The sequence below is a fragment of the Rubripirellula amarantea genome (assembly GCF_007859865.1).
GTDB lineage: Bacteria > Planctomycetota > Planctomycetia > Pirellulales > Pirellulaceae > Rubripirellula > Rubripirellula amarantea.
The window spans coordinates 2,537,543-2,652,885 of the sequence record NZ_SJPI01000001.1; the positions used below are offsets into that span (position 1 = coordinate 2,537,543).

Genomic DNA, 115,343 nt, shown 5'->3' on the forward strand with positions numbered 1-115,343 from the left:
GGCGAACGCCAGAGCGTTTACACTACCGACGACGAGGCCAAGATCCAGGCTTGGGATGAGCACCTAAAGGCCTCCCATGAATCGTTCCGTAGGATGTTGGTGGGCGGTTCAATTTGGACCTTGATTGTGTTCTTACTTGGCAGCGTTTGGACCTGGGCTCGGCATCGACGTCGCTGGCCCCGGTCTGTTGCCCTTCTGATGGTCGTAGTGGCGCTAGCGGTGCCCGGGTGCGGGCAATCACAAAGCACGGTGATCACACCTTCGGCTGACTATGACACGCCCTCGGCGGTATTACCCAACACGGACCTCCAAGATTCGCCAAGCACACCATCGATCATGCCAGACGAAAATGAACAGGCAACGATTGAGATCTTGCAATCGTTGCTGTTGAACGGCAATTCAGAAGCGTGGTTTGCATCGCAACCCATCACACGTGAAAAATTACAAGAGATGATGGTGCGGCGTGGACTGACACCCGACACGATGGCTGATGATTTACTCGCAGAGTTGCGATTTCCGATTCGACAGTACGCCTACACCGCGATTGAAGAGTCGGTCAATGAAGGCTCTGTACCCGCCACGTTGTTTTGGAATCCGATGTTGATCACCGCCGATGACGGGACTGCCATTATCGAGTTCGATGTACCCGACACCGTCGAGCGACTTCGATGGCACATTGACGTTCATGCCAGCGACGGTGCGCTGGGATCATGGAACTCGGTGCGAGCTGTCGACCCGCAGATGAGGCCGAATCGAGATCTCGCGGACTAATAAATCTCCTGTTTAGTGCGAGTGAACTAGGCTTTGGCAGCGACAGCGGATGGCTTCATCGCGAATTCGTAACCGGCAAACATCAGAGCCGAAAACGCTAAGTCACCAGCGATCGTGTAGCCGTAGAACGGAATCGCGGCAACGAAGCAACTGACCAATCCGCCCGCGGTCATTGAATACCAACCTGCGGCCCAAACGCCGAGGTTGCTGACAATGAAGAACAAGGTCGATGCGGCAAGTGATCCGCCAAATACGCCTAAGCCAAACTTGGTAGCGGTCGTTGAGGCGCGAACCTTGGCGAGTTGACGCCCGATCAGCACGGCAAGCGTTGCACCACCATAAACAGCCAGCATCGTCACAGGAGCGTAGAAGCCCATGCCGGGAATTCCCAGGGCGTAGCCAATGATGTCGCTAAGCAACAGCACAGCCGCAGGCACCAAGTAGGCGCGTTTGCCCGCTGCGTAGCAGCCTACAAACAAGCCAATTGCTCCAATGCAGGCCACATTGGGTGGATGCGGAAGGAAGCGGCTGGCGACGGCGACGAGGATCAGGGCGACGTAAAACATGGCGAATCGATTGAAAGGTTCGTTGGGTGAATCATTCCGAAGCCCTGTTCTAACTCAGCCTGCCCAAAGGCGGAAGAGATGACGGCTGATCTTATGGGAAAATCAGCATTCCGGACGCCACAGCGGCTGATTCAGCAAGAATTGCCTTTCGATCCCATGGCGGACGCTGGTAGACCATCGGTGCGCACGATCCCGAGCGAAAGTACCCCATGGTGTATTCGCACTCGCAGGGGTTCTGAATCGCCATTTTGTACGGCAACATAGGAATTGTGCTGAAAAAACGCACACCTGAGGCGAGCGGCTGCAGGTGCCCCCAACGCTCGTGGCCGTGACGTTCCAGCATTCGGTCTTCGAAATAGCGAGGGTTGGAAAACGTGTTTGCGGCTTCCCACTCAATCACCGACCAATTCCAGGTTTGGTCCAATTCGCGGTCACTGCCCTGCTCGGGAAGCATCATCAATGGTCGCGGTGCCTCGCTGCGAAACCCGTCGGGTGTGCTGCCGTTACCGATCTCTTTGGTTGAAGTGGAAACAGCGGCCAGTTCTGGCAACACGAATCGTCCCCCCACAACCTGCGTGGAAGGGCGTTCGTTGTTCGGTTCCAAATCGACATCGAGGTCAAGGTTGCCGAGGTCCGCATTCGCTCGAGCATCGTCATCATCATCTGCAACCCGTTCCGGACCACTCATGTCCCGGTCGCCGTCGGTGTCTTCGATTTCGAGTTCTTTCAAACGCTTGCGCAGTTGTTCGCTAAGCGTGTCAGATTTCTCGGCTCCTGCGTCAGCGTCTTGTGCGTTTACCAAGGAACACGCATTGAAGCTTATCCACAGGCAGGCGATTAGAAAGGCTGCGCCTAGGTGGCCAGTGCGGTTCAATTGGTTCATCAGCGTGTCTTTCATGACCGTTCCTTCCCTGGGTAATTCCGTGACCCGTCAAGCCACGATTCCGTTTCCTAACATCAAGATCGACTGTCACGACCGGTGTCTCAATCAGAAGCGGGGCTCACGTAAAAAGCGAAACTGTCGGAACAATCCGCATAAACCGAACACGAACTGCAGCTCGGCCGAAACAAGTTCGGCGATGCATCCGTGAAACACGGTGGGCACGACGTAGGGTTTTTCAACTTGGCAACCGGTCCGCTCTGACAGCGGGCCAATGCTTTCGATGCTTTTCAACTTATCGAACTTCAATACGCCCCGCTTGACGATCACCATGAAACAGAAATTCCCCTTCGAGCCCGAAGTCTCATCAACGATGTCCCCAGTGATGCGATTGTTTTGGTGCATCGCATTTTTTGGTCCCGCAGGATACTTCGGATACCAGGGGGAACCCTTGCTGGCCGCGGTCTTGGTAGCTGCCGGCGTGGGATCGCTAAGTGGTTATCGAATGGGGGCGTTGTCCATGATCACCTCGGTTGCTGCGTTCGCCGCTGCGGTCTGGTACGGTCCAAGTTTAGGCATCGAACAGGAAGCTCGCTTCACCCAGTGGTTTGGGACAACGGGCCTGCTCAATCGAGGTGTCAGTATCGGAGTCGTTGCGATTGCTATCTCGATGGTGGTTTGGTTTATCAGCTATCTCACGATCGGACGCGTGATCGCTCGGCGACCATCGCTTGATCGTCTGAACCGTCGTTCCGGATTTTTGCTCGGATGTGTTCAAAGTAGCTTTGCAGTCGTGCTGTTGATCGGCGGAATCTTGATGATTGAACCGGTTCAGCGTGAGCGTGTTGCCAACCAAAACATCCCAGAAGCCGACTTGCCCCGAGTCACCAAAGCCGTGTTCTGGATCAGCGAGGAAGTGGACCAAAGTGCTGCGGGCAAGTACATGCGCGAGTACAACCCATTCACGCGAATCCCTCAGCTCAATCAGATCGAACGAGTTCAACAGACTGCCGCTGTGTTAGCCGATCCGTCGAAGATGAACGAGGTCATTGAACATCCCTCGATCCGCCAACTGCAAAACCGCCCGGACGTTCGCGAGGCCGTGGCTGAGTTGCGTGGCGATGAAAACTTGCGAGAGATATTAACCTCGGGCAAGCCAATGGACCGAGCCGCGGCCATGACGTTGCTGAGCCACCCTGCGGTCTTGAACTTGGTTGATCAGCCCGGGTTTCTAGATGAGGCCAAGAAGGCAATCGCGGATGCCGGGCTGTAGCAGTCCGTGGGGCCGTCGTCTTGGCGGCGATGAATCTATCGAAGCGATAGGGCTAACGAAGCTGCCTGCTCACGTTTTAGCTTGGGTGCTTCGGTCTGCTAAAGCGATCCCAAGTACTTCATTCGCCGTTCAAGTTCGCTATTGGGAACAACAGGGATAATCAATTTCACCTGTTTCATGTCGAGGGGGAAACGGTCGTCGCAGTGATCGTTGACGAAAACGGCGGTTCCCAAAATGGGCAACGCTTCCGCTTCGCTGGTCGCTCGAGAGATGGAACGGTACAGAAAACTGAGCGGTTCAGCACCCTGTTTGAGATCATCAAACTCAGTGGTGGTAAAGAACTCAACGGCGCGGGCAACGACGATCGGTTCCATGTCGACCAAGCGTTCTTCCATCTCATGTTTGATGGACTCTGCCTGATCCCCGAAACTAGTCGCTGCGGCAACCGCCCAATAGCGGACCAACGGGTCTTCGCTGTCTAAAGCAGCTTTGAGTTCTGGTTTGGCCTCGTTCCAAGGCCGTAACGCCAGGTTTGCAATTCGGATCAATTCGCCGATCTCATCCCGATGTGTTTGGCCAAAGGCGACTGGTTGCGATATTGCTTCGTCGATCAGGTAGGCTTCCGGGATGAAACTCAGATCGGGCATGTCCATCAATCGTTGCGTCAGTCGATCTCGCATCTCGATAAGTTGAGATCGATAACGAGGCTCAGTGGCCAGGTTGTTTGTTTCGTGTGGATCGGTCTCTAAGTCATACAGGGCTTCAGGCAACTTTGACTCGAAGAAAGCCGACTGGTCCGGGGTGAGTTCGCCGTCTTGGTAAAGCTGTCGCCATTGTTGGTAGGCCAGCATGTTGTACCGGTAGTTGTTTTGCAGCGAGTCAGGATAGATCGGGTCGAAATTGCGAATGTACTTCCAATTGCCCACGCGAAGAGAACGAACCAGATCGTACTTTTCATCGAATCGATCGGCGTGCCCAAACGCTTCGTCTCGTCGGTCCACTTCCGATGCATCAATCTTGTCACCCAAGAAAGGTTGGCCGTCAACTTCGGTCGGGACATCGACACCGGCAAGGGTCAAAGTGGTGGGCCCGAAGTCAACGAACTCAACAAAGCCGTTGGTGCGACTGCCAAACGGTCGGTCAACGAGATGCTTGACGTTGTCACCAACACGAACAACCAAGGGAACGTGCAAACCGCTTTCAAACAAATAGCCTTTGGATCGTGGCAAGACACCGCCATGATCCCCGAAATAAAACACAAAGGTGTTTTCAAGTTCTCCACTGGTTTCGAGATCTTCAATGAGCTTCCCGACCTGGTCGTCCACTTTTTGAATTAGATCGTGATACCGTGCCCGGGTGTAGCGAAACAGTGGCGTGTCAGGAAAGTAGGGTTGCAGGTCGACTTCATCCGACGACGTCTTATTGGGTGTTTGCATGTCCGCCTCACTAAAGTGAAGCTGGCTTTCGTGCGAAGTGTGGATGGTTTGGACGTGAAAAAACGGAGTGTCGTTGGAAGGCCGGTTTTTCCAGTCCGCTCGCCTGGACGATTCATTCCAAACGCCGTCGGTTTTGACGGCGTTGTAATCTTCCTTGGCATTGTTGGTGGTGTAGTAGCCAGCATCCTTGAGATACTTAGGAAACATGGACACGTTGGCGGGCATTTCGGCTTGTTTCAAAGCGCGGTGGTACTGGGTGCCGATGCGTGGTGCATAGCAGCTTGTGATCAGCGTCGTTCGCGCCACCGAGCAAACCGGCGAGCAAGAAAATGCTCGGTCGAATGTCACGCCGTGACGTGCCATCGCTTCAATCGCTGGCGTTGGCGTTCCCGATTCGTCAAAGTGCTTCAAATAGTGTTTCGAGTTGTCCTCGCTAATGATCCAAACAATGTTGGGACGCTTAGAAACGCCATCTTCCGCAAACAAAGGATTGGAAAGCGAAACAAGGGTGGAGGTTGCCACAATGATCAGGGCGACCAACAATCGAAACAGAATCACGATGGAAAACTCTTGAGAACGAACAATCATATGACAAGTCCATGGAAGACACGCAGGACCCCCATCCGTTCGTATTGTAAACCGGTTTGGATCGTGATGGGATTAGGTCTGGTAATTGCCATGCCGGGTAATTCGCGGGGGCAACAAGCCGAGGCAAAAGTCGAGGGAAATGTTGTTAGCGAGAAACGAAATGAATTATCGCTCGAACGCCTCTACCACCCGACCAAGAAAGTTGATTTTGCAGCGGAACTACCCAAGTCACACTGGATTGGACGAGATCAGTCAGAGCTGTTGATCCGTTACGGAAATCGCTGGTCACGCTTTGACCTTGCCGTTGAACCGAATGCCAAATCAAGGGTCAAGCCATGGCCGGTGTTTGACCGACTTTGCGATCAGCTCGCCACGTTATCGGAAATCGATCGCGAGAAGGCAGAGCCCCTAATTGCGGAAGCAGTGCCTTCGATGCGAGAGGCCACGGATTCGATCATTGTTCGGTCGGGCAACAGCGTGATCACCGTTTCGGCACAAACACCCGCGAGCTATTTATCACGCGATGGTTCGACTTGGCACGATCCGACACTTGATCCAACCGGTCGCAAGCTCGCCTATACCCGCGAGGGCGACTTGTTCGTGATGGATGTTGCGACCAACCTGACTCGACGTCTTACCCATGATGCTTCTGAAACGTTGCTTGATGGTATCTTGGACTGGACCTATCAGGAAGAAATCTATGGTCGAGGAAACTTCCGAGCATTCTGGTTTAGCCCTGATGGCCATTGGTTGGCGATGCTGCGTATCGACATCGGTGAGGTGAAACCGTATGTGCTCGCGGAATCCAAGCACGATCGCAATGCCGGGCCGACCGTGCGTTACAGCAAAGCGGGGGATCCCATTCCTCACGCCTCGTTGTTGCTTTGGGACCTTCGTGACTTCGCATCTCGGGAGGTTCCGCAGGCGAAGGTTCTGGTGCAGTCGACCAGCCAGGATGAACTCATCATTAGCGGCGTTTGGTGGCACGACCGTCAAAACAAGTTGGTTTATTGCATAAGTGATCGCCAGCAAACCTACCGAGAACTCAGGATGGCAGACCCCACTTCGCACGATGTGGTAGCGACGGCGAAAGTGTTTCTGCGTGAAGAGAGCCCTGCTTGGGTGGAGCCTCCCGCATCGCCGGCGTGGTTGCCTAGCGGCGGATTGATTTGGCGAAGCGAGTTGCCATCGGGAAAGTACCGCCTGTACTCCATCGATCCCGATGGTCGGTCTTCGTACCCGATCACTCCAAACGACATGCATGTTATGAACTTCGCGGTGTCATCTCGATCGTCGCCGCTGCGAGTGCTGTTCACGGCTGATCGTGGATCGAGTCAGGGGCATTACGTCTACCAGACAACGATACGGGATCCCATAGTTAGGCAGGATTCTACTGCTGGGCTAGATTCTACCGCTGGGCGAGGTCCTAGCTCTGGGCAGGGTCCTAGCTCTGGGCTGGGCTCCAAGGTTGGCCGGGCGGCACGGTCGTCTGACATCCCTATCTTGATGACCACCAAGCCTGGTTGGCACGACGTTGATTTTGCATTGGACGGACAATGGTTCACGGACCGTCATAGCACGTCTTCGTCGCCACCTTCGTTGTCCGTCCAGTCGAGCGAAGCGGATGGTGGCTTGGCGATTGCGATTGAAAACCAAGCCTTACAGACTAAGACCCCAATCAGTAAACCTGAGATCTTTTCTATCAAAGGAGAAAATGGCGAAGGGTTGCCGGCGATGTTAGTCATGCCCCGGGTGACCGAAGCCGCCAAGACGGCCCAACGCTACCCGGTTGTCGTCGAGGTCTATGGCGGGCCGGGGACTCCGACGGTGCGGGATCGCTGGCGCGGAACGACAACGCTTTACCGCGAATGGTTGTCTCGACAGGGCATCGCCACGCTCGTCGTCGATAATCGCAGCAGCGCAGGCAGTTCGGCGGCAGCGAGCTGGCCGGTTCAAAGGGAACTGGGGAAATACGAATTTGCTGATTTGATGACGTCCGTGGATTGGCTTAAGCGCCAACCCTGGGTCGACACCGAGCGGATCGCGATCCGAGGTTGGTCCTTTGGCGGATTCATGACGCTGTACGCAATGACACATAGCGATGCGTTCGTAGCCGGAATCGCCGGCGGTGCGGTCACCGATTGGAAGGAATACGATTCGTTCTACACCGAGCGGTACATGGGGCTGCCCGCGGCGAACGCCAATGGGTACGAAGCCACTTCAGTGGTGCGTCGAGCGGGGCAACTATCAGGCAAATTGTTGTTGATTCACGGCGAAATCGACGACAATGTGCACCCGGCATGCACGCTTCGGATGGCAGATGCTTTGCAGCAGGCGGGTAAAGATTTCGAGATGATGATCTATCCGGGCGCTGGCCATGCGGTCACCGATCCGAACCAGAAATGGCACCTCGCGAAGCTGACCGACGGGTTTCTTCGGCGACATTTGCAGGGGAAAACGACCGAAAACTAAGTCCAGACCATCGAAATTCGTGCCAAAGAAGGACTTTGCGCCGTAGAACGCGAACGTTAAACTACGCGGCCCGCAAAAAGTGTGCCCTGTCTAGTTCGCCTTCCCAGACGCTGGACCTGCACCATTTTGGCGTCCCGTGCATCATTGAGAACCGCACGGGATCCATTGCGTTCAAACCGTCCAATATTGTCTTTTAGCAGAACAAAGAGAGTCATCATGTACGCCATCATCGTCGACGGCGGTCGTCAGTACAAAGTTGAGCCCGGCATGGAGCTTGACGTCGACTTCCGTGAAATTGCCGAAGGCGAAAGTCTTACCTTCGAAAAGGTTTTGGCTGTCAGTGGCGACTCGGGCATGACTTTGGGAAGTCCCACCGTCAGTGGCGCCAGCGTCACCGCTTCGGTTTTGGGAACCATCCAAGACAAGAAGATCTACATCCAGAAGTTCCGCCGTCGCAAAAACAGCAAGCGACGCACTGGGCACCGTCAATCTCACACGCGTGTGAAGATCGAAAAAATCGCAGGTGTCTAACGGCCTGACTCATGGCCGGTGTGGATCTCAATCAATACGAACTAGGTGAAATCCTAGGCGTTGGAACCGTAGGAACGATTTACGCTGCTAAGCGAGTTGGCAGCGACGAGATCGTTGCGGTAAAAAAGCTGCACCCCAACGTTAGCCAAGACCCCAATATCCGCGCTCGTTTCGAACGTGAGATGTTGATTCTATCGCGGCTGACGCACCCCAATATCATCGCCTACTACGGTGGCGGCGATATGGATGGGCAACTCTTCTACATTATGGAGTTGGTCGATGGTGGAACCGTCAAAGACCTGCTCGCTCGCCAAGGCATGATCTCGTGGCCTGTGGTTGCCGAATTGGCTCGGCAAATTTGTTCGGCGTTACAGCACGCCCACAATTACGGGGTCGTTCATCGAGACTTGAAGCCTGGCAACCTCTTCTTGACCCGCAATGGTGAGCTGAAATTGGGTGACTTTGGCATCGCCCGGGATCTGCACAATACCGACCTGACCCATTCCGGCATGACCGTTGGCACGCATGCCTATATGGCTCCCGAGCAAATTACCGGCGACACGTCAATTTCGGGAAAAGCCGACCTGTATGCTTTGGGTTGTTGCTTGTACGAGATGTTGACTGGGCAAAAAGTATTCCCCGGCGAAAACTTTGCGCAGCTCTTCGAGCGGCATCTGCATTCGACACCTCCGCACGTGAAAAATCTCATTTTTGATTGTCCTGATGAGATGGACGCCATCATTCACCAATGCTTGGAAAAGAAGGTCGAAGATCGTCCTTTCAATGCCCGGACGGTTCAGGGGGTGATGCTGGAACTGGCTGAGAAATATGACCTTTCTCACGCCAAAACGACCGCAGATCGGGCAGTGGACGACGTCCCGGCCGATCATGCCAATTCAAGAAGTCGGCAAATGTTGATCGACCAAATCCGCCAAGAAACCTACGGTCAGTCCTTCGACAATATCAATTGGAAAGGTCTGGCTTGGGTGGTTGCCGGAATTGCCGTCGTCATTGCATTGATCGCTTTACTGAACCAGTAAAACGCGATTCTTTCGGCGAATGATCACCGGTAAATCATTTGGTAAATGAGGTAACCCGGTGTGGAATTTGCTGCCCCCTGTTATTCTTCGTCAAACGATTCGACACCACTTAGGAAACAAAGATGTCCCGATTCCCCATGGCGGTCTCCGCCAAATTCACCATTTTGTTAATGATGGTGAGCCTTTGCATTGTCACCGCCCAGGCGCAAGACGATGCGGCCGAAGCACCCAAAGCTGAAGCAACCGACGTAGAGCCGATTGGCTACTTTTTGGGTCTGTCCGTTGGCCAGCAAATGTTGCAAAACGGATTTGAGAAAGGCGACTTTAACCTCGACGCCTTAGTCGTCGGTCTTCAAGACGGCATGGACAAGAAAGATGCTGCGTTGTCCGACGAGCAACTCAAGGAAACCCAAGCCAAGATTCAAGCGTTGCTTGGCCAGCGTCAAGAAGCGGCCATCGAGAAGATGAAAGCCGCTGGCGTGCAATATTTGGCCAAGAACAAAGACGAGGAAGGCGTCGTGGAACTTGAAAGCGGTCTGCAGTACAAAGTGATTGATGAAGGCGATGGCGAAATGCCAGGACCAACGGATACCGTAGTCGTGCACTACACCGGTAAGCTGATCAATGGTCAAACCTTCGATAGCTCGGTGACACGTGGCGAACCTGCCAAGTTCCGCGTCAATCAAGTAATTCAAGGCTGGCAAGAAGGTCTTCAAAAAATGAAGGTCGGAAGTAAGTGGAAGCTTTACATTCCATCGGATCTTGCCTACGGTGCGCAAGGTAGCCGCGGCGCGATCGGGCCTCACCAAGTGCTCGTGTTCGACGTCGAGCTACTTGAAATTCAGTAGTTGCCGTCCTCGACGCGATGTTCAACCAAAGGTGCGAGTTAACCTCTCGCACCTTTTTTCGTTGGTGAGCCACGGTGCATTCTCGCGGATGAATCATCACATCCGAACGTTCGAGGAATCGTTCGTCGTGAATCTCGATCTGTTTGCACCGTACGCTCTAGATGAGTGAACGTCATTCTCTAGATGAGTGAACTCGGCTACCGGCACGAAACGACCGCCACGTCCGGATGGGTCTGCGACCGAACCATTGCCGGTTTTTTGGCTAATGGTTAAGCAGATCGATACTCACGCGTGTAGCCGGTTGCACCCATGTCGCTACCGAACGGTTTCTCAGAAATACCGCAATATGTCGTTCGCAAACACCACTACCATCAGTGCCAAGAGCGACAGCAGTCCCGCGACGGTTAATCGGAATTCCAATTGCTCGTTTGCTCGTTTACCACGGATCAGTTCATAGGCTAGGAACACCATGTGCCCGCCATCGAGCGCTGGAATTGGCAAGAAGTTTAAGATCGCCAAGTTCATGCTCAACATGGTCAAGAACATCAATTGTCGCGAGATGCCTTTTTCGGCTTCGTTCTTAGCGATGTCCACGATCGCCAAGGGGCCACCGACGTGACGTAGTTTGACTTTGCCTTTGGGCAACATCTTTAAGAAACGTGTCACGTCGTTAAAACGCCGTTTGCCCTCGGCAAGGCCAAGCGTCAAAGCCTCACCGAACGAGGCAGCTTTGCGGATGGATTCGGGGGCTGGGAAGTTCATCCCGCGATCGAAACTCGGCAGGTCATCTTGGGTTAGCGTCACCAACTTCGTGATCACTCGATCTTCGGGTGGTCGAACCGCTTTGATTTCGAACTGAGTTCCCAGCGGGAAGATTTGCATCGACTCGGTGAATTCCGTCAAAGGCCACGATTCGCCGAATTCCCAACCGTCACGAAGTTCCTTTAACAGCAGGTCATATCGGGAATCAGCTAAGTATTCAGGGGTTTTGTCCACAGGCATCACCAAGCGGACTTCCTTGATGCGATCGCCAACGGCAAGCGGTTCATCGCCCTGCCCCAACGACGGATCCTTTAGCGAAGCAATCACTGGAATGGGTTCGTACGCAAATCCATAAGCATTGATTGCTACGTTCGAGCTAATTCCCACAACAGGCGCGACAGTTTGTAGCACCTTCTTGGGTTCGATTGTGATGTCAACGGGTTCCGAGTCGGCACTGCCTCGCTGGACCGTGAAAGTACGGGCCTTATCCGAATCGACCAAATCGACCGCCAATGCAAATGCGTCAAAATTGGTGTCTCCGTCTACAGCCGTGATCGTATCGCCAACCTTCATGCCTGCTTTTTCAGCCGGTCCACCGTTGATCAATGCCGAAATCTGGCCCGCGGCATAGCGAACGCCAAGCGACTTGGTCATTTGTGGAGGCAGCGTGACGGTCGTGGTTTCACCATCGGCTCGTTTGAGCGTTAATTCAATTGGCTTTTGAGGATGGGTGTAGAGGTAATCGAAGAACTCGGTACTGGGCACCGTTCGCGTTTCATCAATGGCCACACCGTCAAACGAAACCAGCGTTGCACCTGCGTCGGCTTCCGATAGCACTTCAGCAGCGACGCTTTGCGGATTGGCGAAATCGTTCTTGGCTAGCGAAGTGGAATTCGGCATCAAGACGCCGATCATCCGCAAGTCTTTTTCATGGGTGGACGAAGCAGGATTCGGTGTAAATTCGCGTACTCCGTCGTCGTACTGCAAAGAGATCGGAATCGGTTGCGAACCGTTGTCCATTCCTTCGGTAACGATCTCAACTCGCATTTCGCGAAAAGGCATGTTCTCGTCTTTGTAGTCGCCCACGGCGATTACTTTGCCGCCGGGTTCCATCCCCGCCTGCCACGCGGGGCCACCTGGTGATACACCACCGACAACGGCCGGGATGTACGAAACGCCGTAGCCGTAGGCAATCGCGGCAAAAAGCACGCCCGTGATTACATTCACAACCACCCCGGCGCTGATGATGATCATCCGCTGCCACACGGGTTTTGCGGGGAAACTGCGAGGATCAAGCGTGGGTTCTTCGTCGACGTCACCCTCAAGCTTGATTCGTTCGTTTTCTTCTTCGAGTTTACGAGGATCGTCATCTTGGCCGAGCATTTTGACGTAACCGCCCAACGGGATCACGCCGATGCCGTACTCGGTTTCGCCCCATTGGAACTTGCCCAAAGTTCTTGGGAATTTGATCGGGCCAATTTTGATCGGCACGTCAAATCCAACATAGAACTTTTCGCACTTCACGCCGAACGACTTGGCGGCGACGAAATGCCCCAGTTCGTGGACGAAGATGACCATCCCAATGCCCAGTGCAACTTTTCCCCAAAGCAGGATATTGCTGAGCAAACCACTTAAAAACCCGAGTTCCTCAGTCGCCGCGAGTGGGAGGGACATGAGTGCGTTTACGAATTCAAGAATCATGCGTTCAGCCTGGGGACAGCACGGAGGCTGTGCCAATGGGAAGTTGAAAGGTTGGGGAACAAGCAAGTTACTAGCGAAGCATAGGCACTTTCGCTAGTTCAGCGATGCCACTGTTCGAAGTTGCCACCTAGGAACCGAATCGTACTCGGATCTCGTTCCTGGCCCATAAATCCAGTTCCAGCAGGGTTGCTAGCGTTGGATCACAATCGTGGGTGTGGTGCTCAAGCACGCTTCGGCAGCCGCTCACGATGTCAGTAAAGCGAATTTTGCCGTCTAAGAACAGTCCGACGGCTTCTTCATTGGCCGCATTGACTACCGAACCCGCCGTTCCGCCGGCCGCTGCAACCTCAAAACCCAGGTCCAGAGCAGGAAAACGCTCGCGATCGGCCACTTCAAGCGACAAATCCCATGGTTGAGTCCGATCAAGCGGTGGAGCTGGACATGGAAGCCGCCGTGGGTAAGTCAACGCATATTGGATCGGCAACCGCATGTCCGGTGGGCTCATTTGAGCGATCACTGATCCATCATCGAATTCAACCATCGAATGAATGATGGATTGCGGGTGAACGACCACTTCAATTGCGTCAGCGGGCAAATCAAACAACCAACGAGCCTCGATGATTTCAAGAGCTTTGTTCATCATCGTCGCCGAATCGATGGTGATTTTCGGTCCCATGTCCCAAGTTGGGTGATCGAGAGCCGATTCGCGGGTGGCCGAGGCAATTTGATCTGTTGTCCAAGAACGAAATGGGCCGCCCGAAGCCGTCAGGATAAGTTTGCGAGGTTTGGGACAGGTCGCATCCATTGGCAGATCGCCAGCACGGACGGACGCCCAATTTCCTAGGCACTGAAAAATCGCCGAATGTTCGCTATCAACGGGCAACAGTTCAGCACCGCTGGCGGCCATTTTTTGTCGAACGAGTTGGCCGGCCACGACCATCGTTTCCTTGTTCGCCAACGCCACTCGCTTGCCCGCATCCACCGCAGCCAAGGTGCTCTCGAGTCCAGCTCGCCCGACGATTGCCGCCACCACGATATCCACTTCGTCTCGTTGAGCGGTTTCCACCAGTGCTTCAGGGCCAGCATGAATTTCAAAATTTTTGGCACCGGAAAAACGTTGGGCGACATCCACGTTCGAAAAAATCAATCTTTCAGGAGCCGGGTCAAGCGAACTGGCAACGGTGTTTAACTCGTCAAGTTTTCGATGTCCCGACGCCGCCCAGACACGCCAAGTCGGGAGTTCGTCCACCCGATTCAGGCTGGCAACCACTTCGCAGGTTGCAGTACCGATACTGCCCGTCGCTCCCAAAACGGCGACATTGAAAACGTCATCGGCAGAGGGACGCTGGAATTTCGCACGCGTCGCGTGACGGTTTTCGGTAGCGGTCGTTTCGGACACGATGAGCGGGCTTATACGAGAAGGAAGAACGTTCTGGCTCGCCCCATGATGGCGAATTCACGCACCTGATGCGACCCGCCACGCCTGGACAATCTGATCATGGCCTGTGATTGGTGCATCGCATGTAAACCCTTTGCAGCGATAAAGCGTTGCTTTGCCGTCAATCATTTTTCGATTGTCATTGAGTTTGATGATTTCGGATGTCTTTTCCGAATCACTATGGATCCATGACAACGTTCGCTGCGGGCGAAATACCTGGGCCAATTCCGTCCGCAGCGATTCCAGGGAAGCGTGGTCCGGAACCGCGATCCCCCATTGCTCGTGATCACCGTGATACCGATCCAAGACTGTGATTAGGGCAGCGCATGCCGCAGCCTGAGATCGGATAACAACGCTACCGCTGACTAGCGTCTCTTTAACCGCCTCACGAAAGTCATCGCGATCCGTTAACGCTGTCAATTTCCAAATCGCGGACGCCGCCGACGCGTTTGCACCGACCAAGGACCCATCATGCCAGTCCTTGTTGCGAGTGATCAATGTTTCGCTATCGTTGGCGGTATAGAAGAATCCGCCGCGGTCTTTGTCTTCGAAGTGCTTGAGCATTATTTCGGCAAGCTGAACAGCACGCTCGATCCATTTCGCATCCGCTGTCGTCTCGAACAGCGAAACGCACGCCTCGGCCAGGTAAGCATAGTCGTCCAAATAAGCATCCAAGTGGGCTGTTTTGCCGCGAAACGCGTGTAGCAATCGACCATCGGGCTTGGTCATCTTGTCAAACACAAACTCGGCCGCCCGGATGGCTGCGAAGAGAAAATCATTGCGTCCCAGTACCGCGCCGCCCAGCGACAAAGCTTTGATCGCTAACGCGTTCCAGGCAACAAGTACTTTGTCGTCGCGTCCTGGGTGGACGCGTTTGTCTCGGATCCGCCGCAGTTTTTCGCGGTCATCGGCTAGCTCTGCCTGGAGTTCGATCGACTCAATTGGCTCCTTCAAGTTGGCGATGCTATTGCCTTCGAAGTTGCCACGCTGAGTGATGTCGTAGATTTGACAAAAGCGTTCACCGCGTTCTTGTCCCAACACTTCGATGATTTGTTCAGGTTTCCAAACGTAGAACTTTCCTTCGACGCCTTCGCTGTCCGCGTCCTCGCTGCAATGCAATCCGCCCGCGTCATCCACCATGTCGCGACAAAGATAAGTCAGGACATCTTCGGCGACCTCAGCATGACGCTTTTCACCGGTGGCCTGAAACGCTTGCAAGTAGCACGTCGCAAGCAGGCTGTTGTCGTACAGCATCTTTTCAAAGTGCGGGACAAGCCAATGGCCATCCACGCTGTACCGCGCGAACCCGCCGCCGATGTGATCTCGGATGCCTCCGCACGCCATTTTGTCGAGCGTTAACACAGCGGCATCCGTCAACGCTGAATTACCCGTGATCTGACCGCGACGAAGCAACAACATCAAATCAGTGGCGTGCGGAAATTTGGGAGCCGAACCGAATCCGCCTTCGCGTTTGTCGAGCGAACTGAGCAGATGGTCGGTGGCGACTTCGATCACACTTGCGTCGGGGGCTTCATCATCAAGACCATCATCAGTGCCGATCGCGATCTGAACCAATGCTTTAGAAATGTCATTGGCATGTTCGACCACGTCACCACGTCGGTTCTTCCATGCGTCGGCAATCGCATCGAGGACTTGAAGGAATCCAGGCATTCCTTGACGTTCGGTTGGTGGCCAATAGGTTCCGGCGTAAAAAGGTTTTTGGTCGTGGTTCAGGAAAACGCTCATCGGCCATCCGCCGCGACCGGTCATGACCTGCACAGCGTTCATGTAGATTTGGTCGATGTCAGGACGTTCTTCACGATCAACTTTGATGGAAACAAAATGTTCGTTCAAGAATTCGGCGATCGTCTTGTTTTCAAAACTCTCGTGTTCCATCACGTGGCACCAATGGCAGGCGGCATAGCCCACTGACAAGAAAATAGGTTTGTCCGTTTTCTTGGCTTGGTCGAACGCTTCACCGCCCCACGGATACCAATCGACCGGATTGTCCTTGTGCTGAAGCAGGTACGGCGAAAGCGAGTCGGCGAGATGGTTCATGATTCTTGGCCCGTGAGTCGAAGCGAACGGTCTTGAGGCAGCGATATCTCGCGATAAGGATACCGCTTGATTAGGTTGCCGCCTTGTAAGGATACCGCCTCGTAAGGATACCGCCGGGGCGAGTATCACCAAACCAAAACGACCTCTGGCGTCTGGAACGCGGGGCATCTGAAAATCAGGTCATTCAAAACTTAGCTAGCTCAGTTCAAGACTCGGCTTAGCAAAATTTAGCACCCCGAAATTTAACGCCCCGAAACTCAGCACTCGAAAAACTTAGCATCGCGACGCGAGTGTTTCGGCCTTTCAAAACAAGGTTCATAGCCCGCATCGAAGGTGCCAAAGGTAGAAGGCATGAGGACGATCGCGCTAGACAATGATTTGTGCGATGTCAGGGAACTGATGCAGATGCTTACTTCGCAGGGGGTGTCTTGTTCGCTATTTTGCTTTGCGGATGCCTCCTCTTTCGGAAAAATGAATCTCATGAACGTCAGCGAATTTCTCGAAACCCACTTCCGTCACTTTAACGCTCGCGAGCTGTTGGCCGCGGCCAAAGCGTACGGCGAATTTGTATCGAGTAAGAACAACGGCCACATGATGGTGACTTTGGCTGGAGCAATGAGTACCGGTGAGTTGGGGCTTTCGCTGGCGGAAATGATCCGTGCTGGTAAAGTTCACGCCATCACTTGCACCGCTGCGAACCTAGAAGAAGACATCTTCAATCTAGTGGCGCATAACGAATACGAGATTGTCGAAAATTGGCGAGCTCTTTCAGCCGAAGACGAAGTCAAACTTCGTGACCAGGGCTTCAATCGAGTTACCGATACATGCATTCCTGAAACAGTGATGCGCCACCTCGAAGGACGTTTGGTGCCGATGTGGAAAGCGGCCGCAGAAGCCAATGCGGCGAGAATGCCAGTTGAGTTTATGTTCGACCTGCTCGACGACGAGGACTTAGTCCAGCACTACCAAGTGCCGCGAGAGAATAGTTGGGTTGCTGCTGCCAAAGACATGGGGATTCCTGTCTTCACGCCCGGGTTTGAGGATTCGACGCTGGGCAACATTTATGCGGCTCACGTGATTGACGGAAGCGTTCCCAACCACAATGGGATCGCGCCGGGCACGAAACAAATGCAGAAATTGGCCGAGTGGTATCAAGCAACCTGTCCCGATCATCCCATTGGTTTCTTTCAAATCGGTGGCGGCATCGCAGGAGATTTTCCCATTTGCGTGGTGCCGATGCTGATCCAAGACTTGAAGCTCGATATTCCGCTATGGCAATACTTCTGCCAAATCAGTGACGCGGTGACAAGTTACGGTGGCTACAGCGGTGCGGTGCCCAATGAAAAAATCACTTGGTACAAGCTCGAACAAGAATCGCCCAAATTCATGATCCAAAGCGATGCAACGATTTGCGCACCGTTAGTCTTTGCACACGTTCTCGGTTGGTAGCAGGCTAGCCAAGCTGGAACTGGGGGCGGAGTTCAAGCTTTGGTAAGGTCAAGGTTTTGCGGCATCGGCTTCGTTCAACTTTACCCACGCACCGGTCGCTTCACTCTCGCGTGCGGCGGCCAGGACAGCGGCTGCGGAAAAGACGTCATCGATGTCGGTGACGTTACGCAATAGGCTTGTCACGCAGCGATGGAAATTGGTCAACAATTGTTGACCTACCGGCATTTCCGTATCGAGAGATTCCATGTTCCGGCCGGCCTCGTCGAACCAAACCAGGGTCGACGGCAGGTCTAAGAACGCGATCCCCCGTTCGCAACAGATGTGCATCCCCGCTGGCGATCGAAATCCCATGGCTTCTTGCCAAGCCGCCGGGATATAGCTTCCGCAACTAAGCTGAGTTGTTACCGGGGGCGAGTCCTCGGTGCCGGCGAAACCAAGGCTCAACGATCGGTAGTCCGAAGACTCGTTCGACCCATGGGGCCCCGGATCAACGGGATGGGACATTGAAAGCACTTTTGTCGGTTTGCGTCCAACGACATAGCGACACCAATCGATCAGTTCTAACAGTTCGTGGCGGACGGGATCCGCATGGCCGCTAATGCAAGCCGCTTCGGTCTGCAGCATTCGACGGTGGCAAAAAATCATTCGTGGTTTGCCGAGTCGCGTGGCAATTAATTCTTTTAGTCGCAATGTCGCGGGAGCAAAGCGACGGGGGAACTCGGCCATGAACGAAACGCCGGACTCCTCGATCAAGCGTCGGACGTTCTGGTCATTCTGCACGTCCACATCTAGGTCGCCCGCCCAATAGATCGCTTTCCCCGCTTCGCACGCAGCGAGCATCGGTAGCCAGCCCAACCAGGTTTTCTCGAGGATCAACACCGCATCGATATCGCAGCGCGTGATCATCGCGCGGTAGCCGTCGACGGCGTCGGCTTGGAACTCTCCCGCGATGTTCTCGGTTAGTCGTGGAACGGTGGTAAAGACCGCACGCACATCCAAGCGATCTTGCAGCACTCGCAAGGAGGGCCCGTGACGGGTTTTCCAAGCGTCGCCACTTCCAATGAGTCCGACTCGAATTTTCATGGCGTGGAAAGTGAGAAGTGAAAAGGTGCCGCCAGCCATCGTGGTGAATCGTTCGTGATTCTGGGGCTATGTGTACTATTGTGCCGAAAATTTGAAAGTTTTGTGCGGCTGAGCAAAATTTTTACGTGCTCTACAGGCGGGTGGAGCGAAATGACGCACCTCTTTTGGCACGCCTCAACTTGTTCGGGCTCAAAAGCTTAGGTCAATACGCGGCTCGGTTGGCCGGGGGGATCGCAAGAAATTCCAGTTTGCTGTCAATAGCGATTTGGTGATTTTCTGAGTCAAGGACTTGTGAGGCCAAACTCGAGTTCTATACTCCGCCGCAACCTCAGACGCTTTGCGATCCGTAAAGTTTACCCAGACCCCCTAGCGGGGCAGTCTGAGGTTAAAGCCGCTTTCCATGCCTGTTGAACTTGCCGAAGAATTCGGCAATCGAGGGACGAGAAAGCGGTTTGCTGACCAATCTCTGCCGCCACGGAAGGATCTCGTAAGATTCAACCACGTCGGCTGGGTGATAAACCTTTCAACCGCTGTCGCGAGCGAAAGGGCACCGACTGGAGAGGATTGGGCAGTAGGAGCTGAGCTTTCACGTGACCGCCAGTGGTCATCTTTTCTTTTTCAGAGGGAACTCTCTATGGTTTCGTTGCTCTTAGCGCTCGTCCTTTCGGGTGTCACCAGTGAACAACAACTTCAGCAAGATTACGCCGAGGCTTACCAGCAATCGGTGGAACAGCAAAAGCCCTTGATGGTGGTGGTCGGAGCACCTTGGTGTCCGGCTTGCAATGTCTTGAAAGAGACAACCATCACCCCCATGGCCCAAACGGGCGAACTCGATTCGGTCAGCTTGGCCGTAATCAATCGTGATGACGATCCCGAGTTGGTAAAGCAGCTCACCAAGGGAGATAAGATGTTGCCGCAGATCATCGTCTTTACCCAAGACAACGGACAATGGAAACGGCGGAAATTAATGGGTTATCAACCAAAAATGCCTGTCCGTTCTTTGATTCGTCAAGCTCTCGGTGGCTAGGCGTTTCCGCTTGGATGTACCGTGTAAGGTTGCCAACTACCAAGCGTAGTTGCCAGCTTCGAAGTCAGCTCTTGCGGCTAACGGGTGACGTTTGAGCCCCGGTTAGCCCAAGCGGCATCTATAGGCTATCTTTTCGGCTGTTGGGCGAGTATTTCGCTCGCTCAACGCCTAGCCGATTTGACGTGAGTTGATTTGCCAATATGAGTTTTCCAGACTCCCTTTCCCACCTGATTCGTACCGACGAACCTTTGGCGCCTTTAGTGTGGCTGGGGATCGGTGGGCCGGCTCATTATTTTGCTCAGCCGAGTGATAACCAAGAGCTTTCCCAACTGGTGGTTGCCGCGTCGCAAGCGAAATTGCCGGTTCGAGTTTTGGGGAGCGGAAGCAACGTCCTTGTTCGAGAAGCGGGCGTCGATGGGCTTGTGATTTCGCTTGGCCAGATCGCCGGTGGCGACGTTATCGTCGAGGGAACCAAGCTAAGCGTCGGTGCCGGAGTGAAGCTGTCGCACGCGGTCATTGAAGCGGTGGGGGCTGGCCTAGCTGGCCTGGAACACTTAATCGGCATCCCCGGTACCGTCGGTGGTGCAGTCGTGGGCAACGCATCGAGTGGCGGACGCGATATCGGAAGTGCCGTCGAGAGCATTACCGTGCTTGAACCCAGCGGCGAAACGACAACTTTGGCGCAAGAGGAGGTGGGGTTCTCGCACCGCAAAACCTCGCTTTCCGGTGTGACCGTCTTGAGAGTGAATTTTGCGTTGGAAGATCGCGACGTTAGCCAGCTCACCAAACGAATGCAAAAGCTCTGGATCAACCGAAATTCGGCTCGACCCAACGAAGAGCGGCGGATTGCGATGCCGTTCATCGACCCCGATGGGATGCCCGTTCGCGAACTGCTTGATTCGGTTGGCCTTTCCGGGATGCGTGAGGGTGACGTTTCGCTTGATGCCCAGCAGCCTCAATATCTGATTGCCCACGCCGGTGCTACGAGCGATCAGTGTTTGAAGCTGATCGAGCGCGTTCGCGAACAAGTATTGCTTCAGACAGGGATCGACTTGCAGTTGAACCTGCAAATCTGGTAGTTCTTGGCTTTGAAGAGGCTTGTTGTCCCCGCGACGCTGATTCCCCATGGATTCGGATGTTCGGGAGATATAAGACGCCTTCATTTGGCATCACGTGAGTCAGGGATAGGGAGATCAGTGTGGCGATGCGTTCGGAGGAACCGGAATCGAACCGGCCAATTCGCGACGTGCTGCGCCAATTGATCAAGGCTCCAGCGGCTCTCGCTATCATTTGGCCAGCGGTTTTGATTCTTGGCGGCTATCTGGCGTGGCACAAATGGGGTAGCCAGCACGTTGCCCAGCAGTATTTCGGTGTCGAGCTCAGTGCGATTCAAGTCACTCCGCCGCCCAGTTACGTCCGTTCGGATGTTGCCAAATCGGTTTATCAAGACACCGCGATGGACGGCCTGTCGTTGCTCGATCGGACCGCTAGCGCAAAGATTGCTTCCGCGTTTTCGATGCATCCTTGGGTTCGCAACGTTAGCAGTGTTCGAAAGTTGGCAGGCGGCACCATCGATGTCCGTTTGGAATATCGAGAACCCGTTGCGATGACACGTGTGTTCAAACCGCAATACGCCGACCACGAAAAGTACTACTTGCCCGTTGATGGCGACGGCGTACTTCTGCCAAGCGAGGAGTTTTCTCGAAGCGAAACGCGAGATTTCATTCACATCAACGTGCCGGGGGCGGATTCCAATCAACGGCCCGGATCGCGGTTTGGCGATTCGCGAGTGGAAGCGGCTGCCAAGCTTGCCGAAGTTCTCGCTCCCTTTCGCGAGCAAGTTGGCATCAAGAGCATCGATGTCGGCGGCGACCCTCGATTGAGCGAAGTGCCCCAGTTGGAGCTCACCACGCACGATGGGCGACGAATTTGGTGGGGCAGCCCGCCTGGGTTTGAGCCGCCGGGCGAACGCACTACCGAAATGAAACTGCACACCCTGCTTTCCCCGGAACGTGATACGGTTTCCGACTTGCGGATGGCAAGCCGCGCAAAGCCCGAATGAACACGGCTGAGGCTGCTCGCTAGGCGTTTTGATCTTGAGCCACGTTGTGTTCAACGCAGTAGCTTTTGATTTCATCTAGAAACACGTCGCCGTAGTCGGCAAGCTTCTTGGTTCCGATTCCCTTCAGCAAACCAAGTTTCTTTAAATCGCTCGGTCGAGCGATCGCCATTTCCCGCAGCGTTGCATCGCCGAAGACGATGTAGGCGGGCACTTTGGCGCTAGCGGCTAACTGCGAACGGACTTGGCGAAGGCGATCAAAGAGTCCGCGATCCACGCCTTCCCATGAAGCCTCTTTGCCGGCTTTGGATTTACCGGCGCTAGATGCCCGAGACTTGGTTTCGGGGCCGGCTTTGGTTAGTCGAGGTGTGACTTCGCCGCGGATCAATTGCCAACCGGAATCCGACAGCGAAAGCGTTTGGTATTCACCAGTGCGGTTGATAAATCCCTGGGCTACGAGTTGATCGATCCACATACGGATCGCAGCGGAACCCTCGCGAGCCATCAACCCATAAGTGCTTAGTTGGTCGTGCCGAAGATCCGTGATTCGACTTTCTTTGGAACCAATCAAGACTTTCGCAGTGTGAGCGGCACCGAATCGTCGGTTCAGGCGGACGATGCAGGAAAGTATTTTCTGACCGATCACGATGGGAGATTCGGCAAGTTCAATTTCTTCCAGACAAACATCGCAGGCGTCGCAAGAATCCGTCGCGTACTCTTGACCAAAGTATGAAACGATCGCGCGGTGGCGACATACCGCTCCGCTGCACAAGTCGTACATCGCATCAAGTGACGCCACGGCGGCACGAAGTCCGCCCGGTTCGCCCGACATGATCTTCTTCCAGGTCACAAGATCGCCACCTGAGTAAAGCAATACACACTCGCTTTCGAGGCCATCACGTCCAGCGCGACCACTTTCCTGCTGGTAATGTTCAATTGATTTTGGCATCCCCGCGTGAACAACGTATCGGACATTCGACTTGTCGATACCCATACCGAAAGCAACCGTTGCCACGATCACATCGCACTTTTCGTTGATGAACGCATCTTGATTGGCTTGCCGCTTGCCATCGTCCATTCCAGCGTGATAGGGCAACGCCGAGACTCCGTTGGATGTCAATGTCGCGGCAACTCGTTCCACTTCTTTACGGCTGATGCAGTACACGATTCCTGATTCGCCTTGATGGCGATTGACCACTTCCATGACTTGTCCAATGCGTCCCTGGGTTCGCAACATTCGATAGGTCAGATTGGGGCGGTCAAAGTCACCAACTAAGATCTCTGCGTTCTTGAGACCAAGTTGTTCGGCGATGTCATTACGCACGCCTTCCGAAGCGGTGGCCGTGTAGGCATGAACGGCAACGCCCGGGAATTGTTGCTTGAGCGTGCGAAGACCTCGGTACTCGGGCCGAAAGTCGTGGCCCCAGTTGCTGATGCAGTGAGCTTCGTCGATGGCAAAGAAGCTGACTCCCGATGACTTCAAAAAGTCGATCGTGCGCGGCATTAGCAGTCGCTCGGGCGCCATGTAAAGCAATTTAAGTTCGCCCGAACGAATCGAGTTCGCCACGTCGCGTTTGTCTTGTTCACTTTGAGTGCTGTTGACGAAGGCAGCTTCAATTCCGCAGGTACGTAGAGCGTCGACTTGATCTTTCATCAACGAAATCAGCGGCGAAACAACGACCGCCAATCCATCCATGCACATGGCAGGAACCTGAAAGCAGATCGATTTACCGCCCCCGGTTGGCAACACGGTGAGTGAGTCTCGTCGTTGAAGCACCGCGGAAACCGACTCGGCTTGCAACGGTCGAAAGGACTCGTAACCCCAATATTGCTTGAGGACTTCAGTTGCGATCGAAGGCACAGGTGGCGATGAAGGCATTCTCGTTTCGGTTTTCGTTTCGATTTCCGTTGAGATTGTCGACACCGCTTGTTTTCCTTGTTCCTCGGCAGCTTTAGATAAGCAGCGATCTCTCCTCGTTTAGTTCACCGGTCTAGTTATCACGAGGTCGGTCGCTCGAGGCAAGTCTCGCGAAGGATCAATGTTGTCCCCGTTACCTATTCATCGAGCAAAATCGTTGATCGAGCAACGGCGTACAAAGCGACGGTGCAGAGTGTCTGCTTCGTCATTCAGCGCAAAATGGTTATTGAGTGCATTGATCGGCTAGACAGAATCGCACTTCTCGGGCATCAAAGGACATCTCTAATGTTTCTACTCCTTTTTTCAATCAATTAGCATGACGCAAGCGACTCTCACTTCGAAATCAGCAACAAAGAAACCCTTGGCCAAGAAGGCCCCGGTCAAAAAAACGTTGGTGAAGAAAGCAGCAGCTACCAAACCGGCAGCAACCAAAACGGCGGCTAAGAAGTCAGCGACGGGGAAATCGGTAAAGAAATCCAAACAAGTAGAGCTTGGCGATTGGTACGACTATCCGCAGTACTTCGACATGCTCTTTCGCGATGAAACCGCTGAAGAGGTCGCGTTTTTCGAAAAGGCGTTTGCTAAGTATGCCAATGGCGACATCAAGCGATTGCTTGAACCAGGTTGCGGATCGGGCCGATTGGTCGCAGCGATGGCTCGCAAGGGCTACGACGTCACGGGACTTGATCTAAGTCCTGCGATGCTGAAGTATCTTGACGCTCGCATCAAACGTGGCAATTTGTCTGCTACCACCGTGCATGGCGACATGACACAGATGCAATTTGACGAGAAGTTTGACGCCGCGTTCTGCACCTTTAATACGTTCCGCCATCTTCTGGATGAGAAAACAGCAATCAAGCATCTTCAGAACGTGGGCGAAGTCATTCGCGAAGGTGGGCTGTACATCCTAGGTTTTCACATCATTCCCGATGATGCGGATCCCGAATGCACCGAACGTTGGTACGCATCGCACGGCGGTACGGATGTCAAAGGTGTTTTGAAGGTTATCGACTTCAATCGGCGTAAGCGAGAAGAGATGCTTCGGGTGACCATCAACGCCAAGATGCGATCGGGCAAGAAGCAACGAGTCGCCAGCGAGTTTTCGCTGCGTGTTTACACGGTGCCTCAAGTGAAAAGTCTGTTTCGCAAGATTTCGGACGTCTGGGAAATCGCTGAGGTTTTCGATTTCGACTACGACATCGACAAGACGCGGGAGTTCGACGACGACCTAACCGATGCGTTGTTCGTACTTCGCCGTCGCTAACGTCGTGTTGGCTATGAACTATTTCGGCGTCTTTCGCCGATAGCTCGCGATAGGTTCGGGGCGATCTTCCCCGACCAATAGTATTGCAGCAGCCAAGGCACGAGCACGATGCCTAGCTTCAACGCGGCAGGTCCTATCTCGCTGTAAACCCACAACGCTGTAAACCCACAACGCGTTAAACCGTGACCCAAAACGCTTGGTCCTGCTGGCGATACTTTGCCTTAAGCAAGTCCGCAAGTCTCGGCCAACCAAGCTCGGGAAACCGAGCTCAAGAAACTGATCGCAATTGACCCAGTTCAAGAAACTAAACTCAGCCAACTGAGCCGGGCTCAGTCCCACCACCATTGGCCGTCAGCTAGATCGGATGGGCCGTTAGCGGTTTTGGTGGCCACGGTTTCACCCTTGGTGTCGATCGTCAGGCGATCTTTATTGAGGGCAAGTTTGGGTTGCATTTGCACTCCACCACCCAACGGCGTCATCAGCTTGCTACCTCGCCAGACAGCATTGACTGCGGTTTCAACTTGCTCGGGTGCAGTGTATCGCTCGACGGAAAGCTGGGATTCATCCATCAACACGCCAGCGTCCCAGTTGGCTTGGGTGTAAAAATCTTGTTGCTGGATATAGGCAGCCGCAATTGCAACGTCGATGAGTTGGCGAAGTTCACCGTAGATGCGAACTCGGCTGGCAATCAGGTTGAAATTATCCGTGAAATCTTGGCAGAACGCTTGGCTAGCTTTGTTCACTCGGCCGCCCTTAATGCGTTGTCCGCCTGCCGCCACTCGTTCGTTGGCTCCCACCAATTGAACGCCTCTCTCTTTAATTTTCATCGCGAGTCCGTCTTCGCTGACTGCGACACCGTCGTAGTTGGGTTGGAAGTACCAACGTTCCATGGCATTGGAATTGACCATGTTTGGGTTGGCTCGATCAACATAGCTGGCCATTTTGATTGGCAAGCGTTCTAGGCCGATACCAATCAACTTCATTCGATAATCGGCTTCCACCAATACACGAGCGAAGTGGGTCGTGTCGGGGACTCCGCGAAAGGTCACCTTTTGAAGTCCAAGATTGTCTTTTAGGCCTGCAGCGAGTCGCTCGGCATCCGAAGGTCGAACATTGCCGCGAACCGAAGCCAAGAAGTTTTGCATTTGTTGCAGGCCTTCCGCGGTCGGATCGATCGAAACACTGATCACCGAAGTGGCATTCGCACCGGGGGCGTACGCTCGCATCGCCGTTACCAAGTCTTCGAGCAGAACAACAGGGCGTCCGCTTTTCATGCCGATCAATCGATCGGTGGGGTCCGCAAAGAATCCTTCGGATGGACCAGCGATGACGATGTCGCCGGATTCAGGATAGAAGAACACGTACTGAACCGACGTCAGGCCGGCGAGAGCTTGCATTTCTTCAGTGGGCATGTTGCCCGTTTCGAGTTGCTTGGCAATTGCCTTTTCAAGACGGTTCAGCGAAATCTTTCGCATGCCGCTAGCTCGCATCACATCAGCATCGCCACGGCGTTCGACGGCCCGCGCTGCGTTGAAGCGTTCTTTGGCCAAACGCGGATCAAACTGCTTAACTTTAAGCACCCCCGCAGCATCGACATCGATACCCGCGATCGGATTACCGATCAGAATCGTCTCTTGATCGCCGCCGCCATCATCCTGAGCGAATGCGGAGCCGTTGGGGACCAGGACGCAGGAAAACATTGCCAAAGCAGCGAGAGCTGTGAACGAGGCAAAGCGACGAATTTGATTCATGAGAATGACTGGTCTGGATGTGACGGGTCGGGAAAGGTAGGGGCGAAGGATGGAATCATCCCCGGAAACAGCCCTAGATTCACCCCTGACGATAATCGCCAACGAGGCTTTCATCAACAAATACACCTCACGATCGTCAAATCATTAGGTCTGGGATCGACTTTGCGGGGCCGCCCAAACCAGTCGTGACGGCTGTGACGGCTGGAATCATGGGAAACCCGCCATTTGAAGCCCTCCCCGCTACCTCAACCTTGGTCTAGAATCGCCGCCAAAGAGTGCGAAGCGAGCTCCGCCAACCGGGGCCACCTACCACCCGCTCGCGGCGATACACTGCCGATGGCAAAACTTTCGAAGCCGAGTGGCTTCGAGCTGAACAAAGACAATTTTACTCCAACCCTTGGAACGTTCTGATGAGTGGCGACTGCGATTTTGGTCTGATTGGATTGGCTGTGATGGGTGAAAACCTAGCCCTGAACGTGGAAAGCCGTGGCTATAAAGTCGCCGTTTACAACCGCACAACGTCCAAGGTTGACGACCTGATGGCTGGTCGGGCCAAAGGTAAGAACTTTGTGGGCACGCATTCGATCGAAGAATTCGTCAAAGCCGTCAAACGTCCTCGCAAATTGATGATGTTGGTCAAAGCCGGACCTGCGGTTGATGCCCTGATTGAGCAATTGCTGCCTTATTGTGAGCCGGGTGACATCATCATCGACGGCGGTAACGAGCAATACCAAAACACCGAACGTCGTACCAAGCAGGTCGAAGCCGCTGGACTACTGTACGTCGGTTGCGGCGTTTCGGGCGGTGAAGAGGGCGCCTTGAAGGGGCCAAGCCTGATGCCCGGTGGAAGCAAAGAAGCATGGCCTCACATCAAGGAAATGTTTCAATCGATCGCTGCCAAAGTCGGACCGAATAACGACATTCCTTGCTGCGAATGGCTTGGCAGCGGTGGAGCAGGTAACTACGTCAAGATGGTTCACAATGGCATCGAGTACGGCGATATGCAGTTGATCTGCGAAGCCTATCAATTGCTTCACGAGCTCGGTGGGCTCACCAACGATGAACTTTACGATGTATTTGACGATTGGAATCGTGGTGATTTGCAGAGTTATCTGATCGAAATCAGCCGGGACATCTTCAGCGTCAAAGATGACCAAGGGGGCGATGGTTACTTGGTCGATAAGATCTTGGATGTTGCTGGTGCCAAAGGAACGGGCAAGTGGATGAGCCAGCTTGCGCTTGATCTCGGTGTGCCTAGCACCCTGGTCACCACCGCCGTGTTCGCTCGCGGATTGTCGGCTCAAAAAGAAGCCCGTACCCGCGCTTCGAAGACGCTTAATGGCCCGTCGGCATCTTCAAATCCAGAAATGCAAGCGATCGCCAAGTCGCTCGTTGGCGACCGCGCAGAGCTCGTTGAAGCCGTTCGTCAGGCGTTGTATGCCTCCAAGATTGTTTCGTACGCTCAAGGCTTTGTGCAGTTGCAGGCCGCATCAGCCGAGCATGGTTGGGGACTCGATTACGGTGCGGCGGCGCTACTGTGGCGAGGAGGCTGCATCATTCGTGCTCAGTTTCTTGATCGGATCAAGGAAGCCTTCGACAAGGATCCAAACCTTGAAAACCTGTTGCTCGACAAGTTCTTTGAAGACGCCGTTGAAAACAGCCAAGAAAAGTGGCGCAAAGTCGTGGCCATCGCTTCGATCATGGGCATCCCCGTGCCAGCGTTCAGCACCGCCTTGTGCTACTACGATGGCTACCGCATGGAACGTCTGCCCGCGAACATGTTGCAAGCTCAACGTGACTACTTCGGTGCCCACACGTATCAGCGAACGGACATGGAAGGCACGTTCCACAGCGAGTGGATTCAGCTTCGCAAAGAACCCAAAGCGTAGTTCCTACTGGTCTACTGGATCATTGACCTACTGGCTCACTCGTCGACCACATCCCCGACATTCAATTGGCCATGCAGGTCAATGATGATGCCGCGGATGCGGAGCACATCGCCGCTGCTGATGCTCCCTTTACCGGCTCTGATCGTGACGCCAGCTTCGATGGTCAATGAATTGGCCGAACTGATCGAGTGCCCGCTAACGGCGATGTCGTCGTTAGGGTTGGGGTCGAACTGAGCAAGAACCACGGTGCCGGTGCCCAGCAGGTGAGAGAGCTTTTCGTCAGAGGGACGGTCGTCGTCCGTGAGCGCTAAAAACGTGCTTTGATCTACCAGCGTTAGCGTTGAGTTAAGCTGCAAATCACCGTCAACCACTAAGCCAACCCGGAAGCTCTCGCTGGGAAGGTTTTGCACAAACAACGGGATGTTAATCGTCGGATTGTTGAGGCCAAGGCCGTTCGTATACAGCACCGAACCCTCGGTCCCGTCGATCACGACGCTATCCAAATCGGAATCAACTGAGTGCAGGTAGAGCCGCCCGGCTTGCGGTGTGAGGTCGATGCGCCCAGGGCTGGTCACGTAGTGGCGAAGGTGAATGATCGCTCCGGCTTCGCTGGCAAGTGGACCCGCATGAACGATTTGGCCGATCGTCCCGCTTTGACCACCCAACGTGATGTCGGGGCCGGCGCTTATCGAACTCGTATTCGCACCCGTGATGATGTGCACGCTGTCAACGAGGTCCGAACGGTTGATGGAGGGGCCAAACAAGATTGCCCCGTTACCCGTCAGTTCGACCACCTTGTCGTCGTCGCCCATATTTTGGAACTGAATTCTGGAGTTCGCAGGTTGCAAATCACCGCGGACTTCTGTGTCCTCATCACCGATCATGGTGAAGGTGGAGTTCAGCTCCATCCGTTCAGCAACGAGGAGAACGCCTCCGAGCATTCGAACAGGCAAGTTCAGAGTCACGTCAGTCAGCCGATCGAAACCCAGTGTATCAAGGTCAAAGCCGTCTCCTGGAAACCCCAGATCGGCATAGGGGTGTATGACAATGTCGCTGTTCTCGATGCCGTTGACGGTGATGCTTTCGAGTTCGCCAGCCAGAACGGTTCCATCGCGTGAATCAATCGTGATCGAATCGCCATCTCCTGATAGCTTGCCAATCGCTATCGTGCCGTCGTCAGTGACCGTGATTGAGCCAGCGTAGGTCGCTTCCCCGCCGAAGAGTCCATTGCGGCCGCTAATGGTAATCCTGGGATCGAGTGTCCCACCCTTCAGGTCTGCCTTGAAGAGATTGCCAAATGGCTTGGTCGTATCACCTGCGAAAATGATGGCACCATCCCCCACAACGGGCTCAGTCCCTGTCAGTAGCACCTGAGCGCGATCTGTATCGTCGCCAAGCAGCGTGATATCACCGCTGATCGTTGTGCTGCCTGCGGTTGCGCTCCCGGAGAGCTCCAGAATCGCTCCCGCTTCGACGTGAATGTCCAGCATCAGTTCTGCCGCGTTCCAACGTTGGTCATCGAGGACACTGATCACGGAATTGCCAATGCCCGACACCTTCAAGTTGTCCAATGGGTCGTCGATCGTGACCGCACCATCGATCGAGTTAACGCGAAAGCCCTCCCTCGTGGCGATGTGGCGCAAAACGATGCTAGTGTCCGCGTCTCCGACCACCGTCCCGCTGAAGTCTAAGTCGGCGCCGAGGGAGCCCAGGAAGGTTCCCACGTTTCCGCGAACTGTGATTCCTGAGCCAATCGCTACCTCTTGGGGGAGGTTCTGGCTGCCGACTACCATGTCGATACGTTGCTGCAACGGATCAGTGGTTGATCCTGCAAATACGATCTCACCGTCGCCATCAAGGTTGACGCTCCCTTCCAAGCTGATCCTCGCAAGGCTCTCGTCCGTTCCCTCGATTGTTAAAACGCTGTTGAGTGTCGCATTTTCATGGAGTCTGAGTGTATCGGTGACCAACACTCTCGACTGAATGCTGACGTTGGTTAGCAACGCACGGTCTCGAAACTCGATCGGGGCCGAGCCTCGATTCACCAGTGTCGTGTTCGCATGCGAATCGAGCTGGACGAGGCCAATGGGCGTGTCGATTCGAAGGTCAACCAAGCCGGTTTCGCTGCCCAATCCCGATATTTCAATGCTCCGCTCACCGCTTTCGTCGGCCTCACGACCATCGTCCACCAGTCGAGCTCGCAGGTTGATCGGGTTGTCCACGCCCGCCTCGACGCTTCCCCGGCTTCCACGAACGGTCAGTGTGTCGGCGATGTCAACGTAACCCTGACCACGAGAAATAATGCGGCTGCTTCGTGAATCAGCCCCGACAAGTTCAAAGATTCCTCGCCCGGTGACTTGTTGCGATTCACCAAAGCTGACGGTCGCGGGCGATTGCACCGATTCGCCTGCGATTTCGATCGTGCTGTTGAGCTCAACGCCACCGGAAACGAGTAATGTTCCACCGTTTCCAACTTGGATCGGTACTTCGACGAGCCCGTTGTCGATGCGCATCAAGCCATCTTCAACCACGATGCGACCGTCGCCGGTGCGGGATGTGTAAAGCACGTCGCTGGCCGCCGAGCCGTTGGAAATCCGCAGTGTTCCGCGGTCGACGGAAATCGTCTTGGCTTGGAAATTACTGTTCGATCGCAATTCACCGCGAAGCGTTAGGTGCTCAATCGTTACTAAGTTTGCGATGGGACCTTCGACGATCACCCCATCGGGAACATCGATCAAAACCACATCATCTTCACTAGGGACTTCGCCGGATTGCCAATTCTCGGCATCGCCCCAATCGCCACCCGCCGTGTTGGTCCAAATCGCGGTCGGGGTCAGGAAACTGAGCGGAATGCTGCGGATTTCATTGCCAACGGCGTTACCGGCGGGAGTTGCAATGCGTGATTCGTCGACGCGCAGTTCGAAGTTCCCTGCCGGAATAGCCTGGTCAAAGTTGACAATGAATCCTTGGTCCACCGACGAACGCTCAATCTGGGAAGGACGAAAAACTCGCGATGCATCCGAGGAATCGACCAGCGAAATGCTCTCGAGATCAAGAAACAATGCTTCGCCTGGCGTCGTCACCTGCACTGCGATCGTGGAATCGCCCACCAACACCGATCGTTTGGGAAGAACATCAAGCAGTTCGGGAACTCTGCGATCCACCGTTAGCGTGAATTCGATCGGTTCACTGTGAGGACCTGAGATCGCGATGCGAATCGGATGATCTCCATCAGGCAATTCTTCACCGTAAAATTCATCGATTTGGTCGCTCGTAAAAGTCACATGGTTGTCCACGATCCAATCAGTGATGTCATGTGTTGTGGCCGAGTCGTCACCGATGCGAAGGCTGACGGTCTCATCGCCCAATTCCCCAATTGAAACGTCAATCGCGAGGGCGTAGTGGTTCGTTTTTAAATCAAATTCAAGACCGGGCTGTGTCGTTGCGCTGCCCCGAGGCAATGAATCTTGCAGCAGGGTAACGGCGATCGTGGGACTGTTGCTGCCCAGGCGATTGATCACCCTCAGAGCATCCAAAGCCGTCCCCAGTCCATCGTTGTTGACGTCGACAAAGTTGCCCACGTTGTCCGATGGGTCCGCTTTACCGTCTTCTCATCGAGCCAACGCGTTAATGATTCGCAGGGCATCCAGGGCCGAAACCGAGCCATCTCGCGACACGTCCAACGGCTGCAGAACATTCGTTCCAAATGGCGAAGCGGCTAATAAACATCGCTTTTCAAGGTTCTCGAAACCGGCCAAACGCAGGGGCGACTGTTTTGGTTTAATGCGTTTCGGGACGAGTTTCTTGCCGCGGAAATGAGAAGGCATGTGAAGACTTTCGCGAGCGATCGAAGAGAGTGTTCCGCCCGAGTCTAGTCGCCATGCCCGTTGATGCCACCCTGAAGGAGGGGCCTTCTTCGAGGTTGCTGATTTAGCTGGATAGTATGTTCAGGAATCTGACAAAGGCACCGCCATCACGTTCGTCGCGATGTGAGGTTGCCGTCTTAAGTAGGCTGCCAATGGCGTCTCGGAAGGCGGCATTGCTGACGTCATCTCGCTTAGCGATCTTATTTAGATTCACGTAAAGGTTCTCAGCATCAGCGGCGTCGGGAACGGATCCGCTAAGGCAGCCTTTCAGGGCAGCGATGACGCTAACATCCGCTAAAACGTGACGCCCTCGAGGCCTTAAGATCTCACTAACGCACAGCCCCGCAACGTCGGGCTCGTCGGCCGTGGTGCTTACATCGGCACCTGTTTCCGCCGACGCTAGAGTGGAATCGGGGCGACGGGCACGGCGACGATCCGCCGCTTTGAGTTTCCGTTTAAGGTTTTCGTTCTTGGCCATTGTTTGATTCCTCTGGGCACTCAAGAAGCTCATTGGTTGCTTCTTGGCGAGGTCAAACTAACCGCAACGCTTGGCCAAGACACCCGGTTTTTCCAGTAGCGGGGTGCACGGCCTGAGGTTGATCCCTCAGCCGCCCCTAGGGGCGGATCGAATAGAAGGGAAGGATCAAATAGAAGCGGAACGATGAAAGAAAGCGGCAGACCAGTGCTGGCAGACCAGTGCTGGCGGACCAGTGCTGGCGAACCAGTGCTGGCGAACTGAGTTCGCAAACCTGAGTTCGCAAACCTGAGTTCGCAAATCAAAGTTCGCCGAGCAGAGTTCGCCAAGCAGGACTGGTGGCGGTCAACGACTTGGCCGACCGCGAGTGGATTGCCGCACGCCAGCCCGGTGCTTATTTCTTCTTGAGCATCTCGTCGATTTCATTCGGCAATTCATCGGCTCGGACGTTGTGGCGTACCACTTTGCCGGCGGCGTCGATTAGCAACGTCGTTGGCAACGTTTGAACCCCCAGCGACTTGGCCAAACCACTGTCCTCAAGTCCACCGGGTTCGAAAAGTTGCACCCAAGGAAGTGACGATTCCTTAAGGAATTCTGATGCCGTTTCGCGTGTACCGTCCACGTTGACGCCAACGATTTGCAGTCCTGCCCGCTTGTAGCTGGCCTGCAATCGCCGCAACAATTTCATGTCCTGTTTGCATGGTTCACACCATGTGGCCCAGTAGTGAATCACTACCGGTTTGCCGCGAAGAGCCGACAATTTGAACGTTTTGCCATCCATCGTGTCGCCTTCGAGCTCGATTCGTTGCCCTACCGATTCGAGGCGGCGGACTGCCCCTAAAGCCTTCTCGCCGGCGTCGGTACCACGGAAATTAGCTGCGACCTTCTTGTAGTAATTGAGGGCTTCGCTTTCCTTGTCCTCAAATTCCTTGCTGAGCGCCATTTGCAACCAAGCGCGAGCGGCTTCGGGGGTTCGCGGGTAGCGATCAACGAACCCATTCAATGCGTCGAGGTACCATTCTTGCACCTTGGCGAAATCAGCTTCGGGCGTTTGGCGAACAACGTATTCAGCGTTGATTGCTTCGTAATCAGCGTAAGCCTGCAGCATTTCGCTGTCTCCGGCTTGCTTGCGAGCAATACCGCGAAGGCGACCGACGCCATCGGGGTACTGCCCACTTTGAACTGCCACCGAAAGCGTGTCGACGAGCTGGCGAACCCATGTATCTCGCTCGGTTTCGTCGGGCGCTGCTGCGATCAGAGCTTCAATCACATCGGACCGCTGAGCGTGAAGCTTTTCGATATCGTCCTTTTGGTCAGTCGTCGAAAACTTTTGGTCAATCGCTTCGAGTTGCGAGACCAATCGCTGGGTTTGTTCGCCCATCGCTGAATCGCCGGCATTGCCTGGGCGAACGGCGCCGGGAGTAAAGAAATTGCCCGTGGTTTGAGCAATCGCTTCGCCATCGGCACTTAATGATGGCAGCTCGACCAAACGCCATGCATCGCCCACTTGGATCAGCGTTCCCACCATCAACTGACCGCTCTTTTCGTCCTGTTCGTACATCGCGACGGAATTTTCGTAGACCAATACATCCTTGGTCGATCCGTCGGTTCCCGCTGGCACCACACCTGGTTTTGAGGCGGCGAATTGAACCCATTTTGCATTCGGCCCGACCGCTTTTTGCCGCTTGGCGAGTTCGCGAAAATCCTTGGCCGCCCGCCCTGATTTAGCTGTGAGTTGGCCCGTCTTGGTGCGTCCCAATCCGAGCGATTTGATCTCCGATTCGTCGATCAATATCGCGGCAAATCGAGCCGGGGCGCTGTCCCGAAGGGAGGCAACAAGCTCGGCGGAAACCTCTTCGGCCGAGATCTGTTTCCAGCGATCGATGCGACCATCCTCGTCATCATCGAGTCCCCAACGACTGCCGCCGGTACCGAGCCAACGGTACTGGTCCGCTTTGTTGTCGTAGTCCTCGTCGATGTCGCGATAGACCTCAACGCCGTACTTGTAGTAACTCCAAAGGTCAATTTTGCTGTCCCCGTTGGTGTCAGCAAAACGGCGTAACATCGAGCCATCCGGCCCAACCACAACCCAACCGGACGTGTTTTTTTCGTCGATGTTTTGCACCACGCATCGTTTTGCATCGGCACTGGAAACCTTTTCGTAGTCCACGTCGGCCTGGACGGGTTCTAATTTCAAGGCCGTTTCCGCACTCGGTGTGGCAGCGTGGGCGGTTGAATAGGTGAGTGTTGCAACAGCGATCGCCGTCAAAAGACTGCGTGAAAAGCGGCCTCGACGCGAGGCGGGTGCCAGTGAAGTGTCGTCGTACTGTGAATTCAAATGATCCGTCATCAGGCTTCAGGGTCCAGTGATTAAGTGAGGTGGGGAGCAAAGGGAAGGCAGTTATCGATTGCCAATTCACAATTCGCCCATTCATGATTTGCTTGCGAGTTTCATTGTGGCGAACCTTGCCTTCCAAGCAAATGTCGATTTTTATGGGGTGCAGAAAACGCGATCAATTGCCGATAAGTCATCTTCGCCCGGTCCACTGATCGTTAACATCGGTGTACCAAGGCAACGGTTTTTTGGCGACGAAGCGAAAAATGTGGCTTGGCTTCCCTTTACAGCGAACCAAGTTTTCGTAAGATTCGTCGCTCTGATTTGAGCCGAGGATGGCAAACGCCCATTCGCGGAGATCAAGTTGGGGCGTATAGCTCAGTTGGTTAGAGCGCGTCGCTGATAACGACGAGGTCCCAGATTCGAGTTCTGGTACGCCCATTAAAGGAAACATGGCTGAGGTTTCAGCAAACAGGTCTTTCCCTGTTGCCTGAAAACTGTATCCTGTCGCCTTACCTTCGGGGGTATAGCTCAGTTGGGAGAGCGCCTGCTTTGCAAGCAGGATGTCGTCGGTTCAAGTCCGTCTACCTCCACTTTAAGTCTCGCACCTGTCGCATGGTGCGAGCGAAAAAGTAGGCACCAAACATTTGGTGCTTTTCTTTTTGGAAATGTCGCGATTGGTTCTTGCGGAAGCCGCTCCAATTTGCAATGTTTCGCGACCCGAGAAAACGACGTGAAGAATTCACGATAACTTCTCGGGGGCCGGAAGTCTCATCTCCGAATTCGGAATCATGAGGCTCCCAAGAAGAGGTTAAGAAAGTTTTTGACTTTCTTGTGAAGACTCGGTTGACGGCCTTGAACGCCGACTGTATTCTTCGCCTCCCACTTGGGAAAAACGTCACGCAGGTGACCGAATGTGTCTCTCGCTCAGTCAGAGCAAATGAGATGCCTTCGGCTGCTTACGAGCGGCGTCCTGAGTCCTCCCGGATAACCTTCGGCGGCTCAGAACTGATATTTTACAATTTGGTTGTTTGGTAATTGGCATCTGAATAAAGAGCAACGCAGCTCTGATCGGATGAGTCATCGCTTCGGTGGTGTGCTTGTTTGTGAAGAGGTGTCTTGCAAGTTCTTTAGAAGCGTCGCCAGCGAAGTTTGTTTCGCATTGTTTGCCAGAGTGGATTCGTTTGCTTCGGTGAGTTTTGTGAAGTGGATGGTTGTTGGTGATTTGAATTCGAATCAAGGATTCTGTGCGAGTTGTCGATCGCGATCTTCCCTGCAGCTTGCTGTTGGGTTTTGAAGAGATTGGCAACGAATGTGATATCGTTAGTAACTAACTGATTGAAGTTCATGATTCAGGTTGAATGGCTGGCTTTGGTTTTCCAAGGTGAGTTGTTTTGTCTGAGTTCGGGATTTCGACGGCCAAGTTACCAAGGGCACATGGGGGATGTCTTGGCATTAAGAGAATGAAGGGCGTGGAAGTCTGCGAAATGCCTGGGGGAGCTGACAAACAAGCAATGATCCCGGGGTTCCCAACTGCTGCCGACTGAATACATAGGTCGGTTAGTAACAACCTGGTGAACTGAAACATCTAAGTAACCAGAGGAAGAGAAAGAAAAATCGATTCCGTTAGTAGCGGCGAGCGAAAGCGGAAGAGCCCAAACCGCGGAGGTTTCCTCTGCGGGGTTGTAGGACTCCAATATCTGATTGTGAATGGCTAGCAGAAGATTCTGGAAAGTTTCGTCATAGAGGGTGACAATCCCGTATGCGAAAGTTTATTCACACGGTAGGAGCACCTGAGTAGGTCTGGTCACGTGAAACCCAGACTGAATCTACGGGGACCATCCCGTAAGGCTAAATACTCCTTAATGACCGATAGCGTACCAGTAGCGTGAGTGAATGGTGAGAAGAACCCCTGCTAGGGGAGGAATGTGAACCTGAAACCATGTGCCTACAAGCGGTCGGAGCTCTATGGGTACTTGTACCAATGAGTGACGGCGTGCCTTTTGCATAATGATCCGGCGAGTTGTGGTATGCGGCTTGGTTAAGTTCTTACGGAACGTAGCCCAAGGGAAACCGAGTCTTAATAGGGCGAATACGTCGTATGCTGCAGACGCGAAAGCTGTGTGATCTACCCATGAGCAGGTTGAAGCGCGGGTTAAACTGCGTGGAGGACCGAACCCACTTAGGTTGAAAACTGAGGGGATGACTTGTGGGGAGGACTGAAAGTGTAATCAAACCAGCAGATAGCTCGTTCTCTCCGAAATATCTTGAGGGATAGCGTCGAGTTAACTATGCACCGGGGGTAGAGAGACTGAATCGGATGGGGGCCCTTCCCGGGGTACCCCACCGAACCAAACTCCGAATACCGGTGTAACTACCTCGGCAGTCAGTCCCTGGGGGATAAGCTCCAGGGTCGAGAGGGAAACAACCCAGATCGCCTGCTAAGGTCCCGAAGGACCACTTAGTCACTAAGGAAGTTGAAATGCTGTGACAGCTGGGATGTTGGCTTAGAAGCAGCCACCATTTAAAAAGTGCGTAACAGCTTACCAGTCGAGCATTTCTGCGCCGATAATGAACGGGAGTAAGTGGTACACCGAAGCAGCGGATTGTAGATTTATCTACAGTGGTAGGAGAGCGCCGATAGACATATACAAGCCATACGGTAACGAGTGGTGTCGGGTCTATCGGGTGATTATGCCGGAATGAGTAACGATAAAACAGGTGAGAATCCTGTTCGCCGAAAGCCTAAGGTTTCCTGGGGAAGGCAATTCCGCCCAGGGTTAGCCGGTACCTTACCCGAGGCCGAAGGGCGTAGGGGATGGATAGAAGGTCAATATTCCTTCGCCGGTTGTGTATACGATGTGGGGACGGCGTCCAGAAAGTGAGCGGTACGATTAGAAATGTCCGTAGCGAACGCTGAGGCATGGAGGGTTAAAATACTCCTGTCCGCCAAGGCATAGCTCGAGAGCATCTAAGTTCTCGAAGTCATTGGAAGGACGTCCAAGAAAAGCCACTAGTTTAAGCAACTGACCGTACTAAAACTGACACAGGTAGGCGAGATGAGAATTCTAAGGCGCTCGGGAGAACGGTGGTTAAGGAACTCTGCAAAATGGCCCCGTAAGTTCGCGATAAGGGGCGCCTCTTTTGGTTTACGCTGAGAGAGGCCACAGAAAATCGGCTCTAACGACTGTTTATCAAAAACACAGGTCTCTGCTAACACGCAAGTGGATGTATAGAGACTGACGCCTGCCCGGTGTTGGTAGGTTAAGGAAGACGGTTAGCGTAAGCGAAGCTGGCGACCGAAGCCCCAATAAACGGCGGCCCTAACTATGAGGGTCCTAAGGTAGCGAAGTTCCTTGTCGGGTAAGTTCCGACCTGCATGAAAGGCGTAACGATTTGAGCACTGTCTCAACCACCGACCCGGTGAAATTGTAGTTGTGGTGAAGATGCCACATACCCGCGGTTAGACGGAAAGACCCCGTGAACCTTTACTGTAGGCTGCTATTGGGTTGAGTCATGTTCTGTGTAGGATAGCTGGGAGACTTTGAGATCGGCACGCTAGTGTCGAAGGAGTCGTTGTTGAAATACCAGCCTGGTCATGATTTAATTCTAACTTTGATCCCCTGAATCGGGGCAAAGAACAGTGGCAGTCGGGCAGTTTGACTGGGGCGGTCTCCTCCCAAAGAGTAACGGAGGAGTGCAATGGTACACTCAGCATGGTCGGTAATCATGCGTAGAGCGTAAAGGTATAAGTGTGCTTGACTGCGAGACCCATAAGTCGAGCAGGTACGAAAGTAGGTCTTAGTGATCCGGTAATCCCGAATGGAAGGGTTATCGCTCATCAGATAAAAGGTACTCCGGGGATAACAGGCTTATCGCATCCGAGCGTCCACAGCGGCGATGCGGTTTGGCACCTCGATGTCGGCTCATCACATCCTGGGGGTGTAGAAGCTCCCAAGGGTTTGGCTGTTCGCCAATGAAAGTGGTACGTGAGCTGGGTTCAGACCGTCGTGAGACAGGTCGGTCCCTATCTGCCGTGGGCGTTCAAAACTTGAAGAGGTTCAACTTTAGTACGAGAGGATTTAGTTGGACGAAGCTCTGGTGTACCAGTTGTCGCGCTAGCGGCACGGCTGGATAGCTAACTTCGGAAAGGATAAACGCTGAAAGCATCTAAGCGTGAAGCCCGCTCTGAGATTAGGTTTTGTAAGTCATTGCGACGAAAGCCCCCAAGAAGACGACTTGGTTGATAGGCTGGACGTGTAAGCACGGTAACGTGTTAAGCTAACCAGTACTAACGGGCGAAGATTTGGCCGTCGATATCCCGCACTCTGACAGCTCCTTTATTGGAGTTTCCTTGTCGAGTTCAGATTAAGACGCGTCTAAAAGATTGAGATTCAGTAACCGCATCACACTGTCTTCGGACTTGTGTGCTACCAATTACCAAGCAACACGGCTTGCCAGTGGTGAAATACCTGCTGGCAAGTCTTTCCGGCGACCATATCGCAAAGGTTCTACCTGTTCCCATCCCGAACACAGAAGTCAAGCTTTGTGAGCCGATGATAGTGCCCACCAGCGTGAAAGTAGGTATTGCCGGATTTTTAAAGACCCCTTTGTCGTAGCCGACAAAGGGGTTTTTTTTTGGACTGAACTGAACAGTCTGTTTATTGACCAGCGCCCATTCAACAGTGCTGCCACACCCCCATTTACCCAGCAAGAATAGTATGTCCGATCTCAATCATGGTCCCGCCGATGATCTCGAAGTTGCCTCCCCTGGTGCAATCGATGATTCTGCATCAAGCGATTTCCAAACCACTGAATCGGGTTTGATGTATCGCATTCTTCGCGAAGGAGACGATCAAAACCCTTCGGAAAGTGATCGCGTCGAGGTGCATTACAAAGGTTGGCTCGATGACGAATCAATCTTCGACAGTTCTTACCGTCGCGGCGAAACGATTGCGTTCCCTCTCAATGGTGTGATTCCCGGTTGGACAGAAGGAATGCAGCTCGTTGGAAAGGGTGGAATGATCGAATTGCAGATCCCTTCGAGTCTAGGTTATGGACCTCGCGGAATGCCTCCAGTCATACCAGGCGGTGCTCAACTTCATTTCCTCGTTGAGTTAATTGATATTCACTAACAGGTTTTAGAAATCCAAGTGTTACCATCACGCTGCTGCCGATCGGGCAAGCGCTGAGATTAATTGGAATGAGACTTTTCGGTTTATACTGAGTTGATACTCTGCCGACCGCTTGTGTCTCTTTCTTGAATAACCGCTGCTATGGCTTCTAGTAAACGAACGAAGAAACGCAGGGCTGCATCTTCGTCCAGTCTTGAGCCGACGCGTGAAGAAGGGATCGGCGTTCCAGGTGCTAGGCGTGATCGAACAACGTTGTTGGTGCGTTGGCACTTTGTTGTAGGCCTGTCAGTTTTTGCGTTACTTGCAGCCTTGTTGCTTTGGCGATCTTTTTTTGCGGAGCAGCCACCATCCGACCTGACCCGTTGGCAGGCTCGACTGACTTCTAACCCACAACCGCCAGGAATTATTGCGTCGGAATCCAACGGCGACGATGGGAAGTCTGCTTTGCAGGGATCGTTCGCTGATTACGTCGGCATGCAATCGTGCAAAGATTGCCACCCCGATCAATACGCTTCTTACCAGACGACGACGCACGCAAAGTCATTCAGAACCACGAGTGCAGTCAGTGAACCAGCAAACGGAAAATTGTTTCACGAACCTTCCAACCGTGTCTACGAATCATGGTCGAAGGATGACGAACTGGTTCATCGCGAGGTTATCTTAGGCAACGAAGGAAAACCCGTTTCTAAAGTTGACCGAGCCATCAACTTTACCGTTGGATCGGGAACCCACGCGCATACCTACCTCTGTGTCGAAGACGGATTTTTAGTGGAATCGCCCATCACTTGGTATGCGGGCGGCGAAGGTTGGGGAATGTCACCTGGCTACGATCACGGTTCGCAAGCTTCGTTCACTCGACAAGTCGAAGGGAGTTGTTTGTTTTGCCATGTCGGAATGATCAAGACCTCTGAAGATAATTCCGCAAAGGTTGAAATCGTCGAACAACAAATTGGTTGCGAACGATGCCATGGCCCAGGGCGAGATCACGTCGAGCTCTACGAAAATGTTTCAAACGTCGAGAACGGAGATCACCCTTCCGAGCACTTGATTGTTCATCCAGGCAAACTTCCGCAATCTGCACTGGAGGCTATCTGCCAACAGTGTCATCTGCAGGGATTTGCCTTGGTTCCAGCAACTGGCCAAACCGTTTGGGACTTCCGCCCCGGGCAGTTGTTGGAGGAGAACCGAACGGATTTTCAGTTTGAGGGAAACAAAGAATCAAAAATTGTCGGACATGTTGAGCAGATGCACGAAAGCAAATGCTACACAGCGTCGGGGATGATGACTTGCATTACGTGCCATGATCCCCACCATCAGCATCCCAAGACAGAAAGAGTGGCCTTTTATCGCTCGGTCTGTCTGACGTGCCATGGCGATAATGATTGTGGGCTGACGATGGAGGTTCGTCATATACGAGCCGACAACGATTGCGCGCAGTGCCATATGCCTAAGCGTCCCACGAATGTTTCGCATGCAGCATTGCACGATCATCGAATTCGAATTCCCGGAGCGCCGGAAGATCCAACATCAGAAGTTCTTTTGGTGGAATCCGTATTGGGGTACGACCAACTTTCGGAACAGGAAATCGATCGCCGCCAGGCAATCGCAGTTCAAGCTGCCTTGAGCAAAAAGCCTGAATCAGAACTCTCATCCGATCAACTTGCCGCGTCCGTGCAGACAATGTTGAAGTATTTGGAAGGTGAGGAACGTGATCCCGTAGTCGACGCTACGATGGCAAACTACGCGGCCAATGTTGGAAACATCCAATACGCAATCGATTTATCCAAGCGTGTTCTAAAAAACACGCAGCCGGGAGCATCAACACGGTGCGATGCCATCGTTGTCTTGGCGTCATCACTTTTTAGTGAGGGAAAAAATGCCGAGGCGATGGAATACTATCGGCAACTGACCGTGGAACGGCGAAATGTAACCGATCATGTGATGCTCGCTCTTTGTCTACGCAACTCAGGTGAAATTGAACGAGCCGTCGAGTCACTTGAGCGTGCTCTGGTAATTGACCCTGGGTTCAGCTTGGCGCACGAAGAGATGTACACGCTGCTCAAAGATCGAGATCCGGAACGAGCGCAAATGCATCTCGATGTGGTACAAGCACTATCCGCAAAAGCGGATTAATCCCACTTTCGATCCTGCGCCTCTGGTTTTCACCAGATTGCTTACCAGAGTTTTCAAGGGTCGGGTGATAAGTCACGTTGGTTGGTTCATAATGCTTTGGCAGTTTCCTGGCCGCGTGTTGCTAGGTTGTGAGTGCATTATCCCGACCGAGTCCTCTTTTTTGAGTTCGTGTGAAAACGTCATCAACCAAAAGCGAAGCTTGGACTGGTTCACCCAAAGCTCAAGCGAATTTGTGTCAAATCTTCGCTGACGTTGTTTTCGTGATCCCTACGTTTAACGAGCAGGAATCAGTAGGCGAACTTGCCTCTCAGATAAAAAGTGTTTGCGAAGCGAATAGCATAAATTTCAAAATCGTCTTCGTTGACGACGGTTCTTCCGATGAATCATGGAACGTTATCGAGCGACTCAGTACCGAAACATCTCAGGTGGTCGGACTACGGTTGCGACGAAATTTTGGAAAAGCGGCAGCTTTAGAAGCCGGCATTCGCGCTAGCTCTGGTGAATTGATCATCACGATGGACGCTGACCTGCAGGACGATCCCCAGGAAATCCCTCGGTTCTTGACCGCGCTTGGCCAAGCGAGCGATCGTGATGGAAAAGATGTGGTCAGTGGATGGAAGCGAGTTCGCCACGATCCATGGCACAAAATATTGCCAAGTCGTGCGTTCAATTTCTTGGTGAGTCGTCTGACTGGCGTTCATTTGCACGATCACAATTGCGGATTTAAAGCTTACCGCCGAGAAGTGTTTGACGACGTCCACCTATATGGCGAGCGACACCGCTTTGTCCCAGTGTTGGCTGCCTCGAAAGGTTGGCGAATAGGCGAGATTGAAGTCAAACACCATGCCCGAAAGTTTGGCCATTCCAAGTATGGACTGTCACGTTTACTGAAAGGTTTTCTGGATCTGTTATCGGTCTACCTGATCACGGGGTACTCAGGGCGTCCATTTCACTTGATTGGAACTGGCGGGATGGTTTGTTTTGGGTTGGGCGGTTTGGGGATCGTTTATCTTTCCACGATGTGGTGTCTGACTCGACTGATCGACTCGATGCCAATTTTGCATCTGCACGAAACGGCTATCTTTTACTACTGCATTTTGGCAATGCTACTCGGTTCGCAGTTTTTGTTAGCTGGTTTGTTGGCTGAGCTGCTTGTGTCACGAACTTCCCAGGATCATCTGGGCTACAGCATCTCTGAGCGTACTGATTCGCGTTTGCGTTCTGAAAAAACATGAATATGTTGGACGATGCGAAAAGCGAAGATCGCCGCAGCATGGGTTGGATAGTCATCGTGGCCGCGCTTGCGCTGACAGCGGGGCGGATCGCAGTCGTCAGCAGCGACGAGGGTGACACCGCTTTCTTATCAGCGAATGACCGAAGTCGTTGGTGTACAGTCGCTTCGCTCGTGGAAGACGGCACCTACGAGATCGATCGTCAGATTTCCATCGTCAATCCTATCCATCGGCATCGTTATCCCTGGCAAACGATCGATAAGGTCCAGCATCTCGGCGACGATGGAGAATTGCATTTCTACAGCAGCAAACCACCTTTGTTTCCGACCATGGTTGCCGGTGTGTATGCCATGATCAGGCAGGTCACGGGATTGTCGATGACCGACCACCCCGCTTATGTGCCTCGTATGGTGCTGGCAATCGTCAATTTGCCCATGATGTTTGTGTTTTTGTGGGCGACGATCGGAGTGATTAACCGTGTGTGCCGTAGCCAATGGAGCAGAAGCGTTGGGGCGGTAGCGGCAAGTTTCGGCACGATGGTTTTGCCGTTCTCGATTTCGCTCAATAATCACTTGCCAGCCGCCGCGGCAATCGCACTCGTGATGGGCATTTATTTCAAATTAAGTGACGATCTTCGGTCGGCGAAACAGACGAAGCCGAAATTTGGGTTTTGTTTTATCGCTGGAGTCGCCGCCGCATTTGCTGCCGCTAACGAGTTACCCGCGCTTTCGATGACGGTGTTCTGGGCAGGCCTGTTTTGGCTGCTTAGCTCGCGTACTGTGATTCCATTCTTGCTAGGCATTTTACTCGTCGCGGTTGCCTTCTTCGGCACCAACTGGATTGCTCACCAGAGCCTGCGCCCGCCGTATGCCCATCGGGGTGACGGAAGTCAGATCAAATTGTTGAAAATAACCGAAGATGTCCGGAATATTGAACCTTCGAAATCCCTCATTTTGCGTGAGCAAGTTCGAACAGTTTTGAATGAAGACTTCGCCCTTCGTCCAACCGACAACGTTGAGATAGCGAAATCAGATGAAGCCGATCGCTGGCGAGTATTTTCGCCGGTGGGGCATTTTTCGTTGATACAAAACGGTGATCAGTGGCGGCTGGGCCGCTGGGATGATTGGTACGAATACCCCGGCAGTTATTGGCAAGACGGAAACCGTCGCGGGGTCGATCGTGGCGAGCCGTCACGAGCGATCTACCTGTTTCACGCTACCATCGGCCATCACGGCATCTTCTCACTCACGCCATTTTGGCTGTTGTTTCCACTCGGAATGGTCAGTCTTTGGAAGCGTGAAGAACATCGATGGTTGAGTTTCACGGCGGCAAGTGTGTTAGCGACGGTGGTCTGTTTTACGTTTTACATGCTGCGTCCGATGATCGATCGCAATTACGGGGGCGTCAGTGTCTGCTTTCGTTGGCTGTTATGGCTTGCCCCCATCTGGCTCGTGCTTGCATCGTCGGCACTCGATCGGATGGCATCAAATCGAAGCATGCGAAGGCTCGTTGTCGCTTTGCTTGCATTAAGTGTTTTCTCGGTATCGACAGCGCTCTCTTCACCGTGGCAGTCGCCTTGGCTGTATCAGTATTGGCAGTTTTTGGGCTGGCTAGATAACTGAGGCTGGGGCTACTATCGCCTCAGAAAATCCAGGAAAACGCGATCATTTCGCGATTTTGGACGCCAAGGAAAGGCGATGTTTTTGGAACGGAAACGCGGCGCGGAGAAATCTCAGCGATCGGGACGATTGTCTCGGTGGCTTGTCGCTGCGCTCTTTCTGGTTGCTATTTTATTCGTGCTTCGTTCCCTTGCGCCGCAAACGATTGGGGAAACGGCGCGACGGCAGTTCTTGTCGAAGTTGCAGAACCACTACCCATCGCTGAACGTCTCAATTCGTCGCGGGCACTTTGACCCCGATATGGGGCTAACGTTCGAAGGCATCCGGATTGCCGAGTCGACCAGCGGAGGACGTTGGAGTCTTCGCGATCTTGTTCGCATCGAGCGATTGACCGTGGTCGGATCTTTCGATACTCAGCGAATGATGGATCAACAAAATCCGATTGTTACCAATCGAATCATTGTTCAAGGAGTTCAGGCCAACGCTTGGCTCGATGGCGCGGGGGACCTGTCTCTTGCCAAGCTGATGCCATTGCCCAGTTTTGGACCGGGTGCACCGAGGACTGACATTCGATCGGCAAAGTTAAGCTTCTTTGGTGAAGGCGACCGAGCCAAACCGATTGATGCTGAGCTTCAAGACGTGGTTGTATTAAAAGCCCAGCTACCCGAACACGATGCTTCAAGCACAAGATCCACGTCGACGGCGCCGGATTTGGTTTTAGCCGACCAGGAAATCACGTTGCGGGGCATTGCGGATTTTGTTGATCAGTTCGCTGCGAAGATTGTCATTCAAGATGGCAACATTGACACACGTTTATCCGCGGGCGGCATACGTATTGATCGTGCAATGCTTGACCGTTTACCGAGTGAGTGGACAAGTTCAATCCGCGAGATTCATGATGTTTCGTGCGCACTCGATGCAAAGCTGGCCGCCTACTTCCCGGCTAACGGTACGCCAAATTTTCAGTTGGAATCTAATCTCTATGATGGTCGGTTTTCCCACCCATCGTTGCCGTATTCAGTCACTGGCATGCGAGGCAAGTTTCAGTGTGATCCGAAGGGAGTGAAAATCGAGGCAGCTCAGGCTTTATTGGGCGATGCTTTGGTTCTTGTTCACGGCCATGTGGACGGTTACGACTTAATGGACAGCGAGGTGGACTTGGATGTTTCCACTCGCGGTCTAATGCTCGATCGCCGTATCGCATCATCTCTTCCGATCCAGGTCCAAGAACAATGGAACAAGATTCAACCGGTGGGACGCGTTGATATCGACGCAAAACTGAACCGCGTCGATCGCCAGTGGGAAAAAGTCGTTGATCTGACCTGCAATGGTGTAGACGTTCAGTACGAGAAGTTTCCGTACCCCGTCGAGCAAGTGATTGGCAAAATCACAATGCGGGGTGACACAATTGCGGCTACCAATCTGAGTGCACGGGTTGGTGGGCGGCGAATGCAATGCGCCTTTCGAATTCCGTCGCGACCGGGACTGACCCCCGAAAAGTCATTCGTGATCTCGACGGATGGCCCAGTGCCGATCAATGAAGCTTTGCTTAACGCGTTGTCGCCCATGGGAAGCACAAAGCAATCCAAGATGGAGAAATTTGTTCGTTCGCTTGAACCATCGGGAAGCATCCAACTTGCGAACGCCATCTTCATTACAGACAAGAACAATCAAAAGACCAGAAAGATTGATTTGAGCGTTGTGGATGGCGGCCTTCGATATGACCAGTTTGCGTACCGACTTTACAACGTGGCTGGCACAATCAAAGTCGACAACGATCTCGTTCATATCAATGGATTTCGAGCGACGAACGCCAACGCAGGTGCTGTGCAATGCGACGGGTTGTACCGGATGCCAACAACGAATCAAACGCAGGTCCAAACCGAGTCGCGGCTTGCCTTGAAGTTTAGGGCCACAAATGTGTTGATGGACGAATCGTTGCGTCAATCACTTCCCGCGTCGAGCCAACAAGTGTGGGATGCCATTTCGCCGAGCGGGATTCTTGATCAGTTGGACGTGCGTCTAACTCAGATGGGATCGGGCAACCCGTTGGCAATGGATATTACTGCGGAACAAATCGCGCACGATCAGGTCACCAACCGTACGCTGAGCTTGCGTCCGCCGGCACTGCCTTATCGCATCGATGTCACCGGAGGCAAAGTTCGGTTTGACGGTTCGAAGGTCTGGATTGATTCACTCGACGGACGTCACGATGCATCGAAGTTGTCGGCTAATGGGATGTGTTCGCCGGGACCAGATGGTCGTTGGGTACTGGCACTTGATCTGCACAGTGGCAGTCGTTTGCATCCCGACGGGGAATTGATCGCCTCTTTGCCACCGCAAATGCGAGAAGCGATGCGACGATTGCAATTAAGAGGCCCGGTGAGTGTGCGTGGAAAGACGCAGTTGGCGCTGCCGAGCGAACGGCTTCCTCAAACCGCGATCGATTGGGATCTAGTACTGCAACTTGAAGGAAACCGAATTGCAGACGTCGGACCAGTCCATTCCATCCGCGGTGGCTTGTCTGTGCGTGGGCACAGTGACCAAAACGTGTTACGAGCCGAAGGGCAAGTCAACATTGATTCCATGCACGCATTCGATCAACAAATTGCGGCAATTCATGGACCGTTTTCAATTGTCGACGACCGACTTACTCTCGGCGACGTGCAGACTTCGACTCCCATTAGTGGCGAGTTGTTTGACGGGAAAGTCGACATGAATGGTGATCTACTCTTGTCGTCTGGGAACTTCGATATCTCGATGGCAATCCTCGATGCCCAAGTTCCTACGTTGTTGGCGGAGTACGGATATACCGACCAAGACTTCACGGGTGAATTGACGGGGCAAGCGCAACTTCAAGGCAATCTAGAAACCACTGATTTGCTTAAGGGGACCGGTGCCGTCAGAATGTCAGGAGCCAACATGTATAAGTTGCCATTCTTGATCCAAGTGATGAATCTGCTTCGCATCAGTCCTTCAGAAGATCACGCGTTCACGGATGCTGAAATGGAGTTCACCTTGTTCGGTGATACTGTCACGTTCAGTGACATGCAGATCTGGGGAGAACTGGTGACGCTGCATGGCGGTGGAACGTTGGATCACCGGCGGGAACTTGACTTAACATTCAATACGCGAGTGAGTCCTAAAAACACGTTCTCGCGAGTATTTCGTCCGCTCAATAGCCAACGCTATACGCTCTGGACAATTGATGTGCGGGGGCCGATGGCAAACCCTCAAATTGAACGTCGAGCGCTCGATGGTGTTAGCGAAACTTTGGGGCGTTGGTTTCCTGGCCGAAAAGAATCCTCCAACGCTGAATTTGACGAGTCAGGTAGCTCACCACGCACCGCAAACGGACAACCAAGTCGCAGGCAATAGAAGCAACCCTATCTCACGCAGGAGAACACCGTTGTGAATATTAACCCCTCGGCCGCCGCATCGGTGGCCGGTACCTCGCGTGCCGCCGCGAAAGGTGGCGATGCAGATAAGTTGGCCAGTGACGCTACTGCCAAACAAGCATCAAGCCAATCGCCAACGGGAAAGACCGACGCAGTTGATCAGCTTGACGCAGGCGACCAAACGCAGGATCGCAGTGGCGATGGACGGCAAACGCTGGATGTCTTCGAAGAATCAAAAAAAGAGAACGCCGAAGATCAGTCGGGATCCGAAGAACTATCCGGTACTGACGACCCATCGTTGGCAGACGACGAGCACAAGCGGCTTCCGGAAATCGTCGACGGGCACCTGGACTTCGATGCCTAACGGCGCCTAAATAAGATCACGAAGCGAGTTCATCGCCAGCGGTTCCTTCGTTGCAAATGGTTCACCATAGTGGCGAGCGATCAGGGTTCCCCAATGAATCGCGTCGGCATGCAATCGGTCCAACATCGAAATAGGTTCGGTAGGGCGACCCACGACGAACTGGCTATGGTAAGCCTCGATTGACGCTTGCTTGCGTTGCCAATGCTCGCTGATATCCACAATCCATGCCGGTTCGATGGCCAGTCGCAAATGAATGCAGAAATAGTAGTACATGCGTTCGGGATGAAATCGTTCGCCCGGCATGTCTGTTTTGCTGAGCTTGGCCCAGAAACGAGCAGCTTCGATCAGCGCTGTTGCGGCAACGTGATCAGGGTGTGCATCGTTCCAATAGGGAGCGAAGATCCAACGAGGTCGCGTCATACGAAAGTAACTTGCGATCAATTGCCTTGCTTCGAGAGTGGCTTCGAGTTTTCGATTGATCAAACCCGCATTCGCTCGCCAAGAAACGTTCAGGATCTCGGTAGCCTTCACCGTCTCGGCGCGGCGGATTTCTTCGCTGCCATTGGGAGTGGGTTCACCCGTCGTTAAATCTAGAATCCCGACCCTCATCCCCTCGTCCACCATTTTGGCGATAGTGCCCCCCATTCCCAATTCGGCATCATCGGGATGAGGAGCAACGACCAACATGTCGAGCGGTTCGATCTCAGGCAAATCGCGTGGATGGCAGGTGTGAATCTTCGTCATGGGCAAACAACCGAGGAGAACAACTAAGGATGGTGAACTACTAAGGATGATGGGCTTTGGTAATGGTAAGCATCGCGTCATGCAAGAGACCGTTGCTCGCCAACACACTGGTCTTCTCGATTGGCAATTCGTCGCCTCTTGCGGTCGTAATCTTCCCGCCGGCTTCGGTCAGGATCAAAGCACCCGCAGCAAAATCCCATGGCGAAAGTTGGTATTCAAAGAAACCACCAAACTGACCCGAGGCGACTTGGCATAGATCAAGTGAGGCGGTTCCGAACCGGCGAATTCCGTGAATATCCTCTGCGAAGAATGACTCGATTGCAGCGAGAGTTTTCTTCATCATTTCACCACGATCGTAGTAGAATCCGCAGCCGATCAGCGATTGTGACAACTTGCCATCACGACTGACTTCGATCGCGCGGCCGTTCAAGAAAGCACCGCCTCCTGCGATCGCCGTGTACATTTCATCGCGAGCGGGATTGAAGACTGCTGCGACGATGGGCGTTCCCTTGCAGTAGTAGGCAATCGAAACACCGAAATGCAGAACACCATGAGCAAAGTTGTTCGTTCCATCGAGTGGGTCGATGATCCATAGATTGTCTGAGTCCGCTTCGGCATGCAAGTTTTCTTCGCCCAGCAAATGGTGAGTGGGGTACTTGGAATGCAGATGCTTCGCGATCGCGTTCTCGCTTTCGATGTCCGCGTCGCTAACGAGGTCATACGTCTTGGCACCTTCATGCGACTTTGCTCGCATTTCAACTCCGTCGCGAAGGTATCGCATCAGGATGTCGCCACCGCGTTGAGCAGCGGTGGTTGCCGCAAGTAGTAGTTCAGTGGACTGATTCACTTGATACCAACAATTCACTTAGGTTGCACTGACGTAATCCGCTTCGCGAACAATCTGTCTTCAACGAGAGGAAAGATGCGAAGGGTTAGAACCAATTCTTAAGATCATCAAACGGAATGGTAAGGGGACGGATAGCGACGAAGTTACCGTCAAGGTTTCGCCAGTTTGTGAGTGAGGATCGTCCTACTTTCCAGCATACCAAACGCCGCGATTCCAGTGATGTTGTCGCAATTGGTTGATTGTTTCCGGCGTTAGGTCTCTTAGTTGGCTGGTGCGAGTGTTCTGAGTGACTTGATCCACACTTCGCATGCCCACGACGACACTGCTTACCTCGCGGCGCGCCAAAACGAATTTGAGGGCGACATCCGCAAGTGAGTATTCCTCGGATAACCCTAACGCTTCGATGTCCTGAAGGATCTCGCCAACTCGAGCTGACGTTCTCGCCATGCGATCTCCTGCAAAGTAAGCGTGACGGAAATCGTCTTCGGGGAACTGATGATCGGCAGAGTACTTCCCTGTCAACGCTCCCTCATCCAACGCGACTCTTACGATCACGCCGGTACCGGTCTCGGCAGCAACGGGCAGGATTTGTGCGGCAGCTTCTTGATTGAACAGATTGAAAATCACTTGCACCACATCAACAAGTCCGTCTCGCATCAACTGAATCACGCACGATTGGTCCTGTTCAGGAGTGCTGATTCCGATCAATCCGATCTTCCCTTCATCTCGCAACTGACGCAGCACAAGCAGCGGTTGCGGGTCATCGTTCCATGCCCTCGTCCAGGTATGCAGTTGCAGCAAGTCGATCTTTTCAGTTCCCAAATTCTTCAACCGATGTTCCACATTTTCACGCAGGTAGGCGGCGCTGTATCGATCTTGCCAGCGGCAGTAGGGACTCGGTGGCCAGGGACCCGGAGCGGGCGGCGTTTTTGTTGCAACAAAAACATTGTCGGCTCGGCCCTGGTTTCTAAGATCGCGAAGAACCTGTCCAATTAATCGCTCGCTTTGTCCGTCACCATAGCCGGCGGCGGTATCGATCAGCGTGATGCCTTTTTCGATCGCCAAGTGCAGTGCGGCAGCCGAAGCGGCTTCATTTTGCGGGCCCCAGCCACCGCCGATCGCCCAGCCGCCGAAACCGACTTCCGATACTTCGGGGCCATGAGTGCCCAGCGGTCGCGTCGGCAGAGGTCGAGTCGGCTGCGATGGGTGGGACATGTGGGGACCAGTTCAATGAGAGGATCAGGGGGAAAAGACAAAGCGACGAGAACAGCAGGCAAAAACGACCGTGAAACTCCGCCTTGTGAAATTGTGCCGATTACACGACGTGTTCGTAGGGGGCTTCGCCAAACTTCCTCGCTTTCCTACATGCCAGCGGCGTGGACTCAATTCCCCGTCGCTCTTATCCCGATAAATCTCCCAACTGACGCATGGAAGCGTTAGACAGCGATTCGGTGGGGCAGTGATCGCCACCCTTTTCGCTCTCGACCTCCCGCCCAAGATCGCCTTATGGATTTGGTGTCAACGGTGTCTTCTTTCCCAACCTCGCGATCCACGCCGTCGCCCGTACCGCGACTGTCGATCGTCGTTCCTCTGCTCGGCGATTCAACTCGATTTGAATCGACTTTGATCAGTGTGTTAGAAAATCGCCCCGAGCATTGCGAAGTAATCGTATGCCACGATGGTAGCTACGATGACCCCTTTGATCTGTGCGACGAAGTGCGATTCGCAGTCGCCTCATCTGATCAACTGCTCGACCTCGTTCACGCCGGAGCCCGCGCCGCGCACGGACGTTTCGTCCACGTCATTGGCGATGCACTCCAAGCAACTCTCGGTTGGGCGGATGCTGCCATCGAAAAATTTGAGCATTTTGATTGCGGGTCGGTGATGCCAGTCATCCGCAATGCGTCATCCGACAAGATCATCGCTGCGGGATGGCAAGACGCAAGCGATCGTCTTTGCAAACCAGTGGGCCAAGGCAAGAAAGATGCCAGCAAGACCGGCGTGAAGGTTGCCGGAGCCTACATCAACGGATCGTTTTGGCGACGAGATTTGCTGCGTTCGCTTCACGATGCCGTTAGCACTACTAGCGTGACGGAAGCCACCGTCGCCTATGAGTACCTATCACGAAAATCCGGTTGGCGATGCGTCGTTGCCACTCAATCGAATTTGAGATGCGATTCGAGCGACTTGGTCATTGATGCACCATGTTTCAGTCGTGGAGCAAGCTTGCGAGGCATGCGTGGGGTGTTCTATCAAGGCAACTTTGCAAGTGCGGTTCAATCGGCGTTGAAGGCGGCGATTTGCAATGTGGCTCGACCAGGTTTGTTAATGGAATCGCTTGGCCAAGTTTTTGGGCCAACGAAGTCGGCGTCCATTGCTTCGCGGATCAGTTCCCAATACGTCGTTAGCTGTGACCAACGCGAAGTAATCGTGAAGTTTCCAGCACAAGACACGCCGGCATCTGTCCGTCGTGCGGCATAGCGACGTGTTCGCCATGTGCGAAAGACATGCGAACGCAAGTCTTTGATAGGTGCACGAACAAATGAGTGAGAGAACGCAGTGCAACACCTTGATATTTAGGTGCGGCTGCTTTCTCTCGCAGGTTCGTTGACAGCCTGTCCAATCGCGTAAGCTAAGCGACCAATCATCGCAAAGTAGGCGAAGAAAACGCCGATCGTTAGCAGGACGGCGATAAAGACGCCTCCGGGTGCAGCCATGCTCTTGAGCACGACGAATGTCAGGAACAAACCGAAGAAAAGTAGTCCTGACGAAAAGTAAAGGCCACCCCATGCGTCTTGGCACTTGTTGATGCTGCGCGCCACTTCGGGGGAAAACGGCATGAAGGGACTGCCCATGTCCATCATCGATAGCAGAACAAATGGGAACACTAAGTAAAGTGCAAACATGTTCAACAGGATCAACAGCAACGAAGGCCCCAGCATCGCACCAAAGACGGCATTGACCGGAATCAACGCCACACCCGCTGCGGCAGCGGTCATGAACATCTGACCGAACCAACTGCCAGGGTCAAACACTGGCCAATCATTTACCGCGTCTTCTTGATTGGCGACCGATTCAAGGATCGCGAATGAACAGGCCAAGGTGAGCGTGGTCGCAATGATCGAAAACGGGAACATACCGAGAATAAGAGTCGGATGTTGGCTCAGCACGGTGAAGTAAACCGGTATCGAAATCAGGGCGGTCAGAATTAGCCAATGAGCGATTACGCTGGGATCGAGGAAGATTCCAAAGACTGACTTCACCCAATCCAGCACGTTCGGCGTGTCGTAATTGACCGGTGGTTTCTCGACGTCCGCTTTCTCGGCTTCAGCTAACAGATCTGCCGCGGATTTTTGGTAGGGATCCTGTCGTTTGGTCGCCGCGGATTGAGTTTGCAGCGGAAGCGCTTGCGGTACTTCAGTGTTGACGGTTTTCTTCGGTACCTTGGGAGGCTGGGGGACCAAGATCGTGGAATGGCAATCGTTGCACTTGATCTTGTGCCCTGCTTGCGAGGCTCGCACATACGTCGCCGTCCCGCAAATGGAGCACTTCACTCGGTACTCCTCTAGAAACTCTGGTTCGCTCTTTCGAGCTTGCGGAGCGGAAGGGATAACGACTTCCGGCAATTGAAGTTCGCCGAACGAATCATTCTTGGACGAGCCTTGGTTAGCGTCGGCTTGTGATCTAGTCGGAACTCGACCTGGGACCGGTTCGGTTGAGGCCACAAAATCGTCGTCGTTGAATTCGCCTGCGAATTGCGCCAACAAATCGTCATCGGTTGGCTTTTGAACCTTGGGCTTAGCATCGGAACTGGGGAGCGGCGCAAGCGAGAGATCGAACTCGTCCGATTCGTCGGCTTCTGGTTGGGTCGGTTTCGAAGCACCAGGAGGAGGATCTGCGTCGACGGATTGAGTGGGGGTGTCAAGCGATAGCCAGTCATCGTCGTCGTTGGACGCAGCGACTGTTGAGCCCGGAGCGAGGAATTCTTTTTGGCACGTCGGGCACGTCACGCGATGTCCTGCATCCTCATCAGCCACCGATACGGCGGAATGACATTGGGGACATTGAAGAGCGAGAGACATGACGGGCAGGTTTCGATACGAATAAGGGACGGCGATCACTCTACGCAAGAACGTGCACCACCATCGCCAAGAGACTCTTCACATTCTATAAGCTGCACGATTGAACAACAGCACCGTCTATCTGTCTTTTTCGCCACTTCTTCGACGTGCGGAATCAGATTGGCGTTTTAGAATAGCCCTGTTTCAAGTGAAAGCCAGAGCGGAAAGCGTATGAAAGTGATCGCGTACAGCACGCTGCGAGAAGTTCGCGAACCTGATTTTCCCTGCCAAGTCCTCGAGGTTCAGACTCGCGAAACGCCAGGATTTGTGTCGCATCTTAATGGGATGATTGGTTGGGCCTGCGATTCAGGCGAAGCCAATATGACACCCATTTTGTATTCCGTACTGCGGCATTTGGAACGAACTCGAAATCAAGTCCAGATGGAAATTCGAGATAGCGACCTCGAACATTTGGCCCAGTGGGGACGACGCAGCAATTCCATCTACTGGCTTGCTGATCAAACCCTGCGAGACCCAGATGGTGCGATTTTGGTGGATCGCGAGAACGACCAAGTGAACGAACTGGCATCGGTCCCATTTCCCGACGACGCTCGGCTACGCAATCAAAAAAATCGCGAGCGTTTAGCTCAACGTGGAATTAGCGTGATCGACACGTTGCCGCCAATTCCTGGGGAAAGCGAGGTCGTGATACGCCCGTCGGACGAAGTGGCATGGCGGAGCTTGGCATTGTTCATCACCGCCGTACGAGCGGAATCGGTTGCCACTGATCAGCCGATATCCGCCGAACAGCTCAAGGCAAAGTCTCCGATGTCATTCGAAGCAATGACACCCAACGAATTGGCATTCCTGGAAACGGATCAGCCCGACACCCAGCAAGTCATCAATTTTGCGTGGCGATACGAGGCGTTGTTTGCTCTTCAGTGGGCTTTGGGACTTCACGACCAATTGAAGTTTCCCGACCAAATTTGTGACGTTCCACGGGTGGCTGAAACCATGGTGGATTATTCCGACCGAGATTTGGTTTTGCACGCGCGGTTGCGACCGGTGGACGAATTGTTGGACGCAATCGACCTCAACGGACAAATGCTCTGGGCGGCTCGTCAGGCCAGGATCGAAAACCGAGAGCCTCCGGAAAACCTCGACGGCGGAGTACTGAGTGAGCGTCAGCACGCCTTCAACTGGCTCATTCGGCTCGGTGAGGCACCTTGGGACGATGTCGACACACCGACGTAGTGCCGGGGCCGGGCTGGATCTCGCAAGCTTCGCCGCATCAGTTCGGTCCTGAATCACCCATTTGTCGGAACGATCGCCTAATCCTTAAAAGCTAACATGTAATCTCAAGTTTGCCGGTTATGCCTGTCGATACGGTTATGTGGAGCGATCTATCTTCGGATGCTTAGCGATCCAGAACCGCCGCGATCTTGACGCCCTTTCCAGTTGCCCTTAGACTTGCGTGAGATAAGTCGAAAGTAGCAAAGGGTTTACAGCGATCGGCAAACGGCAGTATTGGGACGCTAGGGAGTCAGAGTGACCAAAAAAGACATCGTGAGAGCGATCTCGGAAGAGGTTGGACTGACTCAGCAGCAAACGAAGGAAATCGTTCAAAAGACCTTTGACGCCATAGTGGAATGCTTGGTACGAGAACGTCGGATCGAACTCAGAAACTTTGGTGTTTTTGAGGTCAAGCCACGTGCAGCCCGAAAGGCTCGTAATCCGCGGACTGGTGAACAGGTCGATGTACCCATGAAGTACGTCGTCACGTTCAAGCCCGGCAAGTACATGGAAGCAAAGGTTAGTGATTTGGATGCTACCGAAATGGAAGCAGCCAATCCAAAACAACAAAACAACCAGCAACCGCCCAACCTAACCACTGGAAGTGATCTTCCACCGGATGGGCCAACGGGACGCTGGGACACTTGATCGAACGACTAAACACACCCTCGCTGGGCATTCATCAGAATTAGTGATGGAACCGGTGAACCCAACCGAGCAAGCGAACGTTCACGGAGGAACGACATGCGACGCACTCAAGCCAATTCACGACCCAGTCGCACCATGCGGATTGCCATGCAAGCCACGATGGCAGTCGTGTGCGTTGTCACCACCGTTGGTTGCTTCGTTCCTATCTATTCGGCTCGACCTGAACGGCGTGTTCAGCAACTGCTTTACACTTCGGAAGACTTGCGATCGCTCGTCGAAGAATGGGAGCGTTTCTGGCACCTGGACCAGCCCAGCCACATGACACCGGTTCGGACTCACGGCGGCATCATGTAGGCGTTCTTGTTTCAATCGATCGTTCTCGAATCGTTCGAGCTAAACCGATTGATCGAGCAAGTAACCCGAAAGAGACTTTCCCTGCGGAGAAGATCCGCCGGTGAATTGTCCTAGACTCGACGCTGCGTCAACTAAGATTGAAAGCGAGTTGGCGAGCGAGAAATTCGCTCCCGCGTGTTTTCCGCCCGATGCCAGTTCTAGCAACTCGGCCAAAGCAGTCTTGGTGGCTTCCTGAAGTTGACCGGACAACGGCGACTCGCTGGACGTTCCCGTTATTTCGCCGCCGGCCGCTACCGTGAACGAATCGAACTCTCCCGAGAATCCCGGCGCCAAGCGAATCGTGATCTCAATGCCGTCTTGCTCTAAGACGTAGCGCCCACGATCGGCCTGTATGCGTTGGCCGTCGTAGTCAAACGTCTGCTGGGATCCGCGTGCTGAATAGGTTTCGCTGCCGCTTGATCGCAAGCGTTTCTTGCTTCCAGAAGAGACCTCGATGTCATCGAAGTTGCCCACGAATGAGTCGGCAAACTGGACTCCGATCATTCCGTTGCCCGAGTCATAGTCAAACGAGTCGGTGCTGCTGGAAACGCTTTGGCCATTGATCGTAGCCCAGCCGTTTTGGCCACTCGCATTTCCGTTGCCGTCGCCTCCAAACAACTGAAAATCGTCTCGTTCTGATCGAATGGTAATGGGATCAATCGTGCCGACGAAATCAGCCTTCGTGCTGAACGCAAATTCGGCTCCCTCAATCGCCAGATCAAAATCTTTTCCGGCGGCCACCAAGGTTTCTCCGTTCACAATCGCCTCGGCATCGACACCGACGGATGTCCCATTGATATCGCCTCCGGTGACGTCGAAAGTTCCATTAGTTGAGGTCACCGTTATGGGATCGATGTTTCCGACAAAGCCGGCGTTCACGCTGAATGAATAAGAGCCTAACGCATCGGTGTAGGTGACATCGTTGCCCGTTCCGGTAATGTCATTTCCGTTGATGTTTAACTGGATGTCTTCGCCTTCGGCGTATCCGTTGCCGTCGCCTCCATTGACATTGAAGTTGCCAGATTGAACATCAACATCAATGAAGCCATCGGAGCCCTCAAGCGTGCTCTTAAGCGTGATCCGGTTGCCCGAAAGTGTAGCCGAGACACCGGTTTGGCTGGTCTTATCATTGATCGCGTTACGAACGGATGACAATCCTTGAAGCCCAGAGACGGAAATCGACTCGCTACCGAGATGGCCGGCAAGGGTAATCGTTGCGGCACCTTGCGAGAAACCAAGTGTGCCGTCGTACGTTAGTTGTGCGTGCGTAGCGGTCTGGGAAACATTGGCGTTCAGTGTGTTAGAAGACGCTGGTTCCGCGGAAAGCACTTGAAAGTTGCTGACTTGACTGGCGTTTAGTCCGGTGACGTCGATCTCCTGAGCGATGCTCTGGAGCGTGATACTTACCGATTCGGAAGAACCAACCACTTCGCTCTCGAACACAAGATCATTGCCAATGGTGTTCGCGACGATGCCTGTGCTGGACGAGACTTGGTTCACGCGATCTCGAACATCTTCGATGGATTCGCCTTCTACGATGCTGATATTCTGGCTACCGAGCGATCCACCGAGAGTGAACGTAGCCGTATCGGCTATCAGTCCGTCGATTGTGCCGTGGTAGACCTGTTGGGCCGACTGAGCGGCTTGAGTGACTTGGCCAGTGAGCGTGATTTCGGTGTCATCTGGAATAGACACAACTTGAAACGGATCGATTTGCGAAGTGTTGACACCGGTCACGGATACTTCGTTCTCCTGAACGATATTCGAAATGCTCACCGAGGCTGAGTCGCCAACGCTGGTTGAGCGAAATACCACGGTGTTGCCTTCGACATCGGCGGTTACTCCCGTGATGCCAGACGAGGACGCAACGCGGGCGGCTAAGTTTTCAAGCGACTCGCCTTCGCTGACAAACAGATCGGCGCTTCCAGCCGAACCCGTCACCGTGAATGACGCGTCTCCGGTGGCCTGTCCATGGGTATCACCCAGATAGGTCAGAGTTGCTGAGGTAGCAATGGAATCTCGCGATCCGGTGATTGTGATATTTTGACCGCCCGAGGTTCCAGACAAGTCAAGGTTGGCAACTTGAGAATCGTTCTGGCCTTTGATCTCGTTGGTGAAGTGTTGGAACAACGCACGGTTTGTTTGAGAAACAACATTGACTGACGATCCCGCTGTCCGGCTAGTAATTAGCAGTGAACCTCGGGATACACTGGCGCGCACACCAAGATTTCGTTCGTTGATTTTTGATGCGATCGCATCCACTGAGTCGCCGCTTCGAACTTGGAACGATCGTTGTGACGAACCCAGCCCAAATAACAATCGGCCGCCACCGGAGAGCAATCGGTCTGAGTTCTCAACAAGCACTCGCCCGGGTTTTGCTTGGTTGATTCGACCTCCCGCGAACGAAGTCGCCGCGCCGTCGGGTAGCGAAAGAACTTCCACGCCTTCGATCTGATGTGCGTTGACGCCCTGGACGATCGCCTGATCACCGCCGCCCGATTTCAACGGCGATCCGACCAAGTAGCTGATCTCGCCGAGCGAGTCGTCAATGAAACGCTGCAGATCGGACGATGCACCTGACGATGACGCGTCGAGAATTCGTTCCTTGATCTGCGACACCAAGCTTTCGATCCGAGCCAGCGATGGATCGGTAGTTTGAGTGACTTGGTTGCTAGCCGTGGCCGATGAACTGCGTATCGAAAGCTGGATGTTCTCTACAAGCAAGCGAGAATTACTCGCTGCAAAGCCATAGCCCGATGACGAAAGGATTTGAATCGGCACGCAAAAAGCTCTGGTTCGCCACGATGGCGTCGAAGCTTGATTGGAACGCTCCCCCCGCGTTCCAGCGTTGTCGGTTCTGTTGCCACGATCCAACACCGCTGAGTTTCAGTGCGCAACGTCACTGACAGCACTGAAACCTATGTCGATTTTTCGATACAGGCGCACCGATGCAACAAAGTTTGGCCTCAGTCAGCATCGGATTACAACGACTATGAGGGCTGCAGCGTTAAGCGAATGATGCCAGCACGCTCTTGGCCGCGTCGATCGTTTCGTCGATCATGGCCTCGGTGTGAGTGCGGCCAAAGAATAAAGCTTCGAATTGGCTGCAAGGCATGTAAACGCCCTTGCTGATCAGGCCCCAGAAGTATCTACCGAACGCTTCGCGATCCGATTGGTCTGCATCCGCCCACTCGTTGACTGGATCGGTATTGAAGAACAGCGTCATCATGCTACCTACGGCCTGCACCTGATAATCAATCCCCGCATCAAAGGCAGCTTGATCAAGTCCTTGGGCCAATCGAATTCCTAGATTCTCTAGGTACTCATAGGGCGGGTCGTTTCGTAAGATTTCCAGCGTCTTGCTACCCGCCGCTACGGCAACCGGGTTGCCGCTTAGTGTTCCCGCTTGAAACACTTTGCCCGCTGGTAAGACTTGGTCCATGATGTCGGCGCGGCCGCCATAAGCACCCAGTGGCATGCCGCCCCCGACAATTTTGCCAAGCGTTGTCATGTCGGGAGTGACTCCGAATCGCTCCTGTGCGCCTCCGAATGCCAGTCGGAAACCCGTCATGACTTCGTCGAAAATCAAGATTGAACCGTCGCGAGTGGTTTCATCGCGAAGCGTTTGCAGGAACTCTGGCGACCCGGCAACACACCCCATGTTGCCGACCACAGGCTCTAAAATGACGGCCGCTATTTCACCCGGGTGTTTCGCGAAGGCTGCTTTCACACCTGCGACGTCGTTGTATCGAAGCACGATTGTGTCTTTACCGGCACCTTTGGTCACGCCCGGTGAATCGGGCACTCCCAATGTCGCGGCGGCACTTCCGGCGGCAACAAGCAGGCTATCGACATGACCGTGATAGTTGCCTGAAAATTTAATGATCTTATCGCGGCCCGTTGCGCCTCGGGCAACACGGATAGCACTCATGGTTGCTTCGGTGCCGCTATTGACCAACCGAACTTTCTCTACGCTTGGCACCGCTTCAATGATTTGCTCGGCCAGTCGAGATTCGGCTTCGGTGGGGGCGCCATAACTGGTACCACGCTGTGCCGCTTTGGTGATCGCTTCGATGACCTCGGGATGTGCGTGACCCAGAATCATTGGTCCCCAAGATCCGATGTAGTCGATAAACCGCCGCCCATCGATGTCGAACAGGTAAGGACCTTCGGCCCGTTCGATAAACAAAGGTGTTCCGCCAACGGCGCCGAACGCTCGAGCAGGACTATTGACGCCACCTGGCATTAAGCGATGGGCGCGGGAAAATGCCTCGGCACTGCGAGGACCAACGTCATGGGAATTTGCAAGGGACAAGTGTCGAACTCTAGCGATGCGAGTGAAAGGAACGTCGAACGCCCCTAGTCTATCGGCTAACATCGCTTCGCCAAAGCACTCATCAAGTTGCACTCACCACGCCACACCGCCGAGTGAATCCAAATGCACCGGCAAACCTGTCCTATCGGGTAGGCCTCGGCTTGCATCCCCTTCGAAGGGGCGGAACTGATAGGGGAACAGGCCGTTCCGCTGAAATAGCAATCTTGCTAGCTGGCTTCGCCACTCAGCTTTTTCAAATAATCCGGAGCCGAGCCCACATAGCATTTGCAACTCTGGCAAACGCTCACTGCAATGGAAATGCTTGCCTTGCACCGTGGGCAAGGTCGCAACAAGTTCGCGTGGTTCATTCTTGGTGGTGGGGGCAGCGGTTCGAGGTCGCCCAAAATTCGCATGACGCCCGATTCCGAAAGCGGGTCCCGGTGCACTGTTTTGCTGGCGGCGTTCGGGTCGACCACCTCGACTTTGCTTCTGCAGCTCGGGCAAAGTACAGTCTTTCCAAAATGCTGCTCTCTGGCGAGAAATTTATGCCCTTGTTGGCACGAAATCGTAATCGTTTCCATCGTCATTCTTTCGTGTAATTGCCGTGCGTGTTGCCCTTAAAATTCAACCATGGCCTCGGATGAAGGTTCTGGTTCAAGCAAAACTTTTTGCTTTTGTGTTTCTCTAGTGATTCGCTGGCCGCATAGCATTCTTGGTTCCATTTGCAGCCTTTTCTCTTCGTCTCGTTCTGTAACGGGGATATTCGTCCGGCGGCCGTTGAGGATAATGAAGCAATGCAAAAAATCATGCTTGTCGAAGATGACGCTGAACTTGCGTCAATGGTGGCCGATTTTCTTCGTAGCGAGTCCTACGACGTTACGATCGAATACAACGGTGCAAAAGCAGTTCAGCGGATCCTTACCGAATCGTTTGACGCGATCATTTTGGACATTGGATTACCGGGAATGGATGGCATCCAAGTTTGCCGAACGGTACGTTCCGATTTTGAAGGTCCAATCCTCGTCTTAACCGCGCGAGGCGAAGAGGTGGACGAAGTGATCGCGCTCGAGGTTGGCGCGGATGACTACATGGCAAAGCCGGTGCGGCCAAAGGCGCTGTTGGCTCGCATTAAGTTGCATCTTCGTCGCGGCGAACCTCATGAAACAAGTGACGGCGCGGTCATCTCAATCGATGGAATCGAGATTGATCCGGCTAGCCGGGTCGTCAAAGTCGATGGCGTCGACGTGCACCTCACCACAGCCGAGTTCGATTTAATGTTTTACTTGGCTCAAGGAGCCGGCAAGGTAATCGGGCGAAGTGAGATTTATCAGGCGTTGTTAGGAATGCCGTACGACGGACTTGATCGTTCGATTGACTTACGAGTATCGCGACTACGCAAGAAAATTGGCGATGATCCGCATCAACCCGATCGAATCAAGTCAGTCCGTGGAGTGGGGTACATGTTGGCGCGACAAGCATGACGCGTTTGTTCTTGCGGTTCTATATCGGCGTCCTCATCATTTTGATCGCTGCATGGTTTATCCAAGCGTACGTTTACTCGCGCTCGAATGAAAAGGAGAACATTAAGACGATCGAAGAAGCGCTTGGCGGGGGCGCGCGACTAGCTCGGGACGAGTTGATGTCAGCACCACCGCACGAACGTGCTCAAGTTCTCATTGACATTCAACGACGTTTTGATTTTCCGATCACAATCCGGAAAAAAGGTTTTGTCGGTTTGCCACCCGATGGTCCCCAGCGACTGCAGGCTGAGAAAGCTGTTTTTTGGGCAAATGTGGTCATCGTTGACATGCCCGATACTGGTCAATGGATGGTATTTGGTCCGTTGCCAAAGTTTCCTGGCCCCAGTCAGCCTTGGGTTTCGATCGGTCTAGGAACAGTCTTGTTGCTTGCCGCCCTCGCGATTGCCATCTTGCTACGCCCGGTGGTGATCCAGCTTCGCAGCGTTGAACGCGCAGCCTCAGCCATTTCCGAGGGAGACTTCTCTGCCAGAATCGAGAGCGGTCGCTTTCGCCGTAGTTTGCCGATCGCTGGGGCGTTCAACTCGATGGCTGATCGAATGCAAAACTTGCTTCAGTCGCAACGTGATCTCCTGCAATCGGTATCGCATGAACTTCGCACGCCGCTAGCACGAATTCGTTTTGCAACCGAGTTGCTAGGGGAGGCCGAATCTGGTGACGATCGTAAGAGACGTTTGAACGCGATCGACGATGCAACGAAACAACTCGACGAACTGGTAGAAGAACTGCTGACGTTCATTCGTCTGGATTCTACAACCAACTCAAAGGGTGCCAACGAGTATGGCATGGACGATCGTCATGCGATCGAGCTAAGTGACTTGCTTGATGAATGGGTTGAAGTAAATCGTTCGCTTTATCCAGACATCTGTTTCGAGAACCAAGTCGAGCAGTCCGTTGGTGTCATGGGCAATCGACGGCTCTTGATTCGTGCACTTGGTAATGTCTTGCACAATGCCGGAAGGCATGCCAAGCAATGCGTGACGGTTACCGCTGAAATCACGCCCCCCTGCGATGCGGCCAACGAGACGTTGTCGAATCAGGTCAGGATCTTCGTCGACGATGATGGCGCAGGCGTCGCTGAGGCTGATCGGATACGAGTCTTCGAGCCTTTCGTTCGTCTGGACAATGCACGCGGTCAGGGCACCGGTTTAGGATTGGCTCTCGTCAAGCGAATCGTTCGCCGCTTCAATGGCGATATTGTTGTGACCGATAGCCCTAAGGGCGGAGCCCGATTGGTTGTCAACCTTCCCGCGGGCACGATTGACGATGGACCCGGAACAATCGACTAGCGGAATATGCAAGCTGATTCTGGCTCACGATCGCTGGGGGGAAATTGCGAACGGTGGCCCAGGCCGGTGCCCATGCACTGCAACATTCGCCCAGCCTCGCTTCGGTGGCTTTCCTTGCCTCGCTGCTTTGAATTTTGTCGCTTTCGGTGCTGGATGTGTCGTTGGACGAGGTCCCGGGGCTTAGCGTCTAGACAGAGATGTCTACTTGGGTGCTAACGATGGCTCGACCGAGTATCATTTTGGGGTAGTCTCTCACGCACCCCGCACTCATTGAGGTCGATTGTTCCATGGACCGCCGCAACTTTATTCGCAACTGCACCGCTGCCACCGTCACTGCGGCCGCCGTTCAAAGCCAAGTTCAAAACTACGCTTACGCCGCGCCGGGGAATAAACCACGACGCGTCGGATTGATTGGTTGCGGTTGGTACGGCAAGCTCGACCTGTTGGGATTGATGGCGGTCGAACCCATTGAAGTGGTGTCGCTCTGCGACGTAGACAACAATCTGCTTAGCGAAGCTGCTGACTTGGTCGAAGGTCGACAAGTTTCCAAGAAGCGGCCTCGCGTTTATAGCGACTACCGCGAATTGTTGGCCGAGAAGGATTTGGACATTGTCCTGATCGGCACACCTGATCACTGGCATGCACTTCCAATGATCGCCGCTGTCGAATCCGGGGCCGATGTTTATGTTCAAAAGCCCACGGGCGTGGACGTGCTCGAGAGCAAGGCCATGTTGGATGCAGCACGCCGCACCGGACGTATCGTGCAGGTGGGGACTCAACGTCGCAGCACGCCGCACTTGATGGAAGCAAAAGAGAAGATTGTCGATGCGGGCTTGCTGGGGGATATCGCGCACGCGGAAGCTTGCTGTTACTACCACATGCGGGCTAAAGCTCATCCACCGGCGATTCAGCCGCCTGACTACTTCGATTACGAAGCATGGACAGGACCGGCGCCGATGCGTCCTTACACCGAGTTGGTTCATCCACGTTCTTGGCGAGCCTTCATGGAGTATGGCAACGGGATCGTTGGCGATATGTGTGTGCACATGCTTGATATGATCCGCTGGCAACTCGGGCTGGGTTGGCCCAAGCGAATTAGCAGTTCGGGAGGCATTTTCGTGGATACCGAATCGCTCGCAAATATTACCGACACTCAAAACGCTCTTTACGAATTCGACGATTTGGATGTCGCTTGGACTCATCGCAGTTGGGGCGACGCACCGGATCCCGAGTTTCCCTGGGCAGGAGTCATCTACGGTACCAAGGGCACATTGAAGTTAAGTGTCGACAAGTATCGCTTCACACCGCGCGGGGGTGGCAAAGCAATCGAAGCAAATGCCGTGGTGGAACTTGACAAGTATCCATCGGACGAAGAGGACGTCAAAAAGTGGCGTGCTGAGTTGAAAGTTCAGTCTGCCATTCGGCAGCACATGCGAAACTTCTTAGCTGCGATCGATGATCGGTCACTTCCGATCGCCGACATTGAACAGGCTCACATCAGTAGTGCTTCGTGCTTCATGGCGAACATCGCGATGAAGATAGGTCGGACCATCGAATTTGATCCGAAGACTCACACCGCGGTTGGTGATGAGGAAGCGACCGCTTTGTTCAAGCGAGATTATCGCGCACCGTATGTGCATCCATCGGACGCAAATGCTTAGTTTCTATCAGTCCTTCATTGCAGTAGATCGCATGTCAGCTTGTACGCTAAACCGACTTCAATATCTCGTTTGTGTAGTGCTGGGGTTGGGCTGGTTTTCGTTTGCCCCGGCTGAAGATTGGCCGCAATGGCGTGGTGTGAATCGAGATGCTGCGATTACCGATACCAATATCACCGATCAGTTCTCCGATCAGATTTTGCCTCGGAGATGGAAGGTTGACATTGGGGCCGGGTATAGCGGTCCAACGGTGGCGGCCGGACGGGTGTATGTGACCGATCGAGGTTTACCCGACTCGGAAAACGAGATCGAGCGTGTGCTTTGCTTCGACGCCAAAGACGGTCAATTGATTTGGAAGCACCAGTACGATTCGGTCTATCAAATTGGATATCGTGCGGGCCCGCGTGCTGCCGTCACGGTGCACGAGGGCAAGGCAATATCCGTTGGCGCGATGGGACACCTCTTTTGTTTCGATGCGGCTACGGGTGATATTCTTTGGCAGCATGATTTGGCAAACGAATACGGAGTGCGGATGCCAATTTGGGGAATCGCTGGATCGCCGTTGGTGGTTAGCGGATTGGTCATCCAGATTGCGGCGGGTCAGAACGATCAATGCGTGATGGCTTTCGACTTGAACACCGGGGAACGCAAGTGGCACTCCATTGACGAGCGAGCCGGATATTCATCGCCGATCGTAATTGAGCAAGCAGGACAAAAAGTGGTGGTGTGTTACACCGGCGAGAGCGTATCAGGTTTGGATCCTGAAACAGGAAACGTACACTGGCGAGTCGACTATCCGCCTCGCAACATGCCCATTGGTGTTCCTACGCCCGCAGTCGAAGGCAACAAAATTTTCGTTTCGTCTTTCTACGATGGATCGCTGCTAATCGAGTTTGATTCAAAGTCACTTAGTGCCAAGCGACTTTGGCATCGAGTTGGTATCGACGAGAAGAATACCGATGCCCTGCACTGCATGATTAGCGGGCCGCTGATCAAAGGAGATTTCGTCTACGGGGTCGATAGCTATGGTGAACTCCGTTGCCTCGACCTGAAGACTGGCGATCGTGTTTGGGAATCTGACCAAGCGGTAAAGCGGTCACGTTGGGCAACCATTCACACCATTCAGCATGGCCACAATGAGATCATGCTGAACGACCAAGGGCATTTGATTCTGGCATCACTGACGCCTGAAGGTTACAAGGAATTTGACCGCGCCGCTCTGATCAAGCCGACGAAGTTGCAACTCAACCGCCGTGATGGCGTTGTGTGGTCGCATCCCGCAATCGCTGATGGTTTGGTTTACGCACGCAGCGATACGGAATTGGTTTGCGCGTCGATTCGCAAAGAAGACCATGCTCGCTAGTCCATCCGCACGCCGATGGTCAGCAAGATGTTGGCGTAGCGTTGTTGGTCAGCGGTTTGGATGGTGAGCACGTGATCATTGGTGCTGACCGCCTCGTAGAACTTCCATTTGTCGGTGGGTTGCAATTCCACATCAATTCCACTGGCCTTGATCGTTTTGCGATAGTCATCCCAAACCGGTGGATCACCGTCAAGCGCGTACGGCCCATCGGTTTCCGTTTCCATGGTTCGAATCTCTTCGACTGGAATGGCAGATAGCAGTGCTTCGAGCACTTGATCGCAGGTGGGCACACCAGGCATCAAATTGAGGCTAACCAGAGTCGACAGAGGGCCTCGCTTGGTGGCCGCAGGATAATTTCCATCAGCGATCAGGACGGTGCTGTGATGACCTGCTCCACCAAGAATAGCGTTGATTTGGGGATGAATGAGTTTGTGACGTAGCATGCGTTTGATCGGTTGGGGGCAAAGGAGACAAAAACGGTCAAAATACGAAATTCCGCACTGGTTCGACGATCGCTTTGGATCGGTTACCGTGTGCATTAACGATCCCATTTTGACGGAGAGGCGAATTGCCCGAAAGTCTACTATCTCGACGCCTCTCGCTGGGCACCTATGCGGGCATTCCGTTGTACGTGCATTGGTCATTCGCCCTTGCCGTCTTGTACGTGGGCCTAACCTCGTTGGATCTGGGGTGGGCGGGCGTTGGATTCTCGATCGCCCAACTCTTTGGTGTCTTTTTCTGCGTGACGTTGCACGAGTATGGCCATGCCATTGCCGCACGCCGTTTTGGCATCGGTACTGCGGATATCACGCTATTGCCAATTGGCGGCGTGGCCCGGCTAAAAAAGATGCCTAGGATTCCGTGGCAAGAGTTGGTTGTGGCCGTTGCAGGGCCGGCTGTCAACGTTGTCATCGCAATTGTCCTGGGCGTGTTTTTGGCACTGACGATTGATCCCGAAATCTTCAGTGCGATTGGCACCTACGTGAACGCCTTGTTCCTCGAAGGACCGATCACCGACGAAACTTTGATGATGATCATGGACCTGCTTTCTCAACCGTCATGGATTGGGTTCGGTCTGTTGTTGCTGTTTGTGAATGTGATGTTAGTCGTTTTCAATATGATCCCGGCGTTTCCGATGGATGGAGGTCGCGTGTTTCGGTCCATCATGGCGATGTTCATGGACTACCGCCGAGCGACCTTCATTGCCTCGCGAGTCGGATTGGTTTGTGCCGCCATCATGGCAATGCTAGCGCTACGCAGCAGTCCACCTAGCTTGTTTCCATTGTTCATTGCCGCGTTCATCGCCTACGCCGGCATGGCCGAAGCCCGCCAAGTGAACGTGATGGAGACCGTAAGAGGATTGACGGTCGGTGAAGTCATGATCGAAAACACCCCATGGGTGTCCATGAACATGCCCGTTGTCGATGTCATCAAGACAATGCGATCAAGCAGCCTAACGTCGGTGCCAGTGATTTCAATCGCCGGGACAGTGGTGGGAATGCTGTCGATTTCAGATCTACAGCGATACATGCGACAAGGAGTCGACCCGGGGGCCACAGCGGGTGAATTAGTTGATCATGGAAAGTCAGCCTTCCCGATCTTGCAATCAGCACTGCTTGATGAAGTTCTTGGAACGCTCGATAAGCACCATCGTCAAGTTCCAGTGATCAATCAAACTTATCAACTCGTTGGCATCCTCGATTTGGATTCGATGATGATGCGAGCCGAGCTTATCCGCGCTGCATCGACGGCTTTGGGTGAAAATGGATTTGGCCAAATCTGGAATGGCTACTCAAGCGATCACGATTCGACGGATTCCAATCCTTATCGTCCACCAAGCCAGTTTGACGCGACCACCTAAGTTTTCGCCGCTTGGGGTGGTCCACTAGGTTGGATTACCAATGGCAATGTTCGGCATCCTTTTCGGATTGCCACTCACTATTGGGCAAATGTGAGCCCAGGTAACGACAATGGGTATGAAGTTTTGAAGTGAGGTTAGTGTGTAGATTCGGGACTACGCACGATCCGTTCTTGAAGTCCTTGATGCAAGTAAGTGATGGGTGGCGTCCCGGAATCGTATCGCACCTTCCTAGAAAGATGCTTCTAACGAGCGGAGTTCCATCCCATCGTGACTGCGACAAAGCTCATGTCACGCCCCTCTCCCCCGAGGTTTGGTTTAGCGAAGTAAACCGCGGAGGAGAACGGCGAAGTGAGCACGCCTTTCGAAACAAGTTCCGTCCCGTAAGAACTCATTTCGAGTGCGTTTTCGGTTTGGCGGTCCGTTAAGGGATTCGCCGGTTGACTTGGTTTACATCCAGGTGCCGCTCGCTACCCACTTGGTCAGGCATGCGAGGTTCCCAAGGTCGGCATGTTCGTTGCAATAAGCCCTCAAAGAGTGGCTGTGTTGCTCGTTCGACATTGATTGCTTCACGATCGCAATAGCACGTTGGTTCAATGATGTGGCAGGTCAGCGCGACGATGATTTCAGTACGGTTGCGTTCGGTTTCTCTTCTTTGAAACAGCTTGCCGATGTACTTCACATCGCCGAGCCAGGGCAACTTGCGAATGATGGTGCTGTCCTTTTCTTGGATCAGTCCCCCGATTACCACGCCTTGATGGTCGTCGAGTAGCACGGAAGTTTCTACTTCGCGAGTAACCTCTTCGGGCAGCAGTGTATCTGGATTAATTTTTCCATCGCTAACTTCGGGTTTTACCTGCATCAAAATTCGATTGTCGCGGCTAATGGTCGGGGTCACGCTAAGCACGACACCGGTTTCCAAGAACTGGACGTCCTGGATGGTGGCGGTTTGGGTCACGGTCGCAACGGTGAAGCCGAGTTGTTGGCCGACCTGGATTTTCGCGACTTGGCCATTGATGACTTGCACGCGTGGATTGGCCAACGTTTTTGAATCGGTTGTGGTCTCGATGAAGTCAAGCAAGGCCGAAACTTTGCTGCCGTCCACTTGAGCAAAGAAGAGCGGATTGTTCTTGCTTGCGATTGGATCGGCGAGTCCAAATGAGCCAACCTTCAAGTCGCCACCTAGAACCGAATCAAAGTTGAGCCCGTGCATCATGTCGTCTTTCAACTCCACTTCTAAGATGCTGGCTTCAATCATCACTTGGCGAGGAGCCTGATCGGCTTGGAAAACGTACTGTTCGACTTGGCTCAGCACGGCCGGGATGTCCACGACGACCAACGATTCTCGGGTTTGGCGATTGTCTTGGTCGCTAATCTTATTGACGTATGCATTTCCGACTGGCGAAAGCAGTCCTTGAACCACCTGTTCAAGGGCCTCGGCACGTGCGAAGTCGAGTGGGAATACTTGCAGTTGTCGAGCGTCGGCGGGCAAGTTGGTGTCCGGGTAAACGTAGATCAAATCACCATCCCGTTGAACGTTCAGGTTGCACATCTTGACGATGCCGTCGAGCGTTTGTTCCGGTGAAAGACCTTCGACATTGGCGGTGACGGTACCGTTGACTTCTGGGGAAACCAGAATGTTCATCTGGTAACCGCGAGCGAGCATCTCAAGTACTCCTCGCACATCCGCCTTGTCGACGTTCAGTGTGACTTTCTGAGTAGTTGCAACGGTAGCAGCGCCAAGGATTGGCCAGCGAGCCGCAATGTGCTCTTCCTCTTCGCCAACGCTTGGTTCCGAATCGGCATCAGAATCGTCTTCGACCTTGTTTGTAGGTGCTCCCAGCGTTCTCACTTCATTCGCCGTTTCGGCCACCATCTCGATTGAAGATTCGTTTGTCGCCGTAGGCTTGGCAACTGAGACGGTTGCTTCGGGGACCATAACGGGTTTTGCTGCGACTCGTATGATCTTGGCGTCGGCCGACGGCACCGGATCGGACACGGTTTCGTTGGACGCACGATCGCGATCCATGTTTGAGTCAACGAAGCTAGTCGCTGCGTTGGTGCCCGGTACGACTGGTTGAGCTGGTGTCGTTGAATTTACTTCATTCGCACTGTCAGCGGTTCGACGGAGCTGAGATGTCGCTTCGGATGACTCCGCTGCAACTGCAGGCCGCTGTGGTGAATCGTCGTGTTCGGTTGGGATTGGAGCAACGTTTACCGGCCCCATCAACTCTTGGAAGCTGTGAACGACTTGTTGCACAAACTGAGGAAAGGCTTGGGAGTCGTTTGCCGGATCTGCATCTCGATTGACGGTGGCGTTCGATGCAAGCTGCGAGGTCGACGAGGCAATCGCTTCGGACGCCTTTGGTTCAGACTTCGCGATTGTGGTTTTTGACTTACTTGATTGGGATTCACTCGATTTGGCAACCGCAGTTGCGGCAACAGTCGATTGTGAGATGTCGGTAGCTTCGGTTTCGCGTCGAGACGAACGTTGCTTGGACAACGCAAGCTCTTTGGCTTCGGTGGCTGCCTTCTCTTTGGCGGCAGCTAGCTTTGACTGTTCCGCATGCGATTGAGCGATCATGGCCTCGAAAACAGGCCGCAATCTGCTTTCTCGTTCGATTCGTTCGAAAGCCACAATGCCTGAATGAGTGATCGCGGAATCGTTCTCGATTTGCTGCCACTGCTGCGAAATCGGGGCGAAGTTATATGGCTCGGCACCCGTCGCATTGAGTTCAAGAATCAAAGTACCAACAATCCAAGCGACCAAAATCCAGATGACAGCAGGGGCGTGATGAGTCAGCAAGTTGCCAAAGCTATTCGACGCAGAAACTTCTTGCTCCATCGCGACGGCCTGATCGACAGCGGTAACGCCGTCGTTGATGGCCGATTGGTTAGGAATCTTCTTCATGCAGACGCTCTGGTTCAACATGGCGAAGCCGAAGCTTGCCGCTAAGAATCATTGATACCCCGAGAATCGGCCTATATGGTCGGTCGGGATAAGGCGGAAGCATGGAACAGACCGAAGGTAGCGGCTGCACCGGACCCATCTTCGGAACGATCGGTTCAAGCGTTAACTCCGACAACGCAACCGCAATCGTTACAGGTTGCCAAACCGCACGACCCCCATGGCTAGTGCAGTTGGCAAATGCCCGTGATTGGGGGCTGTTGGGTGTATCCCAGGCGGCTGTGATACAAGTGAACGGAGCACGGCCGGTTGGAGCGCGCCTGGTTGGAGCGCGCCTGGTTGGGTCGCCGTCGGTTGGTAAGACTAGCGACCTTTCGTTAACCACACTCGCGTGCGGCTACGCGTTTTTTTGATCTTCTTTATGCAGTTTGTACTCAACGGCGTCGTTGAGAGCCTGCCAACTGGCTTCGATGATGTTTTCACTCACACCGATCGTTCCCCAAGTTTCGTCCTTGTCACCGCTTTCGATGTTCACGCGAATTGAGGCGGCCGTCCCTGCTCCGCTATCAACCACACGGACCTTGTAGTCAATCAGTCGCATTTCGTTGAGGCATGGATACGTGTCGACCAGTGCCTTTCGCAGTGCCGCATCAAGTGCATCGACGGGGCCATGGCCTTCGGCAGCATCGAACCAAAGCGTTTCGCCTACGACAAGTTTGATGACGGCTTCAGCGAACACCGTGCTATTGGCGCGATCACGATCGCCCGCAACGATTCGGTACTTAATCGCATTGAAGTGCGGCGTATAGGTTTCTGAGAGTCGCCGGATCAGCAAGTTAAAGGAAGCGTTCGCATTCTCGTACTGATAGCCCTGGTTTTCGCGTTTCACCACCTCGGCCAGGATTCGATTCATTAGTTCTTTGTCGTCAGCGATGTTGTGCTGTGACGCGACCGCTTCAATGTTACTGCGACCGGACAATTCACTGACCAAGATCCGTCGTTCGTTGCCAACGACAGCCGGATCGATGTGCTCGTATGTGCTGGCGGCCTTATTGATGGCGTGTACGTGCATCCCGCCCTTGTGTGCAAACGCGCTCTGTCCGACAAACGGTTGGCCACCCCTCAATTGCAAGTTCGCGGTTTCATAAACGAAGCGACTCAACTCGGTAAGTGACGTTAGAGGACGACCGTCCAGGACGGTGTAGCCGGTCTTCTTGATCGCAAGGTTTGCCATCACTGATATCAAGTCCGCATTTCCGCAACGCTCGCCGATGCCGTTGATGGTGCCTTGAACCTGGGTTGCACCGGCGTCCACGGCGGCAAGCGAGTTCGCGACGGCAAGCTCGCCATCGTTGTGAGTGTGAATGCCGATTTGCACTCCGTAAGCCGACAACCAATTGACTGCTTTGGCGGTGATGTCGGCAACTTCTTCCGGGAGGGTTCCTCCGTTTGTGTCGCAGAATACTAACCACTTCGCACCCGCGGATGCGGCGGCCTTGAGCGTGTCGATGGCATAGTCGGGGTTGGCCTTGAAACCATCAAAGAAATGCTCGGCGTCGTAGATGACGTCAGCGCTTTGAGCCAAGAACTCGGTGCTTTCGCCGATCATGGCAAGGTTTTCATCAAGCGATACTCGCAGCACTTCGGTTGCGTGGTAGTCCCAGGTCTTGCCAACCAAAGTGATACAGGGAGTCTGGGCGGCGACGAGGGCTTGCATGCCGGGATCATCGGCGGCCTTCATCGAACGACGTCGTGTCATGCCAAAGGCGCAAATCTTTGAACCGCCCAGGTCGTCTTTTCGGATCTGCTCGAAGAACGCAACGTCCTTTTCGTTCGAAAGCGGGTAGCCGCCCTCGATGAAGTCGATGCCGGTTTCTGCCAACCGCCGAGCGATGCTTAGCTTGTCTTGCAACGAAAAGCTTACGCCTTCGCCCTGGGAGCCGTCTCGGAGAGTGGTGTCGTAGATTTGGATTGCTTTAGCAGACATGTAATTGCCTAGACTCTCAAACGAATTGCTTAGTCGTGATACGAAAAAACCCCCGAACCCTTGAAGGACTCGGGGGCAAATGTTGGGGGCTCTGCGTTTTGGTGCGCTGAAATGCTGGCGGAGAAATCGATCTACGATTCTCGACCAGCCCCATCCATCGTTCCCCGCGTCATGGCTGGCTGTTGCCAATGACGCGGTCGATAATCGACTCGATCGACGAGGAAAGGTTGCGCTGACGCATAATGCGGGTTCCTAAATGGAATGGGGACGCCCTGAGAATAGGTTGGATTTCACAAATGTCAATCCGTGCCCTGATCAGTGAATCTTGTGCAATTCGACTTTAAAGTGCAGCGTCGCATTGGGCGGGATCGACCCGCTGCCGCTAGCGCCGTATCCCAGTTCTGATGGGATTTCCAGCTCAATCATGCCGCCTTCGCCGATCAATTGCAGGCCCTCGGTCCAGCCGGCAACCACGTTTCCAAGTCGAAATTTCGCAGTTTTGCGACTGTTGTACGAACTGTCGAAGATCGTGCCATTGTCCAGCCAGCCCGAATAGTCGACTTCGACTTCGTCCTGAGGCGTCGGTCTGGGGCCGTCCGACTTTCGCAAGATGCGGTACTTTAGCCCGGATTCGGTAGTTGTGAACTCTTCCGGTGCATCAAGGTCGATCGCCATCGGTCCTCGTGGGGCACTGCAACCCAAGGTGATCGACATCAACGCGATAGCGAAGTAACACAGGAATGACAGAGAATGTTTTTTCATCAGGCGGATCTTTGACAAAGGCAAACGGAAACGTAGCTGTGCTACGAGCCAAAATAACAATTCGTTCACCCAAGTCGGTGATCAAAAGGTAGTAGTGAGGTGACATTGCGTTAGAAGCAACATCACCGAGCGTCTAAGGGCATATCAGAGTATCTATTTCGTTGTACGCTGCTGGCGTTGAAGCGTCGTTGTGCGAAATAATAAAGCCGTTGGCACCAGGACTCGGAAAACTCTGCAAGACTCTGCTCACCAACACGCTTTGACCTTAGATACACCAAGCTTGCCGCGACGTCATGTACCTAGTCTTTGAATACCTGTTTTACCTTGGCCTTGCGTTGACCGGCATCGGAGTGCTTTGGACGCTCGTCCGAGTGTTTCAAGGGCAGCTTTCGCGGGTCTCCGTTCCGATACTGGTGCTGTGTCTGGGGTTAGTCGCGATCGCCACCCCGGCGCTCTACACTCGATTTGCCGATGTTGACTTGGGGCCTCGCATCGTTCTTGTTCAAGGCGAAAAGCATATCACGCTAACGGGCTGGGATCGCACGCGCTACGATGTGCTTCGCCAACATCCCGAGACAATTGTCTTGCAGATGGGGAATCCCGATGTCACCGATGCGACTCTCGAGTACCTTGCGCCGATGGCAAATCTCCGTGAGCTGGATTTGAATGACACCAAGGTTACCGATGCGGGCGTCGCGAAACTGTCAACGCTTACTGGCTTGCAAGTTCTTAGATTGCGGGCAACGTCCATTAGTGACGCGGCCCTTGATGATCACCTGAGTAAACTACCTCAGCTCAATCGCCTCGACGTTCGCGAAACCTTCGTCACCAAAGACGCAGTCGACCGTTGGAAGGCCGCTGGCGAAGGTCGCCGAGCGTTTCAATGAGTTGCGGCTAGGGTTTGGCAGCTACCAAGGCAGTCGCTCAAAGACAATTTCGAAACTTACAGCTTCGTGACTTACAGTTCCAAGAACAATCGCGCTGGTTCTTCGATCACATCCTTAATCGTCTTTAAGAAGCCGACCGCTTCTCGGCCATCGACGATGCGGTGATCGTACGTCAACGCGACGTACATCATCGGGCGAATCACGACTTCACCCTTCACGGCGACCGGTCGCTCTTGGATCGAGTGCAGGCCAAGGATCCCGCTTTGAGGTGGGTTGACGATCGGCGTCGACAACAGCGACCCGTAGATGCCTCCGTTGCTGATCGTAAAGGTTCCGCCCATCAAATCTTCTGGTTGCAAACGGTTTTCACCGGCTTGCTTTGCGTATTCGCCGATAGCACGCTCGATCTGCGAAAAGTTCATGCGTTCAACGTTTCGAAGGATGGGAACAACAAGCCCCTTTCCGCCGCCAATGGCAATGCCGATGTCTTGGTAGTGGTGATAGATCTGGTTGCCATCACGAATCTCTGCGTTGACGGCCGGGAACTTGCGCAGTGCCTCAACGGCTGCTTTCGCGAAGAAGGACATGAAGCCCAGTTTGACGCCGTGTTTTTCCGCGAAGCGATCTTTGTATTGGTTTCGCATGGTCATCACAGGCTGCATGTCGATTTCGTTGAACGTCGTCAACAAGGCTGCGGTGTGCTGAGCTTCCACTAGTCTTGCTGCGATGGTCCGTCGCAACATGCTGAGTGGTTTGACTTCTTCCGAACGGTGCGGCGGCGTTTCGGTCATCAACGAACCGAGATTGGCCGAGCTCGATCGAGGTGCCGACATGGTCGTTGCTGGTGCGGGGGCCGCTGGTGCAGGTGGCGCTGCTTGAGGGCGATTGCGAATGAACGCGACTACGTCTTCCTTAAGCAAGCGTCCGCCGGGGCCAGTTGCGGGAACTTCGCTAACTGATAATCCATGCTCATCAAGCAAACGCTTGGCGGCTGGCATCACGAACCCATTGCCCTGGTTCCCAGAGCTAGGACCGCCGGAAAATGATGGCGATGCTGCGCTGGCGCTCGTGGTCGGTGGAGCTGCGGCTGCTGGACTTGGGGCAGACGCCGATGCCGACGAACCGGCGGATGAATCTGAATTGCCGCCCGCTGGGGCCTTACCACCGGTTTTAATACTGGCGATCACCTCGCCCACCGTCGCAAATTCCTCGTTTTGCTTCAGGATTCCCGTTAAGGTTCCCGCCGAGGGGGCAGGGATCTGGACCGAGGCTTTCTCGGTTTCGATCTCAACCAAGTCTTCACCCGCCTCTACCCAGTCACCTTCGGACTTGAGCCATTGGCCGATTTGAACTTCAGAAATGGATTCGCCAACGGTGGGCACTTCTACTTGGATCGTTTCGCTCACGAGAACCATCTGAGAGAAAGAGGACTGAAAAACAATATGCAGTCCTTACGATACCAATGTCCGTGCCGAGTGTCATGAACACTTCGAGGCCGCGGCGTAGAAAAGATCGCGGCTTTCTCTAAGACTTCGTCGCGTCGGTCGTGCCAAGTTGGGCAAGCACTTGAAGAACGCCGTTTAAATGGGCCAAGCGAGGGCCAAAACGATCAACGAATTCGTTCAGCATGTAGTCACCTTCGATAAGATGCTCTTCGCTGTCCTGGATTTCCTCGGTCAAAGATCCCAGGAATTCCGTTTGCACGCGGCTAAGTGTTTCAGCGGCTCGTCGGCACGATTGAGCAAGCTCGGGATTCGCGTTCTTCCATTGCTCCAACTCATGAGCACGTTGTTGGTTGGCCGCGGTGCTTTGCTGGACCAGCGATTCGAGCAATTTGTTTTGCTGATGCTGTCCGGCGACGATTTGACGCAGCAACTCGATCGTCAGACGCTCGTTGGACGCCGGTGGAGTTGTTTCGGTCTCAGGTGAAACATCGATGCGAAACATGGGCGAAACGGGCTCGTGATCGTACGACATATCAGGACAAACTTGGGCCAGAGTAAATACAAGAGTAAATAGCGGTCCGCGGCGAAAGCCCGGGAAACCGCTGCTGGGTCAGACGCGAGTATAACCAACGAAAAAAGCGATTGTCGAGCAATCAGCTTGGCAAATTGGTTTTTGTCCTCGACGGTAGGAAACTTCGGAATAAACCGCAGTTTTTAACTTGCTCTTTGGTACTTCGTAGGCTTCACGTTACGACCGTTAAAGTCCGCATAACTGATCGGCCGAAGACGAACGTATCGGGTTGTCGCCATCAGAAAATTTCGGCGTGTGTTTCATGCACGTGGGATCAACCGATGGGCAATTTGTTTCATCGACATTGCAAATTGACAGCAACTCGAACCGCTTCCACCGCTCGCCTTCTTTAGGATCCGCATGGCCGCAAGTGATGCCACAATTGCCTACCTTACCGTCATCGAAGACGAACGCACCGGCTGGACCGGCGGGTTGCTTATCCTCAACAGCGGCGGTCGGCCTCTTGAGTTTCAGTGCACGTTACCAGTTCGTCCGACCCGAGCGCACGAGATCCTCTTCGGGCCAACTCTTCGTGATCACCTCATCGGTGACGTGATCGGACCGCTTTTGATCAAGAAAAGCAGAACGCCGATCTCGATGCTTTGTTGCGACCTGCCCGAGGCGCTTGCGATTGGTCAAACGACTCAATTCCCCATTGCGTTAGTTGTTGCTGCCGCAGAGCCGACTGAAGGTCCCATCGATGACGATACGTTGATTGGATCGGACATTGTCATGCTTGCTGATTCGGAACTTCGAGTTCCGATGGAGCAGGTCGAAGCCGCGCGTGCGATTGCCCTTAAGATGGTTGACTTGCCCGATGCCGTCGAGCCTTTCGAACGCATCCGCGAAGCGATTAAGGAAGCTCAGGCTCAAATCAGCCGAGCTCGCGAAGCTGCTGCCAATGCTCGCGATGGCGGACAAGTCAAAGATGCCATCGCTGTTTCCCCAAGTTTCGATAGTGCCTCTCGCACCAAGGCAGCTTAACGATGTCAGTGAATCGCTCGATGCTGAGCGCGGATATCGATCATGCCAACAGTTGGGTTGCGGCTGATCTTGTTCCCCGTGGTACCCACGAAATAACGCTCGATCGGATTGAACCGGTATCGCTTCCGATCAAGGTGGCACCGATTCAGGCGCGCGCAAACGGCTTTTTGTTTCCTGAAGCGAACCAGTGGCAGCCACCGGCAGCGCCGATTCAAACCGCTGAAGAGAAGCGGCAGATCAAGAAGCGATACAAAAAGCTTGCTCGGCATCGCGTTAAGCCACCACACGATGTCGTGAAGTTACAAGATCGCTTGTACTATTTGCTTCAACCGCCGTTGGATCTTTTGATCGGTAGCGGTCAGTTGAATTTTCCGTTCGAACCGTTCGCCTACCAACTCGATGGCATCGCGTTCCTGTTCCCTCGCTACGCTGCGGTCTTGGCCGACGAGATGGGCTTGGGCAAAACGATGCAAGCGATTAGCACAATTCGCTTACTGTTGTGCAGTGGTGAAGCTCGCAGCATTCTGCTGATTTGTCCGAAGCCACTGGTCAGCAATTGGCTGAGAGAGTTCAGTGTTTGGGCGCCGGAAATTCCGGTCATGGCAATCGAAGGCAACCAAGCCAAACGTGAACTGGCTTGGCGAAGTCCCGAGGTTCCGGTCAAAGTTGCGAACTACGAATTGCTAATGCGAGACAAAGAGGTGGTGCTCGAAAGCGGGCTTCACTTCGATCTTGTCGCGCTCGACGAAGCGCAGCGAATCAAGAATCGCAATAGCACCACATCAGAGATCGTTCGCGCGATCCCGCGAACGCGATCATGGGCGTTGACCGGAACGCCGGTCGAGAACTCGCCGGATGATTTGGTCGGTATCTTTGACTACTTGTCGCCCGGGTATTTGAAAACGGGAATGCCAATGCCTGACATGGCCAAACGGGCACGCGACTATATCCTTCGTCGCACCAAAGACATGGTGATGGATGACATGCCACCTAAGCTGTATCGCGATGCTGAGCTGGACCTCACTCCCGAACAATGGGCGACCTACGAGTCTGCCGAAAATGAGGGGGTCATTCGGCTGGAAGAACTAGAGCAAGATCTGACGATACAACACGTTTTTGAACTGGTGCTGCGTTTGAAACAGATCTGCAACTTTGATCCTTTGACCAGCAGCAGTAGCAAGCTCGAGCGGCTTGTTGCTGACATGGAAGAGGTCGCCGCGTCCGGTAAGAAGGCGATCGTGTTTAGCCAGTGGGTCAATTCGGTTGAGAAAATGCGTCCAGCGTTAGAGCCCTTCGGCCCGCTGGAGTATCACGGCAAGGTGCCGCACAAAAAGCGTGAAGGGGTCATCGACCAGTTCAAGAATGATCCTAATAGCAGTGTGATCTTGATGAGCTACGGTGCCGGCAGTGTGGGCTTGAATCTGCAGTTTTGCGAGTACGTGTTCTTGTTTGACCGATGGTGGAACCCGGCTATCGAAGACCAAGCGATCAACCGCGCGCATCGAATCGGTGCGAAGGGTGCGGTCACGGTCACTCGAATGATGGCGATGAATACCATCGAGCAACGAATCGCTGCGGTGCTAGATCAGAAACGCGAAATGTTCAACACCCTATTCTCGGACCAGGGTGGCACACCGGCTCACGGCGGCGGTTTGTCCCGTGATGAGATCTTCGGGCTCTTCGACTTGCGAGCACCATCGGGAAAGAAAGTAGCTTAGCTTTTTTGCACCACCGGCTTTCGACATAAGCTCTAATAGGCGGCAACCAAGCGTACCTCGTGGGGTAGTGCTTCGTTGCTCCTTTTGCCAAGCGAAAAAATCTTATGTCGTCTAATCCATCGCCTTACGCACCGACGAATCAATCACACGCATTGCCTCCGTTTCCGCAACTGGAAGAAGGGCGGCCGGTGGGGGTCACCGTTTTTGCGATACTGTCGCTTGTGTTCGGTGGCCTGGGCTTGTTAAGTCTTTTGTTTTCGGCCGGCATGTACGCAACGGGCGTCACCTTAGGCCAGCCTAACGCTGCTTTGGACCTTTTCCAGACCAACATGGTCTACAAGGTGTTTACGATTGTCGCGATGGTCTTGGGGATCTTCTTTAGCATCGTTCAGGTCGTTGCGGGTATCGGTTTGCTCAAGATGTCTGAACTCGCTCGCAAGTGGACCCTGATCTACGCTGTGTATTCAATCATCGCCGCGGTTATCGCTAGCCTGATGAACCTGTTGTATCTCTTTCCCGCTATGAAAGAGCAAATGGCGACCCAAGTAGCCAATACGCCCGCCGGAGCTAGGGAATTTATGGAATTGAGTATGTACGCGGGAATGGTGGGCGGAATGATTTTTGCGCTCGCTTTGCCCACGGCCATCCTGTGGTACTTCAATCGTGCCACAATCAAGGCCAAGTTCGCTGCCGCGAATGCCGTCAGTTAAACCTGCAAACTAAACCTGCAAGCAATGGCGGTTCGCCATGCTGATGCCGCTAACGATGGCGCCAACGATTCCCACAAATCCTTGATCCGTCCCGCATAAAAACACGTTGGGCAAGTGAGTTGTCCCGTCGAGTTGTTTGTCGGGCGCACCATAGACGGCGCCGTTGTCGTGCCATGTGAAGCGACGAATGGTCTTCGGAGTGAACACGTCTGTGTCGATGACATAGGACCGAAAGTCCGGCATAAAACGCACCGCTGATTCGACCGCCGCATCGTACTGAATCACCTTCTCGGCGCGATACTTGTCTTCGCCTAGTTCGCTCCAACGGTCGTGGTTTGCTAACGTCGTGATGCGGATGACTCCATCGGGAAGTTCTCCTTCATCGTCTTCGTAAACGTAGTTGTTGGGTGAACAAATCACGCCGGTACGCGCATCGCAGATTTGATCGTCGGGACGCTTCCAATGAAACGTCTCGCTGTCGTTGTAAAAGACGATCGTGCGATCAAAGTGAAAGTCGGACGGTTTTCGATCGAGAATCGAAATGGACTCGATGAACGAAAGTTTGCCTGCGCGAGCAACATCGACTGTGGTGATGTCGTCGCACATGCGAGCTGTTTCAATATTTCCAGCGGACGACAATATGCGGTCCCCGGTAAGTTCAGTGCCGTCATCGAGAACAACGCCAATGGCTTTACCGTTCTCGACATGAATCTTGGCAACGCCACTTCGAAGTTTCAGTTCGCCACCGAGGCCGCGAAACTTCTTCACTAGGTTCTTCAGGATCACTCGCACGCCCTTAAACGGACGTCCGAAACCTTCCAGGTAACAAGCGCGAAACATGATGCAGAATTGCCCGAAGTCCATGTCGTCTTCACGGGCATTGCCGTACCACATCAACGGACAAATCAACATCTCGATCAACAGCGGATCGCTGATGTGCTCGGCCATCACTTCGCGAGCGGATCGCATGAAGTTGGGGTCGCCACCATCCATGTCGCTGTAATCCAATAGCGATCCGCATAACGAGCGAAAGCCATCGACTTGGCCAGGGAAGCTCTTTGCGATTTCACTTTCGAGCAATTCAATGTCGTTGGTGAAGTCGAGTGAAACGCCGGGGAAACGAATGGACGAACCAATTTGTTCGGCAAGCTTGAAGTCTTCCCAAGAAAACCGCAGTTGGCGAATCAGCTTCGCGAGTGGACCTTTCTTGTCGCCTTTGCGAGCGAAGTTGGTCATCGCGTGCAGGCCTACGTCGTAGTCACGTCCGCCCATGCGATAAAACGAATTGAGACCGCCGATGGTGTAGTGGCGTTCAAGGATGCAGACGCGTTGGTCGAAGTGAGCAAGCCGGATCCCAGCCGCCAATCCGCTCATTCCTGCCCCAATGATGATCGTGTCGTAGTGCGAATCGGTCACGGGATTTTCGGTAAGAAGCTTGGGCAGAAAGGAAAGAACATCTGTCGGCAGGATAGAAGATCGGCCAGGGCAAGGCAACGAGATGCCAATATCATGACGCAACGTGACGCATTTCGCTTCGCTTTTTTCAGCTAGGGCTTGTTCCAAACCACAGGCGATTTGCGGCGCGGGTATAGTTCCCTGCAAATCTCACATTTTCTGCCATCGCATGCCCGGGCCGTACAATGCTCGCGCCCATAGAAGATGATTTGTAGGTGCAGCTTATTCCAACTGTCTTCGGGGAAAAGCTTTTTTAGGTCGCGTTCGGTCTGAACAACGTTCTTGCCACTGGAAAGACCCCAGCGTTGGGCCAGTCGGTGGATGTGAGTGTCGACCGGAAAAGCGGGGATTCCGAATGCTTGGCTCATCACAACGCTGGCTGTTTTGTGGCCCACTCCGGGTAGCTTTTCAAGTTCCTCGAACGACGCAGGGACCTTGCTGTCGTAGTCGTTGATTAGCATTTCCGACAGCCTCGCTAGACTCTTGGCCTTTTGCTTGGACAGTCCCAATGGCCGGATCAATTCAAGTATCTTTTCCTCGCCCAACTGTTTCATTCGCTGCGGATTGGGGGCGGCTTGAAACAGCGCGGGCGTGATCTCGTTGACTTTCTTATCCGTACATTGGGCGCTCAATAGCACCGCGACCAACAGAGTGAAGTCGTCCGTGTGGTCCAGTGGAATGGGCGTCTCAGGATACAGTTCATTCAACCGGACGCGGACGTAGTCGGCTCGTTCTTGTTTTCTCACGTGGGTTCCTGCGGACATTCGATTAGGTCAGAAAAGCTTGGGAAAGTCGAGTTTCACAGGCATTTGCTAGTCGGCACCGCGAAATACTCAGCTTGGCCCCCGACGCCAGCCTGTTAAACTAAAGAATCTCGTTTTCCAAAGATCACACTCACAACGGAGTTTTCCTGAGTATGAAGAAAATCGTCGCTGGCCTTCTGGCTATTGTTTCCTCCTTCGGCCTCGTTGGTAGCGTCGAGGCACGCTCGCCCGAAGATGGTGAGGTCACCCACAAGGTTTACTTTGACGTCTCCATTGATGGCAAGGAGGCTGGCCGCATCACGATGGGCTTGTTTGGTAAAGACGTTCCGCAAACCGTCGAGAACTTTCGTGCATTGTGCACCGGCGAAGCTGGCAAAACGGACTCGGGTGTTCCGTTGCACTACAAAGGCAGCGTCTTTCATCGCGTGATTCCCAACTTCATGTTGCAAGGTGGTGACTTTACCGCTGGCAACGGAACCGGCGGCGAAAGTATCTACGGTGAAAAGTTTGACGACGAAGCGTTCACGTTCGTTCACAACATGCCTGGCATCCTCAGCATGGCGAATGCCGGTCGTAATACCAACGGTTCGCAATTCTTTATCACCACAGTCCCAACGCCGCACCTCAACGGACGTCACGTCGTCTTTGGAAAAGTCATCGACGGCATGGCACTGGTCAAGAAGATTGAATCACTGGGGTCACAATCCGGTGCCACTCGCGCCAAGATCGTCATCGCTGATTGCGGTGAACTGAAGTAAGCCAAGAATTCAGTCTGACACTTTCTGAAGCCCGCATTGATCGATTCAGTGCGGGCTTTTTTCGTCCAGAATCGTTCACGCTCACTGATTTTTTGGATAAGCCTCGTTACTTCGGCGTCAAACAGTACCGTAGGGGTGCTCGGGACTTTGTGGCTCGGGCTTCTGACGCTCGAGCCTTTGACGCCCGGGACTTTGGCGCCCGGGACTTTGACGCCCGGGACTTTGGCGCCCGGGACTTTGGCGCTCGTTTGGCCTTCGTGGCTCACCGAGGCATACCAGCTCGGGACGTCGGCTCGACGAAGATAAGTTACAATTGGCTCTGCTGTCCGCTATTTCGTTCTTCCCTGCCTCGCTCTGTTGGAACATGTTTGACCCTTTGCACAAATGGCTCGGAATTCCACCCAGTGAGCAGCCTCCTCATCATTATCGACTATTGGGAGTCACTCTATTCGAGAGCGATCCCGATGTGATCGATAGCGCGGCAGATCGTCAGTTGTCTTTCCTGCATGAATTAACCGGTGGGGAACATGGTGAAGCAGCCGAACAGCTTTCCAATCAAGTTTCGTTGGCGCGGCTGTGTTTGCTCAATGCGGACAAGAAGGCTGCCTATGACGAAGTGCTCCGGCGACGTCGATCAAAGGAATCATCGAGTGAACTTGGTCCGCAGCCAACTGCGGCATTGCAACCAACAATCCCGGTCAATCAACTCGCGGCGAAACAAGGCACTACCGGTCATCCCACGGGCGCCGCACCAACTGCACCAGTCCTGCGACCGGGACCGGTTGAACCAAAGTCGCCCGTCCGTGTTCAATCACGCATCGCAGCAAATGCAAAACGCAGACGCAAGACGTCGTCCCCGTTTTGGATGATTTCGGCCATCGCTGGCATCATTGCAATCTTGATGATCTTCATGGCCGTTCGCGAAGGACATCTAAAGCTAGACTACTCGTGGATCACGGGAACTGCTGACCCCGAAGGTCCTTCGCCGGCCACGCAGCCTAGTGTCGCGGAAACCGATTCGGCCCCAAGTACCGTGCCTTCGATGGCTTCGAACACTCCCGTGGTCGCTGCGGCTCCAACAAGTCGCCAACCATCCGGCCAGCCGAACAACCGACCAACGCAGTCGCAGCGCAGCACCGATCGCGACGATGCCGATAACAACCGTGAAAGTAGCGGTGCTAAGGCTCCGGTGCCAAAGCAACGGTCGCTTGCCGATCTTTTGAAGCCACCTTCGCCCGAATTAGTTGCAGCCAAACCAAGCATCGTTCGCTCCCCGTTGCCCTCAGCAGCAGAATTGAACGAGAAGCTTGAGGTTGTGAACGAGGTGTACGGGAACGAATTGCGAGGCGCGACGAAGTCCAATGATCCAGAGGTGAAAATCGCAACCGCTCGACAACTCTTTCGCGATGGGGAGCAAACGTCGAAGGATCCCGTAGGGCGATTTGCAATGTGGCGGTATTCTCGTGATCTGTTCACGCAAGCCGGTAGCGTCGCCGACGCGTTGGCCACCAGCGATGCGATAAGCCGGTTCTACGAAGGCTACGATCGATTGTCAGAAAATCTTGATGTGATCCGCAGCCTAGTTTCTTCTGATCGCGAATGGCAATCGCCAGCCGACTTAGTGGAAACAGTTGAAGCGTTTGTTGACGAGGCGAATCAAGCGAATCGATATGAACTTTCTGTTGCCGCAGCTTCCGCTGTCCTTGATTCCATCGGTGATGGATGGTCAACCAAGGATCGTGATCTCTTAAACGACCTAAAGAAGGAAGCGTCCGAGGCCGACACTCAGTATTCGGCCTTTCGTGACGCGGTGAAAGCGTGGTCATCGTCTAAACGGGGAACACCGAAGAACCAAGCGGCTAGCGGCGAGATCGGTCGCTTTCTTGTGGTAGCTCGCGGTGATTGGGACGAAGCCAAGCTTTACTTTTCGATGGGCGACAACAGGCTTTTAGCACGCGCCGCGGAGTTGGATCTCAAGCAGTCTCAAACAGATACCGCCCAACGCGAGGTAGCCGATGCTTGGGTGATCGCCGTGGAAGGTAGTCGCGATGCCGAACTTCGTGAGGCGGTCCTCAATCGCGCTGTCAGTCTGATTGAAGCGGCAATTTCAAATCTCGAAGGTTTAGAAAAAGGTATCGCTGAGAAACGGTTGCGCGAGGTGACGAAATTGCTCGAGGATCATCGAGCCCACTTTCCCGCGACCTCATTCGTCGAAAGCCAACCCACCACTTTCCGATCACCAGGGCGCATTCTCGACAACCGTCGGTGGACTTCAACGGCATCGCGGAGTGACAGCGCAAAATCCGTAAGACAGCGTTTGGAGGTAGGCATGGGATCGCACCCTCGAGGTCTGGGGGCGGCGGCCGCCGGAGTGGAACTGGCGGGCGTGGAAACATTAGCGATCGATGGTCAAGCATCGCCTCCCGTGATGGAAACGATCGACAGCGATTCAAAGTTCGGGTTGCTGATCGACTACCACACTCCCGGTGGCTATACCAAGCGAGTGTTCGTTGGATTCGCAACAAAGCCAGATCGAACATTCTCGCTCGGTCCGCCATGGGGAAAAGAGCAGGACAAGCCCGATATCGAAGACTCTCTGCCGCCATCAAACCATTACGACTTGGATCTCAATCGCTGGGCTCCCGACACCTGGGACCGGCGATGCTGGGTCACCCTGTTCATGCAAAACTGTGGGTATGGTCGCCAAGCCGAAGCCAGTTTGAGTTGGTAGTGGGAACGATAGATCATTCATGAAAGATAAAATTACTATCACTGACCCAATCGTCGGCATCGATTTGGGGACCACACGCAGCGTGGTCGCGCATGTCGACTTCATGGGCGATGTAAAAACAGTTCCCAACCGTGAGGGAGAATTGACAACAGCGTCAGCCGTTCTGTTTGACGATGGTTCCGTAACGGTGGGCAAGGAAGCACTTAAGGCACTAGCGGTTATGCCATCGCAAGTTGCCATGTATGCCAAACGGGAGATGGGAAGCCCGACCTTTTCCAAGAAGATCAACGGTCAATCCTATCCGCCAGAAATGATTCAGTCATTCGTGTTGGCGAAGCTTCGACGTGACGCCGAGCAAAAGCTCGGTTGTGAAATTTCGAAAGTCGTGATTACCGTCCCGGCTTATTTTAATGAACCCAAACGCCGCGCAACGATGGACGCTGGGTTATTAGCGGGCCTTGACGTACGTGCGGTAATTAACGAACCCACGGCCGCGGCGATCGCGTTCGGCGTCGATCGAATCAGCCGAATCGTCGGTGAGCAAACCACGCTCGTGTTCGATCTTGGCGGCGGTACGTTAGATGTGTCGATCGTCAAAGTAGACGGAAAGAAGATTCAAACGATTGCCACCGATGGCAACGCGATGTTGGGCGGAATTGACTGGGATAAGTGCTTGGCCCGTTGGCTTGACGCTCAATTTAGTGTGCAGCATTCGATCAAGCCCTCTGAATCAGAACTAGGGCAGGAATTCTTGCGTCGCGAAGCCGAGGAACTGAAACATTCCCTGTCCTCTCGCAGCAAGGTCAATGTCCGCCTGACCTATCAGGGAAAGATTTTAAAGACCGAGATCAAACGGGACGAGTTCGAAGAGATGACCGCTCATCTGCTTGACCGTTGCCGGTTCACGGTTCGCAAAGTGGTCAAAGATTCGCGATTGGAATGGATCGAGATCGATCGCATTCTGTTGGTTGGTGGTTCGACGCGGATGCCGATGATTCCGGAAATGTTGCAAAAGGAGTCCAGCATTGAACCTGATGCATCGGTTTCCGCTGACGAAGTCGTCGCTCATGGGGCAGCGATCTACGCATCAACGCTGCTTGAAAGTACTGATACCGGTGGTCAATTGGACTTCCCGGAAATCACGGATGTCAATGCGCACCATTTGGGAGTGCTAGGCGTGGATAAAAAGACAGGCCGACGGATTGGGCACGTCATGATTCCTCGCAACACGCCGCTTCCCGCTTCTAAGGTCACTCGATTTGAAACCATTCGTGACCGCCAGCCCAGCGTCGCGGTGGAGGTAATCGAGGGCGGTAATTCAACCGGGCTAAACGCAACGTCGATTGGACGCTGCGTCATTGACAATCTTCCCAAGAACTTGCCTGCGGGAACGCCAGTCGATGTGGCTTTCCGCTACGACACCGATGGTCTGATTCACATCGAAGCGATCATGCCCACGACGGGTCAGCGAACGGAGATGACGATCGACCGCGTCGGTGGACTGACCAACGACGACAAGGATAAGTTGACCAACATACTGGAAGAACTTGGATTAGACGATTGATCGCATGCTATCGCGACAACCAAAACTCCAATACATCAGCGACCTGTTCCGCTTCAAGCATTTCATGAGCCTCCAGTTCATCAGCGAGCTGCGCGATGGCGGGCCAACATGGTTCTTTTTGCAAATGTTGATGCAATTCAAGGATCACCATTTCAAGTAACCTTGTGCACTTCACTGGATGACGGACAACATCACTGGCAATCGACATTGCGGTGTCCCAGTCATGTTGCCAAGGCCCGTAAGTCGCCGGGTGCAATTTTTCGCCTCGGTAGATCATCTCAGCGACCGGGCCTGCCAGGATCGTCATGATCTCACGCTGCCGTTGCCAATCCGTGTTTGGGTCGACTCGCCCCCACGCGACCCGGCAATCCCCAAACCGCTCTGGCAAGTAGTCGTCGGCCTCACCCCAAAGCTGCATCGAATCGATCTTGCCGCCCAAAGCATATCCCACCACCGCATGCCCCGATTCGTGATAGGCGGTCAGGGTTTCGTCACACATGGCGAATGAGCAATCGTTGGTAGCGAACAGGTCGAGGAAACGGTCTGATTGCGGCTGGAAAGCCGACTAAGGCCGTGCTAGCCTACGTTCTCACCTAATTCCTGTCACCTGATACCTGAAGCCAATTATGAAAGCGATGCTGCTGACCGAGTACTCCCACATGGAAGTCACTGACGTGGACGAACCGCAGGTCGGTCCTCACGACGTCTTGGTTCAAGTCGAAGCGTGCGGAATCTGCGGCAGTGACATTCACGGCTTTGACGGAAGCACCGGACGCCGCATTCCGCCATTGGTGATGGGGCACGAAGCAGCAGGTATCGTCGTCGAAACTGGCGATGCAGTTACCGATTTGGCCAAGGGCGACCGAGTCACTTTTGATTCGATGGTTTCCTGCGGCGATTGTCACTTCTGTCGCAAAGGGCAAGGCAACTTGTGCGACAACCGTATGGTTCTGGGCGTTTCCTGTGGCGATTACCGTCGTCATGGCGCGTTCGCTGAACGAATCAGTGTGCCCCGCCGGATCGTCTATCGCATTCCTGACAACTTGTCCTTTGAGCACGCCGCTCTGGTCGAAGCGGTCTCCGTCGCCGTTCACGCGGCTGAAGTCACACCTATTCAATTGGGCGACACAGCCGTGGTTGTCGGTGCCGGGATGATTGGCCTGTTGGTCGTGCAGGCCGTTCGTGCCGCCGGTGCTTCGCGAGTGATCGCCGTCGACCTGAACGACAAGCGACTCGCCGCCGCCAAGGAACTCGGCGCCGACGAAGTGCTACGTGGCGACCAATGCGACGTCCCCGCAGTGATTCGTGAAATGACCGAAGGACGCGGCGCTGATGTGGCTCTCGAAGTGGTCGGTGCGACTCCCACGGTGAAGACCGCGATTGAATCCGTTCGTAAGGGCGGCCACGTCACGCTAGTGGGCAATGTGTCGCCGACTATTGAATTGCCGTTGCAGTCTGTTGTAACGCGGGAAATCACCTTGCATGGAACTTGCGGTTGCAACGGAGAGTACCCTCAATGCATCGACCTGATGGCCCGCGGTATCATCAACGTCGCACCGTTGATCACGTCCAAAATATCGCTCAGCGACGGACCTGCATGGTTTGAAAGACTGCACGCCGGCGACCCGGACCAAATGAAGGTGGTCGTTGAGCCTCAGCGTTCCTAGTTCTAGAGCTACGTTTCGAAGCTGTTGCACTCGTGTTCTCCGCGACAAACAGGGCTCCCTGCAACAAACAGGGCTCCCTGCAACAATCAGGCTTTCACTCGCAAGAACGGGTAAATCGCCAAACCCAGCAGCAGTGTCCCCACTGCTGCGTAGGCGGGAATGGGGTTGCCCCAGGAAGCGAGAACGCCGAATCCCACTGTCGCGGCAATGAACACCGTTGGTGGAATTCCCCAAAATGGAAGCTTGCTAATTTGGCCTCTAGCTCTCAGCAAAAACAGCGTGCTGATCGCGAGCGCCGAACACAACGATAGAGTTAAGCCAAGGTAGCTCAGCAGGTCTTTCAATTGCGAAATCGCGACGACCGCGATTGCTAATCCTGCCTGAAACCAAACCGCAATCGCGGGAGGCTGTTCGCGAAACGAGAACCAACTCGGCATGTATCCGTCATCTGCCATTTTCGCATAGACCCGCGGGCCCGTCATCATCATCGCCGTGACCGAAGTCGCTAATGCCACGGCGATTGCGATTCGCACCAGTTGTTCCAGTCCAAAACCGCCAATGGCTTGCGCGGCGGTTGCCGCCACTTCGGAAATCTTGTCCTGCGAAGTGATCGTTTCCATCGGTGCCGCATAAACGAACACAGCGTTCAAGGCCAGATAGATCAAGCTCACCAGTAACGTTCCGGCAATAATGGCTCGGGGGACATTGGCTTGCGGATTCTTGATCTCACCCGAAATGTAAATTGCCGCATTAAATCCCGCGAACGAAAACGAAATCCAAACCAGTTGGTTCGCTAGCGTGAACAGCGATAATGGTTCGAGCTGGTTTGCGTTAGGGGCGCTAGTCGACCACGATCCTATCTTCATTAGCGACCAAACCAGAAACCCAACAATCAATGCCAATTTCGTAAGCACAATTACGTCTTGCACTCGAGCTGCCATCGAAACTCGAAACGTATTGAGCATGGCGGCGGCAACGATCACGCTAATCGCAATTGTTGATGGCGGAGGCAAATGATCGGGTGCAAACAACAATGGTCCGGCGTAGGCCTCCAGTCCCAATGCTGCTGCCGCGATGGGGCCCGTGAATCCCGCAAGCAACGAAACGAAGCCAGCGGTCAGTCCAGCGGATGGATGCAGAGCCCGGGCTAAGAACAAATACTCGCCACCGGATTCCGTGAATCGCTGGGCGAGTGACGCATAGCTGACCGCGCCGCACATGGCGATAACGCTACCAATGGCCCAGGCCAGCATGACGCGCGATGGTGACCCAAGGGCATCGAGTGCGAATCCGCTGGTCGTGAACACGCCAACACCGATCATGCTTGCGGCAACAATCGTCGTGGCGGACACGAGCCCAATAGGGTGCTTCGACTGAGTCAATTGCCGCTTCCGGTCATCGGACGTTTGCGGAATTCAAGAAAGTAGTTCTCGTCAAAGCCGTTGATGGTGCGTTCGGCGGTCAACTCAAATCCGGCTTCCGAGATCTCATCGATGAAGGTCTGCTTGCCCGCCCTCACGTGGCCCATTGTCCACTCTCGTGACTCACCCTCAATACGCTCAAAGTCAATCACGACCACACGCCCGCCCTGCTTCAACGCTTGGTGAATCGACTGCATGGTTGAATGCGGAAATTCGAAATGGTGGTAGACGTCGCAAATGAACGCGAAGTCGATCGAGTTTGGCGGTAAACAAACCGAATCGTCTCGGCATAGCACGGTGGTGGAGTTGTCGATTTTTTTGTCGGCGAACAACTTCGTAAGATGCTGAGCAAACTTTGGCGAAAGTTCGACACTGTAGCACCAACCGCCTTTACCAACCGCCTCGTTCATCATCAACGAGAAAAAGCCTGTGCCCGCACCAATATCGGCCACATGGTCACCCTGCTTGATGCCCATCGCTGCCAAGATACTTTCTCTTGCACGGTAAACCTCGCGACTTTCGACTTCAAACTTTTCCAACCAGGACTCAATTTCCAGAGCTGGATCTAGGAACGAATCGTTGATGCCCGGGTTCACACTCGTGTTAACGTCGACGTCTTGTCCCAGAGAAATTCCGCAAACGAGAACCTCGATACCAAGAAACAAGACAAGGAACAGTAGCCGAAAAATTGACGCTGATTTCATGAACTTCAACAAGTTGGGGGTACTGAAAGAAAACCGCATTCGCCCAGCATAGCCCACAACGCACAATTGAGTAAAATAGCCATTCACCAGGGGGTGTAGCTCAGTTGGTTAGAGCAGGGAACTCATAATTCCTTGGCCGCGGGTTCAAGTCCTGCCACCCCTACTTTTGACCTGATATTGTTCGGGTGGCCCTTTTGCAGGTCCCGTACAGGATAAGTGTTGACAGCCTAGTTGCCGTATTTGCGAATAGAGATTTGGGCATTCAGTGGGATTGGACAGTGATATCGGCAGTTCAGTGGCCAAGTTTTTGTATGGCTACAATCGACGAGTGAACTCGTGATCGGGTGGTCGTGTTGACTTAGTGGAGACTGGGGTGTCTGGCCCAAGGTCGTCGCCCTTCGCCTTCGACTGCTGCTCGATCGCCTATGCTTTAAAAGGTTATTTCGAATGCCTGCGATGGCGTGTGGCGTGACGAATTGTGAGAACACTGTGAAAACCACCCCTAGTCATGACGAGCGGATTGCAAGCCTGACGTTTGCATCGGTTTACCCGCACTACGTCACGAAGATCCGGAAGAAAGGACGCACGGTTGCTGAACTTCACCAAGTCATATTCTGGCTGACTAAATTTGACGCTAAGGATTTAGAACGCTTGATTGCGAGCGAAGCAACGTTCAAGCAGTTCTTTGCTGAAGCCACTTTGAACCCTCGCGCGATCTTGATCACGGGATCCATCTGTGGCTATCGGATCGAGGAAATTGAGACGCCTCTCACTAGGCATGTTCGATACCTAGACAAGCTTGTCGACGAACTGGCGAAGGGGCGAAAGATGGAAGTAATCCTGCGAACCCCATAGTCTCGACAGAAGATCGCGAAATTTCCGAGTTCGATGGTCGGAATCTGGTGCATGCACCGGATGGGTGATGGCGTTTAATCGTAATGTCAGGACGAAGCGTCGAACTCTTTGTTCTGTTCACCCGCAATGCATGTCTTCCTGTCTTTCTGTTGCCGGTGCAAAACGAGTCACCAAGCGAGTCACCGAACTGGCGTCAACAGGCTGCGCGTCGTTGATTGGTTCGGGGGATGATTAGGGGCACGGTTGCTCCTGATATTCATTCGATAGGTTTCTGAGGCGGACGATGTGAGCGTCTCGACATCTACAACGAGCCAAAGGAAAAGTAACTGTCATGAATAAGAATCAATCGTTTTGATCGCAAATCTCCGAAGCTCAGTTTTTAGCGATCTTGAGACGAACTGTTGGACCGGGCAACGAATTCTGTCTCTGGGGGTATTGCTGCCACGTTGATCTATCGGGGTGCAAGCGGAAATTCCGCTTGTAGGTTTGGCTGTCGCAGTGCGATTGTTCGAACATTGTGGCTCGCTCGTTAACTAGTCCGCTTCAACGACGTGCTGATCTTTATTGATTAGCAGCAAGAGGGGTGAGTGAGGGATCTTAAGCTCGTTTGGCGCGGTGATGTCGACGGAAAAGCCTTGAACTCGTTGTGCCGATAGATAGCGGAACCAAAGGTTTGATTCACTTGCTATTGAGTGCATGACCAAGTGACGGTTCTTCTGCACATCCAATGGATCATTGCGGGAACCTGCTTTACCACCGTTTGGTTCCTGCTCCATCACGAACTCCAATCGTAAACAAACAACATATGAATCCTTCGCCGAACATGTCCTATCCTTCCCCAACTCGAGTTGCCTGGTGCTTGCTCATGCTTCGGCTCGGGGTTGGTATCGTGTTTGTCATGTGGACTGTTGATAAATTCATCAATCCAGAGCACGCGGCAGCCGTTTTTGCAAAGTTCTATAACGTGCAGTCTCTTACGACAGGCCTTGCGTACGTGGTAGGAGGAGTGCAAATGCTTGTTGTATTGGCATTCTTAACAGGCACCCTGCGTACCTACTCTTACGCTGTCATTTTAATCCTCCACGCGATTTCTACGTTCAGTTCGTACAAGCAGTACTTTGATCCATGGACGTACCCGCACTTATTGTTCTTTGCTGCCATCCCGATGCTTGCTGCGTGCGTAACGCTTTGGCTACTGCGAGACTATGATCTGTTCTCGGTTGATGGACAACGACGGAAAAGCCACGAGGCAATCGTTGGATGATGCCGTCCTTGGATGATCAGGCTAAAGTGTGACATTGCAAGGTATCAGCAACGCACTGTGTCGCATTGCGATGAAGTGGGTTGCGTTGAGGTAACGCACTCAAAAGAGGTGTACTCAGGTAAACAGCGAAATGGCTCGCTGCGGCAGTCTGCTCCAGTTCACGACCCTTGCGGAGTTTGCTTGATTCGAGGAAACACTTAGGCGAGTCAGATCTTTAGCAGTGCGTACGATAAGTAAATGTGAGCTCAGTCGCTCGCTATCGAGCCAACGAAAGTGTTCGGCAAAAAGAATGGAGCATAGCTATGAATGAAACGTATGCAAAAGTGGCCATTGTCACTGGAGCTTCCCGGGGGATTGGTGCGTCGATTGCTATGCGACTAGCGACCGATGGTTTCGCCGTGGTCATCAACTACTCAAGCGAAGCCGCGCCCGCCGAGGCACTTGTCGCGAGTATCCGGGATGTTGGTGGAAAAGCCGACTGCTTCCGAGCGGACGTAAGCGACCCGGTTGCGGTGTCGGCGTTGTTCAATTTCGCCGAATCATCGTTCGGCGGCCTTGGTGTCTTGGTCAACAATGCCGGGATGCTGACGACCTCCACCATTGCGGAATTTGATGACGACGCATTCGATCGCTTGGTGGCCGTCAATTTAAAGGGGTGTTTTAACGCGATGCGTGAGTCAGCCAAGCGAATGTGTGATGGTGGAAGGATCATCAATTTGTCGTCGAGCGTTATCGGATTAAATCAACCGCAATATGGTGTCTATGTTGCCACAAAGGCGGGCGTGGAAGCGATGGGCAGGGTTCTTGCGAAGGAACTGCGTGGACGGAACATTTGTGTGAACGCAGTGGCTCCAGGACCGACCGAGACGGAGCTCTTTCTGGAAGGTAAGTCGGACGACCTCGTTGATTCGTTCGCCAAGCTTTCGCCACTTGAACGATTGGGGCAGCCCGACGACATTGCTTCCGTTGTCTCGTTTCTTGCTGGTTCCGACGGAGGTTGGGTGAACGGGCAAGTTTTGCGAGCCAACGGGGGAATTGTTTAATCACAGCTTGAGGTCTTATCGGGACATACAGCCGATTTCGCCATCTCCGACAACAAAGCTCTCGCGATGTCCTGTTCCATCGCTAGTGCGTGTCCGCGACGAACTCGAGTCCATTACTGAAAATCGTTTGCCGAAAATTCGGTTGCAAGAATGACGATCCCCCAACACCTGCAGCTTTTACTCTATAGCTTCGTCACTTGGCTCGCATTTTATCTGTTCGGCTTACCCGATTACTATCAGCATTGGTACTTCGGACTGAAGGTTATCATCGTTCTGGTTGTTACCGGGATGTACTTTCCGATGACTAGGTACACTCTAAAGACCTTCTGGGCTGGTGATCGTTATCTGGTCAATTCGTGTTGGTTGGCGCTCTACCTAACATTGCCATTGTTCGTTTACGACTATCTGCTGCTGGGATGGTACAAGGGACTCGGGATTGGTTTTGTCCAGCCTTACTGGTACCTGACGTTCTTCTATTTCTCATTCTGGATTCAGTTTCCTTATATCGGATGGAAAATGCACCGTTCCGAGCCAAGGTCTGCCATTGGAAGCGAAGCTGTCAATCATGGGGATCGCTAGCGGGCCTGCTCCAGTGCATTCTTTTGAGAACTCTGCTAAGCGGATTGCCAGCAGGTTTTTCTCGGCACCGGGTTACTTAGAGAATTGAGAGATTCGTCAAGCTGAATTGCACCGCCACGCGGGTTTCGCAAGTGTGCAGTTTCTTGCGGTTTTGGTCGCGAGGGGTGGCGGTTTGATATTTTCTGAGGATTGCATCGGAGTCCCAATAGCGGGGTATCTTGGCAATGATTAATCTACTCACTTGCCCCAGTAGTTGCTGGTGACGCCCGGCCAAATCTGTTGAGGCATGGATCGTGTTCACGTGATGAACTAGTAACTTGGTGGACTTCCCCAAGGGGCAAGCCTTTGCTGTTTTAAGTTTTGTAAATGACCAACCTGTCTCACTGGGGAAACAAAATGTTGAAATTGTGTAGTCAATTGTTGATTCTGGGAGTCACATTCCCTTTCATGTCATTCTCTTTGAGTGCAGCAGAGATCGTTCGTTTTCGGTCAGACTTTACGTCAGGCGAGGGATTTCAAGCGGGTCGTCTTATCGACAATCCCGATTGGGTTGGATCCGGATATCTGGACGTTGATCCAACGGGTGTTGGGCGTGTTATCCATCCGAGACGAGCCGGTTTACCGGTTGACTTCAACGGACCCGTATATTCCACAACCGGCGTCCTCGATGCGTTTCCTTCATCGACGTTTGGTGTGGGAGATCACATCATCCTTCAGACTCAGCTACTATTCACGCTAGATACGTTCAATTTCGGTCAGGAGATCGCGAGAGTCGGTTTCTCTCGAACACCTGGGGGCGAAATTGAGCATGGCTTCGCCATGGCATGGACTGAAAGTCTTGGTCAACCAATGGAGCAGGCGGGGGCGATACGGTTCTTCCCTGACATGAACGATAGTGGTTTTCGTGACTACGCCTTCGTTAGCGATTTCTACAACTCAATTAGCGTTGAAGGTCGATATGCAGGATTGCAAGACACGGTAGGCGGAACGGACGACCTAACGTCAAATCCGTTCTTAGTTAACTACGAAGTCGAATATTTAGGAGAGGTTGATTTCGTGGGAGATCACGTTTGGCAGCCCCAGCGTTTAGAAATCACTGACCAAGTTACCAATGCAACCTTCTTCTATGACTTCAGTACTCAGCTGCCTCAAATGTTCGAGTTTGACGGTACAAACGCATTCGTTGGGTTTGAACTAGCCTCCAACGGTAGAAGTTCAAACGGCCTGACTGTGTCTAGTGAGTTCTTGGGAATCCAGTACCGTGGAACTCCAGTGTCCACTGCCGTTCCAGAGCCGAACGCGTTAATTTTCCTTGCCTGTGTGTTAGGAGCGTTCTGTCTTCGCCGAAAGGGAAGCAAGATCAAACTTTGAACGATCAGACATTTCATGAAAGACTACTGCAATCAGTAGTGTCACGGCGTGACTTAGTCACGCCGATTGAACCTTTGTTGGAAATCGTATAGGTGGGGTTTGTCTACGCGTCCGTTGCTTAGTTGCCTCAGCCTTTAATAGACGTACCCACCTAAACCAAGGCGATCAACTGAACGGTTTCGATATTCGTAGATTCGTCGCTGGCATACAGTGCGAAGACTTTTCTCGCGAGCCAGAATGGGCAATCGGCCAATGCGATGAATAGGGCCGTTTGATCAGCAGAGCATTGACAGATGTATCAAATTGGCTTGAGATTGAACCGCTCATCAATCCAAAAATAGTTCCCGGTTGAAGTTTCAGCACAGTTTTTGCGAATGATACGGCAGTCTCGAGTTCCTCGTTTGGATCGGACTTCACTTGTGCAGGATTGCCGTCGCTACCGAAGTTGAAGTTTGCACGACAGTCACACAGTGACGAAGAAGCGAGAACGCGGCCGGGTTTCAATTGTGGTTCGAAGCATTCCTTCTAGCGGATGGACGCTGAAACGGTCAGTTGCTCAATGTCGCAACTGACAAGTGTCTTAATCACAATTGGCCAGCGCATTGCATTGAAGTCGGTGATCAATAGCTTATTGGAACGATCCATTTTTTAAATCTCTTTGTCATACTTCGTGGTACACGCAATTCTTGCTGATTTGATTTTTGGATTGAGTTCTGAATGCGAGGTTGGGAAGATTGACGAGGAGTGCAGTTCACCTTGTCTGCGTGTTAGGATTGGCGATGCCTGCCGCCTTGTTCTGTTGCCGATCTTTCAAAAAGTCTAAATTTGAGCCGAGACGATGACTGTTTTTGACCTTTGGTTGCCTATTGTTTTGTCTGGATTGGCAACTCATGTGTTGAGCTCGATTTCATGGATGGTGATGCCGCATCACAAACCGGAGTGGATCAAGATGCCGGCTGAAGATGAAGTCCAGGGCTTGATTGAAGCCAAAGGTATCCCGGCCGGGCAGTACATGTTTCCATTCGCCTCGTCACCTGAGGAAATGCAGAGCCCTGAGTTCAAGCGTAAGCAGGGGCAGTGCAAAGGGATGCTTGTCCTTTGGCAGACTCCGCTCAATATGGGCGTCGCGATTGCTAAGACGTTTTCGTTTTTTATGATTGCTGCGTTTGTAATCGGGTACCTCGCTTCGCTGGCGTTGCCAGCAGGAGAGTCGTTTTCGCCAGTGATTCAGTTTGTGACCACCGCCGGGTTGTTAGCTCACTGCTCTGCTCACTTTCCGCATGTCTTTTGGTTTCGGCGGAGGATCGCGATGGAACTTGTGGATGGTGTTGTCTATGCGTTCGTTACAGGCCTTCTTTTCGCGTTGCTATGGCCGGCTGCCTAATTCGTCGTAGGTGATCCAGGGAACTACTGTACGGGCGATGATTCTCGCAAAAAGCTCGGCGTAGGGTCCGGCCTTGCGCCGAAACCGTTTAGACTACTGGTCGTCGGAACTCGCTAACTTGCCGCGATTGTTGTTCCCGATCACTTTCCCTTTCTCTGTTTCTGAGGATTTAATGTTTAAGAACAATCCGAAACGCCGCCAGTTTCTAAAGAGCACGGCGGCCGTCGGCGCTGGTCTGACGACTCCCTACTTCGTTTCGTCGCCTGCTCGTGCCGCGGAAAGCGATCGCATGAAGATTGGTGTGATCGGAGCGGGCGGAATGGCTAGTGGTAATATCAACACCGCGAAGGAATGGCTCGAAGTGGTCGCCATCGCTGAAGCCGACAGCGGTCGTGCCGATGGATTTAACAATCGTTTTGCAGGTGGTAAAGCGGACATCTATGCCGACTACCGCGAGCTCCTTTCGCGAGGCGATTTCGAAGTGGTCCATGTCGCGACTCCGGACCATTGGCACACCAAACCAGTAGTCGAGGCGATGTATGCGGGGAAGGATATCTACTGCGAAAAGCCGCTGACGTTGACAATCGACGAGGGCAAGTTGATTCGCAAAGTGCAGAAGGAAACTGGCCGAATCGTTCAGGTCGGAACTCAGCAGCGAAGCACCTACGATTTGTTTGTCAAAGCCATGGCGATCGTCAATGAAGGTCGGCTTGGCAACATCACTCGGGTGCAGGCCGCGATTGGCGGCGCTCCCGCAAGCGGCAAAATTCCTGAAGCAAATCCACCGGCCGAATTGGATTGGGAGCGTTGGCTCGGTCCCGCACCGAGGGTTGCGTACCGCTACAAGGACGCCGGTGGCGAAGACAACAACAGTGGGCGTGGCAACACCAACGCGCACTATGAATTTCGCTGGTGGTACGAATACAGCGGTGGCAAGCTGACCGACTGGGGTGCTCACCACGTTGACATTTGCAATTGGGCACTGACCTTGAATGGTCAAACGGGTGGGCCAGAGTCCATCAGTGGTTCGGCAACGCATCCGGTCGAATTCGATGACCAAGGTAACCCGGTTCAGAATGACCGCTACAACACCGCCACGGCATTTAACTTTTCATTGAAGTATGCCGGGGGAACTGAGTTGGTGATTCGCAACGACACGCGGAATGGGGTGTTGATTGAGGGCGAAAAGGGACGGATCTTTGTTTCCCGCGGCGCGCTGCAGGGAGGCCCGGTCGAAGAGTTGGAAACCAACCCGTTACCCGAAGATGCCATCAGCAAAGTCTACAAAGGGCTGCCAATTGAATTCAACGAACGTAAGGCTCATTGGGCAAACTTCCTGCACTGTGTTCGCGAGCGTAAAGAGCCGATCTCGGATGTCCATTCTCACATGAAGGGATTGAATCTATGTCACCTCGCCGGCATTGCCGCTCGCACCGGTCGCGATTTGAAGTGGGATGACGCGAAGGAAGAGATCGTAGGCGATGAGCAGGCCAATAGCATGCTCTCGCGACCCTACCGCGAGGGTTACGAGATTGAGATGGGCGACGCGGTTTCGTCGTAACCACATTCTCGATGGACTCTTAGCAGACAACGAAAAAGCGGCCGTGGATCCAAGGATTCACGGCCGCTTTGCTTGTTGGGGTTGGGTTAGACGCTAAGCCAACCTAGCTCAAAATCATGTCGTCGCAGGTCATGCCACCGGGGATCATGGGCAACACGTGTTCTTGGTACGGCACTTGGACGTCGAGCAAGTAAGGTCCCTTGTGGGCGATCATTTCGCGGATCGCACCTTCGAGGTCTTTCTTCTCTCGAATCGTTGCGGCACCGCAACCATAACCCTTCGCGATTTGGACAAAGTCAGGATAGCGATCTTCGGCGTATTGAAAACGATCCGCGTCGCTCTTGCCTTTAGCTTCTTCGTGGTGGATTGGGCCGAGGTAAGTATGGGCGCGGTTGCGATCCATGAATCGGTCTTCCCACTGAACCACCATGCCAAGGTGTTGGTTGTTGAGCAAGAACACCTTGACGGGTAGTTCTTCACAGAAGCACGTCGCAAGTTCTTGGACGTTCATTTGGAAGCTACCATCACCATCGATGTCGATCACCAACGAGTTCGGGAGCGCCGCTTGCACACCCATCGCGGCTGGCAAGCCGAAGCCCATCGTTCCTAAGCCGCTGCTACTCAGGAACGTGCGAGGACGGCGGAACTTGAAGAACTGTGCCGCCCACATTTGGTGTTGTCCCACGCCAACGCTGACGTAGGTGTCCATGTCTGCGGTGATGTCCGACAACGTCTTGATTGCATGCTGCTGCAGGATGCCGTCAAACTTGTCGTCGTACTGCAGCGGGTATTTCGCCTTCAACTCGGTACAGTGCTGACGCCACTCGTTGATTTCTGGCTTCTGAACGACCTTGTTCAATTCCGTCAAAACCGGCTTCACATCGCCACGGACGGGAATGTGCGCAGTCTTGTTCTTGTTGAGCTCTGATGCATCGATATCGACGTGAATGATCTTGGCGTCTTTAGCAAACGCTTCCACCTTACCGGTGACTCGGTCATCGAAACGAACACCCAGTGCGATTAGCAGGTCACAATCGCGAACGGCATAGTTGGCGTATGCGGCACCGTGCATCCCGAGCCAATCAAGGGAGAACTCACTTTCCGGTGAAACGGCTCCGATGCCCATGATGGTGGTGACGGTTGGGATACCAGTCTTATTGATGAATTCACGAAGCTCTTCGCTCGCACCGCCCAAGATCACTCCGCCACCGGCATAGATCACGGGACGTCGCGCGAGTTTGATCGCAGCGGCGATTTGGCGAATGGTTTCGGTCGGCGCAGTCGGTGGAACAGGGTCATAGCCCGGTAAATCCATCGGCGGATCCATATCAATGTCAGTCAGGTCGCCCAATTGAATGTCTTTAGGCATGTCGATCAGGACGGGGCCAGGCCGACCGCTTTGCGCGATGTGGAAGGCTTCCTTCATGATCCGCGGTAGATCGCTGAGCTTGGTGACCAAGTAATGGTGCTTGGTGATGCCACGGCAGACTTCGACCATGGGCGTTTCTTGGAACGCGTCACTGCCGATTGCAGCGGTGGGGACCTGTCCCGTGATGCAGATCATCGGAATCGAATCCAATTTCGCGTCGGCGATAGCGGTGACCAAATTGGTGGCACCTGGACCGCTGGTGGCCATCACGACACCGACCTTGCCGGTGGATCGCGCGTAGCCTTGAGCGGCAAATGCGCCACCCTGTTCGTGACGAGGCAGGATGGTTCGCAGCGAATCACCAAACCGAGTAAGGGCTTGGTGCATTGGCATGCTGCATCCGCCAGGATAGGCAAACAGTACTTCGACGCCGTGCTCGACCAAGGATTTGACCAAAATGTCGGCACCATTCATCACGCGCGTTTCGGTAGCAGCTTTCGTACTCATTTGCTCTTCGGGTTATGGGAAAAAGCGGAAATAGGAGGTGGGGAAATCGCCAATTCGATCGGCCAATCAAACCGGATGGCGGAAAACGCCAAAAACTGACATTGTCGTGGCGAGCGAAAACCCCGAATTTACTTGCCAACGTAAGTTCGAGCCGTATTTTAGGCAATGGTTAAAACTGTACACACCCATGACAACTTGGCTCAATTTGATCGCGATTGCCTCTGGAGGGGCCCTGGGCTCGGTTTGTCGGTACATTGTGACGATTGCAGCGGCTGCGTTTCCGGGCGGTTCGACCATGTTGGGCACCACGGTAGCCAACATTCTAGGTTGTGCCGCCATAGGTGCCTTTGCCTCATTTCTGGAGGTCCGCCACGCTGGATTGGAGCCGACTAGTGGTCAATGGTTCCCTGAACCAGCTCGCTTGGCCATTCAGGTAGGCTTTTTAGGCGGTTTCACGACGTTTTCAACGTTTGTAGCCGAGAAGAACATGCTTTTTCAAGGAGGACGCATAGGTCACGCGTTCCTGTATTTGGCGGCCAACCTTTTGTTGGGGTGGTTAGTGCTGGTATTGGCTGCGGGATGGGTGAAATCATGGATGAGCTGAAAAAGACAATTGTCATCATCGCCGTGTTGGCTTGCGGGTGTTGGGTCATGGGACCGGCATCAGCGGTCGATCCTGTTTCATTTCCGGGCTATTCCGCCTGTGATGCGATGCGAGAAGACTCTTCACTGCACGCAGTCGATTTTGTGACACCCGAGCAAGGATTGGCAGTCGGAGATCGCGGATTGATCTTGGCGACGGGTGACGCGGGACAAACTTGGACGCTCGCACCATCGCCGGTCGAGTGCACGCTTGAGGATGTCGTTTGGCTCAGCACGAAACAAGCAATCGCGGTGGGTGGGGGCTACGATCCCATCACTCGCATCAGTCGTGGTACTGTCTTGCGGACTAACAATGGCGGAGCGACGTGGCAATCGATTCCTCGGCTAGACCTTCCCAAGTTGCGTCACATCGAAAAACAGGACGACGGTTCGTTACTAGCGGTTGGCGATTGGTCGCATGGTTCGCTGTCTTCAAAGTTCCAAAGTCACGATCGCGGTCTCAATTGGCAAGACGCTAATCGCGGTTCGCCTCGCAAGGTGGAAATGTCGCTCGCGAAAGACACCAGTGACGATTTGGCACGTTGGAACGCACTCACTCGGTCGTCATCCCCTATCCGCGATGCTTGCCGAGTAGACGCAACAACGCTTTGTGCCGTTGGGGATCATGGAACGATTCTTCTTAGCCGAGATAACGGCCAAGTTTGGAAACCAGTTCGAGGCGAAGATCGTCACGCGGCGATTCTGTTTATCAGTAGCACTGCTGATCAAGTCCCTTGGTCGATCGTGGGCAGTGAAGCTCTGCAGTGGCGAAACCGAGTGGCGGTCCTATTGGCCGACGAACATTGGTCCGCCGCACCGCCAGATGAAGAAGTGAGCCCTCGAGAGCTTGCTCATCAAACGGCCATCATGCTAGGTGCCAGCGGTGTGGACGTGATGACGCCGGAAGGTTCGTCATCGATAGAGATTGAAGCTTCCCGTTGGATCGCGATTCATCGACCTGATGTTGTCGTGATAGATGAAAGTCTTCCGCAGGATGTGAATGATGCATTCTTTACCGCAGCGACCGGCGCGGGCGTCTATCGTGTTTTGAAAACGTCGTGGGGACAACGCGGCGCGGCAATGCTGCATCGTAATGCGATCCTAACTCAAGTTGGCGCGACGGCTTCCGATTTGACGAGCGATGCTTTTCAATGGATTGATCCCATGAACAGGCATGGTCGATTCGATGAGGATCGCTCCGTAATTTTAAGTCGAGTCTACGAGTCTGGTTCGGCATCAATTGGTGGAGGTGGCCAAACAATTGCACATGGACTGCCACGTAGCCAAGGGGCGCGACTCATCGCACCCGCGCGCGTAGCATCCCGGCATCGGTTGCAAACCATTCAAGCAAGGTTGCGACAATCCAACTACCTTCTCGGCCACATTGAAAAGGTTCGCGATGAGAACCGATTTAAAGAAATGCTAGGCATGCTCCTCGACCAAACAGCGAAAGAGGATCAGCTTCGCATGGCGTGGTCTGTGTTTTTGCATGCAGAAGACTCTCCTGCAGTTGAGTCCATCGCATTGGCTTGTCTTACTGAACGATTTGGAAAGCTTTCTGTCTCGCGTTGGGCCGAAAAGCGATTGGAGATCACCAGTCGAAGCGCTGAAATGTCAAAGCTGGCGTCGATGAGTCTGATTGCAAAAGCGATCGACACATCGGACGCAACATCATCGAATTCCGTCGTCGTTTCACCCTTTCAAAATCTTGACGCTCCATCCCCAGCGTTCCAACAAGCTTCGGCAGTGATCCCCGCGCAATTCAATGGATCCGAAGTAGTGCAGGCGCAAGCATTCGAAAACAAAACAAACACGAGCGGCGTCGCGGATGTCGATTTGCAATTCAACTTTCATCCCGCGATTCTGCTTAGCGGGACCCATCGCAAACGGGATGACACTGCGGTACCGATTCGCTTGGGTGTCGCTGCGGCGGCTCGTGAACCCGCATCGGCTGAACGACAACGCATTATGCAAAATGGAACGCCTCGTTGGGCGGAACTGCTTCGTGGCAGCATCAACAAGCAAGTGATCGCGGCGCAAACATCGATTCGTCCTCGGCTCGACGGCATTCTCGACGATGATTGCTGGGCCAACGAAAAGGTGAGTGTCAACGGCATCGGCGTGTTTGCATCGTACGATCGGGACTATGTTTACCTCGCTTTGGGATGCCAGTCCGACAGCTTGGGGCCGGACCCTCAGCCGCAAACCGCTCACGCTCGCGACCAACCGCTCGCAGCAGTCGATCGTATCCGGGTTCGCCTCGACACGGATCGAGACCTATGGACTTCCCACGAACTAGAATTCACCGATGCCGGGCGAACCCGAGATACCATCAACGGAAACTCAGCTTGGCAGCCCACGTGGTACGTTGCATCGCATCGGGAAGGGAACGTTCTGGTTTTCGAAGTCGCAATCAAGCGTCAAGATTTGAAATCGGATCCGATCCGCCGTGAAGAGAGCTGGTACCTGTCGACGGATGTATTGGCGGCCCATCAAGATTCCGTTTCGCTGATGTTCCCCGACCCCAACGAATGGCTACAGGTTACCTTTGAATAGGTCGAAGGCATTGGACCGAGTCCATTTTGCGATCTGTTGATCGGTAGCACCAACTCGCGATTTTAGGATCTCAATCATTTTCGGCATCGTCGTAGCGCAGCCAGCAAAGTGATTGTCGCGAGTTCCATCAGCTGTCATTGCCCACGCGGCGCCGTCGGAATCGACGATGACCGATTGGCCGGAGAGCGAATGAATGCCGGGGCCCTGGCCGGCTGCACTGATCGCGTCGGTGGTGATGATAACATGATCATCTGGCACGCATCGCAGGTAGTTCTTCAATGCATAGTCCGGAACATGGTGTCCGTCCGCGATGAACGAAATCGTCAAACGATCGGCTAGCGAAAGGACCCGTTGGATGATGTTGTCATGTCGATTCATCAAAGCGGGGCATCCGTTTCCCAAGTGAGTGAACATTCGCAAGCCACAATCAATCCCGCATCGAAGTTGATCAAGGGTTGCATCGCAATGGCCCGCAGCAATCACGATGTTGTTGTCCGACAAAAACTTAGTGGTCGCTCCGTTGGGATCGTGTTCGGGCGCGAGGGTCAACATGCGGACCCAGCCATCGCCCGAATCCAGCAACCGCTTGGCCGTTTCCACCGTAGCGGGGATCACCGCGTTTCGAGGATGAGCACCCACGTAACCATCATCGGAGTTGATGAACGGACCTTCGACATGGATTCCAGCGATCGTCTTCGCAATTTCGGTATCGCCGCCAATGAACTGGGCAAGCCGACTGATCTTTGACGTCATCGCCCCAACCGAATCGGTAATCACGGTCGCCAGGATTCTATCCACTCCGTCGCGCCGCAGTCGCCTGCACGCGGCTATTACCTGCTCGATGTTCAGATCGGCCGCGTTGAAATCTACTCCCGCGTATCCGTTGACTTGCACGTCAATGCAGCCACTCATGACACCGCTTCGGCGGACTGCCGGGTAGCAAGGTCAAGTCGGCTAGCTGCAGTTTCGTCGACGATCAATGTGGCGTCGTTGTGCTGGCGAAGGATACTGGCGGGAACCATAGAGGATATTTCACCCTGGACCGTGTCGGCGACTGCCTTGGCTTTTCTTTCATCAGGGACACTGCAGAAAATAGTTTCCGCCTTCATGATCTGCTTGATTGACATTGTGATCGCTTGCGTTGGCACGTCGTCGAGAGTGGCGAACCATCCTTCACCCACCTGTTGTTGACGGCAAGCCTCATCGAGTTCCACCACTAAGTACGGGGCATCGGTGTCAAAGTCCGCGGGTGGATCGTTGAAAGCGAGGTGTCCATTTTCACCAATGCCCACAAGCGCCAAGTCGATTTTGGTTTGAGTGATCAATTCGCTTGTCTTGGAGATCACTTCTTGGATGTCGCCGTCTCCTTGAAGGTAGTGAAAAGCGTTCAAAGGTACTTTGTTAACAAAACGCTCTTTCAAATAGCGGCAAAACGAAGCGGGGTGTTCAATTGACAATCCAACGTACTCATCAAGATGGAAGCCGGTCACCTTAGACCAATCAATCCCCGGTTGCTTTGCCAATTCGCTGAGTACTTCGAACTGTGAGGAACCGGTTGCGATAACGATATTGGCGTGTCCCTGGTCAGCAATTTTCTGAATCAGTTGTTCTGCGGCCTGGGTGGCCACCCAGCGGCCCATCGCTTGTCTATCCTGAGTAACAATAATACGCATCTATCTTTCGCAATCTATAGTTTTAAAGGTACGCCACGATGATTCGGTTTTCATGGATCGTTTGTTTCGCCATCGTAGCAAACTCAATCGTATTTGAGTTTTGCTTTGAACGAACTGTCATGGCCCAAGTACTCATTGCTGAAAATGACGCCGACAAGGATCAAGCGTCCGCTGCAACCAAAGTACTAGGTGCGGGCGAGTTGCCGCGTGATGCGAGACTGAAGGATGCAAAGACACTCGACGATCATTTTCCAATGCAAGTGCCCGACAATGCTGGGCAATGGCAAACGCGAAGCGAGCAGTTGCGTCGTCGTGTGCTTGTAGCCACGGGGTTGTGGCCGATGCCCGAGAAAACGCCGCTCAACGCGGTGGTTCATACGAAAATCCAACGTGATGGTTTTTCGGTCGAAAAGGTCTATTTCGAAAGCCTGCCCGGTCATTTTGTAACGGGACTGTTGTTTCGACCTGATCCCGATCGTGTTCAGGATGTTGAAGCGGGAACTGATAGTTCGGACAGCCCTCGATATCCTGGTGTACTTTGTCCGCATGGTCACGGCGGACGAAACCAAGCGTACAGTGATGCGGAACTGAAATCGCAACTGGAAATCGGCGCGGAACATTTTCCGGAATCCGGTCGAATGCCAAAGCTAGCGCGTTGCGCAACGCTGGCACGAATGGGCTGTGTCACGTTCATTTTCGATATGCTCGGCTACGGCGACTCGAATCAAATCTCGTTTGAGGTCGCTCACCGCCACGCCAAAGCTCGGCCGGAAGAGTCGATACGTACGCCAGGACGCTGGGTGATGTACAGTGCCGATGCGGATCTAAGGTTGCAGTCGTTGATGGGATTGCAAACCTGGAACCTCGTTCGAGCGTTCGACTTCTTGGCTTCGTTGCCCGACGTAGACGCCGACCGTTTGGCTGTGACCGGTGGCAGTGGAGGCGGAACACAATCCATCCTGCTAGGAGCGATTGATGATCGAGTGAAGGTGACGTTCCCCAACGGCATGGTGTCAACTTCGATGCAAGGTGGGTGTTACTGCGAGAATTGCAATTACCTTCGCGTGGGAACCGGTAACGTTGAATTGGCCGCCCTGGTCGCACCTAAGCCAATGGCGATGACCGCCGCTGATGATTGGACCAAAGACATGATGACCGATGGTTATCCAGAGCTTCGCCATCTGTACGCAATGATCGGCGACGAGGCGGACGTCTATTGCCGGCCAATGTTGCACTTTAAACACAACTACAACTACGTCACTCGGGCAACGATGTACCAGTGGATGAACAAACACCTCGAACTAGGTTTGGGCGAACCGGTGGTGGAACAGGACTACGTGCCGCTTACCGAGACCGAGTTGGTGGTGTGGGATACGGATCATCCGGCGCCCAAGCAAAGTGGTGTCGAACACGAACAGCAGGTGTGTCAGTGGTTTGACACTCAAACGGCCAAGGCAATAGCATCTCTTGATGCGCAAGAGCGACGCGATGCATTGGGCCAAGCTTGGTCAATTATCTTCGATGTTTCCATTCCCGCGATGGTGACATACGAACGTGTAGGTTCAGGCCTTCATGAAGGAATGGAAATCGAACGTGGGTTGTTGCGAGACGAGATCGGCGAAGTTGAGATTCCTCTGTTGACGCTACGTTCGCCCGAGGCCAAGGGGAATCGCGTCATGATTTGGACGGCCAAAGAAGGCAAGGCACATTCCTTGTCACATGCAGAATCCCGGGATCGGATTGAGTCGGCGATACGCGATGGATTTACGGTGCTGGTTCCCGATGTGCTGGGGCAAGGCGAGTTCACGTCGGATGGTCACGCTTGGTCGAAACAACGGCTCGTCGACGACGATCGTCAATACAGCGCGTTTTCGTACGCCTATAATCGGCCACTCGCGGTCGAGAGATGCGGCGACTTGCTTAGGGTGGTCGCTCATGCCGAGCAAAATCATCATGCCGACCAGGGTGAACTGGTCTTATCGAGTTCCGGGGATTCGATTGCTTGGTCCGCCGCCGCAGCAGCGATTGCGGGTGAAAGGGTAGATGATTTTCAGATCGACGGTGCTGAATTTCGCTACGAGCACGTCAATGACTATTCCGATCCCATGTTCGTTCCCGGCAGCGTCAAGTATGGCGATGTCGATACTTTGTTAGAGCTTCGCTCACCTCACAAGATTACACGTATCGAAAATTAGTTAGCCCTCGAGGCACTGGTTATCATAGTTCGATCGTCTTGGTTTCTATTGTTCTTTCGGCTCGGAGCCTTCATGCGTTTTTCGCTCGCTTTTAGTTTGTCTTGGTTGTTGGCTAGCGTTTGCTTTGCGGACTTTCCTGAGCTGTTTAACACCGAACCGGAATCGGAGAAGTCGCTCATGCCCGCTGACGAAGCGGCTGCCAAGATGAGTGTCCCCGAAGGATTTCGCGTCACGGCGTTTGCTGGGGAACCGGATGTGCAAAACCCCATTGATGCGGCTTGGGATTCGCGTGGACGATTGTGGGTCGCCGAGAACTACACGTACGCCGAACGCGACCAACGATTTCAACTCGATTTGCGAGACCGCATCGTGATCTTCGGCGGCACCGATCAGGATCAATTCACCGAGCGAACGGTGTTCACGGATGACGTCCAAATGCTAACTAGTGTGGAGGTCGGGCGTGGCGGTGTTTGGTTGATGTGCCCGCCGCAGTTGATCTTTATTCCGGATGCGGATCACGACGATGTGCCTGATAACGAAGGCGAAGTCGTACTTGATGGCTTTAAGGTTGCCGATCAGAACTACCACAACTTTGCCAATGGGCTTCGCTTTGGTCCGGATGGTTGGCTGTATGGACGCTGCGGAGGTTCTTGCCCCGGGCGAATCGGGCGACCCGGAACGGCTGACGAAGATCGCTTAGCTATCGAAGGCGGAATGTGGCGATACCACCCCGACACTCAAGCTGTGGAGGTGCTAACGACCGGGACGACCAACCCATGGGGGCACGACTGGAACGACGTAGGCGAAGCGTTTTTCGTCAACACTGTTAACGGCCATTTGTGGCATATGATCCCAGGAGCTCACTTCACTCGCCCATTTACACTTGACCCGAACGGTAAGACATACGAGCTAATTGACTTCCATGCTGATCACTGGCACTTCGATACCGGGCAAGCTTGGAACATGTCACGTGACGGCGTCGCCAACTCTTACGGCGGTGGCCATGCGCATAGTGGTACCATGATCTATCAGGGCGGTACGTGGCCAAGTCAATATCGTGGCAGGCTATTCACGTTGAACTTTCACGGTCGACGTGCCAATCAAGAAATTCTTGAACGAGACGGAAGCGGTTACGTTGCCCACCATGGTAAAGACACGTTCTTAGCGGCGGACCCATGGTTTCGCGGGATGGAAATAACTAGCGGTCCCGATGGCAATGCCTTCATTCTTGATTGGAGTGATGCGGGTGAATGTCACGAGCACACGGGAGTCCATCGAACGAGTGGTCGCATCTTTAAGGTCAGTCACGGTAGCAAGATTGCGGCAAAGCCAGACCTGAAAACTTGGTCATCGTTGGATCTAGCCAAAACCGTTACCGACGAAAACGTCTGGTACCGTCGTCAGGCAAAGATTGAACTTGCCTCTCGAAGGGCGGATGGACAGGACATGTCCGGTGTTGCCGCGTTCTTGACCGACACCTTGCTGACTGCTCCGGACGCAGCCACCGAAGTGCAGGCTCAATTGATGTTGCACATCATTGGGAAGCTCAACTGGGGCATGAACTACAAGAGTGAGTACGCCAGAGCGACTGAGATTCGATTGGCCGCCGAGGTCTTTCCAATTGATGACGCGTTTGGTCCGGACTGGAAACAAAACCGTCCGTCGAACCAGACGCAAGACGAACTTGAAACGTTGCTGACGCTGATAACCAGTGCCGTTGAAGCGGCGGACTCGCCTTTTGTCGACCTAACGATCGCGTCATGCCTGCAACGGTTGCCGGTCGAAAAGCGAGCGTCGATCGCTAAACTGCTATCCAGTCACAATGTGGCAAATGATGATCACAACTTGCCGCTGATGATCTGGTACGGACTGATCCCGGTTGCGCAGACGTCGCCTGAGCAGTTAGTCGATGTTGCCAAGACTTGCCAATACACCACGACGCTACGTTTGATTGCTCGCGCGTTGGCTGAAAAGATTGACTCGGATCCAGAGCCAATCAGCGCTTTGCTCGAGTATGCCGCGAAAAAGAATGACGAGTCTTACCAGCATGCTGTGTTGGCCGGAGTTGCTCAAGGTCTCAAAGGCCGTCGTCAAGCGCCTCGTCCTCAGTCATGGGATTCCGTCGTAACGATCACGACCCCGTCATTGCAGCCTGTCGTTCGCGAACTGAGTGTTGTGTTTGGTGACGGGCGGGCGATGGATGAGCTGACGGATATTGTCACGGGAAAGGTGGATGCTGACTTCGAAATGCGTCACGCCGCATTGGAGACCCTGATTCAGTCCGACGCAAAGAACCTTCGCGGTATTTGCATGAATCTGCTTGGGGATGCTCGTATGAACGTGATGGCCGCTCGGGGTTTGTCGAAGTTCGATGATCCCGAGATTGGAAAGACGATTGTTGATCGCTACCAAAGATTTCGAGCCCCTCAACGTCCCAAGGTGATGTCAATCCTGGTGTCTCGAAAGTCGTTCGCGTTGCCCATGCTCGATGCGATTGCGAAAGGAAAGATTCAGCGAAAGGACCTTTCGGCGTATCAAGTCCGCCAACTTCACGGCTTCAATGACCCCGAGCTCTCAGAGCGAGTGCGGGAGGTGTGGGGCGAGGTGCGAGATGCGCCTGAAGCAATGGCCAAGCAAATCGAAAAACTTAAAAGTGTGCTAACGGACGATTACTTGGCCGAGGCGGACAAGTCACATGGTCGATCGGTATTCGCGAAGTCTTGCCAAAATTGCCACAAGCTCTACGGTGAAGGGCAAAAGATCGGACCTGATCTGACCGGTGCCAATCGCGGCAACTTGGACTACCTGCTTGATAACATTGTGTCACCTAGCAGCGTCGTCGACAAAGATTTTCGAATGACGTTGTTGTTGCTCGACGATGGTCGGGTGGTCAGCGGTTTGGTCACGAGCGAAAACGACAACGCGGTCACGATTCAGACAGCGACGGAGTTGATCACGCTTGACAAGGAACTTGTTGTGCAGCGAAAGGTCACGGACAAGTCACCGATGCCGGATGGGTTGTTGGATCAATTGACAGAAACCGACATCCGAGATTTGATCGGATACTTGAAGCACCCTAGCCAAGTTTCGATGCCCTGATTGAAACTCTGTCATTGTCGACGGAAGAAGTTCGAACATCACCTTCGGCAAACCACGGGTGCTAGGCGTTTCCTATTCGCAATGATCCTTAAATCGCACCGAGAGTTTTTTCGGTCAGTGCCTTGATCTCGGCCGTCGTAGAACACTTCAAGCAGTCCTTTGCGAGTTTCTTGAGTTTCTTCGCCGACTGTTCAACCAGCATTGCTTTGAGCGAAAGGATCAACGGCGACGACACCGAGAATTCTCGCAAACCGAGTCCGACCAAAATTCCCAGGCTGCGGGGGTCGCCGACCATCTCGCCGCAGATGCTAACCGGTATCTTGTGTCGTTGAGCGACATCCACAACGGTCGCGATTGCTTTTAAGACTGCGGGATGAAGCGACTGGTAATAGTTGCTTATCTTTGTGTTGCCGCGATCAGCGGCCAGCAGGTATTGGACTAAGTCATTGGTTCCAAGCGAAAAGAAATCAACTTCTCTAGCGAACAAATCCGCCATGATTACCGAGGAAGGCGTTTCGATCATCATCCCGATGGGCACGTCGGGGATGTCCCAACCTTCCTGGGTCAACGACTTCCTTGCCTCATTGACGATCGACTTGGCTTGAACAATCTCGTCGATGTTCGTGACCATAGGGAACATCAACTTGACGTTACCGTGAGTGGCGGCCATCAAGATCGCTTCGATTTGGGTGCGGAAGATGTCGAGATTGTCGAGCGACACGCGAATGCTTCGCCAACCCAAGAACGGGTTGTCCTCGCGCGGCGTGTCGAAGTACGACAACGGTTTGTCACCACCGATGTCGAGTGTTCGAATGGTGACTTCGTAGTTGCGGAAACCTTCGACGACGTGTCGGTAAATCTCGTATTGGGCCTCGCGATCAGGAAAGCTGGACTGGGCCATGTACGGCAACTCAGTTCGATAAAGTCCAACGCCTTCAGCACCGTTGCGCACCGCAATTTCAACATCGCTTCGTAGTCCGATGTTCGCTCGCAAGGTCACGGTCAAGCCATCGGTCGTCGTGGCGGGTTGGTCGACGTAGCGTTGCAGTGATTCGACGCGGCTCTTGGCTTCCTTTACCAAACGAGCGTACTCGCGTCGAAGCGTCTTAGACGGTTCGATATGCAAGGTCTTGGTAGGCGCGTCCAAGATCACCAAGCAACCTGGTTCGACGTGGGCTACCACATCTGCGGCACCAATGATGGTGGGGATCCCGAGCGACTTTGCCACGATCACGGCGTGTGAATTGGAGTCGCCTTTTTCCAGAACAATGCCTTGCACTCGATCAAGGTCCATGACCGCGATTTCCGAGGCGTGCAGCTCATGAGCCACCACGATTCCGGAATACGCAAGGTGCAGATGGTCGCCGGGGTTTTTGCCGCATAGGTGGGCAAGCAACCGACGACCTACATCTTCGACATCGGCACTTCGCGCCCGCAAATAGGGATCAGCAATCTCGCGAAAGGTTCGTACATAATCAGAGACAACCTGTTTGACCGCCGATATCGCTCCAAAGCCATCGTGAATTAGTGCTTTGATTTTGTCGACGAAAACGCGGTCCTGAAGGATCATCAAGTGAGAATGGAAGATCGCGGCATCACGCTCGTCTAAGCGTTCAGCGATTTTTTTCTCGAGATAGAGCGTTTGAATTCTAGCGGCCGCGAAGGCTTCGTTAAGTTTTTCAATCTCGGCGACGGAATCGGTGGTGGCTTCGTCAACAATCTCGGCGACGCCCATCGCTCCATCAATGACATGAGCCGGGCCGATCACGACTCCACCGAAGCTTTGTTCCCCGCGAACTAGCGTCACGTGTGTTTGTTCGGGCGATTCGAGCGTACGTTGAGTAATAGGTGTGCGGGGCGGCGCTAGCGCCAGTTGGTTCAGCAGTCGTGCGTTAGCAACCACGGACGACAATTGAAACGCGATCGTGCTGAGCGTGCTGATTTCTACCGCGTCAAATACTCGTGGCGCAATTGTTTGAATCGCCATGACACCCAGTAGGTTTCCACGATCGAAGACGGGAATGCCTAGAAACGAATGGTAGATTTCTTCATCTGAATCAACGATGAAGCAGTACCGTTCGTCGAGTTGCGGTTCGGTCACATTGACGACCGAGCAAGTCTTGGCGGTGTGCCCTACCAAGCCCTGCCCAACTTTCAATTGGGTTTGCCCCACTGCTTTGGATGATAATCCCACCGTGGCGCTCAAAGAAAGTTGGTCGCCCTCGCACAGGTAAATCGTGCAAACCTCGGTTCGCATGCGCGAAGCGACAAGAGCAACAATGTTCTGCAGAGTCTCGTTGAGGTCGTGCGACTGGAGGATCAGGTGGCTGATGTCCTCAAGCGTCGAGAGGCCTAGTTGTTCATTGGACGGTTTGGCGGGCCGAAGAGACATCGAAGAATCAAGTGGCCTTTCGTTTGCGAAAGAATCGCTAGCGTCGGCAGTGCCGAGTTCGCAAGATGACATGAGTTGAATTTCCGTGGGACCGACACATCGTCCCCTCAGTATGGAAGTGGGTACGAGTACGAGCGGTCACCGATGCAATCAATGTACCGCAATCGACCTGGAACTGCTTTATGGGGGCCGTTAATTGACACCTTAAGGCGTCTTGATCTCACATAAACGTGCCTTTTGTTGTGACTTTTTGCTTACTTCACATAACCGTCCTGGCGAACCAATGCTCGCCAAGCGGACGAATTCAACGATAGATTTCGCGGGTTGGTACCTGTTCTTTGCCTCGAAATCCTGCAGTTCGCCAGCGGTAGATGCGTAAAGCTTGGGCAATCTTTCTTGCTAGGCAGAGCAGGTCTGACCTTAAATGGGAAAAGTTTGCGACCTTATCG

80 protein-coding genes, 3 tRNA genes and 2 rRNA genes (1 of these 85 cut by a window edge) are annotated in these 115,343 nt (G+C 53.6%); 51 read left to right on the forward strand and 34 right to left on the reverse strand.

Features of this window, described 5'->3' with window-relative positions; translation table 11 throughout:
- Window positions 1–771, forward strand: the end of a protein-coding gene (locus tag Pla22_RS09220) for an MG2 domain-containing protein (protein ID WP_146514351.1). Its footprint begins 2,172 nt before the window's first position; 771 of the gene's 2,943 nt are visible here — the last part of the coding sequence; its start codon lies off the left edge, out of view; it ends in the stop codon at window positions 769–771.
- A gap of 26 nt (window positions 772–797) precedes the next feature.
- On the opposite strand, the gene Pla22_RS09225 is transcribed toward Pla22_RS09220, so the two are convergent.
- Both Pla22_RS09225 and Pla22_RS09230 read right to left on the reverse strand, forming a co-directional pair.
- A complete protein-coding gene (locus Pla22_RS09225; RefSeq protein WP_146514352.1) occupies window positions 798–1,337 on the reverse strand; it encodes a DUF6580 family putative transport protein in 540 nt (179 codons plus the stop codon).
- A 91-nt stretch (window positions 1,338–1,428) separates the two neighbouring features.
- A complete protein-coding gene (locus Pla22_RS09230) occupies window positions 1,429–2,235 on the reverse strand; it encodes a hypothetical protein (RefSeq protein ID WP_146514353.1) in 807 nt (268 codons plus the stop codon).
- Window positions 2,236–2,548: 313 nt separating this feature from the next.
- Here Pla22_RS09230 and Pla22_RS09235 point away from each other — a divergent pair, with 313 nt between their 5' ends.
- The gene (locus Pla22_RS09235; RefSeq protein ID WP_165440576.1) at window positions 2,549–3,490 is read left to right on the forward strand and encodes a CvpA family protein; all 942 of its coding nucleotides are present in this window, start codon (window positions 2,549–2,551) and stop codon (window positions 3,488–3,490) included.
- 98 nt (window positions 3,491–3,588) lie between these two features.
- Here the strand turns inward: Pla22_RS09235 and Pla22_RS09240 are convergent, their stop codons facing one another.
- Window positions 3,589–5,514, reverse strand: coding sequence for a sulfatase-like hydrolase/transferase (locus Pla22_RS09240; RefSeq protein ID WP_146514355.1), 1,926 nt, complete (start codon window positions 5,512–5,514; stop codon window positions 3,589–3,591).
- Window positions 5,515–5,604: 90 nt separating this feature from the next.
- Between Pla22_RS09240 and Pla22_RS09245 the strand changes: the two genes are divergently transcribed.
- The 4 genes from Pla22_RS09245 to Pla22_RS09260 all read left to right on the forward strand — a co-directional run bounded on the left by Pla22_RS09245 (window position 5,605) and on the right by Pla22_RS09260 (window position 10,405).
- Window positions 5,605–7,986: a S9 family peptidase gene (locus Pla22_RS09245; protein WP_165440577.1), complete on the forward strand. Its 2,382-nt coding sequence runs from the start codon at window positions 5,605–5,607 to the stop codon at window positions 7,984–7,986.
- A 216-nt stretch (window positions 7,987–8,202) separates the two neighbouring features.
- Window positions 8,203–8,517, forward strand: coding sequence for a 50S ribosomal protein L21 (rplU, locus tag Pla22_RS09250; protein ID WP_146514357.1), 315 nt, complete (start codon window positions 8,203–8,205; stop codon window positions 8,515–8,517).
- An 11-nt stretch (window positions 8,518–8,528) separates the two neighbouring features.
- A complete protein-coding gene (locus Pla22_RS09255; protein WP_146514358.1) occupies window positions 8,529–9,557 on the forward strand; it encodes a serine/threonine protein kinase in 1,029 nt (342 codons plus the stop codon).
- Window positions 9,558–9,679: 122 nt separating this feature from the next.
- Complete coding sequence (locus Pla22_RS09260) at window positions 9,680–10,405, forward strand: FKBP-type peptidyl-prolyl cis-trans isomerase (RefSeq protein WP_242631897.1); 726 nt, start codon at window positions 9,680–9,682, stop codon at window positions 10,403–10,405.
- Window positions 10,406–10,735: 330 nt separating this feature from the next.
- Here the strand turns inward: Pla22_RS09260 and Pla22_RS09265 are convergent, their stop codons facing one another.
- From Pla22_RS09265 to Pla22_RS09275, 3 genes are all read right to left on the reverse strand, one after another.
- The gene (locus Pla22_RS09265; protein WP_242631898.1) at window positions 10,736–12,841 is read right to left on the reverse strand and encodes a site-2 protease family protein; all 2,106 of its coding nucleotides are present in this window, start codon (window positions 12,839–12,841) and stop codon (window positions 10,736–10,738) included.
- Between the two features lie 154 nt (window positions 12,842–12,995).
- Window positions 12,996–14,177, reverse strand: a complete 1,182-nt coding sequence (gene dxr / locus Pla22_RS09270) for a 1-deoxy-D-xylulose-5-phosphate reductoisomerase (RefSeq protein WP_242632035.1) — start codon at window positions 14,175–14,177, stop codon at window positions 12,996–12,998.
- A 147-nt stretch (window positions 14,178–14,324) separates the two neighbouring features.
- Window positions 14,325–16,364 (reverse strand): thioredoxin domain-containing protein, encoded by a 2,040-nt coding sequence (locus tag Pla22_RS09275; protein ID WP_146514361.1) that lies wholly within the window; start codon window positions 16,362–16,364, stop codon window positions 14,325–14,327.
- 480 nt (window positions 16,365–16,844) lie between these two features.
- On the opposite strand from Pla22_RS09275, the gene Pla22_RS09280 reads away from it, so the two are divergent.
- Window positions 16,845–17,813, forward strand: a complete 969-nt coding sequence (locus tag Pla22_RS09280; RefSeq protein WP_146514362.1) for a deoxyhypusine synthase family protein — start codon at window positions 16,845–16,847, stop codon at window positions 17,811–17,813.
- Window positions 17,814–17,861: 48 nt separating this feature from the next.
- On the opposite strand, the gene Pla22_RS09285 is transcribed toward Pla22_RS09280, so the two are convergent.
- Window positions 17,862–18,896, reverse strand: a complete 1,035-nt coding sequence (locus Pla22_RS09285; protein ID WP_146514363.1) for a Gfo/Idh/MocA family protein — start codon at window positions 18,894–18,896, stop codon at window positions 17,862–17,864.
- A 634-nt stretch (window positions 18,897–19,530) separates the two neighbouring features.
- Here Pla22_RS09285 and Pla22_RS09290 point away from each other — a divergent pair.
- From Pla22_RS09290 to Pla22_RS09300, 3 genes are all read left to right on the forward strand, one after another.
- Window positions 19,531–19,923, forward strand: coding sequence for a thioredoxin family protein (locus Pla22_RS09290; protein WP_146514364.1), 393 nt, complete (start codon window positions 19,531–19,533; stop codon window positions 19,921–19,923).
- 200 nt (window positions 19,924–20,123) lie between these two features.
- Window positions 20,124–21,002 carry a UDP-N-acetylmuramate dehydrogenase gene (locus tag Pla22_RS09295; RefSeq protein WP_146514365.1) on the forward strand — a complete coding sequence of 293 codons (879 nt, stop codon included), beginning with the start codon at window positions 20,124–20,126 and terminating at the stop codon, window positions 21,000–21,002.
- Window positions 21,003–21,127: 125 nt separating this feature from the next.
- Window positions 21,128–21,985, forward strand: a complete 858-nt coding sequence (locus tag Pla22_RS09300; RefSeq protein WP_242632036.1) for a cell division protein FtsQ/DivIB — start codon at window positions 21,128–21,130, stop codon at window positions 21,983–21,985.
- Window positions 21,986–22,004: 19 nt separating this feature from the next.
- On the opposite strand, the gene recQ is transcribed toward Pla22_RS09300, so the two are convergent.
- Window positions 22,005–23,861 (reverse strand): DNA helicase RecQ, encoded by a 1,857-nt coding sequence (recQ, locus tag Pla22_RS09305; RefSeq protein ID WP_146514367.1) that lies wholly within the window; start codon window positions 23,859–23,861, stop codon window positions 22,005–22,007.
- Window positions 23,862–24,261: 400 nt separating this feature from the next.
- Between recQ and Pla22_RS09310 the strand changes: the two genes are divergently transcribed.
- A complete protein-coding gene (locus Pla22_RS09310; protein ID WP_242631899.1) occupies window positions 24,262–25,164 on the forward strand; it encodes a class I SAM-dependent methyltransferase in 903 nt (300 codons plus the stop codon).
- 329 nt (window positions 25,165–25,493) lie between these two features.
- Here the strand turns inward: Pla22_RS09310 and Pla22_RS09315 are convergent, their stop codons facing one another.
- Window positions 25,494–26,915: a DUF1598 domain-containing protein gene (locus Pla22_RS09315; RefSeq protein WP_146514369.1), complete on the reverse strand. Its 1,422-nt coding sequence runs from the start codon at window positions 26,913–26,915 to the stop codon at window positions 25,494–25,496.
- Window positions 26,916–27,325: 410 nt separating this feature from the next.
- Here Pla22_RS09315 and gnd point away from each other — a divergent pair, with 410 nt between their 5' ends.
- Window positions 27,326–28,804, forward strand: a complete 1,479-nt coding sequence (gnd, locus tag Pla22_RS09320; protein ID WP_146514370.1) for a decarboxylating NADP(+)-dependent phosphogluconate dehydrogenase — start codon at window positions 27,326–27,328, stop codon at window positions 28,802–28,804.
- 35 nt (window positions 28,805–28,839) lie between these two features.
- Here gnd and Pla22_RS09325 read toward each other — a convergent pair whose 3' ends face one another.
- The 4 genes from Pla22_RS09325 to Pla22_RS09340 form a co-directional block, all read right to left on the reverse strand.
- Window positions 28,840–32,385, reverse strand: coding sequence for a hypothetical protein (locus Pla22_RS09325; protein WP_146514371.1), 3,546 nt, complete (start codon window positions 32,383–32,385; stop codon window positions 28,840–28,842).
- A gap of 30 nt (window positions 32,386–32,415) precedes the next feature.
- Complete coding sequence (locus tag Pla22_RS09330) at window positions 32,416–32,631, reverse strand: dockerin type I domain-containing protein (RefSeq protein WP_146514372.1); 216 nt, start codon at window positions 32,629–32,631, stop codon at window positions 32,416–32,418.
- A 103-nt stretch (window positions 32,632–32,734) separates the two neighbouring features.
- Entirely contained in the window at window positions 32,735–33,148 is a 414-nt protein-coding gene (locus Pla22_RS09335; RefSeq protein ID WP_146514373.1) for a hypothetical protein, read from the reverse strand.
- A 391-nt stretch (window positions 33,149–33,539) separates the two neighbouring features.
- Window positions 33,540–35,495: a TlpA disulfide reductase family protein gene (locus tag Pla22_RS09340; RefSeq protein ID WP_146514374.1), complete on the reverse strand. Its 1,956-nt coding sequence runs from the start codon at window positions 35,493–35,495 to the stop codon at window positions 33,540–33,542.
- Window positions 35,496–35,847: 352 nt separating this feature from the next.
- On the opposite strand from Pla22_RS09340, the gene Pla22_RS09345 reads away from it, so the two are divergent.
- The 10 genes from Pla22_RS09345 to Pla22_RS09390 all read left to right on the forward strand — a co-directional run bounded on the left by Pla22_RS09345 (window position 35,848) and on the right by Pla22_RS09390 (window position 49,361).
- Window positions 35,848–35,921 (forward strand) — tRNA-Ile (locus Pla22_RS09345).
- 79 nt (window positions 35,922–36,000) lie between these two features.
- Window positions 36,001–36,073 (forward strand) — tRNA-Ala (locus Pla22_RS09350).
- An 824-nt stretch (window positions 36,074–36,897) separates the two neighbouring features.
- Window positions 36,898–39,794 (forward strand): 23S ribosomal RNA (locus Pla22_RS09355).
- A gap of 173 nt (window positions 39,795–39,967) precedes the next feature.
- A 5S ribosomal RNA gene (gene rrf, locus Pla22_RS09360) occupies window positions 39,968–40,076 on the forward strand.
- Window positions 40,077–40,201: 125 nt separating this feature from the next.
- The gene (locus Pla22_RS09365) at window positions 40,202–40,615 is read left to right on the forward strand and encodes an FKBP-type peptidyl-prolyl cis-trans isomerase (protein ID WP_146514375.1); all 414 of its coding nucleotides are present in this window, start codon (window positions 40,202–40,204) and stop codon (window positions 40,613–40,615) included.
- Window positions 40,616–40,756: 141 nt separating this feature from the next.
- Window positions 40,757–42,748 carry a multiheme c-type cytochrome gene (locus Pla22_RS09370; protein ID WP_146514376.1) on the forward strand — a complete coding sequence of 664 codons (1,992 nt, stop codon included), beginning with the start codon at window positions 40,757–40,759 and terminating at the stop codon, window positions 42,746–42,748.
- Window positions 42,749–42,978: 230 nt separating this feature from the next.
- Entirely contained in the window at window positions 42,979–43,983 is a 1,005-nt protein-coding gene (locus tag Pla22_RS09375) for a glycosyltransferase family 2 protein (RefSeq protein WP_390620260.1), read from the forward strand.
- Window positions 43,980–45,602, forward strand: coding sequence for a hypothetical protein (locus Pla22_RS09380; protein WP_242631900.1), 1,623 nt, complete (start codon window positions 43,980–43,982; stop codon window positions 45,600–45,602). Before Pla22_RS09375 ends, Pla22_RS09380 begins: the two co-directional genes overlap by 4 nt.
- A 174-nt stretch (window positions 45,603–45,776) precedes the next feature.
- The gene (locus tag Pla22_RS09385; protein WP_165440578.1) at window positions 45,777–48,977 is read left to right on the forward strand and encodes an AsmA-like C-terminal region-containing protein; all 3,201 of its coding nucleotides are present in this window, start codon (window positions 45,777–45,779) and stop codon (window positions 48,975–48,977) included.
- Window positions 48,978–49,010: 33 nt separating this feature from the next.
- Window positions 49,011–49,361 (forward strand): hypothetical protein, encoded by a 351-nt coding sequence (locus tag Pla22_RS09390; RefSeq protein ID WP_146514379.1) that lies wholly within the window; start codon window positions 49,011–49,013, stop codon window positions 49,359–49,361.
- A gap of 6 nt (window positions 49,362–49,367) precedes the next feature.
- On the opposite strand, the gene bshB1 is transcribed toward Pla22_RS09390, so the two are convergent.
- The 3 genes from bshB1 to Pla22_RS09405 form a co-directional block, all read right to left on the reverse strand.
- Window positions 49,368–50,105 carry a bacillithiol biosynthesis deacetylase BshB1 gene (gene bshB1 / locus Pla22_RS09395; RefSeq protein WP_146514380.1) on the reverse strand — a complete coding sequence of 246 codons (738 nt, stop codon included), beginning with the start codon at window positions 50,103–50,105 and terminating at the stop codon, window positions 49,368–49,370.
- Window positions 50,106–50,145: 40 nt separating this feature from the next.
- A complete protein-coding gene (locus tag Pla22_RS09400; RefSeq protein ID WP_146514381.1) occupies window positions 50,146–50,952 on the reverse strand; it encodes an inositol monophosphatase family protein in 807 nt (268 codons plus the stop codon).
- A 183-nt stretch (window positions 50,953–51,135) separates the two neighbouring features.
- On the reverse strand, window positions 51,136–52,167 hold the full coding sequence (locus tag Pla22_RS09405) for an aldo/keto reductase (protein ID WP_146514382.1): 1,032 nt from the start codon (window positions 52,165–52,167) through the stop codon (window positions 51,136–51,138).
- Between the two features lie 309 nt (window positions 52,168–52,476).
- Between Pla22_RS09405 and Pla22_RS09410 the strand changes: the two genes are divergently transcribed.
- On the forward strand, window positions 52,477–53,433 hold the full coding sequence (locus tag Pla22_RS09410) for a glycosyltransferase family protein (protein ID WP_146514383.1): 957 nt from the start codon (window positions 52,477–52,479) through the stop codon (window positions 53,431–53,433).
- A gap of 95 nt (window positions 53,434–53,528) precedes the next feature.
- Here the strand turns inward: Pla22_RS09410 and Pla22_RS09415 are convergent, their stop codons facing one another.
- On the reverse strand, window positions 53,529–55,034 hold the full coding sequence (locus Pla22_RS09415) for a hypothetical protein (RefSeq protein WP_146514384.1): 1,506 nt from the start codon (window positions 55,032–55,034) through the stop codon (window positions 53,529–53,531).
- A gap of 210 nt (window positions 55,035–55,244) precedes the next feature.
- Between Pla22_RS09415 and Pla22_RS09420 the strand changes: the two genes are divergently transcribed.
- The 3 genes from Pla22_RS09420 (at window position 55,245) to Pla22_RS09430 (ending at window position 57,308) form a co-directional block, all read left to right on the forward strand.
- The gene (locus Pla22_RS09420; RefSeq protein ID WP_146514385.1) at window positions 55,245–56,267 is read left to right on the forward strand and encodes a DUF4272 domain-containing protein; all 1,023 of its coding nucleotides are present in this window, start codon (window positions 55,245–55,247) and stop codon (window positions 56,265–56,267) included.
- Window positions 56,268–56,561: 294 nt separating this feature from the next.
- Entirely contained in the window at window positions 56,562–56,954 is a 393-nt protein-coding gene (locus Pla22_RS09425) for an HU family DNA-binding protein (RefSeq protein WP_146514386.1), read from the forward strand.
- 96 nt (window positions 56,955–57,050) lie between these two features.
- Window positions 57,051–57,308, forward strand: coding sequence for a hypothetical protein (locus Pla22_RS09430; protein WP_242631901.1), 258 nt, complete (start codon window positions 57,051–57,053; stop codon window positions 57,306–57,308).
- 39 nt (window positions 57,309–57,347) lie between these two features.
- Here the strand turns inward: Pla22_RS09430 and Pla22_RS09435 are convergent, their stop codons facing one another.
- A complete protein-coding gene (locus Pla22_RS09435) occupies window positions 57,348–60,128 on the reverse strand; it encodes a beta strand repeat-containing protein (protein ID WP_165440579.1) in 2,781 nt (926 codons plus the stop codon).
- A 226-nt stretch (window positions 60,129–60,354) separates the two neighbouring features.
- The gene (hemL, locus tag Pla22_RS09440) at window positions 60,355–61,662 is read right to left on the reverse strand and encodes a glutamate-1-semialdehyde 2,1-aminomutase (RefSeq protein ID WP_261343135.1); all 1,308 of its coding nucleotides are present in this window, start codon (window positions 61,660–61,662) and stop codon (window positions 60,355–60,357) included.
- 794 nt (window positions 61,663–62,456) lie between these two features.
- On the opposite strand from hemL, the gene Pla22_RS09445 reads away from it, so the two are divergent.
- From Pla22_RS09445 to Pla22_RS09460, 4 genes are all read left to right on the forward strand, one after another.
- A complete protein-coding gene (locus tag Pla22_RS09445; RefSeq protein WP_146514389.1) occupies window positions 62,457–63,143 on the forward strand; it encodes a response regulator transcription factor in 687 nt (228 codons plus the stop codon).
- A complete protein-coding gene (locus tag Pla22_RS09450; protein WP_146514390.1) occupies window positions 63,140–64,489 on the forward strand; it encodes an ATP-binding protein in 1,350 nt (449 codons plus the stop codon). The genes Pla22_RS09445 and Pla22_RS09450 overlap by 4 nt, the downstream gene beginning before the upstream one ends.
- Window positions 64,490–64,776: 287 nt before the next feature.
- A complete protein-coding gene (locus Pla22_RS09455) occupies window positions 64,777–66,150 on the forward strand; it encodes a Gfo/Idh/MocA family protein (RefSeq protein WP_146514391.1) in 1,374 nt (457 codons plus the stop codon).
- Window positions 66,151–66,181: 31 nt separating this feature from the next.
- Complete coding sequence (locus Pla22_RS09460; RefSeq protein WP_146514392.1) at window positions 66,182–67,510, forward strand: outer membrane protein assembly factor BamB family protein; 1,329 nt, start codon at window positions 66,182–66,184, stop codon at window positions 67,508–67,510.
- On the opposite strand, the gene Pla22_RS09465 is transcribed toward Pla22_RS09460, so the two are convergent.
- Window positions 67,507–67,953: an RbsD/FucU family protein gene (locus Pla22_RS09465; protein ID WP_146514393.1), complete on the reverse strand. Its 447-nt coding sequence runs from the start codon at window positions 67,951–67,953 to the stop codon at window positions 67,507–67,509. The genes Pla22_RS09460 and Pla22_RS09465 overlap by 4 nt on opposite strands.
- 125 nt (window positions 67,954–68,078) lie before the next feature.
- On the opposite strand from Pla22_RS09465, the gene Pla22_RS09470 reads away from it, so the two are divergent.
- On the forward strand, window positions 68,079–69,371 hold the full coding sequence (locus Pla22_RS09470) for a site-2 protease family protein (protein WP_146514394.1): 1,293 nt from the start codon (window positions 68,079–68,081) through the stop codon (window positions 69,369–69,371).
- A 421-nt stretch (window positions 69,372–69,792) separates the two neighbouring features.
- Here the strand turns inward: Pla22_RS09470 and Pla22_RS09475 are convergent, their stop codons facing one another.
- From Pla22_RS09475 to Pla22_RS09485, 3 genes are all read right to left on the reverse strand, one after another.
- Complete coding sequence (locus Pla22_RS09475) at window positions 69,793–72,279, reverse strand: type II secretion system protein GspD (protein WP_165440580.1); 2,487 nt, start codon at window positions 72,277–72,279, stop codon at window positions 69,793–69,795.
- A gap of 394 nt (window positions 72,280–72,673) precedes the next feature.
- Entirely contained in the window at window positions 72,674–74,263 is a 1,590-nt protein-coding gene (gene cimA, locus Pla22_RS09480) for a citramalate synthase (RefSeq protein ID WP_146514396.1), read from the reverse strand.
- 315 nt (window positions 74,264–74,578) lie between these two features.
- On the reverse strand, window positions 74,579–75,025 hold the full coding sequence (locus Pla22_RS09485; protein WP_146514397.1) for an FKBP-type peptidyl-prolyl cis-trans isomerase: 447 nt from the start codon (window positions 75,023–75,025) through the stop codon (window positions 74,579–74,581).
- Window positions 75,026–75,318: 293 nt separating this feature from the next.
- Between Pla22_RS09485 and Pla22_RS09490 the strand changes: the two genes are divergently transcribed.
- A complete protein-coding gene (locus tag Pla22_RS09490; RefSeq protein ID WP_146514398.1) occupies window positions 75,319–75,912 on the forward strand; it encodes a hypothetical protein in 594 nt (197 codons plus the stop codon).
- 71 nt (window positions 75,913–75,983) lie between these two features.
- Here the strand turns inward: Pla22_RS09490 and odhB are convergent, their stop codons facing one another.
- The gene (gene odhB / locus Pla22_RS09495; protein ID WP_146514399.1) at window positions 75,984–77,318 is read right to left on the reverse strand and encodes a 2-oxoglutarate dehydrogenase complex dihydrolipoyllysine-residue succinyltransferase; all 1,335 of its coding nucleotides are present in this window, start codon (window positions 77,316–77,318) and stop codon (window positions 75,984–75,986) included.
- Between the two features lie 118 nt (window positions 77,319–77,436).
- A complete protein-coding gene (locus Pla22_RS09500) occupies window positions 77,437–77,889 on the reverse strand; it encodes a hypothetical protein (RefSeq protein WP_146514400.1) in 453 nt (150 codons plus the stop codon).
- Window positions 77,890–78,288: 399 nt separating this feature from the next.
- Here Pla22_RS09500 and Pla22_RS09505 point away from each other — a divergent pair, with 399 nt between their 5' ends.
- From Pla22_RS09505 to Pla22_RS09515, 3 genes are all read left to right on the forward strand, one after another.
- Complete coding sequence (locus Pla22_RS09505) at window positions 78,289–78,912, forward strand: hypothetical protein (protein WP_207310321.1); 624 nt, start codon at window positions 78,289–78,291, stop codon at window positions 78,910–78,912.
- 2 nt (window positions 78,913–78,914) lie between these two features.
- A complete protein-coding gene (locus Pla22_RS09510; RefSeq protein WP_242631902.1) occupies window positions 78,915–80,630 on the forward strand; it encodes a DEAD/DEAH box helicase in 1,716 nt (571 codons plus the stop codon).
- A gap of 104 nt (window positions 80,631–80,734) precedes the next feature.
- Window positions 80,735–81,340 carry a hypothetical protein gene (locus tag Pla22_RS09515; protein ID WP_146514401.1) on the forward strand — a complete coding sequence of 202 codons (606 nt, stop codon included), beginning with the start codon at window positions 80,735–80,737 and terminating at the stop codon, window positions 81,338–81,340.
- 9 nt (window positions 81,341–81,349) lie between these two features.
- Here the strand turns inward: Pla22_RS09515 and Pla22_RS09520 are convergent, their stop codons facing one another.
- Both Pla22_RS09520 and nth read right to left on the reverse strand, forming a co-directional pair.
- Window positions 81,350–82,756, reverse strand: coding sequence for a phytoene desaturase family protein (locus Pla22_RS09520; protein ID WP_242631903.1), 1,407 nt, complete (start codon window positions 82,754–82,756; stop codon window positions 81,350–81,352).
- Between the two features lie 131 nt (window positions 82,757–82,887).
- Window positions 82,888–83,541: an endonuclease III gene (gene nth, locus Pla22_RS09525; RefSeq protein WP_146514402.1), complete on the reverse strand. Its 654-nt coding sequence runs from the start codon at window positions 83,539–83,541 to the stop codon at window positions 82,888–82,890.
- A gap of 164 nt (window positions 83,542–83,705) precedes the next feature.
- On the opposite strand from nth, the gene Pla22_RS09530 reads away from it, so the two are divergent.
- The 3 genes from Pla22_RS09530 (at window position 83,706) to Pla22_RS09545 (ending at window position 88,612) form a co-directional block, all read left to right on the forward strand.
- Window positions 83,706–84,317 carry a peptidylprolyl isomerase gene (locus Pla22_RS09530; protein ID WP_146514403.1) on the forward strand — a complete coding sequence of 204 codons (612 nt, stop codon included), beginning with the start codon at window positions 83,706–83,708 and terminating at the stop codon, window positions 84,315–84,317.
- Between the two features lie 364 nt (window positions 84,318–84,681).
- Complete coding sequence (locus Pla22_RS09540; RefSeq protein ID WP_146514404.1) at window positions 84,682–87,048, forward strand: hypothetical protein; 2,367 nt, start codon at window positions 84,682–84,684, stop codon at window positions 87,046–87,048.
- A gap of 19 nt (window positions 87,049–87,067) precedes the next feature.
- Window positions 87,068–88,612, forward strand: coding sequence for an Hsp70 family protein (locus tag Pla22_RS09545; protein WP_146514405.1), 1,545 nt, complete (start codon window positions 87,068–87,070; stop codon window positions 88,610–88,612).
- A gap of 7 nt (window positions 88,613–88,619) precedes the next feature.
- Here Pla22_RS09545 and Pla22_RS09550 read toward each other — a convergent pair whose 3' ends face one another.
- Window positions 88,620–89,111 (reverse strand): cell division protein FtsH, encoded by a 492-nt coding sequence (locus Pla22_RS09550; RefSeq protein WP_146514406.1) that lies wholly within the window; start codon window positions 89,109–89,111, stop codon window positions 88,620–88,622.
- A 127-nt stretch (window positions 89,112–89,238) separates the two neighbouring features.
- Between Pla22_RS09550 and Pla22_RS09555 the strand changes: the two genes are divergently transcribed.
- Window positions 89,239–90,279: a galactitol-1-phosphate 5-dehydrogenase gene (locus Pla22_RS09555; RefSeq protein ID WP_146514407.1), complete on the forward strand. Its 1,041-nt coding sequence runs from the start codon at window positions 89,239–89,241 to the stop codon at window positions 90,277–90,279.
- Between the two features lie 86 nt (window positions 90,280–90,365).
- On the opposite strand, the gene Pla22_RS09560 is transcribed toward Pla22_RS09555, so the two are convergent.
- A complete protein-coding gene (locus tag Pla22_RS09560) occupies window positions 90,366–91,661 on the reverse strand; it encodes an APC family permease (RefSeq protein WP_146514408.1) in 1,296 nt (431 codons plus the stop codon).
- A complete protein-coding gene (locus tag Pla22_RS09565; protein ID WP_146514409.1) occupies window positions 91,658–92,404 on the reverse strand; it encodes a class I SAM-dependent methyltransferase in 747 nt (248 codons plus the stop codon). Before Pla22_RS09565 ends, Pla22_RS09560 begins: the two co-directional genes overlap by 4 nt.
- 89 nt (window positions 92,405–92,493) lie before the next feature.
- Here Pla22_RS09565 and Pla22_RS09570 point away from each other — a divergent pair.
- The 8 genes from Pla22_RS09570 (at window position 92,494) to Pla22_RS09610 (ending at window position 100,461) form a co-directional block, all read left to right on the forward strand.
- Window positions 92,494–92,567, forward strand: a tRNA-Ile gene (locus tag Pla22_RS09570).
- Between the two features lie 326 nt (window positions 92,568–92,893).
- Complete coding sequence (locus Pla22_RS09575) at window positions 92,894–93,259, forward strand: DUF2200 domain-containing protein (RefSeq protein ID WP_146514410.1); 366 nt, start codon at window positions 92,894–92,896, stop codon at window positions 93,257–93,259.
- An 823-nt stretch (window positions 93,260–94,082) separates the two neighbouring features.
- Window positions 94,083–94,523 carry a MauE/DoxX family redox-associated membrane protein gene (locus Pla22_RS09585; RefSeq protein ID WP_146514412.1) on the forward strand — a complete coding sequence of 147 codons (441 nt, stop codon included), beginning with the start codon at window positions 94,083–94,085 and terminating at the stop codon, window positions 94,521–94,523.
- A gap of 302 nt (window positions 94,524–94,825) precedes the next feature.
- A complete protein-coding gene (locus tag Pla22_RS09590; protein ID WP_146514413.1) occupies window positions 94,826–95,566 on the forward strand; it encodes an SDR family oxidoreductase in 741 nt (246 codons plus the stop codon).
- A gap of 150 nt (window positions 95,567–95,716) precedes the next feature.
- The gene (locus Pla22_RS09595; RefSeq protein ID WP_146514414.1) at window positions 95,717–96,145 is read left to right on the forward strand and encodes a hypothetical protein; all 429 of its coding nucleotides are present in this window, start codon (window positions 95,717–95,719) and stop codon (window positions 96,143–96,145) included.
- A 396-nt stretch (window positions 96,146–96,541) separates the two neighbouring features.
- Window positions 96,542–97,516 carry a hypothetical protein gene (locus Pla22_RS09600; RefSeq protein ID WP_165440581.1) on the forward strand — a complete coding sequence of 325 codons (975 nt, stop codon included), beginning with the start codon at window positions 96,542–96,544 and terminating at the stop codon, window positions 97,514–97,516.
- An 838-nt stretch (window positions 97,517–98,354) separates the two neighbouring features.
- Window positions 98,355–98,900 carry a hypothetical protein gene (locus Pla22_RS09605; RefSeq protein ID WP_146514416.1) on the forward strand — a complete coding sequence of 182 codons (546 nt, stop codon included), beginning with the start codon at window positions 98,355–98,357 and terminating at the stop codon, window positions 98,898–98,900.
- Window positions 98,901–99,072: 172 nt separating this feature from the next.
- Window positions 99,073–100,461: a Gfo/Idh/MocA family oxidoreductase gene (locus Pla22_RS09610; protein WP_146514417.1), complete on the forward strand. Its 1,389-nt coding sequence runs from the start codon at window positions 99,073–99,075 to the stop codon at window positions 100,459–100,461.
- A gap of 103 nt (window positions 100,462–100,564) precedes the next feature.
- Here Pla22_RS09610 and ilvB read toward each other — a convergent pair whose 3' ends face one another.
- Entirely contained in the window at window positions 100,565–102,337 is a 1,773-nt protein-coding gene (gene ilvB, locus Pla22_RS09615; protein WP_146514418.1) for a biosynthetic-type acetolactate synthase large subunit, read from the reverse strand.
- A gap of 187 nt (window positions 102,338–102,524) precedes the next feature.
- Here ilvB and Pla22_RS09620 point away from each other — a divergent pair, with 187 nt between their 5' ends.
- Together Pla22_RS09620 and Pla22_RS09625 are read left to right on the forward strand one after the other, a co-directional pair.
- Window positions 102,525–102,941, forward strand: coding sequence for a fluoride efflux transporter FluC (locus Pla22_RS09620; protein WP_146514419.1), 417 nt, complete (start codon window positions 102,525–102,527; stop codon window positions 102,939–102,941).
- Complete coding sequence (locus Pla22_RS09625) at window positions 102,929–105,535, forward strand: YCF48-related protein (RefSeq protein ID WP_165440582.1); 2,607 nt, start codon at window positions 102,929–102,931, stop codon at window positions 105,533–105,535. Before Pla22_RS09620 ends, Pla22_RS09625 begins: the two co-directional genes overlap by 13 nt.
- On the opposite strand, the gene Pla22_RS09630 is transcribed toward Pla22_RS09625, so the two are convergent.
- Window positions 105,515–106,447 (reverse strand): N-acetylglucosamine-6-phosphate deacetylase, encoded by a 933-nt coding sequence (locus Pla22_RS09630; protein WP_146514421.1) that lies wholly within the window; start codon window positions 106,445–106,447, stop codon window positions 105,515–105,517. The genes Pla22_RS09625 and Pla22_RS09630 overlap by 21 nt on opposite strands.
- Window positions 106,444–107,208 carry a glucosamine-6-phosphate deaminase gene (locus Pla22_RS09635; RefSeq protein ID WP_165440583.1) on the reverse strand — a complete coding sequence of 255 codons (765 nt, stop codon included), beginning with the start codon at window positions 107,206–107,208 and terminating at the stop codon, window positions 106,444–106,446. The genes Pla22_RS09630 and Pla22_RS09635 overlap by 4 nt, the downstream gene beginning before the upstream one ends.
- A 119-nt stretch (window positions 107,209–107,327) precedes the next feature.
- Here Pla22_RS09635 and Pla22_RS09640 point away from each other — a divergent pair, with 119 nt between their 5' ends.
- Together Pla22_RS09640 and Pla22_RS09645 are read left to right on the forward strand one after the other, a co-directional pair.
- Window positions 107,328–109,403, forward strand: a complete 2,076-nt coding sequence (locus tag Pla22_RS09640; protein WP_165440584.1) for a glucuronyl esterase domain-containing protein — start codon at window positions 107,328–107,330, stop codon at window positions 109,401–109,403.
- Between the two features lie 72 nt (window positions 109,404–109,475).
- Window positions 109,476–112,502: a PVC-type heme-binding CxxCH protein gene (locus Pla22_RS09645; RefSeq protein WP_146514423.1), complete on the forward strand. Its 3,027-nt coding sequence runs from the start codon at window positions 109,476–109,478 to the stop codon at window positions 112,500–112,502.
- An 88-nt stretch (window positions 112,503–112,590) separates the two neighbouring features.
- Here the strand turns inward: Pla22_RS09645 and ptsP are convergent, their stop codons facing one another.
- A complete protein-coding gene (ptsP, locus tag Pla22_RS09650) occupies window positions 112,591–114,966 on the reverse strand; it encodes a phosphoenolpyruvate--protein phosphotransferase (protein WP_207310325.1) in 2,376 nt (791 codons plus the stop codon).
- Between the last annotated feature and the right edge of the window lie 377 nt (window positions 114,967–115,343).

What these genes read in the sequence shown, in the direction of transcription:
- Pla22_RS09225 (WP_146514352.1), bottom strand. Translation starts at nt 1,337, where the DNA reads ATGTTTTACGTCGCCCTGATCCTCGTCGCCGTCGCCAGCCGCTTCCTT.
- Pla22_RS09230 (WP_146514353.1), bottom strand. Translation starts at nt 2,235, where the DNA reads ATGAAAGACACGCTGATGAACCAATTGAACCGCACTGGCCACCTAGGC.
- Pla22_RS09235 (WP_165440576.1), top strand. Translation starts at nt 2,549, where the DNA reads ATGAAACAGAAATTCCCCTTCGAGCCCGAAGTCTCATCAACGATGTCC.
- Pla22_RS09240 (WP_146514355.1), bottom strand. Translation starts at nt 5,514, where the DNA reads ATGATTGTTCGTTCTCAAGAGTTTTCCATCGTGATTCTGTTTCGATTG.
- Pla22_RS09245 (WP_165440577.1), top strand. Translation starts at nt 5,605, where the DNA reads ATGCCGGGTAATTCGCGGGGGCAACAAGCCGAGGCAAAAGTCGAGGGA.
- rplU (WP_146514357.1), top strand. Translation starts at nt 8,203, where the DNA reads ATGTACGCCATCATCGTCGACGGCGGTCGTCAGTACAAAGTTGAGCCC.
- Pla22_RS09255 (WP_146514358.1), top strand. Translation starts at nt 8,529, where the DNA reads ATGGCCGGTGTGGATCTCAATCAATACGAACTAGGTGAAATCCTAGGC.
- Pla22_RS09260 (WP_242631897.1), top strand. Translation starts at nt 9,680, where the DNA reads ATGTCCCGATTCCCCATGGCGGTCTCCGCCAAATTCACCATTTTGTTA.
- Pla22_RS09265 (WP_242631898.1), bottom strand. Translation starts at nt 12,841, where the DNA reads ATGTCCCTCCCACTCGCGGCGACTGAGGAACTCGGGTTTTTAAGTGGT.
- Pla22_RS09275 (WP_146514361.1), bottom strand. Translation starts at nt 16,364, where the DNA reads ATGAACCATCTCGCCGACTCGCTTTCGCCGTACCTGCTTCAGCACAAG.
- Pla22_RS09280 (WP_146514362.1), top strand. Translation starts at nt 16,845, where the DNA reads ATGAACGTCAGCGAATTTCTCGAAACCCACTTCCGTCACTTTAACGCT.
- Pla22_RS09285 (WP_146514363.1), bottom strand. Translation starts at nt 18,896, where the DNA reads ATGAAAATTCGAGTCGGACTCATTGGAAGTGGCGACGCTTGGAAAACC.
- Pla22_RS09290 (WP_146514364.1), top strand. Translation starts at nt 19,531, where the DNA reads ATGGTTTCGTTGCTCTTAGCGCTCGTCCTTTCGGGTGTCACCAGTGAA.
- Pla22_RS09295 (WP_146514365.1), top strand. Translation starts at nt 20,124, where the DNA reads ATGAGTTTTCCAGACTCCCTTTCCCACCTGATTCGTACCGACGAACCT.
- Pla22_RS09300 (WP_242632036.1), top strand. Translation starts at nt 21,128, where the DNA reads ATGCGTTCGGAGGAACCGGAATCGAACCGGCCAATTCGCGACGTGCTG.
- recQ (WP_146514367.1), bottom strand. Translation starts at nt 23,861, where the DNA reads ATGCCTTCATCGCCACCTGTGCCTTCGATCGCAACTGAAGTCCTCAAG.
- Pla22_RS09315 (WP_146514369.1), bottom strand. Translation starts at nt 26,915, where the DNA reads ATGAATCAAATTCGTCGCTTTGCCTCGTTCACAGCTCTCGCTGCTTTG.
- gnd (WP_146514370.1), top strand. Translation starts at nt 27,326, where the DNA reads ATGAGTGGCGACTGCGATTTTGGTCTGATTGGATTGGCTGTGATGGGT.
- Pla22_RS09330 (WP_146514372.1), bottom strand. Translation starts at nt 32,631, where the DNA reads ATGCCTTCTCATTTCCGCGGCAAGAAACTCGTCCCGAAACGCATTAAA.
- Pla22_RS09335 (WP_146514373.1), bottom strand. Translation starts at nt 33,148, where the DNA reads ATGGCCAAGAACGAAAACCTTAAACGGAAACTCAAAGCGGCGGATCGT.
- Pla22_RS09340 (WP_146514374.1), bottom strand. Translation starts at nt 35,495, where the DNA reads ATGACGGATCATTTGAATTCACAGTACGACGACACTTCACTGGCACCC.
- Pla22_RS09365 (WP_146514375.1), top strand. Translation starts at nt 40,202, where the DNA reads ATGTCCGATCTCAATCATGGTCCCGCCGATGATCTCGAAGTTGCCTCC.
- Pla22_RS09370 (WP_146514376.1), top strand. Translation starts at nt 40,757, where the DNA reads ATGGCTTCTAGTAAACGAACGAAGAAACGCAGGGCTGCATCTTCGTCC.
- Pla22_RS09380 (WP_242631900.1), top strand. Translation starts at nt 43,980, where the DNA reads ATGAATATGTTGGACGATGCGAAAAGCGAAGATCGCCGCAGCATGGGT.
- bshB1 (WP_146514380.1), bottom strand. Translation starts at nt 50,105, where the DNA reads ATGACGAAGATTCACACCTGCCATCCACGCGATTTGCCTGAGATCGAA.
- Pla22_RS09405 (WP_146514382.1), bottom strand. Translation starts at nt 52,167, where the DNA reads ATGTCCCACCCATCGCAGCCGACTCGACCTCTGCCGACGCGACCGCTG.
- Pla22_RS09415 (WP_146514384.1), bottom strand. Translation starts at nt 55,034, where the DNA reads ATGTCTCTCGCTCTTCAATGTCCCCAATGTCATTCCGCCGTATCGGTG.
- Pla22_RS09420 (WP_146514385.1), top strand. Translation starts at nt 55,245, where the DNA reads ATGAAAGTGATCGCGTACAGCACGCTGCGAGAAGTTCGCGAACCTGAT.
- Pla22_RS09430 (WP_242631901.1), top strand. Translation starts at nt 57,051, where the DNA reads ATGCGACGCACTCAAGCCAATTCACGACCCAGTCGCACCATGCGGATT.
- Pla22_RS09445 (WP_146514389.1), top strand. Translation starts at nt 62,457, where the DNA reads ATGCAAAAAATCATGCTTGTCGAAGATGACGCTGAACTTGCGTCAATG.
- Pla22_RS09450 (WP_146514390.1), top strand. Translation starts at nt 63,140, where the DNA reads ATGACGCGTTTGTTCTTGCGGTTCTATATCGGCGTCCTCATCATTTTG.
- Pla22_RS09455 (WP_146514391.1), top strand. Translation starts at nt 64,777, where the DNA reads ATGGACCGCCGCAACTTTATTCGCAACTGCACCGCTGCCACCGTCACT.
- Pla22_RS09460 (WP_146514392.1), top strand. Translation starts at nt 66,182, where the DNA reads ATGTCAGCTTGTACGCTAAACCGACTTCAATATCTCGTTTGTGTAGTG.
- Pla22_RS09465 (WP_146514393.1), bottom strand. Translation starts at nt 67,953, where the DNA reads ATGCTACGTCACAAACTCATTCATCCCCAAATCAACGCTATTCTTGGT.
- Pla22_RS09475 (WP_165440580.1), bottom strand. Translation starts at nt 72,279, where the DNA reads ATGAAGAAGATTCCTAACCAATCGGCCATCAACGACGGCGTTACCGCT.
- cimA (WP_146514396.1), bottom strand. Translation starts at nt 74,263, where the DNA reads ATGTCTGCTAAAGCAATCCAAATCTACGACACCACTCTCCGAGACGGC.
- Pla22_RS09485 (WP_146514397.1), bottom strand. Translation starts at nt 75,025, where the DNA reads ATGAAAAAACATTCTCTGTCATTCCTGTGTTACTTCGCTATCGCGTTG.
- Pla22_RS09490 (WP_146514398.1), top strand. Translation starts at nt 75,319, where the DNA reads ATGTACCTAGTCTTTGAATACCTGTTTTACCTTGGCCTTGCGTTGACC.
- Pla22_RS09500 (WP_146514400.1), bottom strand. Translation starts at nt 77,889, where the DNA reads ATGTCGTACGATCACGAGCCCGTTTCGCCCATGTTTCGCATCGATGTT.
- Pla22_RS09505 (WP_207310321.1), top strand. Translation starts at nt 78,289, where the DNA reads ATGGCCGCAAGTGATGCCACAATTGCCTACCTTACCGTCATCGAAGAC.
- Pla22_RS09510 (WP_242631902.1), top strand. Translation starts at nt 78,915, where the DNA reads ATGTCAGTGAATCGCTCGATGCTGAGCGCGGATATCGATCATGCCAAC.
- Pla22_RS09515 (WP_146514401.1), top strand. Translation starts at nt 80,735, where the DNA reads ATGTCGTCTAATCCATCGCCTTACGCACCGACGAATCAATCACACGCA.
- Pla22_RS09540 (WP_146514404.1), top strand. Translation starts at nt 84,682, where the DNA reads ATGTTTGACCCTTTGCACAAATGGCTCGGAATTCCACCCAGTGAGCAG.
- Pla22_RS09545 (WP_146514405.1), top strand. Translation starts at nt 87,068, where the DNA reads ATGAAAGATAAAATTACTATCACTGACCCAATCGTCGGCATCGATTTG.
- Pla22_RS09550 (WP_146514406.1), bottom strand. Translation starts at nt 89,111, where the DNA reads ATGTGTGACGAAACCCTGACCGCCTATCACGAATCGGGGCATGCGGTG.
- Pla22_RS09555 (WP_146514407.1), top strand. Translation starts at nt 89,239, where the DNA reads ATGAAAGCGATGCTGCTGACCGAGTACTCCCACATGGAAGTCACTGAC.
- Pla22_RS09565 (WP_146514409.1), bottom strand. Translation starts at nt 92,404, where the DNA reads ATGAAATCAGCGTCAATTTTTCGGCTACTGTTCCTTGTCTTGTTTCTT.
- Pla22_RS09585 (WP_146514412.1), top strand. Translation starts at nt 94,083, where the DNA reads ATGTCCTATCCTTCCCCAACTCGAGTTGCCTGGTGCTTGCTCATGCTT.
- Pla22_RS09590 (WP_146514413.1), top strand. Translation starts at nt 94,826, where the DNA reads ATGAATGAAACGTATGCAAAAGTGGCCATTGTCACTGGAGCTTCCCGG.
- Pla22_RS09595 (WP_146514414.1), top strand. Translation starts at nt 95,717, where the DNA reads ATGACGATCCCCCAACACCTGCAGCTTTTACTCTATAGCTTCGTCACT.
- Pla22_RS09600 (WP_165440581.1), top strand. Translation starts at nt 96,542, where the DNA reads ATGTTGAAATTGTGTAGTCAATTGTTGATTCTGGGAGTCACATTCCCT.
- Pla22_RS09605 (WP_146514416.1), top strand. Translation starts at nt 98,355, where the DNA reads ATGACTGTTTTTGACCTTTGGTTGCCTATTGTTTTGTCTGGATTGGCA.
- Pla22_RS09610 (WP_146514417.1), top strand. Translation starts at nt 99,073, where the DNA reads ATGTTTAAGAACAATCCGAAACGCCGCCAGTTTCTAAAGAGCACGGCG.
- ilvB (WP_146514418.1), bottom strand. Translation starts at nt 102,337, where the DNA reads ATGAGTACGAAAGCTGCTACCGAAACGCGCGTGATGAATGGTGCCGAC.
- Pla22_RS09620 (WP_146514419.1), top strand. Translation starts at nt 102,525, where the DNA reads ATGACAACTTGGCTCAATTTGATCGCGATTGCCTCTGGAGGGGCCCTG.
- Pla22_RS09625 (WP_165440582.1), top strand. Translation starts at nt 102,929, where the DNA reads ATGGATGAGCTGAAAAAGACAATTGTCATCATCGCCGTGTTGGCTTGC.
- Pla22_RS09630 (WP_146514421.1), bottom strand. Translation starts at nt 106,447, where the DNA reads ATGAGTGGCTGCATTGACGTGCAAGTCAACGGATACGCGGGAGTAGAT.
- Pla22_RS09635 (WP_165440583.1), bottom strand. Translation starts at nt 107,208, where the DNA reads ATGCGTATTATTGTTACTCAGGATAGACAAGCGATGGGCCGCTGGGTG.
- Pla22_RS09640 (WP_165440584.1), top strand. Translation starts at nt 107,328, where the DNA reads ATGGCCCAAGTACTCATTGCTGAAAATGACGCCGACAAGGATCAAGCG.
- Pla22_RS09645 (WP_146514423.1), top strand. Translation starts at nt 109,476, where the DNA reads ATGCGTTTTTCGCTCGCTTTTAGTTTGTCTTGGTTGTTGGCTAGCGTT.
- ptsP (WP_207310325.1), bottom strand. Translation starts at nt 114,966, where the DNA reads ATGTCATCTTGCGAACTCGGCACTGCCGACGCTAGCGATTCTTTCGCA.